This is a genomic window from Pseudomonas viridiflava, from assembly GCF_003702045.1.
In the GTDB taxonomy this organism is placed as follows: domain Bacteria; phylum Pseudomonadota; class Gammaproteobacteria; order Pseudomonadales; family Pseudomonadaceae; genus Aquipseudomonas; species Aquipseudomonas viridiflava_C.
Map to the genome: position 1 here is coordinate 57,672 of NZ_RBTP01000012.1, position 115,343 is coordinate 173,014.

The 115,343-nt window shown below is 59.9% G+C and carries 84 protein-coding genes and 1 pseudogene (2 of these 85 cut by a window edge); 42 read left to right on the forward strand and 43 right to left on the reverse strand.

Annotated features, from left to right (window positions below; genetic code table 11):
• Positions 1-465 carry the 3' portion of a DNA polymerase III subunit epsilon gene (dnaQ, locus tag ALP40_RS02450; RefSeq protein WP_122206699.1) on the forward strand. The gene continues 315 nt to the left of window position 1, outside the view, so only the last 465 of its 780 coding nucleotides appear in the window; the start codon falls outside the window, past its left edge; the stop codon is at positions 463-465.
• 22 nt (positions 466-487) lie between these two features.
• Positions 488-1,045, forward strand: a complete 558-nt coding sequence (locus ALP40_RS02455) for a GNAT family N-acetyltransferase (protein ID WP_122206700.1) — start codon at positions 488-490, stop codon at positions 1,043-1,045.
• 31 nt (positions 1,046-1,076) lie between these two features.
• On the opposite strand, the gene ALP40_RS02460 is transcribed toward ALP40_RS02455, so the two are convergent.
• Positions 1,077-1,292 carry a hypothetical protein gene (locus tag ALP40_RS02460; protein ID WP_122206701.1) on the reverse strand — a complete coding sequence of 72 codons (216 nt, stop codon included), beginning with the start codon at positions 1,290-1,292 and terminating at the stop codon, positions 1,077-1,079.
• Positions 1,293-1,503: 211 nt separating this feature from the next.
• Between ALP40_RS02460 and ALP40_RS02465 the strand changes: the two genes are divergently transcribed.
• Together ALP40_RS02465 and ALP40_RS02470 are read left to right on the forward strand one after the other, a co-directional pair.
• Positions 1,504-2,064, forward strand: coding sequence for an NADPH-dependent FMN reductase (locus ALP40_RS02465; protein ID WP_122206702.1), 561 nt, complete (start codon positions 1,504-1,506; stop codon positions 2,062-2,064).
• 169 nt (positions 2,065-2,233) lie between these two features.
• Entirely contained in the window at positions 2,234-7,468 is a 5,235-nt protein-coding gene (locus ALP40_RS02470; RefSeq protein ID WP_122206703.1) for a dermonecrotic toxin domain-containing protein, read from the forward strand.
• Between the two features lie 37 nt (positions 7,469-7,505).
• On the opposite strand, the gene ALP40_RS02475 is transcribed toward ALP40_RS02470, so the two are convergent.
• Positions 7,506-8,657, reverse strand: a complete 1,152-nt coding sequence (locus tag ALP40_RS02475) for an acyl-CoA dehydrogenase family protein (RefSeq protein WP_122206704.1) — start codon at positions 8,655-8,657, stop codon at positions 7,506-7,508.
• 3 nt (positions 8,658-8,660) lie between these two features.
• The gene (locus tag ALP40_RS02480) at positions 8,661-9,758 is read right to left on the reverse strand and encodes an enoyl-CoA hydratase/isomerase family protein (RefSeq protein ID WP_122206705.1); all 1,098 of its coding nucleotides are present in this window, start codon (positions 9,756-9,758) and stop codon (positions 8,661-8,663) included.
• A gap of 284 nt (positions 9,759-10,042) precedes the next feature.
• Here ALP40_RS02480 and ALP40_RS02485 point away from each other — a divergent pair, with 284 nt between their 5' ends.
• Positions 10,043-11,722, forward strand: a complete 1,680-nt coding sequence (locus ALP40_RS02485) for an MFS transporter (protein WP_181112196.1) — start codon at positions 10,043-10,045, stop codon at positions 11,720-11,722.
• Complete coding sequence (locus tag ALP40_RS02490) at positions 11,719-12,918, forward strand: HlyD family secretion protein (protein WP_122206707.1); 1,200 nt, start codon at positions 11,719-11,721, stop codon at positions 12,916-12,918. The genes ALP40_RS02485 and ALP40_RS02490 overlap by 4 nt, the downstream gene beginning before the upstream one ends.
• 330 nt (positions 12,919-13,248) lie before the next feature.
• On the opposite strand, the gene ALP40_RS02495 is transcribed toward ALP40_RS02490, so the two are convergent.
• The 5 genes from ALP40_RS02495 to ALP40_RS02515 form a co-directional block, all read right to left on the reverse strand.
• Positions 13,249-14,865 carry an inorganic phosphate transporter gene (locus ALP40_RS02495; protein WP_122206708.1) on the reverse strand — a complete coding sequence of 539 codons (1,617 nt, stop codon included), beginning with the start codon at positions 14,863-14,865 and terminating at the stop codon, positions 13,249-13,251.
• A gap of 134 nt (positions 14,866-14,999) precedes the next feature.
• On the reverse strand, positions 15,000-16,019 hold the full coding sequence (locus tag ALP40_RS02500) for a transporter (RefSeq protein ID WP_122206709.1): 1,020 nt from the start codon (positions 16,017-16,019) through the stop codon (positions 15,000-15,002).
• Between the two features lie 97 nt (positions 16,020-16,116).
• A complete protein-coding gene (locus tag ALP40_RS02505; protein ID WP_122206710.1) occupies positions 16,117-16,938 on the reverse strand; it encodes an aldo/keto reductase in 822 nt (273 codons plus the stop codon).
• A gap of 81 nt (positions 16,939-17,019) precedes the next feature.
• Entirely contained in the window at positions 17,020-18,651 is a 1,632-nt protein-coding gene (locus ALP40_RS02510; protein WP_122206711.1) for a methyl-accepting chemotaxis protein, read from the reverse strand.
• Between the two features lie 382 nt (positions 18,652-19,033).
• Positions 19,034-19,639 carry a TetR/AcrR family transcriptional regulator gene (locus tag ALP40_RS02515; RefSeq protein WP_122206712.1) on the reverse strand — a complete coding sequence of 202 codons (606 nt, stop codon included), beginning with the start codon at positions 19,637-19,639 and terminating at the stop codon, positions 19,034-19,036.
• A gap of 496 nt (positions 19,640-20,135) precedes the next feature.
• On the opposite strand from ALP40_RS02515, the gene ALP40_RS02520 reads away from it, so the two are divergent.
• Positions 20,136-20,600 carry a GNAT family N-acetyltransferase gene (locus ALP40_RS02520; protein WP_122206713.1) on the forward strand — a complete coding sequence of 155 codons (465 nt, stop codon included), beginning with the start codon at positions 20,136-20,138 and terminating at the stop codon, positions 20,598-20,600.
• 332 nt (positions 20,601-20,932) lie between these two features.
• Here the strand turns inward: ALP40_RS02520 and ALP40_RS02525 are convergent, their stop codons facing one another.
• The 4 genes from ALP40_RS02525 to ALP40_RS02540 all read right to left on the reverse strand — a co-directional run bounded on the left by ALP40_RS02525 (position 20,933) and on the right by ALP40_RS02540 (position 25,070).
• Positions 20,933-21,865 (reverse strand): NADP-dependent oxidoreductase, encoded by a 933-nt coding sequence (locus ALP40_RS02525; RefSeq protein WP_122206714.1) that lies wholly within the window; start codon positions 21,863-21,865, stop codon positions 20,933-20,935.
• Positions 21,862-23,034, reverse strand: a complete 1,173-nt coding sequence (locus tag ALP40_RS02530; protein WP_122206715.1) for a zinc-dependent alcohol dehydrogenase — start codon at positions 23,032-23,034, stop codon at positions 21,862-21,864. The genes ALP40_RS02525 and ALP40_RS02530 overlap by 4 nt, the downstream gene beginning before the upstream one ends.
• Before the next feature lie 318 nt (positions 23,035-23,352).
• Positions 23,353-24,645, reverse strand: a complete 1,293-nt coding sequence (locus ALP40_RS02535) for a sorbosone dehydrogenase family protein (protein ID WP_122206716.1) — start codon at positions 24,643-24,645, stop codon at positions 23,353-23,355.
• Positions 24,642-25,070, reverse strand: coding sequence for a DUF2231 domain-containing protein (locus ALP40_RS02540; RefSeq protein ID WP_122206717.1), 429 nt, complete (start codon positions 25,068-25,070; stop codon positions 24,642-24,644). The genes ALP40_RS02535 and ALP40_RS02540 overlap by 4 nt, the downstream gene beginning before the upstream one ends.
• Positions 25,071-25,699: 629 nt before the next feature.
• On the opposite strand from ALP40_RS02540, the gene ALP40_RS02550 reads away from it, so the two are divergent.
• Positions 25,700-26,278: an ABATE domain-containing protein gene (locus ALP40_RS02550; protein WP_122206719.1), complete on the forward strand. Its 579-nt coding sequence runs from the start codon at positions 25,700-25,702 to the stop codon at positions 26,276-26,278.
• Between the two features lie 7 nt (positions 26,279-26,285).
• On the opposite strand, the gene ALP40_RS02555 is transcribed toward ALP40_RS02550, so the two are convergent.
• From ALP40_RS02555 to ALP40_RS02585, 7 genes are all read right to left on the reverse strand, one after another.
• Positions 26,286-26,657 carry a hypothetical protein gene (locus ALP40_RS02555; protein ID WP_122206720.1) on the reverse strand — a complete coding sequence of 124 codons (372 nt, stop codon included), beginning with the start codon at positions 26,655-26,657 and terminating at the stop codon, positions 26,286-26,288.
• A 66-nt stretch (positions 26,658-26,723) separates the two neighbouring features.
• The gene (locus tag ALP40_RS02560) at positions 26,724-27,785 is read right to left on the reverse strand and encodes an SDR family oxidoreductase (RefSeq protein ID WP_122206721.1); all 1,062 of its coding nucleotides are present in this window, start codon (positions 27,783-27,785) and stop codon (positions 26,724-26,726) included.
• A gap of 78 nt (positions 27,786-27,863) precedes the next feature.
• A complete protein-coding gene (locus ALP40_RS02565) occupies positions 27,864-28,013 on the reverse strand; it encodes a DUF2256 domain-containing protein (protein WP_122206722.1) in 150 nt (49 codons plus the stop codon).
• Positions 28,010-29,548 carry a cryptochrome/photolyase family protein gene (locus tag ALP40_RS02570; RefSeq protein ID WP_122206723.1) on the reverse strand — a complete coding sequence of 513 codons (1,539 nt, stop codon included), beginning with the start codon at positions 29,546-29,548 and terminating at the stop codon, positions 28,010-28,012. Before ALP40_RS02570 ends, ALP40_RS02565 begins: the two co-directional genes overlap by 4 nt.
• 38 nt (positions 29,549-29,586) lie before the next feature.
• The gene (locus tag ALP40_RS02575; RefSeq protein WP_122206724.1) at positions 29,587-30,129 is read right to left on the reverse strand and encodes an NUDIX hydrolase; all 543 of its coding nucleotides are present in this window, start codon (positions 30,127-30,129) and stop codon (positions 29,587-29,589) included.
• Between the two features lie 228 nt (positions 30,130-30,357).
• Positions 30,358-31,071: an NUDIX hydrolase gene (locus ALP40_RS02580; protein ID WP_122206725.1), complete on the reverse strand. Its 714-nt coding sequence runs from the start codon at positions 31,069-31,071 to the stop codon at positions 30,358-30,360.
• Position 31,072: 1 nt separating this feature from the next.
• Positions 31,073-31,618, reverse strand: coding sequence for an adenylyltransferase/cytidyltransferase family protein (locus ALP40_RS02585; RefSeq protein WP_122206726.1), 546 nt, complete (start codon positions 31,616-31,618; stop codon positions 31,073-31,075).
• 197 nt (positions 31,619-31,815) lie between these two features.
• Here ALP40_RS02585 and ALP40_RS02590 point away from each other — a divergent pair, with 197 nt between their 5' ends.
• The 4 genes from ALP40_RS02590 to ALP40_RS02605 all read left to right on the forward strand — a co-directional run bounded on the left by ALP40_RS02590 (position 31,816) and on the right by ALP40_RS02605 (position 35,936).
• Positions 31,816-32,457, forward strand: coding sequence for a nicotinamidase (locus ALP40_RS02590; protein ID WP_122206727.1), 642 nt, complete (start codon positions 31,816-31,818; stop codon positions 32,455-32,457).
• 16 nt (positions 32,458-32,473) lie between these two features.
• Positions 32,474-33,679: a nicotinate phosphoribosyltransferase gene (gene pncB / locus ALP40_RS02595; RefSeq protein ID WP_122206728.1), complete on the forward strand. Its 1,206-nt coding sequence runs from the start codon at positions 32,474-32,476 to the stop codon at positions 33,677-33,679.
• Between the two features lie 7 nt (positions 33,680-33,686).
• A complete protein-coding gene (nadE, locus tag ALP40_RS02600; RefSeq protein ID WP_122206729.1) occupies positions 33,687-34,523 on the forward strand; it encodes an ammonia-dependent NAD(+) synthetase in 837 nt (278 codons plus the stop codon).
• 141 nt (positions 34,524-34,664) lie between these two features.
• Complete coding sequence (locus ALP40_RS02605; protein ID WP_122206730.1) at positions 34,665-35,936, forward strand: aspartate carbamoyltransferase; 1,272 nt, start codon at positions 34,665-34,667, stop codon at positions 35,934-35,936.
• Between the two features lie 78 nt (positions 35,937-36,014).
• Here ALP40_RS02605 and ALP40_RS02610 read toward each other — a convergent pair whose 3' ends face one another.
• The 3 genes from ALP40_RS02610 to ALP40_RS02620 form a co-directional block, all read right to left on the reverse strand.
• On the reverse strand, positions 36,015-38,177 hold the full coding sequence (locus ALP40_RS02610; protein WP_122206731.1) for a TonB-dependent siderophore receptor: 2,163 nt from the start codon (positions 38,175-38,177) through the stop codon (positions 36,015-36,017).
• A 545-nt stretch (positions 38,178-38,722) separates the two neighbouring features.
• Positions 38,723-41,836, reverse strand: a complete 3,114-nt coding sequence (locus tag ALP40_RS02615; protein ID WP_122206732.1) for an autotransporter domain-containing protein — start codon at positions 41,834-41,836, stop codon at positions 38,723-38,725.
• A gap of 90 nt (positions 41,837-41,926) precedes the next feature.
• Positions 41,927-44,929: an autotransporter serine protease gene (locus ALP40_RS02620; RefSeq protein ID WP_122206733.1), complete on the reverse strand. Its 3,003-nt coding sequence runs from the start codon at positions 44,927-44,929 to the stop codon at positions 41,927-41,929.
• Positions 44,930-45,949: 1,020 nt separating this feature from the next.
• Between ALP40_RS02620 and ALP40_RS02625 the strand changes: the two genes are divergently transcribed.
• From ALP40_RS02625 to ALP40_RS02645, 5 genes are read left to right on the forward strand one after another with little or no spacing between them, the layout of a single operon-like run.
• On the forward strand, positions 45,950-55,789 hold the full coding sequence (locus tag ALP40_RS02625; RefSeq protein ID WP_122206734.1) for a non-ribosomal peptide synthetase: 9,840 nt from the start codon (positions 45,950-45,952) through the stop codon (positions 55,787-55,789).
• Positions 55,786-59,901 (forward strand): non-ribosomal peptide synthetase, encoded by a 4,116-nt coding sequence (locus ALP40_RS02630; RefSeq protein ID WP_122206735.1) that lies wholly within the window; start codon positions 55,786-55,788, stop codon positions 59,899-59,901. Before ALP40_RS02625 ends, ALP40_RS02630 begins: the two co-directional genes overlap by 4 nt.
• Entirely contained in the window at positions 59,898-69,092 is a 9,195-nt protein-coding gene (locus ALP40_RS02635; protein WP_122206736.1) for a non-ribosomal peptide synthetase, read from the forward strand. The genes ALP40_RS02630 and ALP40_RS02635 overlap by 4 nt, the downstream gene beginning before the upstream one ends.
• Complete coding sequence (locus ALP40_RS02640; protein ID WP_122206737.1) at positions 69,085-69,273, forward strand: MbtH family NRPS accessory protein; 189 nt, start codon at positions 69,085-69,087, stop codon at positions 69,271-69,273. The genes ALP40_RS02635 and ALP40_RS02640 overlap by 8 nt, the downstream gene beginning before the upstream one ends.
• 55 nt (positions 69,274-69,328) lie before the next feature.
• Positions 69,329-70,198, forward strand: coding sequence for a TauD/TfdA family dioxygenase (locus tag ALP40_RS02645; RefSeq protein WP_122206738.1), 870 nt, complete (start codon positions 69,329-69,331; stop codon positions 70,196-70,198).
• A 195-nt stretch (positions 70,199-70,393) separates the two neighbouring features.
• On the opposite strand, the gene ALP40_RS02650 is transcribed toward ALP40_RS02645, so the two are convergent.
• Positions 70,394-70,936 (reverse strand): GNAT family N-acetyltransferase, encoded by a 543-nt coding sequence (locus ALP40_RS02650; protein WP_122206739.1) that lies wholly within the window; start codon positions 70,934-70,936, stop codon positions 70,394-70,396.
• Positions 70,937-71,156: 220 nt separating this feature from the next.
• Between ALP40_RS02650 and ALP40_RS02655 the strand changes: the two genes are divergently transcribed.
• On the forward strand, positions 71,157-72,122 hold the full coding sequence (locus tag ALP40_RS02655; protein ID WP_122206740.1) for an alpha/beta hydrolase: 966 nt from the start codon (positions 71,157-71,159) through the stop codon (positions 72,120-72,122).
• A gap of 180 nt (positions 72,123-72,302) precedes the next feature.
• On the opposite strand, the gene ALP40_RS02660 is transcribed toward ALP40_RS02655, so the two are convergent.
• The 6 genes from ALP40_RS02660 to ALP40_RS02685 all read right to left on the reverse strand — a co-directional run bounded on the left by ALP40_RS02660 (position 72,303) and on the right by ALP40_RS02685 (position 77,763).
• On the reverse strand, positions 72,303-73,124 hold the full coding sequence (locus ALP40_RS02660) for an SDR family oxidoreductase (RefSeq protein WP_122206741.1): 822 nt from the start codon (positions 73,122-73,124) through the stop codon (positions 72,303-72,305).
• Between the two features lie 304 nt (positions 73,125-73,428).
• The gene (locus tag ALP40_RS02665) at positions 73,429-74,199 is read right to left on the reverse strand and encodes an SDR family NAD(P)-dependent oxidoreductase (protein ID WP_122206742.1); all 771 of its coding nucleotides are present in this window, start codon (positions 74,197-74,199) and stop codon (positions 73,429-73,431) included.
• A 106-nt stretch (positions 74,200-74,305) separates the two neighbouring features.
• Positions 74,306-75,217, reverse strand: a complete 912-nt coding sequence (locus tag ALP40_RS02670) for a hypothetical protein (RefSeq protein ID WP_122206743.1) — start codon at positions 75,215-75,217, stop codon at positions 74,306-74,308.
• Positions 75,214-75,909: a hypothetical protein gene (locus tag ALP40_RS02675; protein WP_122206744.1), complete on the reverse strand. Its 696-nt coding sequence runs from the start codon at positions 75,907-75,909 to the stop codon at positions 75,214-75,216. The genes ALP40_RS02670 and ALP40_RS02675 overlap by 4 nt, the downstream gene beginning before the upstream one ends.
• Positions 75,910-76,174: 265 nt before the next feature.
• On the reverse strand, positions 76,175-76,795 hold the full coding sequence (locus tag ALP40_RS02680; RefSeq protein ID WP_183135988.1) for an SOS response-associated peptidase family protein: 621 nt from the start codon (positions 76,793-76,795) through the stop codon (positions 76,175-76,177).
• A gap of 317 nt (positions 76,796-77,112) precedes the next feature.
• Complete coding sequence (locus ALP40_RS02685; protein ID WP_122207414.1) at positions 77,113-77,763, reverse strand: glutathione S-transferase; 651 nt, start codon at positions 77,761-77,763, stop codon at positions 77,113-77,115.
• Between the two features lie 195 nt (positions 77,764-77,958).
• On the opposite strand from ALP40_RS02685, the gene ALP40_RS02690 reads away from it, so the two are divergent.
• Complete coding sequence (locus ALP40_RS02690; protein WP_122206746.1) at positions 77,959-78,534, forward strand: TetR/AcrR family transcriptional regulator; 576 nt, start codon at positions 77,959-77,961, stop codon at positions 78,532-78,534.
• Here ALP40_RS02690 and chrA read toward each other — a convergent pair.
• The gene (gene chrA / locus ALP40_RS02695) at positions 78,531-79,889 is read right to left on the reverse strand and encodes a chromate efflux transporter (protein WP_122206747.1); all 1,359 of its coding nucleotides are present in this window, start codon (positions 79,887-79,889) and stop codon (positions 78,531-78,533) included. The genes ALP40_RS02690 and chrA overlap by 4 nt on opposite strands.
• Positions 79,890-79,939: 50 nt before the next feature.
• The gene (locus ALP40_RS02700) at positions 79,940-80,608 is read right to left on the reverse strand and encodes a GntR family transcriptional regulator (RefSeq protein WP_122206748.1); all 669 of its coding nucleotides are present in this window, start codon (positions 80,606-80,608) and stop codon (positions 79,940-79,942) included.
• Positions 80,609-80,862: 254 nt separating this feature from the next.
• Here ALP40_RS02700 and ALP40_RS02705 point away from each other — a divergent pair, with 254 nt between their 5' ends.
• The 10 genes and pseudogenes from ALP40_RS02705 to ALP40_RS02750 all read left to right on the forward strand — a co-directional run bounded on the left by ALP40_RS02705 (position 80,863) and on the right by ALP40_RS02750 (position 91,188).
• Complete coding sequence (locus tag ALP40_RS02705) at positions 80,863-82,095, forward strand: NRAMP family divalent metal transporter (RefSeq protein WP_122206749.1); 1,233 nt, start codon at positions 80,863-80,865, stop codon at positions 82,093-82,095.
• 18 nt (positions 82,096-82,113) lie between these two features.
• On the forward strand, positions 82,114-82,884 hold the full coding sequence (locus ALP40_RS02710) for a LamB/YcsF family protein (RefSeq protein ID WP_122206750.1): 771 nt from the start codon (positions 82,114-82,116) through the stop codon (positions 82,882-82,884).
• Complete coding sequence (locus ALP40_RS02715; RefSeq protein ID WP_122206751.1) at positions 82,881-83,675, forward strand: putative hydro-lyase; 795 nt, start codon at positions 82,881-82,883, stop codon at positions 83,673-83,675. The genes ALP40_RS02710 and ALP40_RS02715 overlap by 4 nt, the downstream gene beginning before the upstream one ends.
• A gap of 9 nt (positions 83,676-83,684) precedes the next feature.
• Positions 83,685-85,286 carry an urea amidolyase family protein gene (locus ALP40_RS02720; RefSeq protein WP_122206752.1) on the forward strand — a complete coding sequence of 534 codons (1,602 nt, stop codon included), beginning with the start codon at positions 83,685-83,687 and terminating at the stop codon, positions 85,284-85,286.
• Positions 85,283-87,019 (forward strand): biotin carboxylase N-terminal domain-containing protein, encoded by a 1,737-nt coding sequence (locus ALP40_RS02725; protein ID WP_122206753.1) that lies wholly within the window; start codon positions 85,283-85,285, stop codon positions 87,017-87,019. The genes ALP40_RS02720 and ALP40_RS02725 overlap by 4 nt, the downstream gene beginning before the upstream one ends.
• A 123-nt stretch (positions 87,020-87,142) precedes the next feature.
• Positions 87,143-87,646: pseudogene (locus ALP40_RS02730) on the forward strand (OprD family outer membrane porin); the annotation flags it as partial.
• 489 nt (positions 87,647-88,135) lie between these two features.
• Positions 88,136-88,504, forward strand: coding sequence for an antibiotic biosynthesis monooxygenase (locus ALP40_RS02735; protein WP_122206754.1), 369 nt, complete (start codon positions 88,136-88,138; stop codon positions 88,502-88,504).
• Positions 88,505-88,585: 81 nt separating this feature from the next.
• Complete coding sequence (locus ALP40_RS02740; RefSeq protein ID WP_122206755.1) at positions 88,586-89,491, forward strand: NADP-dependent oxidoreductase; 906 nt, start codon at positions 88,586-88,588, stop codon at positions 89,489-89,491.
• Positions 89,492-89,631: 140 nt separating this feature from the next.
• The gene (locus ALP40_RS02745; protein ID WP_122206756.1) at positions 89,632-90,393 is read left to right on the forward strand and encodes an SDR family oxidoreductase; all 762 of its coding nucleotides are present in this window, start codon (positions 89,632-89,634) and stop codon (positions 90,391-90,393) included.
• A gap of 99 nt (positions 90,394-90,492) precedes the next feature.
• Complete coding sequence (locus ALP40_RS02750; protein ID WP_122207415.1) at positions 90,493-91,188, forward strand: tRNA (adenine(22)-N(1))-methyltransferase TrmK; 696 nt, start codon at positions 90,493-90,495, stop codon at positions 91,186-91,188.
• Here the strand turns inward: ALP40_RS02750 and ALP40_RS02755 are convergent.
• Entirely contained in the window at positions 91,185-92,027 is an 843-nt protein-coding gene (locus ALP40_RS02755; RefSeq protein ID WP_122206757.1) for an EamA family transporter, read from the reverse strand. The two genes, ALP40_RS02750 and ALP40_RS02755, sit on opposite strands and share 4 nt — an antisense overlap.
• A 147-nt stretch (positions 92,028-92,174) precedes the next feature.
• Between ALP40_RS02755 and gcvA the strand changes: the two genes are divergently transcribed.
• From gcvA to ALP40_RS25340, 3 genes are all read left to right on the forward strand, one after another.
• Complete coding sequence (gcvA, locus tag ALP40_RS02760; protein WP_259640668.1) at positions 92,175-93,050, forward strand: transcriptional regulator GcvA; 876 nt, start codon at positions 92,175-92,177, stop codon at positions 93,048-93,050.
• A gap of 227 nt (positions 93,051-93,277) precedes the next feature.
• Positions 93,278-94,981 carry an AAA family ATPase gene (locus ALP40_RS02765; RefSeq protein WP_122206759.1) on the forward strand — a complete coding sequence of 568 codons (1,704 nt, stop codon included), beginning with the start codon at positions 93,278-93,280 and terminating at the stop codon, positions 94,979-94,981.
• Positions 94,978-95,856, forward strand: coding sequence for an HNH endonuclease (locus ALP40_RS25340; RefSeq protein ID WP_147478289.1), 879 nt, complete (start codon positions 94,978-94,980; stop codon positions 95,854-95,856). The genes ALP40_RS02765 and ALP40_RS25340 overlap by 4 nt, the downstream gene beginning before the upstream one ends.
• A gap of 106 nt (positions 95,857-95,962) precedes the next feature.
• On the opposite strand, the gene ALP40_RS02775 is transcribed toward ALP40_RS25340, so the two are convergent.
• The 4 genes from ALP40_RS02775 to ALP40_RS02790 all read right to left on the reverse strand — a co-directional run bounded on the left by ALP40_RS02775 (position 95,963) and on the right by ALP40_RS02790 (position 100,185).
• On the reverse strand, positions 95,963-96,667 hold the full coding sequence (locus tag ALP40_RS02775; protein WP_122206761.1) for a YafY family protein: 705 nt from the start codon (positions 96,665-96,667) through the stop codon (positions 95,963-95,965).
• Positions 96,668-96,669: 2 nt separating this feature from the next.
• Entirely contained in the window at positions 96,670-97,602 is a 933-nt protein-coding gene (locus ALP40_RS02780; protein WP_122206762.1) for an NAD(P)-dependent alcohol dehydrogenase, read from the reverse strand.
• A gap of 218 nt (positions 97,603-97,820) precedes the next feature.
• A complete protein-coding gene (locus ALP40_RS02785; protein ID WP_122206763.1) occupies positions 97,821-98,567 on the reverse strand; it encodes an ABC transporter substrate-binding protein in 747 nt (248 codons plus the stop codon).
• A 160-nt stretch (positions 98,568-98,727) separates the two neighbouring features.
• Positions 98,728-100,185 (reverse strand): efflux transporter outer membrane subunit, encoded by a 1,458-nt coding sequence (locus tag ALP40_RS02790; RefSeq protein ID WP_122206764.1) that lies wholly within the window; start codon positions 100,183-100,185, stop codon positions 98,728-98,730.
• 88 nt (positions 100,186-100,273) lie between these two features.
• On the opposite strand from ALP40_RS02790, the gene ALP40_RS02795 reads away from it, so the two are divergent.
• The 4 genes from ALP40_RS02795 to ALP40_RS02810 all read left to right on the forward strand — a co-directional run bounded on the left by ALP40_RS02795 (position 100,274) and on the right by ALP40_RS02810 (position 107,342).
• Entirely contained in the window at positions 100,274-100,888 is a 615-nt protein-coding gene (locus ALP40_RS02795; protein ID WP_122206765.1) for a TetR/AcrR family transcriptional regulator, read from the forward strand.
• Positions 100,889-100,962: 74 nt separating this feature from the next.
• The gene (locus ALP40_RS02800) at positions 100,963-102,069 is read left to right on the forward strand and encodes an efflux RND transporter periplasmic adaptor subunit (protein WP_122206766.1); all 1,107 of its coding nucleotides are present in this window, start codon (positions 100,963-100,965) and stop codon (positions 102,067-102,069) included.
• The gene (locus tag ALP40_RS02805) at positions 102,066-105,176 is read left to right on the forward strand and encodes an efflux RND transporter permease subunit (RefSeq protein ID WP_122206767.1); all 3,111 of its coding nucleotides are present in this window, start codon (positions 102,066-102,068) and stop codon (positions 105,174-105,176) included. The genes ALP40_RS02800 and ALP40_RS02805 overlap by 4 nt, the downstream gene beginning before the upstream one ends.
• A gap of 546 nt (positions 105,177-105,722) precedes the next feature.
• Positions 105,723-107,342 (forward strand): methyl-accepting chemotaxis protein, encoded by a 1,620-nt coding sequence (locus tag ALP40_RS02810; RefSeq protein WP_122206768.1) that lies wholly within the window; start codon positions 105,723-105,725, stop codon positions 107,340-107,342.
• An 82-nt stretch (positions 107,343-107,424) separates the two neighbouring features.
• Here ALP40_RS02810 and ALP40_RS02815 read toward each other — a convergent pair whose 3' ends face one another.
• Positions 107,425-107,622, reverse strand: a complete 198-nt coding sequence (locus ALP40_RS02815; protein WP_122206769.1) for a hypothetical protein — start codon at positions 107,620-107,622, stop codon at positions 107,425-107,427.
• Positions 107,623-107,723: 101 nt separating this feature from the next.
• A complete protein-coding gene (locus ALP40_RS02820) occupies positions 107,724-108,350 on the reverse strand; it encodes a TetR/AcrR family transcriptional regulator (protein WP_122206770.1) in 627 nt (208 codons plus the stop codon).
• A 110-nt stretch (positions 108,351-108,460) separates the two neighbouring features.
• Here ALP40_RS02820 and ALP40_RS02825 point away from each other — a divergent pair, with 110 nt between their 5' ends.
• Positions 108,461-109,666, forward strand: a complete 1,206-nt coding sequence (locus ALP40_RS02825; protein ID WP_122206771.1) for an MFS transporter — start codon at positions 108,461-108,463, stop codon at positions 109,664-109,666.
• 39 nt (positions 109,667-109,705) lie between these two features.
• Here the strand turns inward: ALP40_RS02825 and ALP40_RS02830 are convergent, their stop codons facing one another.
• The 3 genes from ALP40_RS02830 to ALP40_RS02840 form a co-directional block, all read right to left on the reverse strand.
• Complete coding sequence (locus ALP40_RS02830) at positions 109,706-110,647, reverse strand: alpha/beta fold hydrolase (RefSeq protein ID WP_122206772.1); 942 nt, start codon at positions 110,645-110,647, stop codon at positions 109,706-109,708.
• Between the two features lie 294 nt (positions 110,648-110,941).
• The gene (locus tag ALP40_RS02835) at positions 110,942-111,319 is read right to left on the reverse strand and encodes a hypothetical protein (RefSeq protein WP_122206773.1); all 378 of its coding nucleotides are present in this window, start codon (positions 111,317-111,319) and stop codon (positions 110,942-110,944) included.
• A 130-nt stretch (positions 111,320-111,449) separates the two neighbouring features.
• Positions 111,450-111,896: a DUF3592 domain-containing protein gene (locus ALP40_RS02840; RefSeq protein ID WP_122206774.1), complete on the reverse strand. Its 447-nt coding sequence runs from the start codon at positions 111,894-111,896 to the stop codon at positions 111,450-111,452.
• A 273-nt stretch (positions 111,897-112,169) separates the two neighbouring features.
• Between ALP40_RS02840 and ALP40_RS02845 the strand changes: the two genes are divergently transcribed.
• The 4 genes from ALP40_RS02845 to ALP40_RS02855 all read left to right on the forward strand — a co-directional run bounded on the left by ALP40_RS02845 (position 112,170) and on the right by ALP40_RS02855 (position 113,881).
• Positions 112,170-112,739 carry a nucleotidyltransferase family protein gene (locus tag ALP40_RS02845; RefSeq protein WP_122207416.1) on the forward strand — a complete coding sequence of 190 codons (570 nt, stop codon included), beginning with the start codon at positions 112,170-112,172 and terminating at the stop codon, positions 112,737-112,739.
• An 89-nt stretch (positions 112,740-112,828) separates the two neighbouring features.
• Positions 112,829-113,272: a GNAT family N-acetyltransferase gene (locus tag ALP40_RS02850; RefSeq protein WP_122206775.1), complete on the forward strand. Its 444-nt coding sequence runs from the start codon at positions 112,829-112,831 to the stop codon at positions 113,270-113,272.
• Positions 113,273-113,335: 63 nt separating this feature from the next.
• A complete protein-coding gene (locus ALP40_RS25345; protein WP_147478290.1) occupies positions 113,336-113,521 on the forward strand; it encodes a hypothetical protein in 186 nt (61 codons plus the stop codon).
• Between the two features lie 69 nt (positions 113,522-113,590).
• Complete coding sequence (locus ALP40_RS02855) at positions 113,591-113,881, forward strand: YceK/YidQ family lipoprotein (protein WP_122206776.1); 291 nt, start codon at positions 113,591-113,593, stop codon at positions 113,879-113,881.
• Positions 113,882-114,068: 187 nt separating this feature from the next.
• On the opposite strand, the gene ALP40_RS02860 is transcribed toward ALP40_RS02855, so the two are convergent.
• Positions 114,069-114,326, reverse strand: a complete 258-nt coding sequence (locus ALP40_RS02860) for a hypothetical protein (protein WP_122206777.1) — start codon at positions 114,324-114,326, stop codon at positions 114,069-114,071.
• A gap of 445 nt (positions 114,327-114,771) precedes the next feature.
• Between ALP40_RS02860 and tspO the strand changes: the two genes are divergently transcribed.
• Entirely contained in the window at positions 114,772-115,212 is a 441-nt protein-coding gene (tspO, locus tag ALP40_RS02865; RefSeq protein ID WP_122206778.1) for a tryptophan-rich sensory protein TspO, read from the forward strand.
• A gap of 56 nt (positions 115,213-115,268) precedes the next feature.
• Here the strand turns inward: tspO and ALP40_RS02870 are convergent, their stop codons facing one another.
• Positions 115,269-115,343, reverse strand: the 3' portion of a protein-coding gene (locus ALP40_RS02870) for a glutathione S-transferase family protein (RefSeq protein WP_122206779.1). Its footprint extends 552 nt past the window's final position; 75 of the gene's 627 nt are visible here — the last part of the coding sequence; the start codon falls outside the window, past its right edge — the gene reads right to left on this strand; its stop codon occupies positions 115,269-115,271.

Below are 115,343 nucleotides of genomic sequence, written 5' to 3' on the forward strand. Positions count from 1 at the left end.
AACAACGAATTCGCCTTGATGGGCGCGCACGACAAGACCGACATCACACAGCACTGTTCGGTGCTCGACACCCTGATGATGGCTCGCGAGCGGCATCCGGGGCAGCGCAACAGCCTGGACGCCCTCTGCAAGCGCTATGGCGTAGACAACTCGGGTCGTGAGTTGCACGGCGCGTTGCTCGACTCCGAGATTCTGGCCGACGTTTACCTTGCGATGACCGGCGGACAGACTAGTCTTTCGCTGGCGGGCAACGCCTCCGACGGCAACGGCTCGGACGGCAGCGCGAACAATCGCGGCAGCGAAATTCGCCGCTTGCCTGCCAATCGCACGCCTTGCCGCGTGATTCATGCAAGCGAAAGTGAACTGGCAGAGCACGAAGTGCGTATGTCTACCATCGCCAAGGCATCCGGCGCACCTGCGCTGTGGGTGCAGCTACTGGAGGCACAGGCGCAGGCTTCATCCTGACAGCAACCTGCAAAGTGGTGAGATGACTGTGGTAAATCCTGCTCTGAGTATCCGGGTAGCCGATGAGTGCTTCGAGGATTACATCCTCAACAGCGAGTTCACGTTTACAGTGCGTGGTTACGCCACGCCCAGGGTTGGAGAGTGTGTCGAATCCTGGGAAGTCGAGCCGGTCGAGCCTTATCGCAAGAATTACGGTATCGATTCGCAGGAGTTCAGCGATTACCGCAGCGCGTCCGACAGCTCTGTGCTGGTGGCCTGGCTCGATGGCCGTGCGGTGGGGCACATGGTACTCAGCAAGCACTGGAGCGGGTTTGCCTATGTCGACGAGTTGGCTGTTGATGAGTCTGCGCGTCGTCATGGGGTCGCACGTTCACTGCTGGACGTTGCGCAGTTCTGGAGCCGCAAGCGAAACCTGCCCGGCATTACGCTGGAAACCCAGAACAACAATCTGGCAGCCTGCCGATTGTATGAGCAGTGTGGTTTTGTGGTTGGCGGTGTGGACCACATGCGCTACCGAGGCATTGATCCTCAGACCCGAGAAGCGGCAATCTTCTGGTATCTGATCTTCCCCCAGCCCTGACTGCGTTTGATCAGGGCTGATTTTCCAGCCTTTACTGGGTAATGCGGGTCATCTTCACGCCGGACTGAACCAGCTCGAAATCGTCCCCACCCAAATGTTTGACGCGATCGCCGATAGCCAATCGATAGGTCGTCACAGGCTCAAGGCCTTGAGCCTCATTCGGCTGTGACTCCTGAAATTCATGCACGGGGTAAACGCGGCCTTCCGCATCTCTGGCTTGAAATTGACCGACAAGAACTGAAGCCATTTGCTTTGAAACCTCTGAAGCTGAAGATAACTGCTGATTTACGAATCCATCGGCCTGTGTAGACCTCTGATTTATAGGGGAGTTTGCCGCAAACGAAAAAATAGTATGCGCCGGTTTTCCCGGGGGGCGGAATGAAACGGGCTACGGTTCGTCTAAAGCCTGGCCTGTGTTCCATGCCTGATCCTTCCACACTCAGATGACGGATATCTTTATGACCCAGACTCACTCCATTGCCGTGCTGGTCGGCAGCCTGCGAAAAGACTCCATCAACCGCAAGATCGCGCTCGCGCTGGCCGAATTGGCACCTGCCAGCCTTAAGCTCGACATCGTCGAGATTGGTGAGCTGCCGTTGTACAACGAAGACATCGATGGCGCTTCACCTCCACCCGCGTACAGCGCTTTTCGCGATCAGTTGCAAGCTGCCGATGGCCTGCTGTTCGTGACGCCCGAATACAACCGTTCGGTTCCCGGTGCGTTGAAGAATGCAATTGACGTGGGCTCCAGGCCCTACGGCAAAAGTGCGTTCAGCGGCAAACCTGGCGCAGTGATCAGTGCCTCTCCGGGCGCGATCGGCGGATTCGGTGCCAATCATCATCTGCGCCAGTCCCTCGTGTTTCTCGACGTTCCCTGCTTGCAGCAGCCTGAAGCCTATCTGGGTGGCGCAGGGGCTTTTTTTGACGAAACGGGCAAGCTGTCCGACAAGACCCGCCCATTTCTGCAAACCTTCATCGATGCATTCGCGGTGTGGGTAGAGCGTCACAACAAGGCCTGATCCGCAGCCGTGAAACAGCACTACCCGCAGGCGTGCCTTGGCGTCTGCGGGTGTTGCTGTATGTACCGCAGGCTGTTCGACCCTTCTTCATAAACTGTTTCCTTTTTCCTCGCGCAGGCACGCCCTTGTCGGCTGCACGTGATGAGGCCGGATCGGAAGGAAACCGTTCATGTCTGCACCCCTTGCCTATTTTTCCAGCGAATCCCTGCGGGCGCGATTTGTCCGGGATATTGCCGAGGCACTCGACGCGTCTCGAATCAGCAGCCACGAAGGCATGCGGCTGTACCAACTGGCCGAAGAACCACCTCGACCCACGAACGATTCGCCCAGGCTGCGGGTCGACCGGCTGACCATGGAAGACGGGCCGGCTGTCTGCGCCGAACTGGCCGCCGCGTTGCTGTTCAGTGACTCTGACGACAGGGATGCGCCTGTTTTTCTGAGCACGCTGCTGTTCGGCGTCGAGCGTTTTGCCCATCGCAGCGCGCTGCTGTTTGCGCTGCAGTCGCGTTTCAATGAGGTCAACGCCACGTCGGTGATCGAGGCCGAGCGTATTGAGTCGCCTGTGTTCGACGCGCAAACGCGCATGATCATGCGTCAACAGGCAAGTCATCTCCAGCGCCTGTGGACGCAGTTGCATGAACTGCCGGACCTCAGGCAAGCATTGGGGCGTGCGCTGCAGATTGAGCTGAACACCTCGTATTCAACATCCGGCATCAATGTGTTCGACTGCGCTGTGCAGATCATGGACACCCGGCCAGGCACCTTGCCTGCCATGACGCCGGTGGTGGGGACTCAGTCTCTGGTCGATGTTGCAATGGACATGTTCGTGCATGAGCCTCTCCCACCTGGCTTGACGCGTGAGTTCCTGGACGCACGGGGCCAGACGCTTTCCGAGGCGCAGGCAAGCCTGTTGCTGCAATCCGTGTCGGCAGCGATTTCTTCGATTGGCAGCCTGTATGAACAGTCGCTGTCAACGTACTGGAAGGGCCTGCGACAAGGAGGTCGCACTTTGAGGGACGAGTGCGCTGACATGCTCGCCGAGTCTTTTCGTCAGCATGTGCTGTCCGTCCAGGCAAGCGGTGTGACAAGCGATGATGATTATCGACGGTTGCGCTCGCTGCTGCCGTCTTGCCGCGCAGCGTTCGGTTCACAGTCGGTCAGGGTCCGCAGGCTATCGGCTGCTGTTGCCGGACAGGATCCGGTGAAGCTGGTCGGTCTGTTTTTGATCGATTTTCCGACGGACACCGCTTCGGCAGGTTACGTGTATTCGTCGGTGTCGGGCTTCAGGCGCTTCGAGGAAATGGCGCAAGTGAGTGCGCATTTTGCGAGTAAACAGGGGCGTGCCGAATTACTGTTTTATTCCTCCTTGAATGATCATGCGTCCATCAGAGAACAGGGCCCGGTCGAACTGCGCGAGGATCAGGCCAGCGCGGATTTTTTCCACGAGTTCATCGATTCGGTGATCGCGTTGCAGGCGCGCAATCTGCGTCATGTGCTGGCTATGGCGCCCGTCGAGCATGAAAGAGCCTCGGTGCGTGTCGATGATGCTCTGGACATCCGGGCGCTGGTGGACGGGCGCTTGCTCAACCTGCATGACGTGGGACGTTGGCGCCCTGAGGCCATCGTCTTCGATCAGGTGTGGGGTATGGCCGAACACGTCCCTGTCAGGCTGCCGGACAGTCGCTCCCTGCCTTCCGATACCTGGACCGGCAAGTTGAAAAGAATCGAATCATTGCTTGATCGTCTGGACGTTCTGCATGCCGGTGTGGACGGGTGTCTGCGTTATGCGCTGAACAGCTACCTGGCGTTGATCAGTGGTCCGCGTCTCGATGCGCGGGCGCTGTGGGTGGCATCGGACAATGAAGGTGAACCTGCCGTGCGTCTGCTTTCGCTGGCGCTCGACAGGGCCAGCGGTCACGTAACGTCTGCCTTGTCGACCGGCTCGGTACTGGAGGGCGGGCAGACCGCGGTGTCCGATCCGCCTGTGCAACGTCTGCCCGTCACGCTGCTTGAACAGATGCTGAGCTGTGTACTGGCCGACTTCCCTCAGCGTTTCGAGCGGCAGATCGTCGATTTTTACACCCGTCCTGCCCGCCACCTCGACAGACACTTAAGGCCGGGTGCGTTGGCGTGTCTGGTTCGGGAGTACGCCTTGCGTCTTGAGGTATTCATTGAAAAACGGGTCGGCAAGGTCCCCGACTCCGTTCTGCAGAGTGTTCATCAGGTACTGGACAGACCGTTGCCAGCCATGAGGAAGGCGTTGGGGGAGGGGCAGATCGATGCTTTCACGCTTTCGGTCAAATACGGTACGCCAGCGTCCGTTGTCAGCCTGCCCAACACGTTTGTGATGGTCGGCGCGCATAACGCCCCCCCTTATATTTTCTGGTCACTGAACAGAGGACTTGCAAGCTTTGCCTCGCTGGAGGCGCTCAAAGAGCATGTTAAAGCGGGACTTAAAGGCTCCGGCGAGGCTTATGGTCTGCCGCGTCTGCTGGCTGAACCGGATCGACGGGCTCTGCTTGAGCATCGTCGACAGTCAGCCGTATTTGACCCCGAACTGATCCTGCAGCGGATCGACGGGCATTTTGTTGAAGCGCTTCAACGCGGTGAAATTGAACGGCAACGCCAGACTGTGGCGGACAGTTATCGGCGGGGTGTGGAGTGGCAACTGCCGTCGACGCTCTTCAAGAATATGTTGGGCGTTATGGAGCGTGACGACCGAAACCGCAAGGCCTTGAGCAATCTGAGCGTGGCCATTCAGTTCATTGTCAGCCAGGCCATCGTTCCGGTTTGGATGACCACGGCATCGCTGGCTGACCAGATTCTTCTGGTCAACGCCTTGCAACGTTTCTACGTGGCCTGTGTGCAGCAGAAGGATTTTCTGTTCGGTATCCCCAGCCTTTACGAGTATTCACTGGACAACCTGACACGCAGGCTCGAGGCCGACTTCCCCGAGCAATCGATCGATCCGGAAAAAGTCGTGGTCACCCTGACCCATTATGTTCCGGCTCCAACGGCCCCAGGACAAGTGCCCCAGTCGATACCGGCCGCGACCGGTAAACGCAGCGAAAACCTCGTGGAGTATGCCGTCGATCGATTGTCGCCGGGGCTGGAGGGGACTATTTCCGTATCGACCGTACACGGCCAGCCATTGCCGGCGGCATTGAACGCCGGCTCTATCCGCAACCTTGCAGAGTCGCTTGATGTCGCCGCTGGCTATCGACGGCTACTGGGTTCAGAGCTGGTCGAAACGGCCGTCACTTATCCAGAGCGGCGCAAGCTGTTTTTCGAACAGATGCCCGCCCTTGACGTGATGCGGGCGCTCGGCCTCAAGCTCAAGGGGCAACTGTCCGAAACGGCCTGTCTGTTTATCGACGCCGTGCTGAACATGCCTGATGCGATTGCGCGTCTGCCGGTTCAGGGGAAAAAAATTGTGCTGAGTGCGCTGCAATTGCTCCCGGCCAGCGAGGGGTGGGATCCGACAGTGGTGCTCAACACCTACCTGATCGGCCCGGCTCAATCGCAGGAAGGCCCTTGGGTGCTGTATGCGCTTATGCATGATGAGTTTGTGTTCAAGGAGTACCTGGACCAAACCGCGCTGTTGCACGACATACGGACCTCGCCCAGCTTGCAGGCGATGATGCTTGAGCGCATCGAGCCAGGGCTGCGCAAGATTTACGACCGGGGAGGCTTCATGGAGCCGCACGTGCCATTCAGCGTGGAGTCATCGTTCGACCTGCCTTGGGAACGGCCTCAGCCCGTTACGCTGGAGATCGAACCTTATGAAGGCAATGCGCTGCATTTTCTGTTTCAAGGCGCGATGCAAGCGCTCACGCTGCAAGTACGATTGCAGAGTGTGACCAATGCCGAGCATCGGCGTGATGTCGCGCAATACCTTCTGACCCTGGGGGCTGAACAGGTCATGGCGCTCGTGCCGGGACGGCTGGGTGTTCTGGTGGGCTTTTGGCAAAGTCAGACGCTGCTCAACTCATCGGTCGTCTCCGCCAGCAAGCAGCGTTGGGGCAGGGCATTGTCTGAGCTGATGGCTGCACTGAGCGTCATGATTTCCTCCCGGCAGTACCCACAGGCCTCGCCATCTGCGGGAAATGAGGAGTCCGTTTTGCCTTGGGAGGAGGGCATTACGATGGAGCCTGCAGCTGCCGACATCGACACTGAAGCGTCAGACTTTTCCGAGTTTTCCTGGAGTAACAGCTCGCTCACCCAGCAGATACGGAACCGTTTGCGCGCATTCGAAGTTCATGACATTGCTCTGAACACGCTGCATAGGGATGAGATGTTGAACACGTACAACGATCTCATGACGGGCAAGAGATACGCGGCCATCGACGGTAAAGCCTACGAGCTGCTGTCCGATGAAAATGGGTGGTTCATTGTGTGCGATGACATGAGCGGCCCTCCGGTCAGGCTCGATGTGGATCAGCGCTGGAAGCTGGATATCCAGGGCGGGTTGAAGGGCGGAGGGGGCGTCGTGACCCGCCTGGAACGCCGTGTTGTGGACAGCGAGGTGGATGATCTGGTGGTGGTCACTGCCCGTGGCATGGGCGACATTCGTCACGATTTTCCCGAGATGGCGCAAGCCATCGAGGAAGCGCATGTTCAGGCGCGTTTTTATCTGGAGAACTGCCTGGCGAACCTGTCCAGGCAGACGCCCTACGATGCAGTGGACGTGCGAGCGGTCAAAATCCTTGGCGATTTCTTTGGTGAGAAAACCCCGGACGCCAGGATTCATGAGGTGACCCGCCACGCCGTCACGGGTATCTATGAAGCGTTGATGGAGCCGTCCCTATCGACAATCGATTCGTCACGTTATGTGGTATGCGTTAATAAATTGGGCAACGAAGCGTCCAGCGCATTTGTATTCAATGAAGACCCTTTGAAGCGGGTATTCCTGACCGAGCAATTTTTTCGCGTACCCAGCTATCGGCTGAAGCTGCACGCGCAGCGTACGAGCAATTTCAGATTCGGCGCTCACTATCGCGCGTCGATTCTGATCCACGAACTGTCTCACCTCGCGTTGCAAACGGATGACATTGCCTACGTCGACGCCCACGCGCCGTTTATCGACCTGCTGGAAGATGCCCCTGCTTACCGGCTGCGGCTCAGGAATGAGCAGCTTTATCAGCAACAGAAGACCTTGTCTTATCAGACGGATCGCAGCGAGTTGTTCAAACAGCTGGAGGATGGAACGTTACGTGACTTGAGGCGCATCGACGGCAATGCTAAAAGCACGATCCTGCGCATGACCGGCAAGAAAACCCTCGATCAGGCGCGTGATGTCTTTTACGCCGACAGCATCACGCGTACGAACCTCATGCTCAAGAATGCCGACTCCGTGGCGTTGCTGGTGACGTTGCTGGGACGTGAGCGATTCGTCAATCGCTGACCGAACCCCGGTGGCGAGTGTCACCGGGGCCGTTCGCTCAAACCAGGTAGTGGCGCAGCTCCCGAGCGATCAACAGGCGCTGAATCTCGCTGGAGCCTTCGTAGATCTGGGTGATGCGCGCATCACGGTAATAGCGCTCGACGGGATAATCTTCCAGATAGCCGTAACCACCGTGTACCTGTATGGCCTTGGAGCAAACCCACTCGGCCATTTCCGAGGCGAACAGCTTGGCCTGGGACGCTTCCGAAAGGCACGGCTGGCCGGCGCTGCGCAGACGGGCCGCGTGCAGGATCAGCAGGCGGGCGGCGTTGATTCGGGTGTGCATGTCGGCCAGAAGATTGGCGATGCTCTGGTGTTCGATGATCGGCTTGTCGAATTGCACACGCTCGCGGGCGTAGGCCAGTGCGGCCTCGAAGGCGGCGCGAGCGATGCCCAAGGCCTGGGCGGCGATGCCGATCCGGCCGCCTTCCAGATTTGACAGGGCGATGGCGAGCCCCTTGCCGCGCTCACCCAACAGATTGGCTGCCGGGATACGGCAGTTATTGAGCGTGACCGCGCACGTGTCCGAGGCGCGGATCCCCATCTTATGCTCACTGCGATCCACCACGAAGCCGGGGTTTTCGGTGGGCACCAGAAACGCCGACAGGCCTTTCTTGCCAAGCTCAGGATCGGTCACGGCGAACACAATGGCCAACTGTGCCCGTTTGCCGTTACTGACGAATTGCTTGGCGCCGTTGATGACCCACTCGTCCCCCTGCAATTGGGCTCGGGTGCGCAAATTGTGGGCCTCGGAGCCCGCGTGGGGTTCGGTCAGGCAAAAGCAGCCAATGGCCCGGCCGGTGGCGAGCTTTTCCAGCCAGGTGTGTTTCTGCTCGTCGGTGCCGTAGTTGAGGATCGGACCGCAGCCCACCGAGCTGTGGACGCTCATCAGCGTGCCAGTGGCAGCGTCGGCGGCAGAAATTTCTTCGACTGCCAGCGCGTAGGCGACGTAATCGATGTAAGTCCCGCCCCATTGCTCCGGCACCACCATGCCCAGCAGCCCCAGCTCACCGAGCTTGCCGACCAGCGCATCGTCGATCCATCCGGCTTTCTCCCATGCCTGGGCATGGGGGGCGATTTCGTTGCGGGCAAAGTCGCGCGCCATGTCGCGGATCATCACCTGTTCTTCGGTCAGTTCAAGATCGTGCATGACTCAAGTCTCCTGGCCGCTGAAAAAACGTTCCACGTGCGCGGCGCTGACGTCTTGCGCACGGTCGTGTTTCCATCGCGGCTTCTTGTCTTTATCGATGATGAGGGCACGGATGCCTTCGATCAGATCACCGTGCTCGAACCATTGGCGGTCCAGGCGCAGCTCCATCGCAAAGCAGTCATGCAGTGAAAGGTGGCGTCCCCGGCGCAGCATTTCCAGGGTCACGGCCATCGCGATAGGCGAGTGGCTGTGCATTTTTTTGACGGTATCCAGTGCCCACTGGCGCGTGTCGCCGATGGTCACCTCTTGCAGTTGTTCAAGAATGCTCGAAATGTCCTGCAAGCCAAAGAAATGATCGATGGCAGGGCGCAGCAGTTCAAGGGGGGGGTGGGGCAGACGCTGGGTCCCCAGTTTGGCCATAGCGCCCTGAAGGTCTTTAAGCGGGGTCGACTTCCACTTCAGATGATCGAGCATGTGATCGAGGCGCGGCAGCATTTCACTGCTCATGGACCAGTTGGCCAGTCCGCAATACAGTGCATCTGCCGCGCCGATCTGGGTGCCGGTCACGCCGAGCCAGGTGCCCAGTTCGCCAGGCAGACGGGACAGGAAATAGCTGCCGCCGACATCGGGGAAATACCCGATCGCAACTTCCGGCATGCCAAGTTTGCTGCGTTCAGTGACCACGCGCAGGTCGGCGCCCTGGACCAGGCCCATTCCGCCGCCCAGCACCAGGCCGTCCATCAGCGCCATCACAGGCTTGCGGTAGCCATGAATCGCCAGGTCCAGCGCATATTCCTCGGCGAAGAACGTCAGATGCAGGTCCTGACCGTTGCGGTGGCTGTCGTACAGCGAGCGAATATCGCCACCGGCGCAGAACGCCTTGTCGCCCGATCCACGCAGCACAACAGCGTGAATGCCGTCGTCGTCGGCCCAGGCGTCGAGCTGCTGCTTCAGGGTGCGGACCATTTCCAGATCCAGCGCGTTCAGGCCGGCAGGGCGATTGAGGGTCAAGTGGCCGATGTGATTGCGTACTTCAATCACAACTGCGCTCCGGTTGGCGGGTGGTCGGACCGACACGGCGGATGAAGCCTGTGAACTCATTCTGAACTCCTTGTTCGTTTGCGCTTTCTTCTTATTTGTTCCCGGCGTCGCAGCAGATCCTAGCAGTGCAAATGTGCAAAGCAAAACTGCGTTTAAGCATAGCCACAAGTTTCAAATGGCCATCGTTTATGCACAAAAGCCACGTCATGAGCTTCAATCCCTTGGCCTGTCACAGGAATCACAGGGCTTGATGAGTATTCTGTGCGCTGTGACTGTCACACAGGGAATGCCTCAAGCCCTTCAAAGAATGATTTCCATGAACCACCTGCCATGAGCGAGCTTTCGTGAGCGATAAATACGCCCCACGCGAATGGGCGCCCCATGAACGTCCGACCATGCCGGGTTCGCCTTCGACGCCCTTGCACTCCACTGCGCGACGCTGGGCTTTCGCGTTGGTGGGCGTGATCGTGGCGTTGACGGGCGGTCTGGGCAACGCATTGGTCATCGCCAACCTGCCTTATTTGCAGGGAGCGCTCGGCGCCACCTCACAGGACATCGCTTGGCTGCCGGCCGCCTACATCATGACCAACGTGTCAATGAACCTGCTGCTGGTGAAGTTTCGCCAGCAGTTCGGCTTACGGGCGTTTACTGAGTTGTTCCTGGTGCTTTACGCGCTGGTCACGCTCGCGCACCTGTTCGTCAACGACATCGATTCGGCCATCGCCGTGCGGGCCGCTCACGGCATGGTGGGCGCGGCGCTCAGTACGCTGGGCCTGTATTACATGATCCAGGCCTTTCCGCAGAAATGGCGACTCAAGGCGCTGGTGCTGGGATTGGGGACCGCTCAGTTGGCCACACCGCTGGCCCGACTGGTTTCAGAAGATTTGTTGCAGATTGCCCAATGGCGAGGCTTGTACCTGTTCGAGCTGGGTATGGCGATGTTGTCGCTGGGCTGCGTGCTCATGCTCAAGCTGCCGCCAGGTGATCGCTTCAAGGCGTTCGAAAAGCTCGATTTCCTGACCTTCGGCCTGCTTGCGTCAGGCTTCGCGTTGCTCTGCGCCGTGCTTTCGCTGGGGCGGATCGAGTGGTGGCTGGAGGAGCCCTGGATCGGCATCGCTTCGGCGGCGTCCATTGTGCTGATCTGCGCGGGGCTTGCGATCGAACACAACCGCAGCAATCCATTGTTGATCACTCGCTGGCTGGGCAGTGGCTCGATCCTGCGGCTGGGGCTGGCGGTGATCCTGTTTCGCGTCGTGTTATCAGAACAATCCGTGGGCGCTGTCGGTTTTCTCCAGGCGTTGAACATGGGCAGTCAACAGTTGCACTCGCTGTATCTGGTGATGTTGTTGGGCAGCGTCGCGGGGCTGGTGGTCAGCGCACTGACGATCAATCCTGCGCACCTGATCAAGCCGCTGCTGATTTCGTTGGCGATGATGGCGATCGGTGCGTGGATGGACAGCCATTCCACCAACCTGACCCGGCAATCGAACATGTACCTCAGCCAGTTTCTGCTGGCCTTCGGCGGCACGTTTTTTCTGGGGCCGACGCTGGTACTGGGCATCAGTGGCGTGTTGGCCAACCCGCGTAACATGATCAGTTTTTCGGTGCTGTTCGGGATCACCCAGAACATTGGCGGCCTGATCGGGTCTGCTGCACTGGGAACGTTCCAGATCGTGCGCGAGAAGTTTCACTCCAGCCACATCGTCGAGCACCTGACGCTGATTAACCCGCTGGTGCAGTCGCGCCTGCAAAGCTACAGCGCCAGTTACGGCTCGGTGATCGCCGACCCGTCACAGCGCACCGCTCAAGGCATGCGCGCTATGGCCTCTGCGGCGACGCGCGAGGCCAATGTATTGGCTTACAACGACGTCTTCATGCTGATTGCCTTGATCGCCGTATTGACCATGATCTGGATTTCGTTCCGGGTCGTTTGGCTGAAACTGACCACTGAACCTCAGGCGCTTGCTCCTGTAGCACCAGCCGCTTCGCCTTCCGTATCACCGACCGGCGCACAACCTTCATGACTGAACCGAACCCCCCGAATTCGAATCCTGACGCCGACCGCAGTCCACCTGCCGACAGCGAAACCGTGAGGCGCACCGATGGACCGGCACCCGCGCCGCTGAAGTCGCCGGTGACTACACGGCCGCGCTCACGGCGCAAGCGCATCCTGTCCTCGATACTGTTTGGCGCCGTTGCGCTGGCCGGTGTGCTGATTGTGCTGTACGCGTGGCAATTGCCGCCTTTCACCAGCCCGATCCAGAGCACCGAAAACGCTCAGGTGCATGGCCAGACCACCTTGATCGGCCCGCAACTGAGCGGCTACGTGTACGAAGTGCCGGTGCAGGACTTCCAGTTCGTCAAGAAGGGCGACCTGCTGGTGCGCCTGGATGATCGTATTTACCGACAGCGTCTGGATCAGGCGCTGGCGCAAGTGGATGTGCAGAAAGCCTCGCTGGCCAATAACCTGCAACAGCGCCGCAGCGCAGAAGCGACCATCGCGCAGCGCCAGGCTCAACTGCAGAACACGATTGCTCAAAGCCGCAAGAGCGCAGCGGACTTGCGTCGCAATCAGGCGCTGGTCACCGACGGTTCGGTGTCCAAAAGCGAGCTGGACGTGGCCCGCGCTGCGGATGCCCAGGCCAGCGCTGCGGTTGCCGAAGCCAAGGCCACCCTGCAAATAGCCCGTGAAGATTTGCAGACGGTCATCGTCAATCGAGGGTCGCTGGAGGCTTCGGTCGCTAATGCGCAGGCTGCGATTCAACTGGCGCGAATCGACCTGGACAACACCCGCATCGTGGCCCCTCGTGACGGGCAATTGGGGCAAATCGGTGTGCGGCTGGGGGCTTACGTCAATTCCGGCGCGCAATTGATGGCGCTGGTGCCCGAGCGGCGCTGGATCATTGCCAACATGAAAGAGACGCAGATGGCGAATGTGCGTCTTGGGCAATCGGTGAGCTTTACGGTGGATGCACTGGATGATCAGATGATGCACGGCCGCGTGCAGCGTATCTCGCCTGCGACCGGATCGGAGTTCAGTCTGCTGCCAGCCGACAATGCGACCGGCAACTTCGTGAAAATCTCGCAGCGCATCCCGGTGCGTATTGTGGTCGACGACGACCAGCCGCTGCTCGAACGATTGAGGCCGGGGATGTCGGTGGTGGTGAGTATCGACACCAGCACCGACGGCGACGTACCGCCGGACCCTACAGTGCGTTAGTCACTTGGATCGTGTTCGCTCAGCGTTTGACGCTGGCTGTGCGGCTGAATTTAAAAATGGCAGCCTTGACCTGCTTTACCAACGCGCAAGTAGGGACGCCGACGATTGCGACCCCCGAATCAGTGTCAGGACGAAGGAACCCCGGCGAAGCCGGGGCCGGAACCGGAGCGTAGGGGGTTGCTTACTTTGCCCCGTCAAAGTGAGTCGCCGAGGGGCGAAAAGGTGACCTGAGCCGAGCGCTTGGATCACTGAATCCGCAGTCTGTGCCAGATGGGACGCCGGGCGTCCCGGATGGCATGCCCAGGCGGAGCGATGTGCCCCGCCTCTCAATCAAAACAGATGACTGAACACCCAATACAACGACCCCGACAGCAGAATCGCCGCGGGCAATGTCAGCACCCAGGCGGTGGCCAGATTACGCAACGTGCGCATCTGCAATCCCGAGCCATTGGCAACCATTGAGCCTGCGACGCCCGAAGACAACACATGGGTGGTGGACACCGGCAGGCCATACATGTCGGCGGCGCCAATGGTGAACATCGCCACCACCTCGGCCGAAGCACCTTGGGCGTAAGTCATGTGTGTCTTGCCGATCCGCTCACCGACCGTGACCACGATGCGTTTCCAGCCGACCATCGTGCCGAGCCCCAGCGCGATGGCGACCACGATCTTGACCCAGGTCGGAATGAAGCGCGTGGCGTCGTCGATCTGCTTCTTGAAGGCATCAAGCTTAGTCTGGGTGTCGGCATCGAAGTTGCCCACCTTATTCTTGTCCATCACCCGGATGGTTTCCGAGGTCAGGTACATATCGTTCCTCACGTTGGTGACCGCCTCGGCAGGCACCTTGGACAGCGAGCCGTAACTGCGCACTTCATTGCCGATCTTGCCCGCCATCACGGCCAGCGCCGGAATGAGTTCAGGGGACGCCTGTTTGCTGACCAGATAATCCGAGAGCGTCTGGCGCGAGTCAGCGGGGGCGGGCAGGGGGGCGCTGCGGATCAGCGCCTGCTGCGTGACCTCGGCCACCGCCGCGAACTGTGTGGCCTGATCGGCAGGCATGGTGCGGTTGAGCGCGTAGGCCATTGGCAATGTGCCGACCAGAATCAACATGATCAGCCCCATGCCTTTCTGCCCGTCGTTGGAGCCGTGAGCGAACGAAACGCCGGTGCAGGTCACGATCAGCATGCTGCGGATCCACCAGGGCGGCGGCGCATTGCCTTCCGGTGCCTTATACAGCGCGCGGTTTTTGATGAACATGCGCATTGCCAGCAGTAGCAGAGCGGCGCAGCCAAAGCCTACCAACGGCGAAAGCAGCAGCGAATAGCCGATCTTGGTCGCCTGCGACCAGTCCACGCCACTGGTGCCATCACGCCCGTGCATCAGCGCGTTGGCAATGCCCACGCCGATGATCGAACCAATCAGTGTGTGTGAAGAGGAGGCCGGCAAGCCCAGCCACCAGGTTCCGAGGTTCCAGATGATCGCCGCGATCAGTAGGGCAAAGATCATGGCGAAGCCGGCCGAGGAGCCGGTTTGCAGGATCAGCTCGACCGGCAGCAGGGCGATGATGCCGAACGCCACCGCGCCGCTGGAGAGCATGACGCCGAGGAAATTGAAGAACCCCGACCAGACCACCGCAAAGCCTGGCGGCAGTGAGTGGGTGTAGATGACGGTGGCGACAGCGTTGGCCGTGTCGTGGAAACCGTTGACGAACTCGAAGCCCAGCGCAATCAACAGCGCCACGCCCAGCAGGATGAAGGGCGTCCAGGTGGTAACCACCGTGCCCATGTCATCCACATCCTGCTTGAGGCTGTAGCCGGTGAAAACCAGGCCTGCGATGAGGATGGCGAAGAAGATCGTCATGGTCAGACGACCGGGTTTACGTCCGAACTGGGTTGCCGACAGGCTCGCCCCGCCAGTGGCGTTGGGTGATAGTGCGTTGGTAGCCATGTGTGCAATACCTGAGTGAAAGATAACTGACATGGTCTTTGCAAAATGTTACAGAGATACGACACAGATCAATTCATCAGCCACTCGGGTGATATTCCTGATAACCGGCGGCTGAAGGCCTGATGAAAACGGCGTCAGTAATCGCCGCGCTTGCGAAAGGCCCAGCGCCCGGCCACCAACGTAAAAGTCGCCACCAGTGCCACCAGAATCCAGAAACCCTCAGGGTCGGAGGCCAGCGGCACACCCCCCACGTTCATGCCAAAAAAACCGGCGACGATGTTGATGGGCAAGGCCAGCACGGTGACCACCGTGAGGGTGAAGAGGGTGCGGCTGCTCTGCTCATTGAGGTTCGCCGCGATCTCTTCCTGCAGCAGCTTGATGCGTTCGCCCAGCGCCGTGAGGTCGTTGATGACCAGGGACGATTCTTCGATGGACTGACGCAACGCCTGCACGTCCTGTTCGCGCAACCATTGTGGCGGGCGGTGCAGCAGGCGCATCAGCGAGCCAGGTTCCAGCGCCAGAAGCCGTTGCAGGCGAACCAGCACCCGACGCATGGCACCCAGCTCCGAGCGATTATTACTCAGGCGCTGGGACAGCAACTGGTCTTCGATACGGTCGACATTGACGCTGGTTTTGCGCAGAAACTGGGTCAGCACTTCACCCTGATCGCTCAACAGATGGGCCAGCAGCTCCAGGGGCGAGTCGAACTGCTCGCCACGCTTGACCGCCGAACGCAGCTTGTCCACCGAGCGCAATGGCTGCAGCCGGGCGGTGATCAGCAGGCGTTGGCGGGCGCAGACCCAGAGTGTCGAAATATCGGTCGAGAGTCGGTTGAAATCGAATACCACGTCGTTGACCACCGCCAACAGCGTGGCATCGACATGTTCGATACGGGTCGAGCGCGAACCTTCGTGCAGGGCCTCGAAGAACTCTTCGGGCAGCTCCAGCTGTGTCTTCATCCAGCGTTCACAGGCGGCGTGGGACAGATTGAGGTGCAGCCAGATGAAGTCGTCGCCTTCGGAGGGGGTCTGCAAGTATTCCAGCGCAGCGGCCGAACCGATCTCCTGACCGCTTTCGCCGGGGCGGAAGCGGAAGCCGTAGAGCAGGCCAAAAAGATCGGAGTCCTGATGATGGTGAGCAATGCTGTGGTTCATGGCTATCCACGTGCGGCCCGGCCCGGAGGGGGAGGCGAAGGCCGCATCATGACAAGCCGTTATTTCAGATTTGTGACCGATTGTGTCGGCATGTGTCTCAAATCATCGCCAATGGCATTTTGCGCATCGGTGTTGGCCACGCCCGGTCGATATCGGCCAGATCCTGCTCGGTGAGCCGAATCTGTTCGGCTGCAACATTCAAGCGAATGTGCTCAGGATCGGTTGCCTTGGGGATCGCAATCATATTGTCCTGACGCAGCACCCATGCCAGCGAGATTTGCGCGGGCGTGGCGCTGTGACGGTTGGCGATTTCGTGCAGGGCAGGGTGATACAGTAGATCGCCCGCCTGACCGATCGGGCAGTACGCCATCAACGGCAGATGACGATTGGCGCTCCACAGCATCAGATCGAACTCGATGCCACGCTGCTCAGGGTTATACAGCACCTGATTGGTGGCACACCGCGGGTTGTCCAGCTCGATCATGTCCGGAACGTCAAAGTTGGACACGCCCCATGCGCCGATCTTGCCTTCTTCCTGGAGCCGCTCGAAGGCTTCGACGGTCTCGGTCAGCGGATACTGGCCCGGCCAGTGCAGCAGGTAAAGATCGATGTAGTCGGTGTTCATCCGCCGCAAGCTGGCCTCGCAGGCCTTGGGAATGCCGGTGCGGCTCGCGTTGTGCGGGTAAACCTTGCTGACGATGAACACCTTGTCGCGCTGCCCGGCAATGGCTTGCCCGACGATTTCTTCGGCACCGCCGTCTGCATACATCTCTGCCGTGTCGATCAGGGTCAGGCCCTGTTCGATCCCACGACACAGACCGGCGATTTCTGCCGAACGCAGATGCCCCTTCTCACCCATGTGCCAGGTGCCTTGACCCAGCACTGGTACGGTGTTGCCTGCCAATTCCAGTGTGCGCATGTGACCCCCTGCGGTTAAGTGAACAGGTCTCAGGCAACGAGGTCTGCAGGAGGTTCCCATGCAGACCTTTCAAGCGCTGAATTAGACGCGGAATTGCTTCAGCAGGCCGTTCAACTGTTCGCTCAACATGCGCAAGTGCTGGCTGGCCGTGGTGGACTGCTCGGCCGCCAACGCCGTGCTCTGGGACAGTTGCGCGGCTTGAGTGACGTTATGGTTGATATCGTCGACCACATGCGATTGCTGCAGGGTTGCGCTGGCAATGGAGGCGTTGAGGCCGTTCAGGTTGCGCAGGGCCTGGCTGATTGACGTCAGGCTCTGCCCGGCCTGATTGGCCTGTTCGATGGTCAGTTGCGACGAGCGACTGCTGTCACCGATAACCTTGACGGCTGCATCGGAGTGGCGCTGCAGGCGCTCGATCATGGCCTGGATTTCGGCCGTGGACTTCTGGGTCCGCTGGGCCAACAAGCGCACTTCGTCAGCCACCACCGCAAAGCCTCGGCCCTGTTCGCCGGCACGTGCCGCTTCGATGGCGGCGTTGAGCGCCAGCAGGTTGGTCTGTTCGGCAATCGAGCTGATCACCTCCAGCACGCTGCCGATCTGAGTGCTTTCGCTGGACAGGGTCTGCATCACTTCCACCGCCTGACCGATCGTGCCAGAGAGGTGTTCGATCTGGCGCAGGCTGTTGTCGATATTGACCTGACCCTGCTGCGCCTGGGACTCGGCATTACGCATTTCGCTGGCGGCGTGTTCGGCATTCTTGGCCACGTCCTGCACGCCATAGGTCACCTCGTTGACAGCGGTGGCGACCAGGTCCATTTGTTGCGACTGCTGTTGGCTGCGGTTTTGGGCCTGCTCGGCATTGCTGCCCAGGTCGTTGGAGGCCTGACCCAAGGCTAACGCTGAGTGCTGCAGTTGGCCGACGACGTTGCGCAGCTTGGCGATGAAGGCATTGAAGTGAGTGCCCAGTTCGGTGATCTCGTCACTGCCGTGGGTCTCCAGGGTGCGGGTCAGGTCGCTCTCGCCGCTGGCGATATTGCTCATCGCGCTAACGGCTGCTCGAAGAGGGCGAACGATGCTGCGCACGATCAGGGTCAGCATCAGGATCATCACCAGCACGATGCCAGCAATGGAAACGCCGGCGTTCCAGATCTGTGACTTGAACTCTGCGGCCACATCGTCCACGTACACGCCGGAACCCAGAATCCAGCCCCAAGGCTGGAACAGCTGAACATAAGACGTCTTTCTCACCGGGTCCGTTGCACCGGGCTTGGGCCAACGATAGTTGACCAGACCCGCTCCCTTGTTTTTAACTACCGTTACCATTTCATTGAACACTGCAAACCCGTCCGGATCCTTGATCCCCGACAGGTTCTGGCCTTCGAGCTTGGGGTTGGTGGGGTGCATGATCATCACGGGCTGCAGGTCGTTGATCCAGAAATAGTCATTCTGGCTGTAGCGCAAGCCTTTGATCTCTTTCAACGCCTGTTGCTGCGCGGCTTCGCGTGGCATTGTGCCCGCCGCTTCGAGGCCTTGATAAAAGGTCAGAATGCCGCTGGCGGTCTGGACCACGTGCATGGTCTTCTCAGCTTTGGCTTGATAGAGGTCGTCGTGAATCTGCTTGAGCAGCGTAGCTGCCAGGACAAAGAGCATCAGCACAGAAACGATAAGAATCAGCCACAACCGGCGGCTGATGGACAAACTGCGCATATTCATGATCCCTACCCCATACGTTATTTTTCTTTTTCTTCTTTGAAACTGGCAGGCCAGACCGGTAAACCGCCGGATCTAAGGGCCTCCTCAGCTTCTCGGCGCATCATGACCAAACATGAGATCAGCATCACATTTATTTGCGCGCCTGCGGAACTATTTTGAAAAGTAGCGAAAGGCTTACATCGTTAGGCGTCTTTCGCCCTATCGGCAGGCCTGAAGTGAATGTAGGATCCAATTCAACAACTGCAGCGAAGGAACGATGCAGCGATCACGGAGGATCGGCCATAGCCAGGAGGCTACTGACAGGATGTCGGGATGGTCATGTGCAGGAACGACCCGCTTCGGCGGGTTTTTTGCGTCTTGGGAAAGGTGTTTTCGCAGGCGGTCAGTCCGGCTCGCAGCCCTTGAGTACCAGACGCAGGATGGTCTGGGTGGCGGCTTCGTAATCGCTGTCTTCCAGCGTGGCCTTACCGGTGACGGTCGCAATCTGCCAGTCGAAATCAGCATAGGTCTGGGTCGCTGCCCAGATCGTGAACATCAGGTGATGCGGATCGAGCGGGGCGATCTGTCCGCTGTCGATCCACGCCTGGATGCATTCGATGTTATGCCGGGCCTGACCATTGAGCTGCTCGATCTGCTGCTGCGTCAGGTGCGGCGCGCCATGCATGATCTCGCTGGCAAATACCTTCGATGCAAACGGCAGGTCACGCGAAATCTGAACCTTGGCGCGAATGTAGCGGCTGAGCACCTCGGCGGGCGCTCCTTCAGGATTGAAAGGCGTGGAGGCACGCAAAATCGGTTCGATGATGCTTTCCAGCACCTCGCGGTAAAGATTTTCCTTGGACTTGAAGTAGTAGTAAACGTTGGGCTTGGGGACACCGGCCTTGGCGGCGATATCGCTGGTCTTGCTGGCAGCGAAGCCCTTATCGGCAAACTCCTCGCTGGCGGCGCGCAGGATGCGTTCTTTATTGCGCTCGCGAATACTGCTCATGACCCGGATATTCCCTTGCCTGCATGGCGGTCGCGCATGGTAGCACCGGGGTTGTGAGGGGCTCAATGTTGGCAGTTTCGGGGGCAGCGTCAGATGCATGTATAAATGGAAAGAGGCAAAAGCGGGCATCGTGGGAGCGGACTTGTCCGCGAATGCAGCGTTTGAGCCACTGCGTCTTCTTCGGATGTACCGGCCTTTCGCGGACAACTCCGCTTCCACAAAAACCTTTTATTCAGGTGAGTACGCGTTGCTTGATAAGAAGCGGCTTGCTGGCAATAGCTTCAGTTCAGTTGCTGATAAAGCGCTTGGAGAAACGCATTGTCGACGAGCCGCCTCCCATGTCGGTGTTGCTGAGCGACAGCGCTACGTTGAGCACGCAGTGGGGCCGTTTACGAATCACGTTCTTCAGTAGTTTGCAGGTTGTTTGATAGGAGCTACTTATTTGTACAGTGCGTTAGAGTGAGGCGATGCTTGCTTTGGACAGGAGAACAAACGCTTGAAGATTCGTCACGCACTACGCTGCGATGCACAGGCCGCGTTTGATATTCGGCATCAGGCAATACGGCACCAATGCAACGCTGTTTACTCGGCGGCCCAGATAACCGACTGGACAGATGTACCGCTTACGGACAAATACAGAACGTGGGTCGAGAATGACTATCACGTAGCTATTATTGATGGAGTCCCGGTCGCGACGGGTCTGATAAATTTTCAAACCGGTGAGCTGGAGGCGCTTTTCGTACTGCCAGCGTTCATGGGGCAGGGCGTTGGTAAAAAGATGCTCGTTTATCTCGAGGAACTGGCGCGTGAAGCGGGGCTGACAGAGGTTCGTCTTGAGGCCACTCTGAATGCAGAAGGTTTTTATCAACGATGTGGCTTCACCGGAAGTGCTCAGGCTGTCTATGAGTCGCCCTCAGGGCTCAAGCTGGCCTGTGTTCCTATGCATAAGCAATTGGTTTGAACTGTGATTAATCGTCAGGTAAACCTGCGCTATGGCGAAACGCTTACACGTGCAGACGTTATTGGCTCTTTGCATTGACCCCGAGCATCGGTAGGATCCAATTCAACAGCTGCAGCGAAGGATTGATGCAGCGATCAGGGAGGATCGACCATTGCCAGGAGGCTACTGACAGGATGTCGGGATGGTCATGTTTGCAAAACGACCCGCTTCGGCGGGTTTTTTGCGTTTTGGAATATCTGTTTATCAAATCCGCCTGGCGGCATTGTCCTTTGGCCTGTCTGTAGTGAGTGGCAGCAACCGGGCCGGTGAGCGCCCGTCGCTGCCGCTGACCCTCAGGTGTCTTCGTGAACCCGCAGCACCACTTTGCCATGTACATGGCCATCGGCAAGATAATCCAGCGCGGCCTTGGCTTGTTCCAGCGGGAAGGTTTCTGCGATCACGACCGAAACTTCGCCTGCGTCGACGTACCCGGCCATCTCCGTCAGTTCATGGCCGCGAGGGTCGGCGATGAAACGGGTTCCGGTCTTGCCCTCTGCCTGTGGATGATGGGCGTCGGGCATCTCCAGGGTGGAAACCAGTCGTCCGCCTTCGCCCAGCACTTGCCAGGAACGCGACTGGGTTTCGCCGCCGATCAGATCGATCACCAGATCGAAATTCTTGCAAATGTCTTCGAAGCGCTCGGCTTTGTAGTCGATCGCGCGATCGACGCCCAGTGATTTCAGGAAGGGCAGGCTTTCCGCCGACGCCGTCGCGTAGACCTCCGCACCTTTGACCTTGGCGAATTGAACCGCCAAATGCCCGACACCGCCGCTCCCGCCGTGTATCAGCACTTTGTGCCCTTGTTCAAGGTGGCCGTGTTCGACCAGTGCCTGCCATGCCGTATGCCCGGCCAGCGGCAAGCCGGCTGCGGTTTGCCAGACCAGCGAGTCTGGAATGCGGGCCAGGTGTTCGGCTGGCACCCGGGCGTATTCGGCGTAACCACCGTCTGCTCCGATCATGCCGAATACGCGGTCACCCTCGTTGAGCTGCAAGACGCCTTCCCCGAGTTGCACCACCACGCCTGCCACTTCACGACCCAGTGTCAACGGCAGACGGTCTTGTTTGACTTCCGGATACTGACCCTCGCGTATCTTGTAATCGACCGGGTTGGTGCCTGCCATCATGACTTTCACCAGCACCTCACCCTGCAGTGCCTGAGGTCTGTCCACGTCCTGCAGTGACATCACTTCAGGTCCGCCAAACGCTGCGATTCGTATTGCTTTCATGCCGACACCTCCTGCTGCTGTTGACCCGGTTCAAGCTTGACCTTGATCCAGCCAGCCCGATGTTGATCGAACTTCTTGAAGGCGCTGACCGCGTCGGTCAGCGGCTCATGCTGGGTCAGGACTCTGGCTGGATCGACGCGTCCGGCAAGGGTCATGTCGATCAGCTTCGGGATGTATTTGCGGTGATGGCAGTTGCCCATGTTCATGCGGATGTTCTTGTTCATCGCGATGCCAATGGGAAAGCTGTCGAAACCGGCCGGATAGACGCCGATGATCGAAAGCGTTCCAGCCTTGGCCAGCCCTTGCACCGCCCATTGCAACGCCTGAGAGGGCTCGTCACCCGGCTGCCACTGTTCGGCGTCATGGTCATGCCTGTCGTGCCGATGGCTGTGGTTGGCATCGATGCCGACAGCGTCGATGGCGCAGTCCACGCCAATGTCATTGGTCAGGCGATGAAGCGTTTCCACAGGATCTTCCTGCTCAAAGTTGATGCGCTCGGCACCCAGCTCTCTGGCGCGCTCCAGCCGGTCTTCAAGCCCGTCGATGGCGAACACGCGGCCTGCGCCCATGAGCTTTGCGCTGACGATGGCAAACAGGCCTACCGGTCCGCAGCCGAAAACCGCAACCGTGTCGCCTTCTTTGATCTCGGCCATTTCAGCACCGAACCAGGCTGTCGGGAAAATATCCGACATGGCGATTGCCTGGTCATCGGTAATGGCATCGGGCAGCTTGATCAGGCCGATGTGAGCAAACGGAATACGGGCTTTTTCGGCTTGCAGCCCATTGAATGGGCCGGTGCTCTTCGGGCCGCCGAAGAACGAGGTACCTGCCGATTTGCCGTTGGGGTTAGCCACGTCGCACTGGGAAAAATAACCTGCCCGGCAGTAAGAGCAGTTGCCGCACGCGATGGTGGAGGGGATCAACACGCGGTCACCGATGCTCAGGTTACGCACGTCGTCACCCAAGGCCTCGACCACGCCGACTGCTTCGTGGCCCAAGATGGTGCCGGGCTGCATATCCGGTGCACTGCCACGAATGAAGTGCAGGTCAGTGCCGCAGATGGCCGAGGCTGTGATGCGCACGATGGCATCGGTTGAAGCCTGAAGGGTGGGGTCGGGCACCTCGTCCAGACGAATGTCCCCAACGCCGTGAAATACGATAGCTTTCATGGTTCATCTCCTTTGGTTTATCCACGGGATGAACGTGTAGAAAAGAGGCGGGCGCTGCAGGTTTAGTCGGATTGCTTTCTCATCGACGAGTGGCACGCAAGGCCTGCGCATGCAGCTGACGGACTCGTCTGTCGAGTCCGCTCCCACCATGCCCGGTGTTTGCTGCGCGACAGCGCTACGCCGAAGGAGTGGTGAGGCCTCCCACACCATCGTGTTTCGTTAGTGGGTTACAGGTTGTTTGGTAAGAGACCGGGAGATTTGCGTGAACGGCGACAGTCTTCGGGCCGCTTGATCTCAAGCGGCCCGAAGCGTTGAGGTTTACTGGCTACGCGTCACTCGCCACACGGTGTTGGCCAGGTCATCCGCAATGATCAGCGCACCTTTCGGGTCGACCGTCACCCCGACCGGACGGCCACGGGTCTTGCCATCGTCGCCACGGAAACCCGTTGCGAAGTCCAGCGGTTCGCCTGAAGGTTTACCGTTGCTGAAGGGTACGAAGATCACTTTATAGCCGACCGGGTTGTCGCGGTTCCAGCTGCCGTGTTCGCCGACGAAAACGCCATTGGCAAACTTGTCGCCCATTTCCGGGATGGAGAAGTCCACGCCCAGTGCGGCGACGTGCGAGCCGAGGCTGTAGTCCGGTTTGATCGCGGCGGCGACTTTTTCCGGGTTCTGCGGCTGGGCGCGGGTGTCGACGTTCTGGCCCCAGTAGCTGTAAGGCCAGCCATAGAAGCCGCCTTCTTTGACCGAACTCAGATAATCGGGCACCAGATCCGGGCCCAGTTCGTCACGCTCGTTGACCACAGCCCACAGTTGTCCGGTTTCAGGCTGAATGGTCAGCGCTGTCGGGTTGCGAATGCCGGTGGCGTAAGGCTTGTGAGCACCCGTCGCCGCATCGATCTGCCACACCATCGCTCGATCGATCTCCACCTCCATGCCACGTTCGGTCACGTTGCTGTTGGAGCCGATCCCGACATACAGATAGCGACCGTCAGGGCTGACGGTCAACGCCTTGGTCCAGTGGTGGTTGATGGCAGAGGGCAGGTCAGTGACTTTGGTCGGCGCGCCGCTGGCCTGGGTCTGGCCTTCCTGATAATCGAAACGCACCAGCGCGTCCTGGTTGGCGACATACAGCTTGCCGTCGGCAAACGCGAGACCGTAAGGCGCGTTAAGGTTTTCGGCAAACACGGTCTTGGTTTCGTAGGTGCCGTCACGGTCAGCATCACGTAACAGTGTCAGGCGGTTGCCGCCTTTGACCTTGGTGTTGCCCTCGGCCTTGATCACACTGGCGATCACATCCTTGGGCTTGAGCTTGGCGGCACTGCCACCACGGCCTTCGGCGACGATGATGTCACCGTTGGGCAGCACCAGCGTTTGACGCGGGATGCGTAAGTCGGTCGCAATCGCGGTGATGTTGAAGCCTTCGGGTACGGTCGGCTTCTGGTCGCCCCACGCCACAGGTTCGGCGATCTTCATGCTCGGCAGCAGGCCGCGTTGCGGTTCCGGCAGTTTAGGGTCCGGGCCGCGAGCCTGGGTGGTGTCCGCTTCACCGCCGCAGGCGCTCAACAACAGGGCCATGCTCAAGGCTGTCAGTGCGATTTGAGGTTTCATTGCTCATCTCCCGAACGCAGGTTGGTCAGCCCGATCCACGCGGCTAAGACAGCCAGCACGGTCACGATGACTGAAAGCACCAGGCCCGAAGGCATGACGGCCCATGCGTCCTTGGCATGCTCGAACGCGTTGACCAGTCCTAGCACCCAAGTGATCAGCAACAACAGGAAGTACACCACTGGGCGTCCTGCCTTGTGTGTTGCGCGGACCAGATTCACCAGCGCGAACAACAGCGCAAAACCGCAGAACACCAGCGCTCCGGCGATTAGCCAGGCGGCGAAATTGGCCCACTGGATTTGAAAGGTCTGGTAATAGGCGATGTCACTGAGCAATGCGCCTAGAAACAGCGGCACGCTCCCGGCCAGCAGGATCGCGTGAAGCGGGCCTGGTGTCCTTCGGTAAGCGGGGTGGGCGGTAACGGTCATAGCGGCTCCTTATCGTTCAGCGACTCCCGGTCAGCGCACGGCACGAATTTACCGGCCGCCGGGGTCGCGTTGACTGCGCATAGGAAAGGATCGTGCTGCCAAAGCGATAGTTCAGTGAGTTTTCATGTCGAAATGTGTTGAGGGATCAATGGCGTATGAAATGGAAGACTGCCTCGCGGCAGCAGGCTCAGCCTTTAGGAGCACGCTTGCCCGCGATCTGCCGGGCACCGGCAGCAAACCCTGCAAACGCGGTGCATCAGGCACAACCCAAGGGGCCGCTGCGCAGCCCATCGCTGCCGTCGTAACCTCCGTGAGCTCCTACACCCGCCGGGCAGAAGCGGGCTCAGCCTGTGGGAGCGGACTTGTCCGCGAAAAGGCCAGTACACCCGACGCATAAACAGCGGCCGAGATACTGCATTCGCGGACAAGTCCGCTCCCACGAAGTTTGCTGCGCGACAGCGCTATGCCTAAGACATGGTGCGCCTCCCACAAAATCGTGGTGTCCCTGTGAGTTATCGTCGTCTTCAGACGTATTGGATCGGGCCAGTGAGATAGCCCATGATGCTTTTGTAACTGCTCAAGCTATGTATATAGGTTACAATGCCCGCCAGCATTTCAGGAGTACTCTGATGACCCCCTCTGGCTCGACCGCCCACCTCCCAGCTCCGTTGATACTGGCCGACCACCCCGCACTGGACCTGCTCAACACCCGAATGATGATTGACGGCCAGCGATGCGATCTGCTGACCAGCCACGCGTCGGCGATTCGCTGGCTTGAACAGGTGGGGCTAGGGAGTGATGCGTGTGACGAGCGTTTGCTCAATGAACTGCAAGCACTGCGCGAGAGCATCGAGCAGCTCGTTCAGGCGCGTCTGGAGGGTCGTGTTGCGGACCCGTCACGGCTCAATGCCTTTCTGCTCAAGGCTGTACCGCAATTGGTGTGGGAACCGTCGAAGGCCCCGGAGCTGGACCGTTTCTGTCAGCCGAATGCTACCGATCGGACTGTGGCCGAGATCGCCTTCGGGGCTGCGCAATTATTGGCTGAAGGCGACTCATCGTTGCTGCGCAAATGTGAGAGCCACGACTGCTCGCTCGTGTTCTACGACCGTACCAAGTCGCATAAGCGGCGCTGGTGCAGCATGGCGCTGTGCGGCAATCGGCATAAGGTGGCCGAGTTTCGCAAGCGCAAGCAGGAAGCGAAAGGTTAGGCGGCGCTCAACGCTTGCAGAGATTGTCCGCTATCGCGTCCAGCTCGCGATCATAGCTGGCGCGTTCTCCAGCACTGAGGAAGCCTTGGGCTTTGACTAAGTCTGCGCTGTCGGAGCGGATTTTCTCGATGCGGTTGTACATCTGACCAGCCTGCTTCTGCGGCAGGTGACCGGCTCTGTACAGGCTGCCGATGTCCGCCTGTAAAACGCTGGCTCTTGTCGAAATATGCGCCTGGCTCCTGTCGGTGACCGTGCTACCGATCCGACCTTCAAGCGCACGCTGCTCGACAAGGTTGCAGGCTGACAAATCCGGCTTGGTTTCAGCCGCGAAAGTACTCAGGCTCAGGGCCGCAACGGCAGCGGCTACAACTATTCTCATGGGGTGTCCTGTCATGGCGTGGCACCGGCCGGGTCAGCCCGGCCGGCATCAATCAGGGGCGATGATTCAAGGAATCAAACGCTCGCGACGCAGTTTTTCAAACACTTCGAAAAACGCATCATCACTCGCCTTGAACGCCGTGAAGCCCAGTTTGCGGCTTTTCGACATGTCCGTGACGACTTCAATCGGACGACCCAGGTCGGCATCGGTGTGCCACGGTGAGATCAGACGATTGATATCGCCTTCCTTAAGCTGGTGTTGGCTGACGATGTCGGTCCAGGCCTTCTGATCGTCTGCCATCTGCTCTTCCAGCGGCGCAGGTTGCGCGGGGAAGTCAGCTGCCTGCAGGCCGAAGTAATCGCCGATCTGGCCCCACATCCAGCTCCAGCGGAACACGTCACCGTTGGTGATGTTGAAGGCTTGATTGGCTGCTTCAGGTGTTGTCGCCGCCCACAATTGTTGTCGGGCGAGCTGGCGGGCGTCGGTCATGTCGGTGAGGCTGTCCCACTGGACGCGCGAGCCCGGGAACACGAACGGACGGCCAGTGGCCTTGCAGATCGTAGCGTAGACGGCCAGTGTGGTGGCCATGTTCATCGCGTTGCCAACGGCTACACCTGTCACCGTATGCGGACGGTGCACGCTCCAGGTGAAGCCGTCTTTTTCGGCGGCGGCGTAGACTTCATCTTCCTGCGCGTAATAGAAGTTCTCGATGTCCAGGCGCGGCTGGGTTTCCCTGAACGGTGTCTGGGGCAGCGTACCTTTGCCGTACGCTTCGAACGGGCCGAGGTAGTGTTTGAGGCCGGTCACCAGCGCCACATGCTGCACGCTTTTGGCCGGGCGGACGGCGTCGAGCACGTTGCGCACCATCGCGGCATTGACGCGGATGTTTTCGGCTTCAGTGGCCTGACGCGACCAGGTGGTGATGAAGACATGAGTCGGCTTGAGGTCTGCAAGTGCAGCGTTCAGCGACGCCGGATCCTTAAGGTCGGCAGCCACCGGAATTACGCCGGGCACCGAGGATGGGCTGCGGGAGAGAGCTGCCACCTGCCAATTGTTTTCCAGCAGCAATTGCGTGATCGCGCTGCCGACAATGCCACTTGCGCCAACGACCAGAGCGGTCTGGGTCATGAGGTTTCTCCTGCGAATGAATGAACAGTCATGGAGGTTCTGAACCACTTTGTACCAGACGGTTCAATTTGATCTTTGTCAGTCTGTCGATGCAGGTTTTGCTTTTTGCCTCCGACAGCGCTCCGAGCAGTAGCGCACCTCATCCCAACAGCGCGCCCACTTTTTGCGCCATGCGAACGGCAGACCACACACCACGCAGGTCTTGACGGGGAGCTCGCTTTTTTTCACAGCGACTCTCCGGCGTCCAGCCTGGCGAGCAGTGTCTGGCCGCGATCCCAGAGGGCATCCAGTTTGGCGTCCTGCATGCGATCCAGGTTCTTGTACACCATGCCCAGACGTTGATTGCTGCGCAAAATATCGCCGTGGCGCATCAGAAAATGCCAGTACAGCGCGTTGAACGGACAGGCGTTTTCCGAGGTGCTTTCGCTCACCTTGTAGTGGCAGTCGCGGCAGTAATTGGACATGCGCTTGATGTACTGGCCGCTGGCGCAGTAGGGTTTGGAGCCTAGGTAACCGCCGTCGGCGTGCATGACCATGCCCAGGGTGTTGGGCAGTTCGACCCAGTCGAACGCGTCCATGTAGATCGCCAGATACCAGTCGCAGATGTCAGTCGGCGTAATGCCAGCGAGCAGGGCGAAGTTGCCGGTTACCATCAGCCGTTGGATGTGGTGTGCATAGGCGTATTCCAGGCTTTGGCCGATGGCCTGGCGCATGCAGTTCATCTTCGTGTCGCCGGTCCAGTAGAACTCTGGAAGCGCCCGGGTGTTGCCGAACCGGTTGCCGGTGGCGTATTCCGGCATCTTCAGCCAATAGACGCCGCGTACGTATTCGCGCCAGCCGATCAATTGCCGAATGAAACCCTCGGCGGCGTTCAGGGCAATCCGGCCTGACCAGTAAGCGGCCTCCACATCGCTGCACACCTGACGCACGTCCAGCAGGCCGATGTTCAGCGCTGCGCTGATACGGGCGTGGAATAGAAACGGCTCGTTGCTGGCCATCGCGTCTTGATAGTCACCGAATGCGGCCAGGCCGAAATCCAGAAAGTAGGCCCAAAGTGCCTGGGCATCGCCATGAGTCACCGGGTAGTCGAACGTGTCCACCGCGCCGTAGTGGCTGGAGAAACGCGCCTTTACCAGCGTCATGACATCTCGGGTGATAGTGTCTGGCGCAAAGCGTGCGGGGTAGGGTGCCGTGACGCCTTTGGGCAGCGCCTTGCGGTTTTCGGCGTCGAAGTTCCAGGCACCGCCCACTGGCGTGCCGTCGCCATTGAGCAGAAGCCCGCTCTTGCGGCGCATTTCGCGGTAGAAAAATTCCATACGCAGCTGCTTCTTGCCCTGCGCCCAGGCCGAGAATTCGGTGCGCGAGCACAGGAAACGGCCATCGGCCTGCCAGTGGATTGGCAGCCCTGTGTCTTTGATTGACTGCTCAAGCCGCCAGTCGCCGCACTCGGTGATGTGCAGCTGATCCGGCTCCAGCAATGAGTGCCAGCGTTGCAGTTCACCGGGCACCGACCCGGTGTTGTCCGGGTCATCGAGGGCGACGTATTGCACCTGAAAACCACGCTCGCGCAGCGCTTGCGCGAAATGACGCATGGCACTGAAGATCAGGATGATCTTTTGTGGGTGATGGGGCACATGGCTGGCTTCCTCCATCACCTCGACCAGCAGCACGGTGCCGCGCTCGGCGCTCAGATCCTGTAGCGAAGCCAGTTCGAACGACAGTTGGTCGCCGAGGACCAGGCACAAACGATGAGGTGCTTTCATTCAGGCGGGGTCCGAAAGAGGCTGTGCGATGTATACGCTCATCGGGTTGCAGCCTGACAACTCAGCAGGGTCAAGGCGGACAGCGTATGACCGTCCGTGATTTCACCCCTTAGGATCATGTGCTGAACCTCCTCGATGCTCTTGATCATGATGTTATCGACCTCGCCATCGGTGTCAGCGCCGACGGCGCCCGACACGTCGGCGATACACACCGATACAGCGCTCGCCAATAACGAGGTGTTGCTGTGCAGCGTGCCGATCTCAGTGGTATTCAAGGCTGCCATGCCGGTTTCTTCAAGCAGCTCGCGCACGGCGGCTTCAACAGGGGTTTCATCGTCGTCGATTTTGCCTCGTGGGAACTCGATCGACATCTGACCGATAGCGCGGCGCATCAGCGAGGCCAGCACCACGCGCCCATCCGGCAGAACGGGCACCACCACGACGCCGTTAATGGGCTTGGGTTCCTTGATGATCTTATAGCCTTGCCCGGTCGGCCGCGTTCCGTCATTGACGTCTATGACATCAAAGAAACGGGTGCTCAAAAGAGTTGTGACAACAGGTGCTTTCGTGGACGCGTTCATGTGCATTTCCTTGGCTGGCCATTCATCGTTATACGGAAGTCGCGATGAGCATTTAGAGTGGGCACGATTGCGGCCGTGGGAGCGGACTTGTTCGCCAAAGCTGGTACAGCCGACAAAGATGCAGCGTTTGAAACGCAGTATTCGCGGACAAGTCCGCTCCCACATTCAAGCATCGTATTGCTCCATAAGAACGTGTGTATCACCATGAGAGCGGGCCAACCGGTTTGTTCAGGCAAACGAACGGTCGAAGTAGAAAATCTTGCCAGGCTTGAGGTTTTCGACCGTGGCCTGCGCCTTGATGCCTCCGCCGGACTTCTTGCGCCCGGTTTCCTTTATGTAGCCTTCTTCCGTCAGCTTGATCAGCCGCTGGCGCATGCTGGATTTCAGAACGGGCCGATTCAACACCACGGAATAAATGGCTGTCGCTTCCGGTGCGCTGAATTCGTCGCCCAGAAACAGCAAGGGCAGGCTTGAGTAGAGTGATTTGGAGTGCAAGCGTTCGGCCGCTTGATCGATCAGCTCGTTGTGGTCGAAAGGCAGCAGGCTTTCGCGGCTGAGCAGGGCGTGAAGCGGCACGAATGTCTGTCGTTCGTTCAGCACTGCGTCCTGATCGAGAATGGCGATGTAAAACGTTGAGGATGACCAGCACCTGGGGTCACGGAACGCGTTGCCCACTGTGCCGACCTGTTCGATGTAGCCGAGCCTGACGCCGATCTTTTCCGACTCGATCAGGCGTTTGACACCGGCATCCATCGACACGTCGCGCACAGTGCCGTTGAGCACCAGGCCCGGCAGCGCCCAACTTTCTGCAAACGGCTCACCAGGGCGTTTGTGCAGCAGGACCTGAAGCGCTTGAGTCTTGCGGCAGTAGCGCAGGACCACGAGGTCGATGGTGTGCAGATAGTCCATCTTCGGTGGGGTGTCGTGTTCGGTCTGGCTCATGTCAAACGGCACCTGAGGCGTAAATGTCGTAGTTTACCGGATCAAGACCCGGCGCAATCCAATGAGTCGGGAGCGGGACGCCTTCCAGCAGTTGCTTGCGCACGTCGGTGCTGCGTACGCCAACCTGTTCAGGGGCGATGATCACCGAGAAGGTTTCAAGCAGCTCGGGACCCAGGTAAAAACCGGGCAGGGCGTCAGCCACGTCCTGACCGACCACCAGTGCAATGCTCTTCGGCATGCAGCCTGTAGTATTCGCAAGGCATGTCAGCAGGTTAAAACTGTAGACAGGTCCCGGGCTCTGGCTGAAAAGTTCGAGTTCGATATCGCTGACCAACAGCTCACCGCCGCACTGATTGCGGACGTTGTCTGCAATCAGGCGCAGCCACTGGAGACGAAGCTCGTAATTCACCATGACCTTACCGTAGGGGTGCTGGTAAGACGGCACCACCAGCGTGAGCCTTGCCTGTCGGGAGGCGTGAATCATGACATTGGCATGGCCCGCGTGGGGTGGATTGAATGCTCCACCGTAGACAGCGATCTCGTACATGGCGTTCTCCTTTGGATTAAAAAGTACACTAGATGTACTTAATGATCAATCGGCATTTTTGCATGGCATCTCATCTTTCAGGCCTTCTTATAGCAATTAAAAGGATCAATAGGGCTCACGTGAAAATAGATTGAAATTGGCGTTGACCATAAAGTACATCAGGTGTACTTTATGGTCATGCAAACGAGGAACACATCATGAATGCCAACACGATCAAGACCGCTTCATTCGATGTCGATGCCCAAAAGAGTTTCACACCGCTGTGCCCTGACGAGCTTCCTGTCAGCGGGGGCGATCAGATCGGGGCCGCGCTCAACTTCATGGCAACCCTTGCCCGCCTGCGTCTGGGCAGCAAGGACGCTCACGCCGTCAACGCTCCCTGGGTCGTTGAAACCCACGACCGGATGCTCCAGCCGACCGGGCTCAAGCATGCCGACCTGACGTGGGTAAGCCACTGCATCCCTGGCACCGAAGGGTTCAAGCTGCTGGATGAGCTGCCCCAGCCGCTGGAATACGACTACTTCGTCTGGAAGGGCGTTGAGCCGGATCTGCATCCTTACGGCGCGGTTTGGCATGATCTGGATGAAAAGCTGTCTACCGGTGTTATCGAATACCTGAGAGCCAACGGTATCGAGCGCGTGATCGTCGGCGGCCTGGCGCTTGATTTCTGCGTCAAGACCACTGCCCTGCAGTTGGTCAGCGCCGGATTCGTCGTGGTGCTGTATGTGCCTGCCTGCCGGGGTATCAGCGAAGAGGGTTCACTGGCGGCACTGGCCGAGATGGAGAAGGCCGGCATTCTGATTGCCAATAGTCCGCAAGAATTGACCGAACTGGCCTGAGGCCTGGGAGAAAGACATGGAAAGTGTTTACGACTTCAGCAAACCGATCGTGCGCTCGCCGACCGACGACGACATGTACAAACTGTCGATGGGGCAAGCGATCTACCACGCCTATCCCAGCGCCGATACCGAATGGGCGTTGCGGGTTCGCTCCCAGGACGATCTGACGCCGTACATCAGCGAAATCCGCGAAGCGGTCGATCAGCTTCAGGAGCTGGAAAGCAGTCAAGACATGCTGCGTCATCTGCGCGGCATTCCTTACATCAGCACGGACTACATCGACTATCTGGAAGACTTCCGCCTCAAGCCGCGCTTCGTCAAGGTCGGCGAGAATAACGGCCAGCTTGAGATTCGGGCTCGCGGTCCGTGGGTGGGCGTCTCGCCGTTCGAGGTCAAGATTCTGGCCATCGTCAGCGAGATTCGTAACCGTCACGTCTACCCGGATCTGTCCCTGGAGCAGGTGCGTGAAAGCCTTTACAAGAAGTTCGACTGGCTGAAGGCCAACGCCACGACCGAAGAGCTGGCGTCGTTCAAAGTCGCCGATTTCGGCACGCGTCGGCGAATTTCCTACCTGGCTCAAGAAGAAGTCGTCCGCACCATGATGCGTGATTTTCCCGGTGAGTTCGTTGGCACCAGCAACATTCAGTTGGCCCGCGAATTCAATATCCGCGCCGTGGGCACGCAGGCTCACGAATGGTTTCAGGCGCACCAGCAACTGGGGCCACGGCTGGTCGATAGCCAGAAAGCGGCACTGGATGGCTGGATCAAGGAGTACCGCGGCGACCCGGGGTTGACCTTGGCCGACTGCATCAATCAGGACGCTTTCCTGCGCGATTTCGACTCGTACTACGCCAAGCTGTTCGACGGCTGCCGTCACGACTCGGGTGATCCGCTGGTGTGGGGTGATCGCATGATCGCGCACTACGAGTCGCTGCGCATCGATCCGCAGACCAAGACACTGATCTTCAGTGACGGCCTGAATCTGGGCGACAAAGCGTTGCGAATCCTGCGTCACTTCCGAGGTCGCATTAACGTGTCGTTCGGTATCGGCACGGATCTCACCAACGGCGTCGAGGGCGTGAAGCCTTTGAGCATCGTGATGAAGATGGTCAATTGCCAGGGCCAGCCCGTGGCGAAGATTTCCGACGCCCCCGGCAAGAGCCAATGCGAATCCCCCGAATTTTTGTCGTACCTCAAGCAGGTTTTTCAGGTTAAGGAGTGAGGACATCATGAATACGCAAACCCGTCTGCAAGCCGAGATCCAGTCAGCCCTGGGCATTGACCGTGGCATCACCGACGCTGACAGCGTGAGCGCCGAAATCGTCCGGCGCGTCGAATTCATCAAGGGCGTGCTGCTCAAGTCCGGCATGAAAGCGCTGGTCTTGGGCATCAGCGGCGGCGTCGATTCCTCGACCGCCGGGCGCTTGTGCCAGTTGGCGGTCAACGAGTTGAAAGCGGCTGGACATGACGTCAGGTTCGTCGCCGTGCGGCTGCCCTATAAAACCCAGGCCGACGAGCATGATGCCCAGGCAGCAATGAGTTTCATCCAGCCAGACCTCATCACCAGTGTGAACATCGGCGGGGCTGTGGACAGTGTGATGAGCGAAATCTCCATCGATGGTCTGGCGCCAAGCCCCGAGCAGACCGATTTCGCCAAGGGCAATGTCAAGGCGCGTACTCGCATGCTGGCGCAATACGCGATCGCCAATTTCGTCGGTGGGCTGGTGGTCGGCACTGATCACGCTGCGGAAGCTGTGATGGGCTTCTTCACCAAGTTTGGCGATGGCGCCTGCGACCTCGCGCCGCTGAGCGGCCTCACCAAGGGGCAAGTCCGTTTGCTCGCAGGCGCATTGGGCGCTCCTTCGCACCTCGTCAGCAAACCTCCGACGGCCGACCTCGAAGACCTGGCGCCGGGCAAGCTGGACGAAGTGGCGTATGGCTGTACCTATGACGACATCGACAACTACTTGTTGGGCAAGGACGTCTCGGCATCGGCGGCGGCGATCATCGAAGCCGCTTACCTCAAGACCGCCCACAAGCGTGAGTTGCCGATCTCTCCTGTTTGAAGTCTTGGGCTGATTGCCTGTCTATCTGCGTCGCCAGTACCAATGGGACGCAGAGCTGCCCGCTAAACCTGTGTATACGCTTGAATTGCCATGTAAAGAGGCTGAGTATACGCCGCGTGTAGATACGAACCGGTCTTCCACATGTCCCAACAAGTCTTCCTCCGAGACGCCATGCGTCGCCTCAACTTCACCCGTGACGCGCTCGCCCAACGTCTGGGTGTTTCGCGCCGTGCGCTCGACAGTTGGTTACTGCCTGATGAATCCGCCGAAATGCGCAAGATGCCAGACATCGCGCAACGCTTCGTTCTAGAGATTCTGAAAGGCAACGCCAATGCCTTGCAGCGGGCAGACTCAAGGCCGCACGGCAACGAGGAGGTTGCCCGGCATTTGCTATCGGTCGAAACCTATACCCGTGAGTCGGTAGAAGCGTTGCTGCGCATCGCCGACATGATGCAACCGGTTGCCCGTCGTCAGAAAACCACGCGTGTGCTGGAAGGCGCTGTGCTGGCGAACCTGTTTTTTGAAGCCAGCACGCGTACGCGGCTGAGTTTCGCCTCGGCGTTTGCCAGGCTCGGCGGGTCGGTCTGCGACACCACCGGTTTCACCTTTTCATCGATGGCCAAGGGTGAGTCCGTTGCTGACACCAGCCGAGTCATCAGTGGCTACGCCGACATCATCGTTGTGCGCCACCCTGAATTGGGCGCGGTCGCCGAATTTGCCGAGGCCACTCACGTTCCGGTGGTCAACGCAGGCGATGGTCCGGGCGAACATCCGAGTCAGGCCTTGCTGGACCTCTACACCCTCCAGCGCGAGTTTTCACGGCTCGACAAACTGGTCTATGGTGCGCATATCGCCTTCGTCGGCGACCTGAAATACGGGCGCACCGTGCACTCGTTGAGCAAGCTGCTGGCGCTCTACCGCAACCTGACGTTCACGCTTGTCTCGCCAGCCAGCCTGGCGCTGCCCGAGCATCTGGTGCAGTACCTTGCCGACAAGGGGCATCGAATCGAGCAAACCCAGGATTTGGCGAATGGCTTGAAAGGTGCCGATGTGGTTTACGCGACGCGCATTCAGAAAGAGCGTTTTGCCGAACAGGAAACGCTCGAAGGGTACAGCGCTGACTTTCAGGTCAATCAGGCCTTGGTGAATGCGGTGTGCGGGGCCAATACCCTGATCATGCACCCGTTGCCCAGGGATTCGAGGCCGGATGCTAATGATTTGAGTACCGACCTGAACCTCGACTCGCGGCTGGCCATTTTCAAACAGACCGACAATGGAATCGCCGTGCGCATGGCTATTTTCGCGTGGCTGTTGGGGGTTCAAGATCAGGTCCAGCGGTCATTACGTGATGTCGGCTGGCGTGTTCCGATCTACCTTGGGCCGGATGAGGTGGTGCCTTACCGCGAGCAGTAATCACCCGTTGGGCTTGCCGAGTGGATTTTTAGGAGAGCATTGGGCGGACATCCAGGCCCGCCCTTGCTCGCTGGCCGATCAGAACGAGTATTTCGCCGTCAGCGTGTAGTTGCGCGGGTCGCCATACGTATCGGTCGATCCCCACACGGAACTGGTGCCAATCGCGGCGTAATAAACCCGGTCGAAGACGTTGTTTGCATTCAGTTGCAGGTCCAGATGCTTGTTGACCTGATAACCGGCCATCAAATCCGCCACGGCGTAGCTGCCTTGTTCGAGGCGATAACTGCCGTCGGTGAGGGCAATGTCGTTGTACATGCGGCTTTGCCAATAGACGTTGCCACCCACGCGCAGTTTTTCCAGCGGGCCTTGAAAGCGGTACATGGATGACACCTTGAACAGGTGTTCAGGTGTGTCGGTGTCGAAGCGCTGGTGCTTGTTCGCAGGGTCGGCATCCTTCATGTAGTGGGCACGGGTGAAGGTGTAGCCCGCGCCGACTTGCCAGTTCTCGGTCAGAGCGCCTTGCAACTCCATGTCGATACCCTGGCTGCGCACAAGGCCCGATGCGTCGTAACAGGTGAGCACCGGGCAGCCTGCCTGCGTGGAGGCCTGGGTGCCGAGGTTGGTCTGGTCAGTGCGGAACACCGCCAGACTGGCGTTGAGAGCGCCGTTGAAATACTCACCCTTGATGCCGACTTCATAATTTTCACCGATAACAGGCTTGAGCTGCCCGCCGGACAAATCCTGATAGCTCTGTGGCTGGAATATGTCGGTGTAGCTGGCATACACGGAATAGGTGTCGTCCAGCTTGTAGATCAGGCCGCCATAGCGCGTGACGTTTTTGGTGACCTTGTAGTCGCCATCGCCCGTGCGATCGTCATAGTCGTACCAGTCCAGGCGACCACCGAGAATCAACGTCAAAGGATCGGCCAGGCTCAAACGTGTGGTGAGGTAAACGCCTTCCTGAGTAGCGACGCTGTGCAGGTTGCCGTCGCGTACGAAGTTCGGCTTCGGCGCGGCAATCGGCAGGCCGGTGTCGTAAGGGCTGTATTCCTTGCTGTCCTTGTCGTAAACGCGCCGACTGGCACCGATCACCAGTTCGTGGGTGCGGCCCAGCGCCTGGAATGGGCCGCTGGCGAAGGCGTCGAAAGCGGTCTGTTTTTCTTCAGGGCGCGACTGGTACGCCGTGGTTTCCAGCGGGCCGTTGTAGCGCGACAGGTAGGTGCCCGAGAACAGGGCGTCCAGTGAGGAGGCGGTGCCCGCCAGGTGCAGTTTCCAGTCGTTGTCGAATCGGTGTTCCAGTTCACCGAACACGGTGTCGATCTGCAGCTTCTTCTTTTCCCAGTCGGAGCCGGGGTAGGTGGAGCGGGGCAGGTTAAGGTGATGGCCATCGGTGCCCAGCGGCAGGCCACCCCAGAAGAAGTTGGTTTCGTCTTCCTGACGCGAGTAGCCCAGCGTGGCGGTGGTTGCGTCGCTCAGGTCCGCTTCGACCACGCCATAAAACAGGCCATGATCACTCTCTTCCTTGTCGCGAAAGCTGTTGGCGTCCTGATAGGAACCGACCACACGGCCACGCAGCGTGCCGCTGTCGTTCAGTTTGCTGGAGGCGTCGAATTCACCCCGGTAGTTGTCCCAGCTTCCGGTGCTGCCGGTGAGGGTGACCTGGGGTTCGGCGGTCGGACGCTTGCGCACCATGTTGATCGCCGCCGAGGGGTTGCCTGCGCCGGTAATCAAACCGGTTGCGCCGCGGATCACTTCAACGCGGTCAAACATCGCCAGGTTCGGCTGCACGCCCGCCGTAAAGCCGGAATACGAGGCAGGAATGCCGTCGTACATGATGTTGTCGATGTCGAACCCGCGCGACGTGTACGTTTGTCGGCCCGGTCCGCTGGCCTGGCTGAGAAACAGGCCGGGGGTGTTCCTGACCACGTCGTTGACGCTGGTCATGGCCTGATCGTCCATGCGTTGGCGAGTGATCACGGTCACGGCTTGTGGTGTTTCGCGCATGCTCAGGGGCAGTTTGGTAGCGGTCTGCATAACGCCGGTGGTGTAGGAACCGGAGCCTTCGGTGGTCGTTCCCAGACGGTCATCACTGATTTCGGTAGCGCCCAGTTCCAGCGTGCCGGTCGCTTGCTCGGGTTGGGGTTCTGCGGCGAAAACCCCTTGAGAGGTTGCGATCCCGATGCCGATGGCCAACAGGCATGGCGTGAAACGAAAACGGCTTTGCAGTTGCTGGCCCGACATGACCTGACACTCCCTGAACGCCTTCCGTGGCTGCATGATAATGTTGATAAGAATGATTCGCGTTAGTGTGACAGATTGTTTCTGTCGGAAAAAGCCTACGCGCACAAATACTTAACAAAATTTTCACATCTTCCAATGAGGCGGATAATCAGGACGGGCGGATGTTTTCGGGGCAGAAGAGGCAGTGGAGGAGTAGCAGGTCAGGTTTCTGCTGCGTGACACATGCGCTGTGTTTGCCCGGGTTGTGGGTGACCTCGTAACGTCTTCGACATAGCGCTGTCGTGCGGCAAAAAAGGGCCGTAGGCGCGTAATGCTGTTCACTGAAGCCGCTGACCGAAGGCTTTCGCTTTTCGGTACTGCGGCGAAGCCTAAGAAAAACGGCGCTTTACCCTTTATGGGGGAGCGCCGTTTTTCCTTAAGTGAACAGCATTTCCGTAGGAGCGGACTTGTCCGCGAAAGGGCCGTACAGTCGGTGAAGGTTCAGCGACTGGAATACAGTATTCGCAGACAAGTCCGCTCCCACGGGGGGAGCGTTGTTTCAGTAATCAGAACTGCCAGTCCAGCGACAGGCCGACGCCATGCGTCTTGTCGCGTGAACCCAGCAGGCCGTTGTAGTCCAGATTGACCCGTGCGTCCTTGCCCAATGCAAGACTTGCGCGTGCGCCAACCACTGCCGCATCACGGTCCATCGAAACGCTTTGCACCGCAAACGTGTTCACCCCGCTGGCAAACGCCAGGTGTTGTTCGGACGAGGTATCGCTGAGGTTGTGCTGCCAGCCCAGGGTCGCCGAAACGTCCAGTTTCTGGGTGTCGTTGAGGTTGAAGCGATTGCCTGCGCGCATACCCAGCGTAGACAGCACGGTGTCGCGGGTATCGTCGCTCCCCTTGAGTGCCGTCGCGCCGCCTTTTTCGGTGAAGCTGTCGCTGTCCAGATGCACATATGCCAGGTTGGCGAACGGCTCCAGCGCCAGCGGTTGCAGGTTTAGGCGGTACGCGGCCTCGGTGAAGACCTGAGTGGACTGCGCATCACGCTTGACCTTCTGACGGTCCGAGAACGCACCGAACTGCAGGTCACGCTTTACGTCGATTCGATGCCAGCTGTGAGATGCGCCCGCTGTGAGACGCATCGCGCCCTGCTCATGCCCGATGTACGCACCCAGGTGATAGCTGTCTGCCGAGGCTCGCGAATGGGTGTCATCACCCAGACTCAACGACGTGTCGCTGTAACCGGCCATTGCGCCGAGACGCGTGTGGTCGCTGATCAGACCGTCGACCCCTGCGAGCAGGCCGCCCAGCGAGGACGTTGAGCTGGCACCGTCGCTGCTACCGCTGTTCTTGCCCCAGGCACCCAGCGCCTTGACCCAGACGTTGTTGTCGGCACTGCCCGGCGCAGGCTGGTCGTACAGGCCTTCGACCCGCAAACGATCCCCTACGGCATCGCGCAACTGACGGCTGTCATTGATCAGTTGCGTTGCGATGGCCGGATGCACTTCCCCCGACAATTGCGTAAACGCACGACGGGCCGTGGCAGTGTCCGGGCTCAGTGCGATGCTCTCGTAAACCGCATTGCCTGCACCCAATTGCTCGGCGGCCGACGCCACGCTGCGCTGATTGGAGGTTTGAGCCGCGCTGGCGAAACTGTCGCCGTTACGCTCGACTGCCAGTGTGATACCGGTGCCGGTGTAGGTCAGGTTACCGTCCAGAAACGTAGAACCCGTCAACACCGAGCCGAACTGGCCTTGAACGCCACCTGCCGCCTGCAGCACATCGAACGGGCGGTTGAGCACGCTGCCGGTCTGGCTGCCGTTCAGCAGCGATGGGTCGTTCTCCAGGGACAAGGCCATGTTGGCCCCGGTCACGGTGGCCTGACCGCCGACCACCAGGCGGTCGCTGCCGACGGGAGACAGCTCGACCGCGTACGTGGAGCCCGGCGCCAACAGCAGATTGCCGGCCACTTGCAGTGTGCCGATCGAATTGCCCGGCGCGACAGTACCACCACGGTTGGCGGTCAGCGCGCCAACGCTGCCGTTGCCGCCCAGTACACCGTTTTCATTGACGGTCACCGCCGAGGCAAGCGAGCCGTTGATGGCCAGACGACCCTGATTGACCAGCGTCGGTCCGCTGTAGGTATTAGCCCCGGTCAGGACCAGCGTGCCGATGCCTTGTTTGGTCAGGCCGCCATGCCCGGCAATGTTGTTACTCCAGACGTCCAGTCCGCACTGAGGTCCGCTGCACGTACGCTGTGTCGGCTTGCCCGCGTCGACCACCGCACCGATTCCCGGCAGGTCGGCAACGAACTGGCTGTCACCGTAGGCCCCGTCGATACGAAACTCGGCTGGAATATCCGCCTCGGTCACCAGCATGCTCGGGCCGTTGACGGCCTTGCCCAGGTTGATCATGCCCCAGCCGTACAGGGCATCAACGCCCGGCGCACCCAGGTCGGTGGCGGTGGTCTTCAATACATCGGCCACTTGTGCGCCGGTCATGTAGGGGAAGCGTTCCATCAGCACAGCCATGCTGCCCGCCACATGGGGAGCAGCCATCGACGTGCCGTTCTTGTTGGCCCAGTCGTTAGTCAGGTTTTCGAGGCTGTTGCCATTGATGACCGAGCTGAAGATCCGTGTGCCCGGTGCCGAGACGCAGAAACTGGCGGTATAGCCGCAACGTGAGGAGAACGTACTCAGCGTGTAGGGCGTCGTCGCGGCAGCGGCCGCATTCGGGTTTATTTGCAGCGCCGCAACCGTCAGCCAGTTCGGCGCGATTTCCGGCACGAAATAGCCCAGCCCGGCCATTGCGTCGGGGTTGTTCAGGTTGTAGTCGTTGCCTGCTGCGAAGATCGTCACCACGCCGCTGCGTGCCGCGTCGATAGCGCCCTGATACGCGCCACCTGGACGCGTGCCGAGGATCTGCCGAATCTGGTCGAATTGCAGTTGCGCATCCTGCACGGTGAAGTGCGGAAACGCCGGATCCTTGCCGCCCTGATCAAACCGGTCGGTGATGCCAATGCCCCAACTGTTATTGATGAGTCGCGCGCCGCTGTTGACCAGTGCATTCCACCCGGCCTGATACACCGCGCCGTCGTTGCCCAGCACGATGCCGTCTTCGGGGCCTGGATCGCCGTTGTCGGCGCTGATGATCTGAGCGTTGAAGGCAACGCCATGCATCGGCCCGCCATCGCGACTGCCGCCTGCGATACCGCCCACATGCGTGCCGTGGTTACCCAGTTTGCCACCCGAGTCCAGGGTGGGCGCGCCGTCGTAACGAAACGCGTCGCCAGCCTTCACCGGAATGTAGGGGTCGGTGTACTCGCGAATGCCGCTCGTGACCAGATTGACCACTTTGTTCGTGCCCGAGAATTCCGGGTGCGGCGCGTAGACCGGCTGGTCGAAAATCCCCAGTTTGATGTCCTTGCCGGTGTAGCCAGCCGCATAGGCCTGGTCGGCGTTGATAGCGCCCAGGCCCCAGTCGGCATTGAACTCGGCACTGCGCCAACTGGCAGCGTTGCCCGGTTGTCCGGCTTCTGCATAAGGCGCCGCCTGGGCAACGCTCATGGTGGCGAGATAGACAGCCAATGCCCCGCAGGAGGCGCGGTTGATCGCCCTGATGGAATGACGAAGGGAGGTGACAGAGGTCTGTCGAGTGGTGAATGCATCTTTCATGAAAACTACCGTCCTTAGTTAACGCACACAAAGCTGCTCGCGCATGCATCTGCATGCGCGTGGTTCTTTGAATCCAGAGGGGTTGCGGAATCAGAACTGCCAGTTGAGGCTCAGCCCGACGCCGTGGCTTTTTTCGCGGCTGGCCAGTTGGCCGGTGTAGTCCAGGCTCACCCTGGCGTCCTTGCTCACTGCCAGGCTGGCATGAGCGCCGACCAGCGCGGCGTTGCGCACCAGTGGCGAGCTCTCGACACCGAAGCTTGCGCCACTGGAAGCGAAGGCCAGGTGCTGTTGCGAGTCGGTGTCGCTCAAGTTGTGTTGCCAGCCGAGGCTGCCGGACAGGTCGAGTTTCTGTTGATCGGTCAGTGCAATGGTTTTCAACGCCCGCACGCCAAGGGTGCTGAGCACCGCATCGCGTTTGTCACGACCGGCCGACAGCGCCGCTGCATCGCCTTTCTCGGTAAAGCCATCGGTTGCCAGATGCACATATGCGAGGTTGGCGAACGGTTCAAGTGTCGCCGGCTCCAAGCGGATGCGATACGCCGCCTCGGTGAACACCTGTGCGGTCTGGGCGTCGTGCTTCGTTGTTTCCCGACCGCCCGCGCCGCCCACCTGCACGTCACGTTTGGCATCGATGCGGTGCCAGCTGTAGGCACTGCCGAGCGTGAGGCGCAGCGCGCCCATCTCATGCCCGACGTAGGCGCCCAAATGGTAACTGTCTATCGACGCACGTGAATGGGTGCCCGATCCCATGTTCAGGGAGCTGTCGCTGTAGCCTGCCACCAGACCCATTCGCGTGTCGTCCGCTACGTTGCCGTCGACACCGGCCAGCAGGCCGCCAATCGACGTGGTGTAGCCGGCGGTGTCGTTGCGTGAGTCAGTCTTGCCCCATGCGCCCAGCGCCTTGATCCAGACATTATCTTGTGCTGCGGTGTTGCCATCGGTGCCCAACGCGCTGGAGCCCAGGCGTTCGCCGACGGCGTCACGCACATGGCGACTGTCATTGATCAGCACCGTGCCGATAGCAGGATAGATTTCCCCGGAGAGTTGCTGAAAGCTGTTTCGGGCCGCAGCGGCGGTGGGGGAGAGGAGCAGGTTTTCGTACACGGCATTGCCGGCGCCCAATTGCTCGGCCGCAGTGGCGACCGCCGCCTGATTGGGCGTCTGTGCCACGCTGTCGAATGCAGCCGAGCGCTCGATGTTGAGCGCAACGCCGGTGGCTGAGTAGTCGAGTCGGCCACCCAGAAACGCATAGTTGGACGTCACGTTGCCGAACTGACCATTGATGCCGTTGGCCGCTTGCAACACGTTGTACTGTCGGCCATCCAGCGTCTGGCCAGGCGCGGCGTTCAGGGCGATAGGTGTCTCGTCCAGTGCCAGTGACATGTTGGCGCCTGACACGGTCGCACTGCCGGTCGCGACGATGCGATCGCTGGCCGTCGGCGACAGCTCCACGGCGTAGGTCGATCCCGGCTCGAAAGCCACGTTGCCATTGACCTGCAAGGTGCCGATGGAATTACCCGGCGCGACGATGCCACCGCTGCGAGCGGTCAGCCCGCCGATCTGCCCGTTGCCGCCCAGCGTGCCGCCTGCGTTGACTTGCACGCTTGAGGTGAGCGAGCCATCGACGGACAGCAGGCCGCCATTGACCACCGTGTCGCCACGGTACGTGTTGATGCCCGAAAGAATCAGCCTGCCATTGCCGGACTTGATCAGGCTGCCTTGATACTGGCGCTGCGCAGCCGCTGCGGCGCGAGCGGTGCCGAACGCGTAATCGGTCTGGTCCTGCTGACTGGCGGTGCTGGCAACACCGTTCTGCCAGCCTCTGCTGACCAGTGTCTGTTGCCAGACGGTCTGTTCGGCGCGGTCTTCTGATTGGCGCTGGATCAGCGCCTGATCTGAGATGTCGTTGCTCCAGACGTCGGTCTGGCCTGCGCCGAGTGTGGCATTGAAGGTGCCGAGCAACTGGCCTGGACCACGCATGGCGCGCTCCAGATTGGCCACGCCCCAGCCAACGCTGCTGGTCGGTGCCTGAGTGACAGAGCCGTCGAGCTGTGTCGCGGTGGTCAACAGCACCTGCAACGCCTGCTCGTTATTCATGTATGGAAAGCGCTCCATCACCAACGCCAGTGCACCGGTGGCGTGTGGCGCGGACATCGAGGTGCCGGACTTGATCCCGTAGCCACCGTCCGGCACCGTGCCGTTGATCAGGCGTCCCGGCATGGTGATGCACCAGTACTTGGCAATGCCGCACTGGTTGTAGCGCTGGCCATTGGTGCTGTCCAGGCCCGAGACGGCCAGCCAGTGGCCTTCCAGGTCCGGTTGAAAGTAGGGCAGGGCAGAGCGCACGCTGGCATTGGCGTAACCGCTGTTGCCCGCGCTGAATACGTTGATCACGCCGTTGCGCGAGACATTCGCCGCTTCGTCCAGCCAGGTGCCGCGGTTGTAATGCTGTGCGTAAGCGGCACGCAGGCCGTCGAAGGTGGCGTAAGTGACGTCCGATGGCTGGCTGCCCCAACTGTTGTTAATCGCGCGCGCACCGGCGTCGGCCAGCGCGCCGTACACCGCCTTGAAATAACGCGGGTCAGGGCTGGGGCCAAACAGAAAACTGTCGTTCTTGTTGGTGTTGCCGACGTAGACCTGCGCGTTGTACGCCACGCCATGCACCCCGACGCCATCGCGGGCCGCACCCATCGTACCGGTCACATGAGTGCCGTGGGTGTCATTGTTCGGGTTGAGCGCGCCGGTGACGCTGAAGGGCGAACCATCGACGTAAGTGCCGCTGGCGGTGACCGCATGGAAGCGCGATGGGCTGGCTTCCGGGTGAGAGGGGTCGAAGCCGGAGTCCAGCGCACCGATCTTGACGCCAGCGCCGGTGATGCCCGCCGCATACGCCTGATCGGCCTGAATACGCCCAAGCCCCCAGTCACTCTGGAACTCGGCGGACCGCCAGCTGGCAGCGTCCCCCAACTTGCCCTGTTCAACATAGTCTGCGTACGCAGAACAGCCGAAGGTCAATGAAAGTGCGCAAAGTGCGCCGGTTGTTGCAGGTTTGAAAGAACAACGGACAGCACTAACGGCTTTAGACTTTTGCATCCATGCACACCTGTAAAGTGAGTAGCTCCCTATCGAGCGCCGTAAGAACATAATCCTGGCTTAAACACTTGGCAACAGATTTGTTTCAGTTCGGATACAACTTGGCCTTCATTGATCCGGTCTATGAAGGCTGATCCGTTAGCGTTATATCCTGTTGAAAAATTGAACGATTTTTTCAGTGACTGATCACCGTGTATGCGTGAGGTAGTGGCTATTTAATTGCACGCGCCGCGCCGGGTGTGTGGCGACCGGGCTGGTCTGTCGTTACGGAAGTTGCACAGAAGTGCGGGTGAATCATTATTAGAAATAGGCTTAACCCACCTAACAAAATCGTTTTTTGTCAGACAATAAGTGTGGCCCGCCATGCCCGCTTATGGTGCATGTAAAGACTTTAAGTCTTCCGGAAAGGCAGTGTTTGATCTTGAATGGCCACTAGTGCTGTTCGTCGGTAGTGACCGTGAAGCGTTAAATCCCGTTCACGTAGGCAATAAATAAGCAATTCAACAGGTTACGGTTAACGTCCGGCGCTCTTTCATCTGCGCAGTGCTGTATTGAGCGTAGAAACGTGTCCGGTTTGTAACTTTTTGTTTGCCTCGTCGCTTAAGTTCATGGTTATTATCGGCGGCGCTCAGGGCCAAGATCCCGGCGTCAAGGATTGTCACGGGTTTACCGACCCGACAATCGCAGCCGATCGGGACCACCCTGGCGCTGACACCCCTGCGCAGGCCGTTCCCCATCGTTGACCCTCAAACGGATAATGAGGTTTCAATTGATCACGCGGTATGCACTCGTCATTTCAAAGAACATAGCGACTGAAGTCGCCAATAATTGCGCCCCTTTCCTCGCCATGACCGTTCGCGCTCATACCCGCAGAAGCGACGTGAGCCCACGGGCGCGCGCTGCTCCCTCTCCCTGATACCCGACGCTGATCCCGACATTTCCTTGTCCGGTCTTGCAAGCGGTGAGGTCGATTTTCCGGCCTGCTGATAAAAATAACGTTGTCATGGACGGTAGCTTTCGATGCTCGACAAATCTTCCTTGCGTGGGCCGAGCCCTGCGCAGCCGACGGCTTTTTCCGAAAAAACCTCCGCCATTCAGACACCGGACGCACAAGGTCGCTACTGGCTCGACAGGCTGACGGATGCTCCGCCGTTGCTGGAATTGCCGACTGATCGCCCTCGGTCTGCCACCCGGAATGCCGACTGCGCATCGTTGGCTGTGCAATTGGACGAGCCGTTGAGTCGGGCGCTCGATGAGTTAAGTCGTCGCCATCGCTGTCACCTGTTCATGACGCTGCTTGCAGGCTGGACGGTGGTGTTGGCGCGGCTTTCAGGGCAGCGTGACCTGATGATCGGCACCCGCGCAACGGAGGGCGAAAACACCTTGGTGCTGCGCGTGTCGGTGGACGAGGACTGGGCTGCACACTCGCTGCTCGACCACGTGCGCGACGTGCTGCTGGAGGCGTACGAGCATCAGGGTATGAGCTTCGACGCCGTGCTGGAGTCGCTCGGTGTCGAGCAACACGAGGCGTGGCACCCGTTGGTTCAGGTGGCGTGTGCCTGGAGCCCTGCGCAACCCTTGCCCGCCGGCCTTGACCTGGCCTTGAGCCTGAGCGAACACCACGGTTGCATCAGCGGACAACTGCATTACGCCCCCGCGTTGTTTGACGAAACGACGGTACACCGCATCGCAGGCTATCTGCGCCGGATTCTGCTTCAGATGGTCGAGCATCCGGCGCAAACCGTCATGTCGATGGACATGATCGGCAATGCCGAACGGCAGTGTCTGGTGCATGACTGGAACAGCGCGCGGCAGCCGTTCGACGAGAACGGTTACATACACACGTTGTTCGAGGCCCAAATGCGACGAGCGCCTGACGCCATTGCCGCCCGGTTCGAACACGCGTCACTGAGCTACGCGCACCTCAATGCGCAGGCCAACCGTCTGGCCCATCACCTGCGCAGCATTGGCGTTGGTCCCGAGGTATGTGTCGGGCTGTGTTTCGAGCGTTCGCTGGGCATGCTGGTCGGTGTGCTGGCGGTGCTCAAGGCGGGCGGTGCCTATGTGCCACTGGACCCCGGTTATCCGCAGGCACGCCTGGCCCACCTGCTGAGCGACAGTGCGCCTAGGGTGGTGCTCACTCATGCGCCGGCACGTCATGCGCTGTTGGCGGCGCTTGAGGCTGCGGGCACGTCACCCACACTGCTGGACCTGGCCGATACCCACCTGTGGGAGGCGCAACCCGACCGCAATCCCGACCCGCTGGCGGTGGGCCTTACCTCGCGCCATCTGGCGTACGTGATCTACACCTCCGGTTCCACCGGCGCGCCCAAGGGTGTGATGGTCGAGCACCGCGGATTGCTCGCCGTGAGCGCAGCGTGGTCGCGGCTTTACGACTTGCGCGGCCCGCTCAATCACCTGCAGATGGCGGGTTTTTCGTTCGATGTCTTCAGCGCCGACCTGATCCGTGCCTTGGGTTTCGGTGGCACGCTGGTGCTGTGTCCGCGCGACACCCTCATGGACCCGCCCGCGCTTTATCGCCTGCTCAGCGAGGCGCGTATCGGTTTTGCCGATTTCGTACCGGCCGTGCTCAACCCCTTGCTGGCCTGGGTGCAGAGCAATGGCCATGACCTGTCGTTCATGCGCACCGTGGTCTGCGGTTCGGACATCTGGATCGCGCACAGCGCCTTTCAACTGCGCAGGCTGTGCGGTGATCAGGTGCAGATCGTTCAGGCATACGGGGTCACTGAGGCCAGCATCGACAGCACCTGTTTCGAGCTTGACGCCAACCCTTCGGCTGAGGTGAACCTGCCCATCGGAAGGGCGCTGGCCAACACCCGGATCTACGTGCTCGATGCGCTCGGCGCGCCGGTGCCGACAGGTGCCGTGGGTGAGCTGTACATTGGCGGCGCAGGCGTCGCACGGGGTTATCTGAACCTGCCGCAGTTGACCTGCGAACGCTTCATCGACAGCCCGTTCGTAACGGGTGAGCGTCTGTACCGCAGCGGCGATCTGGCCCGTTATCGGGCAGACGGCAACATCGAGTTCATCGGCCGTAACGATTTTCAGGCCAAGCTCAATGGCCTGCGTCTTGAGCTGGGTGAAATCGAAGCGCGTCTGGCGCAGGTGCGCGGTGTCGTTGAAAGCCTGGTGCTGCTGCGTGACGACAACCGAGGTGTGCGTCGCCTGGTCGCTTACTACCGCGAACACGAAGGCGCGGGGCTTGCTGCGCGCGAACTGCGCGAGCAACTGCAGGTTCATCTGCCCGATTACATGGTGCCCGCAGCGTTCGTGCGCATGGCTGCCTGGCCGCTGACCGCCAACGGCAAACTGGACCGCACCGCCTTGCCTGCCCCGGACGCCGATGCGTTCGATCAGCGTGATTTCCACGCGCCGCAGGGGCCTTTGGAAACGGCGCTCGCGGGCATCTGGCGGGACGTGCTGGCGGTCGATCGGGTCGGCCGCGACGACCATTTTTTTGCCCTTGGCGGTCATTCGCTGCTGGTGATGCGCGTGCTGGCCCAGCTACGCCAGCAACTGGCTCTGGACGTTTCACCGGCTGCCCTATTTGCCGCGCCGGTGCTGCGTCAGTTCGCAGAACGGCTGAGCACGCTTCAAAGCACGCCGCGCCCGGCGATAACGGCCGTGGAACGCTGCGATGCGCACACGCTGTCGTCCGCCCAGCAGCGCCTGTGGTTTCTGGCGCAGATGGAAGGCGGTAACGCGGCCTATCACATGCCACTGAACCTGCGGCTGCGCGGTCCTTTGCAGGTGGTGGCGCTGGCGCATAGCTTCAATCAACTGATGGCGCGTCACGAAGCCCTGCGCACGACGTTCGTGACCATTGAGGGCGAAGGACGGCAGCGTGTGGCAGCGCCCGCAACCGGCATGCCCTTGCCAATCATCGATCTGCGCAATGACCCCGATGCCGAAGCGCGCCTGCTTGAGTTGATGGACGAGGAGGGTGCAAAGCCGTTCGATCTGACCTTGGGGCCGTTGATGCGCGTCAGTCTGGTCAGGCTGGCCGATGACGACCACGTTCTGCTCCTGACCCAGCACCACATCATCTCGGACGGCTGGTCGATGGGCGTCCTCACCCGTGACCTGGCCGCGCTGTATGCGGCGGCCGTGCAGGACCGAACCGCGGATCTGCCGCCGCTGCCCGTGCAGTATGTGGACTACGCCGCCTGGCAAAGGCTATGGCTGTCCGGTGACGTTCTGCACGCACAGCGCACTTACTGGCGTGAAACCCTGTCCGGCGCCCCGGTGTTGCTGGCGTTGCCGACCGACCACAAGCGGCCTGCCGTCCAGGATTATCGGGGCGGGTTCGTGCCACTCACCTTCGACCGGGCGCTGACGGCTCAACTCAAATCACTGGGCGTGCAGCACGGCACCACCTTGTTCATGACCCTGCTGTCTGCCTGGTCACTGGTACTGATGCGGTTGTCCGGGCAGCGCGATGTGGTCATCGGCGTGCCCTCGGCGAACCGCAGTCAGCAGGAACTGGATGGCCTGATCGGCTTCTTCGTCAACACCCTGGCGCTGCGCATGACGCAGCCTGACGAGTCGTCGGGCAAGCAATCTGTCGCCAACTGGCTGAAGCAGGCACGCCGTGTCGCGCTGGGCGCGCAGGAACATCAGGAATTGCCGTTCGACCACGTTGTGGAACTGCTCAACCCGCCGCGCAGCCTGGCACACAGTCCGCTGTTTCAGGTGCTGTTCGCCTGGGAGCAGGATCAGGACTCGGACCTGATCCTGCCCGGTCTGGACGTCAGTGCGCTGCACAGTCGCCATCAGGTGGCGAAGTTTGATCTGCAACTGGCGCTCAGCGAACAGGACGGTCAGATTGTCGGCGGTCTTGAGTACGCCTCGGGGCTGTTTGAGCCCGAGACGGTGGCGCAATTCGGTGAGTACCTGCGCCGGGTGCTGACCCAAATGGCAGACGACAGCGAACGGACGTTGGCCACCCTCGACCTGCTCAATGCGCAGCAGCGGCGGCAGATGGTCGATGAGTGGAATTGCACCGAGCGTGACCTCTCGACACTGCCCGATTGTGTGCAGCGTTTCGAGGCAATGGCCGCGTGTACCCCTGACGCCTGTGCGCTGCGTGCCGAGGGTCAGTCGCTGACTTACGCCGAGCTGAATCGCGCCGCCAACCGGCTGGCCCATTACCTGATCGAGCGGGGCGCAGGCCCTGAGCAACGGGTCGGCCTGTGCCTGGAGCGTTCGCCGGACATGGTCGTCGGACTGCTGGCCATTCTCAAGGCCGGTGCGGCGTATGTCCCGTTCGATCCAGCGTATCCGCAGGAGCGTCTGGCATTCATGTTCGATGACGCCAGCCCGAGCCTGCTGCTGACCCAATCGTCGTTGCGCGACGCGTTGCCGTTGCCGGACAGTGCGCTGTCGATCTGTTGTCTGGACCTGGACGCGCCGCACTGGGCGCAGCATCCGGACAACAATCCGCAGGTCCGGGTCAGCCCGGAAAACCTGGCTTACGTGCTGTACACCTCCGGGTCCACTGGGCGTCCCAAGGGCGTGGCGCATAGCCGTCGTGCGCTGGACAACCTGATTGCCTGGCAGCTTCAGGACTCGCACTCGCCACGCGTCGTGCTGCAATTCGCCTCGCTGAACTTCGATGTGTCGTTTCAGGAAATGTGCAGCACGCTGTGCCAGGGCGGCAGTCTGTTATTGATGAGCGAAGCGAGCCGCAAGGACCTGACGTCGTTGCGCTCGACCCTGGTTGCAGAGGGCGTGCAACGGGCGTTTTTGCCATTCGCGGTGCTGCAACAATTGGCCGGCATGACCGAAGCCGATGCACCGATGCCGCCCGGTGGCTGTGAAATCATCACTGCAGGCGAGGCCTTACAGGTCAACGATGAGCTGCGCCGCTTTGTCCGTGGCTTGGGTGGCACCCGGCTGCACAACCAATATGGACCGACTGAAACCCACGTGGTCAGCCAGTTCAGCCTGGCGTGCAGCGACGCCGGGCAATGGCCTGACGCGCCGCCCATCGGGCGTCCTATCGCCAACACGCGGCTCTACGTGCTGGACCCCGACCTGAATCCACAGCCGGTCGGGGTAACGGGGGAGTTGTACATTGCCGGTGCCTGTCTGGCTCGCGGCTACCTGAACCGCCCGGACCTGACGGCCGAACGTTTCCTGCCCGATCCCTTCAGCCCGCAACCCGGCGCACGTATGTACCGCAGCGGTGATCTGGCGCGGTTCCAGGCTGACGGCAACGTGCACTATCTGGGACGGATCGACCAGCAGGTCAAGCTGCGCGGGTTCCGTATCGAACTGGGCGAGATCGACAGCCTGTTGCATCGGCAACCCGGTGTGCAGGAGGCCGCCGTCCTGTTGCGCGAAGACGTGCCGGGCGACAAGCGTCTGGTGGCGTATGTGGTCGGCAGCGCGACGCCTGAGCAGTTGCGCAGCGAGTTGCAGCGCCACGTGCCGGAACACATGATCCCTTCGGCCTGGGTGACCCTGGCGCAACTGCCACTGACCCGCAACGGCAAGCTGGATCGGCACGCGTTACCTGCGCCGGAGCGTCAGTCGGCGGCCGGTTACGAAGCACCGCGTAACGATCTTGAACGCCAGATGGCGCTGATCTGGGCCGAAGTGCTCACGTGCGAGCGGGTCGGGATTCGCGACAACTTCTTCGACCTGGGCGGGCATTCGCTGCTGGCCACGCGCATGGTCTATGCAATCAACCAGCGGCTGGGCGCACAGTTATCGCTGAGCAGCCTGTTCAAAACGCCGGTTCTGATGGACCTGGCAGAGCAGGTGCAGGCCCATCGTCAGGCTGATGATCGCCCGCACACACCGTCACCGCGCATCGAAGCGGATCGCGCGGCACGATACGCGCCCTTTCCGCTGACCGACATTCAGCAGGCCTACTGGTTTGGCCGCGAATCGACGGTGAGCCTCGGCGGCGTCAGCGCGCACGGCTACGAAGAGTTGCGCATTCCAGGCCTCGACGTGCCGCGCTTCGAGCAGGCACTGAACCGCATGATCCAGCGCCACGACATGCTGCGCGTGGTGTTTCTCAGTGATGGCACGCAGCAGGTGCTGGAGCAGGTGCCGACCTACCAGATGCCCCGTAGCGATTTGCGCGGCCTGCCTGCGGACGCTGCGCTCAAGGCCCTGCAAGCGACCCGCGAGCGGCAGTCGCATCAGGTGCTGGACGCCAGTCGCTGGCCGCTGTTCGAATTCAGTCTTTCGCTGCTCGATGACGGCATCAGCCATCTGCACATCAGCCTCGACGCCTTGATCGTCGATGCGGCAAGCACCCAGATTCTGGCGCGTGAGTTGATGGCGTTCTACGCCGATCCCCATCGGGTTCTGCCCGAGCCTGGCCTCACGTTTCGCGATTACGTGCTGGCCGAGCACGCGCTGCGCAACGAAAGCCGTTACGAGCAGGCGCTCACGTATTGGCGTGAACGGGTGACCACACTGGCACCTGCGCCGGACCTGCCGCTGGTGTGCCAGCCGGACAGCATTGCCCAGCCCCACTTCACCCGCCGTGACCGTGAGCTGACGGCCGGGCAATGGTCGCAACTCAAGGCCGTTGCCAAACAGTTCGCGGTTACGCCGTCGGTGATGCTCCTGACCGCGTTCAGCGAAGTGCTTGCGCTGTGGAGTCGTCAGCCACGGTTCACCCTGAGCCTGCCGCTGTTCAATCGCATGCCGTTGCACCCGGACGTCGATGCAATCATTGGCGATTTCACCTCGCTGGTGTTGCTGGAAGTCAGTATCGACGGCTCGGCAAGCTTCACCGACAAGGCCCGTGCAGTGCAGGCGCGGCTGTGGCACGACATCGATCATTCGGCGGTCAGCGGGGTGCGCGTATTGCGTGAGCTGTCCCAGGCCCGTGGCGTACAGCAGACCGCCATGCCCATCGTGTTCAACAGCACCTTGTCGGAGGCCGCCCCGGAACTGGCCGAATTCAACCTTGCCGATGCACTCGATGCGCAGCAGATGCACAGCATCACCCAGACGCCGCAGGTGTGGCTCGATCACACGTTGCTGGAGCTGGAAGGGCGCCTGCTGTTCAACTGGGACAGCATCGACGAACTGTTCCCGGACGGGATGATCGAGCAGATGTTCGTGACCTACAACACGCTTCTGGATGCGCTGCTGGAGCCCTCGGCCTGGGGCGCCAGCACGCCGCAACTGCTGCCGATTGCCCGTCTGCCCGCGCCGGCCGACACCCCGGTCGAATCACCGCTGATGCACGAACTGTTCGACCGTCAGGCACTCAAGACCCCTGATGCGCTGGCCGTGATCGGTGTGCAGCGGCAACTGAGTTACAAGCAGCTTCGCGCCGAAGCCCAAGCCCTGGGGGCGCACTTGCAACGTCTGGGCGTGAAGCCGAATAGGCTGGTCGCCGTGGTCATGGAGCGCGGCTGGGAACAGGTGGTGGCGACGCTGGCAATTCACTACGCTGGCGGCGCGTACCTGCCCATTGACCCGACACTGCCGGCCGAGCGTCTGCGGCACATTCTGGAGCGCGCCGAAGCGAGTCTGGCCTTGACCCAGCCAGCGTTGCTCACCCGCCTCGAATGGCCGCCGCAGATCAAGGCGCTGGCCGTGACCGCTGAGGCTTCGGCGGATCAAGCCGCGTTACAGCCTGTCACACGTGCGCCTACTGATCTGGCCTACGTGATCTACACCTCGGGTTCCACCGGCATGCCCAAGGGCGTGGTCATCGACCATTGCGGGGCGGTCAATACGCTGCTCGACATCAACCGCCGTTTTGCCGTCGGCCCGGCAGATCGGGTGCTGGCGATTTCTTCCTTGAGTTTCGATCTGTCGGTTTACGACTTCTTCGGCACGCTGGCGGCCGGTGCGGCGGTGGTGTTGCTCGACCCGCAACAGTCGCTTGATCCGGCGCACTGGATGGCGCTGATTCGCGAACATCGCGTCAGCCTGTGGAACTCGGTGCCTGCGCTGTTCGGCATGCTGTTGGAATACGTCGAAAGCGAAGGCGGGGCGTTGCCGGACAGCCTGCGCGTGGCCATGCTGTCCGGCGACTGGATTCCCCTGACGTTGCCCGAACGTGCCTGGGCGTTGCAGCCCGATCTGCACCTGAACAGCCTGGGCGGCGCGACCGAGGCGTCGATCTGGTCGATCCACTATCCGTTGCGGCAGGTCGATCCCGCGTGGCGCAGCATTCCCTATGGCAAGGCGCTGGATCATCAACGCTTTTACGTGCTCGACGAAGCGCTGCAACTCAGGCCGACCTGGGTGACCGGACAGTTGTACATCGGCGGAGTCGGCCTGGCCAAAGGGTACTGGCGTGATGAGCAGTTGAGCGCTGGGAGCTTCTTCGCCCATCCGTTGACCGGTGAGCGCCTGTACCGGACCGGTGACCTGGGGCGCTTGCTGCCCGACGGCAATATCGAGTTTCTGGGGCGCGAAGACACTCAGGTCAAGGTTCAGGGCTATCGCATCGAGCTGGGCGAAATCGAAGCGGTGCTCAATCGACACCCCGGCGTGCAGAGTGCAGTGGTGCGTATTCTCGGTCACACGCTTGGGGAAAAACGCCTCGCCGGTTATGTGCTCAAAGACGACCCGGCGTTGCAGGCCGCAGACTTCAACCAGTATCTGGCCGACAAGTTGCCCGCCTACATGGTGCCGTCCTCGTTCACCTTCGTGCAGGAATGGCCGCTGTCTTCCAACGGCAAGGTGGATAAAAAGCGCCTGCCCGAACCTGAGCACACGGCGCTTTCGGGTCCGGTTCTGCAGGTCGAAGGGGTGCAGGAAGAACGTCTGGTGGCCATCGTGCAGGAGGTGCTCAAGCGCGCAGCGATCAGTGCCGATGCCAACCTGTTGAGCCTGGGTGCAACGTCCATCGACATCGTCAGGATCAGTAACGCGTTGTCCAGCGAGCTGCATTTCCGTCCCAATGTCGCGCATTTGCTCGCGCAGCCGACGCTGCTGAATTTGCTGGCCCTGTACCGGCAGAATCGAGCGCACATTCAGGTCCAGAGCGGCCAGCTTCAGAGCAGTCAAGGGCAGAGCAGCACTGTCAGCGACGCCCGAGAGCGTTCCGCACAGCCAGGAAGCACCGTCGAGCAGGTGATCGAAGACCCGCATGCTCGCGCCCGCTTCAAGGCCGAACAACATGGCCGCCGCGCCTTTGCCCACGGCATGTCTGAAGTGGTGCTGCAACGGCCCGACAGTGCCGCGTATACCCAGCGGTTCAGCGATTACCGTTCAGTGCGCCAATACGCTGCGCAGCCGATTGATGCGGGAGCATTTGCCGAGTGGCTGGCCAGCCTCGCTCAAGGGCAACTGGACGCCGAGGTCAAATACCAGTTTCCGTCAGCAGGCGGTCTGTACCCGATTCAGACGTACCTGTACGTCAAACCGCAGAGGGTCGTGGGCGTGCCCGGTGGCGCGTACTACTACGACCCTGTGCAGCACCGTTTGCGGGCGATGGGCAGCGGTGAGCTGGACCCGGACACCTACGACTACTTCGTCAACCGGCCGGTGTATGAAAACGCCGCGTTCTCGTTGTTCTTTATCGCCGACATGGCCGCCATCGAGCCGTTGTACGGCGAGCGCAGCCGCGACTTCTGCCATATCGAAGCCGGTGGTATGGCGCAATTGCTGACCATGACCGCCGTTTCGCATGGGCTTGGGCTGTGCGGCATGGGATCGCTGGAAGAGCAGCAGTTGCCGGCGCTGTTCGATCTGGGCGCGCGCCATCGATTGATCTATTCGATGGTGGGCGGGCTGCGCGCGGCGGGCGAGCAGCGTCGTGTCCAGGTTGAGGCATTTTCCGCTTATGCCGCTGCCCGTTCTGCCCCGCAAAACCCGGACGACGATGACATGGAAGAGATTGAAATATGAACGCCTATCAATTGCTGGAGCTGTTCGACCGCCATGCCGTTGCGCTGGAAGTGGAGGGCGACAAGCTGCGCTGCAAGGCGCCGCGTGGATTTCTAACGGACGAAATGTTGCAGGCGCTCAAGCTGCACAAGCTGGAATTGATTGCCCTGCTGAGCGGTGCCGACCCCGCCGCGATCCCTCGACGCACCGAGGTCCAGGCCGATTACCCGCTGTCGTTCTCCCAGCGTCAGCTGTGGTTTCTCGATCAACTGGAACCAGGTAATGCGTTCTATAACGTGCCCACCGCCATCACCCTGAAAGGGCGGCTGGACGTGGCGGTGCTGGAGAAGGCGCTGAATGAGCTGATCGCCCGCCACAGTATCCTGCGCACGACCTTTTGCAGCGTCGATGGCGAGCCTCGTCAGGTGGTGCACGCCGCCATGCCGCTGACGTTGTCGATGACCGATCTGCGTGACGGGGCAGAGGCCGAGCGCGACGCGATGGTCAGGGCTGCCGTCGAGCGCGACGCCAAGGCGCCGTTTGATCTCGGTCGCGGCCCCTTGCTGCGCGCCTCGCTGCTACGTGTGGCCGAAGACGAATACCTGTGGCTGTACAGCGTGCATCACATCATTGCCGATGGCTGGTCGATGGGCGTGGTGCTGCAGGAAGTCGCGACGCTGTACGGCGACTTTTTGCGTGGACGCCCCTCAAGCCTTATGCCGCTGCCCGTGCAATACACCGACTACGCCTTTTGGCAGCAGCAGCGGTTTGGCGGCAGGGCACTGCAAGAACAAGTGGATTTCTGGCAGCGTACGTTGAGCGATGCGCCGCCACTGCTCACGCTGCCCACCGACCGGCCACGGCCTAACGTACAGCGCTACGTGGGGGCCACGTTCAGCTCATCGGTTGACCCGGTGACCTTGCGCGCACTGACATCGCTGGGCCGTGAAACCCGTGGCACGCTGTTCAATGTTCTGACGGCTGCGCTGTCGGTCGTACTGTGGCGCTACAGCGGGCAGCAGGACCTGTGCATCGGTACGCCGTTCGCTAACCGGGGGCGTCCCGAGGTCGAGCCGCTGATCGGGCATTTCGTCAACACGCTGGTGATCCGTCAACGCCTGGATCCGCAGCAGACCTTCGCCGAATTGCTGCGCGATGTGCGCACCACGCTTCTGGAAGTGCATGCTCACCAGGATGTGCCGTTCGACCGCGTCGTCGAAGCGGTCAACCCGCCGCGCGATACCGCCTATTCGCCCTTGTTTCAAGTGATGCTGGTGTTGCAGAACACCCCCGGCGCTGCGGTCCAACTGCCAGGCCTTGAGATGTCGCCGTATGTGACGGGCAGCGCAACGGCCAAATTCGATCTGGCCTTTGAGTGGGTCGAGCGCGATGGCAGGCTGAATCTGCTGGTGGAATACAACACCGACCTGTTCGACGTGGCCACCATTGAGCGCCTGAGCGCTCACTACCGGCACCTTTTGGAGCAGGTCGCGCAGGATGCCAAACAGCCGATTGCCGACCTGCAATTGCTGAGCGAGACCGAGCGCGAGCAGACGCTGCTGGCGTGGAACCATTCGGCTCCGCTGGCCCAGGCGGCCGACTGCGTACACCGACTGGTCGAGGCCCAGGCTGCGGCGCACCCTGATGCCTGCGCGGTGGTTTTCGAGGATCAGTCGCTCAGCTACCGCGAACTCAATGAGCAGGCCAACCAGCTGGCGCATCATCTACGTGATATGGGCGTCGGTCCGGATGTGCGCGTGGCGGTGTGCATCGAACGCTCGCTGGAATTGCCGGTGGCGTTGCTGGCCGTGCTCAAGGCGGGCGGTGCCTACGTGCCGCTGGACCCCGACTATCCGGTGGGTCGCCTCAGCCACATGCTCAGCGACAGCGCCCCGGCCGTACTGCTGACCCTGGGCAGCGCCCGTGCGATTTTGCGTCAGGCGCAGCAGGACGCCAACCGGGAAGTGCCAGTGTTCGACGTCCGGGACGATGCCGGGCTGTGGGCCGGGCGCGCCACGTACAACATTGATCCGCACAGTATCGGACTTACCGCTGATCACCTTGCGTACGTCATCTACACCTCGGGCACCACCGGGCTTCCCAAGGGCGTCATGGTGGGGCATCGGGGCCTGAGCAATCTGCTGCTCTGGTGCCTGCACGTCTGCGGCGAGTCCGGCGCCATGCTGCACAAGATTCCGTTCGGTTTCGACGCTTCGGCCTGGGAAACCTTCTGGCCGCTGGCCACGGGCGGGCGGCTGGTGATTGCGCGTCCCGGCGGGCATTTCGAACCGGGCTATCTGGCGCAGATGGTGCGCGAACAGCGCGTCACGGCGATGGTCTTCGTGCCTGCCATGCTGCAGTTGTTTCTGGAAGTGGATGAGGTGCTTTCGTGCCAGTCGCTGACGGATGTCTTTAGCGGTGGCGGTGAGCTGTCACCTGCTCTGGCCCGACGTTTTCAGGAACGCCTGCCCAATGCTCGCCTGCATAACGTCTATGGCCCGACCGAAACCACCGTCATCAACAGCATCTGGACCCTTGAGCCCGGTGCGCAAGTGCCGGCTCGTCAATTGCCGATCGGTCGGCCCATCGCCAACAACCGTCTGTACGTGCTGGATGAGCGCGATGCGCCGGTGCCGGTCGGTGTCACCGGCCACTTGCACATCGGCGGCGTAGGCGTTGCGCGGGGGTATCTGGGGCTGGACGCGTTGACGGCCGAGCGCTTTATCGACAGTCCGTTCGTGGCCGGTGACCGCCTGTATCGCAGTGGCGATCTGGCGCGTTATCGCCCGGACGGTCAGGTGGAGTTTCTGGGTCGCAACGATTTTCAGGTCAAGCTGCGCGGTGTGCGTCTGGAGCTTGGCGAGATCGAAGCGCGGCTGGACATGTTCCCCGCCATTCGCGCCTGCGTGGTGCTGATGGTCGGCGACACGGCGCAGAACCAGCGTCTGGTGGCCTGCTGTGTGGCTGATGAAGCGCTGGATGAAGCCGCGCTGCACGCCCACCTGGCGGTAACGCTGTCCAGTGCGGTGCTGCCCAGTGCGTACCTATGGCTGGAAAAACTGCCGTTGACCGCCAACGGCAAGGTCGACCGTGACGTGCTGGCGGCTCTGGCGGATCAAGACCTGGCCGCACGGCAGGTCAATCTCGGCAGCCCGCGGGACCACATTGAACTGGCGCTCTATCAGATCTGGAAGAGCCTGCTGCTGGCGCCGCAGATTGGCATTCGCGACAACTTCTTCAACGTCGGCGGCACCTCGATTGCGGCGATCAAGATGGCCTACCAGATCGGCCAGACCTTTGCCGTCGAAGTGCCCGTGCGAGTGATCATGGCCCACCCGACCATCGAAACCCTGGGCGGATGGCTGCGCACCGGCGCTGACCTTGCTGCAGCGCAAGGCAATCTGATCGAATTTCGTCGCGGTGAAGGGCAGCGCAATGTCGTGTGCATTCATCCGGCGGGCGGGACTGCGTTTTGCTACCTCTCGCTGGCCAAGGTTCTGCCTGAACAGGTCGGCGTCTATGGCGTGCAGTCGCCGGGATTGAACCCGGGGGAGAGCACCGAGCCCACCGTGGAAGCGATGGCCGAGGCCTACCTGCGCCTGATCGAGCCGCTGACCACCCGGCCGCTGATTCTCACGGGGCTGTCGTTTGGCGGTCTGGTGGCCTACGAAATGGCCCGACGTTTGACGGCAGCCGGTCATCGTCAGGTGACGGTGGTGCTGCTCGACACCCAGGGGTCGGACGATCCGGGTTTTCGACAGCAGATCGGCACCGTGGACATGGCTGAGTTTCGCGACAAGCTAGTGCGTTTCAACGGCATGTATCCGGGCATCGAAGATTCGCAAGTCGAGCGCTATTTCCTCCTCTACAACCACAACCGCCTGGCGATGGCGGCCTACGAGTGCGCCCCGCAGGCTGGCCGGATCGTGCTGATTCAGGCCCGTGAAGGCTTCAGCCGTCGGCAACTGCATGAACTGCGCGGGTTCTGGCGTCGCCGCGCAGGCGAGGGCTATCTGGCCAGGCTGGTACACGGCGGGCACTGGGACATGCTGGAAAGCGCCGAAGTGCATCGCGTCTCGCAGGTGCTCAGGCATGAGCTGCAACGTTTCGATGCGCAGGAGGCGACACGATGAGTTTGCACACAAGCGATGCGCACGCACAGGCAACCTTGCTGGGCCGCTTTGCCGAGCAGGTTCGCTGCCAGCCTCAGGCCTTGGCGGTTATCGATCAACAGACGCACCTGAGTTACGCGCAGTTGGCCAGCGCCAGTGAACGCATCGCTCGTGGGCTCAAGGCTCGTGGCGTGAACGCCGGCGAATCGCTGGCGCTGTGCATGCCGCGCAGTTGGCAATGGCTGGCAGCGATGCTGGGGGCATTGAAAGTCGGTGCCGTGGTGGTGCCGCTGGATGCCGCCAGCCCGCAGGCGCGGCGGGAACTGATGCTGGCCGACGCCGAGTGTGTTGGTCTGGTGACCGGCACTGATGTGCCTGAGTGGGCGCCGTCGGTCTGGCAGGTGGGCGTCGAGGCGCTGCTGGATCATCCGGATCAACCTGCCCAACCGCTGGCCGCACACTTCGCCGACGTGATGTTCCTGTTCTACACCTCAGGCACCACGGGCACGCCGAAAGCGGTAGAGGTCGGCGAACGCGGCCTGTTGCGGCTTGCCGAGCCTTGCGGCTACATCGACATTCGTCCCGCCGACCGATTCGCCTGCCTGTCCAATCCGGCGTTCGATGCCTGCAGTTTCGAGGTGTGGGCACCGCTGCTCAATGGCGGGTGCTGCGTGATCATCGCCGACGCGGACCTGCACGATGCACGACGGCTTGCCCAGGTGCTCGAAACGCAGCGGGTGGACAACCTGTTCATGACCGTTTCGCTGTTCAACACCTTGAGCACGGATTTTCCGGGCTGCTTTGCCCGACTGCGGCAGGTGCTGATTGGCGGCGAGCAGGTCAGCGCGGCGGTCGTCAGGGCTTGGTATCGGGCCAACCCCGACAGCCACTGCCGCATTTTCAACGTCTACGGCCCTACCGAATGCACGACCTTCGCCCTGGCGTATCCGATGGGTCGCGATTTTCAGGGGGATTCGGTGCCCATCGGCCGACCTCTGCCAGACACCGGTGTGTGCGTGCTGGATGCACAACAGCAACCGGTCACGCCGGGCGAGGCAGGCGAGTTGTACCTGAGCGGCAGCGGGGTCGCGCGTGGCTACCGCAACCGTCCCGAAGACACGACACGCAGCTTTGTGCGGCTGCCGGGTCTTGAGGGCGCAGAACGGTATTACCGAACCGGCGATCAGGTACGGCTCAACGACAACGGGTTGATCGAGTACCTGGGGCGCATGGACCGCCAGGTGAAGGTGCGCGGGTTTCGTATCGAACCGGGCGAAATCGAGCAGCGCCTGCTTGACTACCCAGGCGTCGCCCAGGCCTATGTCTGCACACGACGATACGCGGCTGAAGATCACCAGTTGCTGGCGTTCATCGTGCCGCGAGAGCCGCTGGACTATCGGCCGTTCGACGCGCACCTGCGAGCGAACCTGGCACCGTGGATGCGTCCGCATCAGCTGTTTGTGGTCGAGCGCTTGGCACTGACCGCCAACGGCAAGATTGATCAGAAGGCCTTGTTGGCCCAACCGTTGACACCTTGGCGTGCGGAGGCTGGCGAGGCCTTTGAAGAGGCGCAGTCACCGACGTTGGACTGGTTGCTGAGCCAGGCCCGCCTGTTATTGTCGCAACCGGCGTTGTGCGCTCAGGACGACTGGTTGGGCAGTGGCGGCGACTCGCTGAAGGCCATGCGCCTGCGTTCGATCATCCGCACGCACTGGCAGCGAGAGATCCCCATTGCGGTGCTGCTGAGTGAGCCGTTCGCAACACTCGCCGAGCGCTTGAACGTTGAGCCGCACGCCGCTTCCGGTTATCCCGTGGTTCCCGCCATCAGCGCGGCGTTGCGCGTGCCGGCCACCGCCGAACAACACCGTCTGTGGCTGATCCAGCAACGCACACCGGACGCGACCGCGTATAACGTGCCGATCATTTTGCATCTGGCGAAAGGCATTCAGGTTCAAGCGTTGACTGACGCCGTGGATCGCCTCGTGGCCCGGCATCCGGCGTTGCGCATGGTGTTCGAGTCCGGTGCCGACGGGCTGTATCAGGTGGTTGCAGAGCAGGGCACGCGATGCCGTGTGTTTACATCCGGGCATTTCACGCAGGACACCTGGCGCAGCTTTGCGACGCTGGTGTTTGAAGCACCCTTCGATCTGTCGAGCCCGACGCTGTTGCGGGCCTGGTTGCTGCCGTTTGCCGATGGCAGCGGTCGGCTGTTGATCAACCTGCACCACATCATCACCGATGGCTGGTCGATGAACCTGCTGTTCGACGACCTGGCGCAACTCTATGAAGATGCCGTGCAGGACCGGATCAGCGCCGAGCCGCTGCCGAGCCTGACCACGCTTGAGTTCGCTCAATGGCAGCGCCAGTGGCGCGTGGCCCCGCAGTACCGTGATCAGCGTCGGGCGTTGGCCGAGCTGCACCGTGGGCAGCAAACACCTTCATCGGCGCTCTTGCCGGTGCGTGAGCCCAGCCCGCACGCCAGCCTTTATCGGCAGCCGCTCGGCGAATTGCGCAGCGCAGCGCTGGACCGCTTTTGCAGCCAACAGCGGATGACCCGCTTCGAAGTGCTGTTCTGTGTCTATGCCTGGAGTGTGTACGCCCTGACCGGTTGCGAGCGGCCCAGGATTGCCAGCCCGGTCTCGAACCGGCCACTGGCAGAGTTCGAAAACGCGGTGGGCATGTTCGCCAATACCGTGCTGATTCCCGCCGCGTTCGACAACGACCTGCCCCTCGGCCAGCAACTGCGCCGTCAGACCGCCCTGGTGCGCGAGGTGCTGGCATTACAGGATGTGGCGCTGGCCGATCTGGTTGAAGACCTGCGTCTGTCCTCCGGTTCGGCCCTGTTCGATTTCATGTTCGTGCTGGAAAACACCGACTACGCCCGCCTGGCCGATGGGCCTCTGCGTGCCACGCTCGACTTCAACGACGCGCTACAGGCCAAGTGCCCGCTGACCTTGCTGATTGTGGGCGAGGGGTCGCAACTAGAATGCTGGTGGGAATACCAGTGCAGCCATTTCGATGCCGCGCAGATCCAGGCGATCAATACGGTGTTCCGACGCGGTCTGGATGTGCTGCTGGAGAGCTCGACCGCGACGCTTGATACGTTGCTCACACCCTATCGCTTCAACCTGCCTCCGGCCAGTCTGGGCGATGGTGGCGAGCCGCCGTTCACCACTCTGGCTGACTGGTTCGAGCATCAGGCGCAGAGTACGCCGCAGGCCATCGCGCTGGTCGCGGATCAGCGACGTGTGAGCTATGCCGAGCTGGATGCACTGGCCGATACACTCGCCGCGATTCTGAGCGAGCAGTCTCTGGGCAAAGAACCGGGCGCTGAACCCCAGCACGTCGTGTTGTACCTGGATGCCTCGGTCGAACATGTCGTCGCCTTGCTGGCGCTGGCCAGGCTTAACCTGACGGCGGTGCCGCTCGATCCCGGCTATCCGTTGGCGGTGCAGCGTCAAGTGCTGCAACAGGCGCAGCCGGTGTGCGTGTTGTTCAGCGTCGCCACCGAAACGGCGCTGGCTGAACTGGCTAGCGAGCGGTTCGTTCTGCACAGGATTGATCTTGAGGCGGCAGCGCGCCGCTTTCAGCGCTCGCGCCACAACGGTGAACGGCCGCTCTACACCCTGTTCACCTCGGGCTCGACCGGCACGCCGAAGGGCGTTCAGGTGCCGGACCTGACGCTGTGTAACCTGTTGCAGTGGCAACGCAGCCACGGGCAGTTGCCCGCCCGATCCGTAACCCTGCAGTTTTCCATGCTGTCGTTCGACGTGTCGTTTCAAGAGGTTTTCAGCACGCTGTGCGGGGGCGGGACCTACCACCTGATCAAGCCACGCTGGCGTCAGGATGCACAGGCGTTGCTGGGCTATTTACTCGAAGCGCGCATCGAACGGCTGTTTTTGCCGTGTGTGGCCTTACAGCATCTGGCTCAAACCGCTGTCAGCCAGCAGGTGTTTCCACAGCCCCTGCGCGAGGTGATTACGGCGGGCGAGCAGTTGCTGTGTACCGATGCCCTGCGCGCCTGGTTTGCCGGCATGCCGCAAGCGCGCCTGTTCAACCATTACGGTCCGACGGAAACCCACGTGGTCAGCGCCTGGCGCTTGCCTGAATCGGTCAAGGACTGGCCGTTGCGCGCCCCCATCGGGCGGGGGGTGAGCAATGCGCTGTTGCTGTTGGTGGATGAGTTCGATCGCCCGGTGCCCACAGGCAGTCGCGGTTACCTGCTGGTGGCCGGGCCGATGATTTCTCGCTGCTACCTCGCAGATCCGGCGCTTAACGCCACGCGCTTTGTCGAGCTGCCACGGCCTGGTGGCGGTACTACGGCCTTGTTCTATCGCACGGGCGACCTGGCCAGCGCCGACGCCGAGGGTCGCCTGCATTACTTGGGGCGTGACGATCAACAGGTCAAGGTCAGCGGCCAGCGGCTGGAACTGGGTCAGATCGAAGCGGCCTTGATGCAGCACCCCTCGGTGATCAACGCAGTGGTGACCCTTCAGGCCGATCCGCAACGCATCGAGGCCTGCCTGCACCTCGACGGGAATGCGCCCGATCCTAAAGCGCTGGATCGTCTAGTGGCGCTGCACCTGCCTGCCCACGTACGTATCGACGAGTACCGCCAGCTCGATGTCTGGCCACGCACGCCCAGCGGCAAGATCGATCGCAAGGCGTTGAGCGGGATGGGCACCGTGCTGGAGCGCATGTTTACCGCGGCACCTGCGGCAACACTGAGCCCGCTTGAGCGGCAATTGAGCGAGCTGTTCGTGGCGGTGATCGGGCGTCCGATTGAGCCCGAGCAGACCTTTTTCGAAGCTGGCGCTACCAGCCTTGGCCTGATGCGGCTGCATGCACGCTATGCGCAGGAGCTGCCGCACGCTGTTTCGATGTCTGACCTGTTCGAGCACGTGACCGTGCGGCGCCTGGCGCAACACCTGGACAGCGCGTCGTCGGCGCCAGACACGCGCAGGCATGACGTTGGCGCCGTTGAGGCTGGCGAGCAATCGATGGCCATCATCGGCATGACCGTCAACGTGGCGGGGGCGCAGAACCTGGCCGAGTTCTGGGCGATGGTTCAGGGCAACGAACTGGGCATCGAGCAGTTTGCCGCCGCCGAAGGGCAGGTGGGTGCTCGCAGTCAGCTCGCGGGCCTGCTGGATTTCGATCCAGAGTATTTCGGCATCAGCCGACAGGAAGCACGCCTGATGGACCCGCAGCAGCGGCACTTGCTGATGGCCTGTGTGCAAGCGTTGCAGCACGCCGCAATCGTCCCCAAAGCCGACGGCCCGCGTATTGGCCTGATCGCCAGTTGCGGTGAAACCACCTACTTCCAGCAGATGCTGCGCGAAAGCGCTGACGGCGATCTACCAGATGGCTTTCAGATGGCGCTGCACCACGACAAAGATTTTCTGGCCACCAAGGTCGCTTATCACCTGGACCTCACCGGCCCGGCCATGAGCGTTCAGGCAGCGTGCGGCAGTTCGCTGATCGCGGTTCATCTGGCCGGTGCCATGCTGCGTCAGGGCGACAGCGACGTGATGCTGGCGGCCGGCGTGCTGATCGATCCGACCCTCACTGAGGGTTATCGCCACCGTTCGCAGCATATTTTTTCCCGTGATGGATTGTGTCGGCCGTTCAGCGAGGACGCCAGTGGCACCATCGGAGCCAGTGGTTACGGCGTTGTGGTGCTTAAACCGCTGGCCCGCGCGCAAGCCGATGGCGACCGGATTTACGCGGTGGTCGAGGCCACCGCATTGAACAACGACGGCCACAGCAAGATGAGCTACACCGCGCCTTCTGTGGCGGGGCAGACGGCAGTCATTCGCGATGCCTTGCGCAAAGCGGGTGTGGGCGGTGCCGACATGGGTTACATCGAAGCCCACGGCACCGGCACGTTGCTGGGCGATCCGGTGGAAGTCGCGGCCTTGAGCAAGGCCTTCGGTCCCGCACCTGCAGGCAGTTGCGCGCTGGCCTCGGTGAAAAGCCAGATCGGTCACCTGGGTGCTGCGGCAGGCGTGGTCGGGCTGATCCGGGCGACGCTGGCGGTGTTTCATGGCGTGATTCCGCCCAACCTGGGGTTCTCGCAGGTCAATCCGCAGATCGACCTTGAGCACTCGCCTTTCTACATCCCCACCACGTCCCGGCCTTGGCCTGAAGGACGTCGGCGACTGGCCGGGGTCAGCAGCTTCGGCATCGGCGGCACCAATGCCCATGTGATTGTCGGCGCTGCGCAACAGACTGAGCGCGTCGCACAAGACGATTCGCGCTGCCTGCTGCTGTCGGCGCACAGCCGCTCGGCGCTGGAACGGAATATGGCCGTCATTGAAACCTGGCTTAACACCTTTCCCGAGCATCGGGCTGCCTTGCTGCGTCATCTGCAAACCGGTCGTCGTGCGTTGCGCTGGCGCTTTGCGATGATCTGCCCGGCTACAGAGGCTGTGTCGTTGCAGCCTGCGCTGATCAAGGAAACCTCACCGTCCGACCGGCGCGTAGCAGCCGATGAGCAGTCGCCCCATGCGTTGCTGGACGCCTGGTATGACGGTGCAACGATTGACTGGTCGGTACGTTCAGCGCCACCGCCCTGGGATCTGCCTGCGTCGGCTTTCGATCTGCAGACCTACCGTTTTCAGGCAGCGTCCGTGCCCCAAGTCTCTGCTGAACAACAGCCTGCTGCTGAACGACAGCCCATCGCCGAGTGGTTCTACCAGCGGCAGTGGCAACGTGTGCGGCGCTTGAGTTCGCACTCGGTTGCTCAGCGGCGTGAGCTGTTGGTGGTGTGTAGCCACGATGCCTTGGACGAAACACTGCGCGAATGCCTGCAAAACGTGTATCAGCGTGTGATCGAAGTCAGCGCGGGCAATGGCTTTCAACGACTGACAGCCGACCGTTTTGTGCTGGACCCGCTGGATACTCAGGCCTTGGCCCGCCTGCTCGACACCCTGACCGGTCCGAACGCCGATGAGCCTTCACCGCTTGAGCTGGACTGGCTGCATGCCTTGCCGTTATCGGTCACCGGCAAGGTCAATGAGCAAAGCCTGGCGGCCGCGCAATGGGCGTGTCTGGATACCGTCAGTGCGCTGCTGCAAAGCTGGGGGCAGACGCCTCGCAGTCCCGCGCTGCGGCTGTGGCTGCTGTCGTGGCAGGCGTGTCCGGTGGACGGCGAGGTGAAGCGGCCTGAGCTGGCGGCACTGGCGGGGATCACCGAAGTGGTGCCTCAGGAATACCCCGTGCGTTGCCATTGGCTGGACCTGGACAACGCGCAACTGGCCGCTCGACCCGAGGCGCTGGCGGCGTTGTTGGCGAACCCCGCGACCGCCCCCAGACGCATGGCCCTGCGCGATCAGTATCTGTGGCAGCCAAGATTGCAGAGCAGCCCGGTCATGGCACCAAGCGTTATCCCCGATCTGTTGCCATTGGACGGGGTGTTTCTGGTCATCGGTGGCAGCGGTGGCATCGGCCGTTCCTTGTGCGAGCACCTGTTGCGATCCAGTCAGCGACGCATCGTGTTGCTGTCACGTCGCGGTGAGTGTCCTGATGAGTTGAGGGCGTATCGCTCGCGTATCGATGCGGTTCAGGCCGATATCGCTGATCGTGACCGCTGGCCAGCGGTGCTGGAGCAACTGAGTCGGCGTTACGGCCGGTTTGACGGCGTGATCCACGCCGCAGGTGTCGGCGCAGGCAGCCTGATCCGTCATCGCGACGCGAAGCAGCTGGCTGAAGCCATGAGGGCCAAGACCCTTGGCATGCTCGCGGTCGAAGAGCTGATCCAGCAGATGACGCCTGCATTCGTGCTGTATTGCTCGTCGATGGCTGCCCTGTTTGGCGGCGCGGGCCATCTGGACTATGCGGCTGCCAGCGGCACGCTGGACGGCTTCACCCATTACCGTCCCAATGCCACCCATGACTGTGTGCGACTGGGCATCAACTGGGACATCTGGCGCGACATCGGCATGGCGACGGACGCGGGGGCAGGCGATGCCACGCATCAGCAGCACCTGGCCGTCGGCATGTCGGCGCAGGAGGGGTGCCACGTTTTCGATGTGGCGCTCAGCACTCAATTGCCCCAACTGTTGATCTCGACGACTCCCATCGGGAAGGCGCGGCGTTTTTATCCGGTTCGTCATGGCGCAGCACAGACAGTGGCGCAACCTGCGGCGGATGCCGAGGGGATCGCGCAAGCGCAAGACGCGGATCTGAGGACCCGTCTGCATGGCTGTTTGTGCAAATGGCTGGGCGTGACGGAGCTGGAAGAGGACGACTCGCTCTACGACCTGGGCGCCGACTCATTGACCCTGCTGGACCTGATCGATGAATTGCAGGCCGCCACGGGTGTGGTGGTCGAGCTGTCCAGGTTCAGTCACAAGGTCAGCCTACGCGAGGTCCTTGCGGTGGTGCAGGCCGACAGTCCGGACGTCATCGAAACCAGCCAGAACCCGTGGGACGACGCGGTCCGCGTCGATGAGTGGCACCCGGGCGCAGGCTGCGACTGGCTGTACCTGATCCATCCGGTGGGCGGCGATGTTCAGGCCTACCGTGAACTGGTTTCGGCGCTGCATCCTGACCTCGGTGTGCGTGTCATTGCCGACCCTGCGTTGCGGGTGCCCGAGCTGCCGGCCATCAGCCTGACTGAGCGCGCACAGCGCTATGTGCAGTCGCTGCAAGCCCTTCAGGCAGAGGGCACTGACTGGCGACTCGCTGGCTGGTCGTTTGGCGCCTGGGTTGCGCAGGCCATGTGCAGCGTGGCCCAGGTCTCGGGTTTGAGGCAGCCGACCCTGTACCTGATCGATCCGCCGGCGCCCGACGCTGGAGCCGAGCTGGCGCAGATCGACGAACAGCCTATTCGTCAGGTCTTCCAGCGCGAGTTTTCAGCCCGTCGGCCAGGCGAGATGGCAAGCGAAGACACGCCGCGCTACCTGCAACGCCTGATCGCTTGCTGCCAGAACAACATGGCAAGCATGGCCGACCATCGACCCGCGCAACTGCCCGCGACCGCGACACGGCTGTTCATCGCCATGCAGCCCAATCCCTATGGCGTGGGGCGCAACTGGCAGTTGCCAGCGCTCAAGACCGCTTGGCAGGCCGTGTTGCCGCAGTTGCTGAGCTGGCAGCCGCTGGACACCGATCATTACGGCATCGTTGCCAGTCCGTGGGTGCAAACCATCGCCGAGATGATCAACACCGACGTCATCGAGCAGATTCCTGGAGAGCGACATGAGTGATTCAGAGGCGCAGTACGAGGTGGTTATCAACGACGAAGGTCAGCATTCCCTCTGGCCCGCAGGTAAACCGATGGCCGCAGGGTGGAGCAGGGCGGGCATGTGCGGCGAACGGCAAGCCTGCCTGGATTACATCGCTGAGCACTGGACGGACATGCGACCGCGTTCATTGCGTGAAGGGTGATCGTTCTTAGCGAACGGCTTGGCAATCGGATATGACAAGAAGAGGGTGAAGGAACATGGACCAACTGGCACTCAAGGCCATCGAGCGCATCGCAGGCGCTCCACGCACGCCGTATCACAGCATTGAAATCGACCGTCTGACGCCGGTCATCGGGGCCGAGATCAGCGGAGTCGACCTGTCGCAGCCGCTTGATGACGAGCAACTGAGCGAAATCCGGCGCGCGTTGCTGGAAAACCACGTGCTGGTGTTCCGTGATCAGCATTTGAGCGTGGAGCAGCACAAGGCGTTCGGCAGGCTGTTCGGTGAACTGCGCGCGCTGCCGGTGGACAGCATCGATGGCGATGACCCGGAACTGGTGGTGGTCCGCGCCAATGCCCAGTCACGCTTCGTCGCGGGTGAAACCTGGCACACCGACGGCACCGCCGACCTTGAGCCATCGATGGGGTCGATGCTCTACGTCAAGGAAACCCCAGCCATCGGCACCGGCGGTGACACACTGTTCGCCAACATGCACCTGGCGGTGGAGATGCTGTCCCCGGCCATGCAGCAGTTCCTGTCCGGACTGACCGCCATCCATGATGGCGAAATACCGTGGAAAGGCTTCACGCCGCCCGCCAATCTCCCTAAGAGTGAACACCCGGTCGTGGTCCGTCATCCGGAAACGGGCAGGCCGACACTGTTCGTCAACTCGGGTTTCACCTCGCATATCGTGCAGCTCTCGAGCGGCGAAAGTCAGGCGCTGTTGAACATGCTGTTCGATCTGGTGGCGCGCGAGCCGATCCTCAGTTGCCGGGTCCGCTGGGCACCCAACACCCTTGTGTTCTGGGACAACCGCTGTACTCAACATCACGCGGTCTGGGACTACTTTCCCCACTCGCGTTACGGTGAGCGCGTCACGATCCTGGGGGCTCGGCCAAGGGCGTGAGCCTTTAGCCTCCCCGGCTTCTGCCCGGAGGGCGTGGGTGGCGTCACGCGGCAAACTCCGTGGGAGCGGACTTGTCCGCGAAGAGGCTGGTACATCCGACAAAAATGCAGAGGCTCAAATAATGCATTCGCGGGCAAGCGCGCTCCCACGGTTTCGGGCTTGCTTCTGCCCGCAGGGCGTAGGAGCTTTCGGAGGTTACGACGGCAGCGATGGGCTGCGCGGCGGCCCCAGCTGCAATCCATAAATCAGGTCATCAAACCACTGATCACCAATCTGATACGCCTGCGGCACGCGACGCTCGAAGGTGAAACCGCATTTCTCAAGCACCCTGCAGGAGGCGATATTGCCATCAGTGACGGTCGATTCCAGCGAGTCCAGCCCGATGGCAGTGGCGTAGTCGATAATTGCCTGCCGTGACTCGGTGCCGTAGCCCTTGCCTTGGCATTCCGGCAAAAGCAGGCAGCCCACCTCCGCATGCCCCGGCGACATGATCCGAAAGCCGCTGACGCCCAGGTCCTGCCCGCTCTGCCTGTCGATGACCACCAGACACAGCCAGTGATCCGACTGTGGACTCCATGCAGGCAGCCGGTGATCGAAGCCTTTGCGGATCATCTCCTCGCCGATTTCTCCGAACACATACCGCATGGTCTGTGGCTCGCGATGAAGCCTTAGAAACAGCGGCCAGTCCGCTTCGACCAGCGTGCGCAGGTAAAGCCGTTCGGTGTTCAACTCCAGCATCCAATGCTCCTTGCACGATCAGAATGGCACGGTGTTTTTTACCCGGAGGGCAAGCAATGATCAATCACTGAATCAGTACATCAGCCTTTAACTGTGCCCAATGCATGATCGCTCCGTCATTTCGTGCAATGAACGCCACAGCGTCGCACGACTCTATTCATCACCGCTGCGTATAAGTCATCCATCACTGCGGCTACCGGCCTGACAGGAGCGTAAATATTTGGACAGCACAAACCCCTTGTCTTTCAGCGAGCAGGAGCGGGCACAGGCGCGTCAGTTCAATCAGAAACTCGCCCGGTTTCCCCGCTTCAAGGTCCGCAACCGAGTCATGCCCGTTTTGATTCAGTCACTGTTGCGCGTCAGCCAGATTGGCGGCGCGGGCAAACTCAGCCGTCATGGCCTTCAGGCCGAAAAGAAAATCGTCAGCTTCGACAACGTACCCGTTTCGGTGCGCATCATCAGGCCCAAAGGCACGCCAAAAGGCGTCGTGCTCGACTTGCACGGGGGCGGCTGGGTGATCGGCAACGCGCAAATGAACGATGACCTCAATGTCGCGATGGTCAACGAGTGCGAAGTGGCCGTGGTGTCGGTCGACTATCGGCTCGCCGTGTCCACACCCGTGGAAGGCCTGCTGGACGACTGTTTTTCGGCCGCGTGCTGGCTGCTGGGTACGGATTGCAAAGAGTTTGCAGGCCTGCCGGTGATCATCGTCGGTGAATCCGCTGGTGGCCATCTCGCCGCCGCGACCCTGCTGAAACTGAAGGAAAAGCCCGAACTGCTGCAGCGCATAAAAGGCGCGCTGCTCTATTACGGCGTCTACGACCTTACCGGAACCCCGAGCGTGCGCAACGCCGGGCCCGACACCCTCGTACTCGATGGCCCCGGCATGGTCGACGCCCTGCGCCTGCTCACACCCGGCCTGAGCGACGCACAACGGCAACAACCGCCGCTGTCGCCTCTGTACGGCGACCTCACCGGCCTGCCGCCTGCGCTGATGTTCGTCGGCGACATCGACCCGCTGCTGGACGACACCCTGCAAATGGCCGAACGCTGGAAAGACGTGGCGGAAGTCGAAATGCATCTGCTGCCGGACTCTCCACACGGCTTCATTCATTTCCAGACAGCGATGGCGGGCAGGGTGCTGGCGCATGGGCGGGATTGGGTGACGCGGGTGATAAATCGCTGATGTGTGCGGCATCGATCACCCGGACCTGCGCTTGCGATGTCGCAACACGACAAAGCCTATGACCTGAATGGCGACGATGCCAGCCACGATTTTTTGCAGGGGAGGGCTGTGGTCGCTTAGCCACACGATGAAGAAAATCGGAATGCCTATTTAGGTTGCCGCCATTCGCGCGCGCAGTTTTCAGGTTTCGCTGTCATCTAATACCACTGGCGTCGCTGCCGACCCCGCCAACATGCCTCCATCGATGTTGAACTCACTGCCGGTGATGTAAGTAGCCTCATCGGTGGCCAATAGCAGGGCCACAGCCGCCACTTCTTCGGGCATTCCAAATCTTCTGAGCGGAGTGTCTTGAACGAGTGCAGCCATTCGCGCCTCCCGCTCAGCATCGGCACCCAACATTGGCTCCCACATAGGGGTGAGGATGGCGGCCGGGTGGATCGAGTTGCATCGGACTTTCAATCCCTGCTCGGCGCAGTAAAGCGCCACTGTCTTGGTGTGATTGCGCACAGCGGCCTTGGACGATGCGTAAGCAGCCGCGCCAGGAATACCAACCAGTCCGGAGCGAGAAGAGATGTTGATAATGGAACCAGTCTGAGTACGGCGCATGGCTTGAATAGCGTATTTGCACCCGAGAAACACGCCATCGAGATTGGTGCTATGCACAGCCTGCCAGTCCTCCAGACGCGCATGCTCTGGGTCGTGCTGGACAGCACCCTGCTCAAATCCGGTAATGCCCGCGTTGTTGACCAGTACGTCTAGGCGGTCGTGCGCCTTTAGGACCTGCGTTGTCACTCGCTGCCACTCTTCTTCGCAGCGCACATCAAGATGCAGATAACAGGCACGGTCTCTTAACGCTCTTGCAGTCGCTCTTCCGAGCACGTCGTTAATATCAGTGACGTAAACAAAACAGCCTTCCTGTACGAACCTTTCCGCAATCGCGGCGCCGATCCCTTGAGCCGCACCTGTGATGATCGCGATCCTGGATGTCAGTTTTCTGTCCATAAATGAAGCCTCCCTCTTCAGGTGTGTGCAACAGCTTGTAGAAACAGTCTACGTCCTATGAAATGCTTCGCCTTAAACGCGTCTAATTTTGTCGCAAGGACTTGGCTCGTCCCGACGTTAAATATTTAGCACTCGGCACTCGGCACAATCCGCGCGTATCACGGGTGCGTAAAGGCCTAGGCAGGCTTCATCGAGATGCGAAGTCAGGTGTTTGGCTGTGTGGTATTGAGTCAACCGGCTTCCAGTTGCAAACATGGCGGACGGCAGTGATGGGTCGAGTGGCGTCAGATGCTTCCGGTGACACTCACCACACAATCGGCCTACCATCCCAAGCCCAAAAGGTCCCGGTATCAGCCGGACCATGCCCCCCGACTAACTCAATAATGCGCTCCGCCGAGAACGCCGGTTCGAACAGTTGCCCATCAGGGACGTTTGCCTGAAATGGCTGGGACAGTTCGGTGTCGGTGGTGCCTGGGTGGATGGCCAGGACGGTGGAGGCGGGGTTCAGGCGTTTCAGTTCGATGCTGGCGGTGTGCAGCAACTGGTTGAGCGCTGCTTTGCTGGCTCTGTAGCTGTACCAGCCGCCCAATCGGTTATCGCCAATGGAACCGACCCTTGCGGAGAGCGCCGCGAAGGTAGACGGGTGTTTGCGCAGTAACGGGAGCAGGTGTTTGAGCAGCAGGATTGGCGCGAAAGTGTTGGTGGCGAAGCTCGCTTGCAGACCTTCAAGCGTCAGTTGGGACAGGCCCTTTTCCGCTTTCGCACCGTCCTGATGAAGAATGCCCAGCGCATTGATGACAAGGTGCAGGTGGTCGCAGTGTTCACGCACCTCACTTGCAAGGTCTTCGAGGGATTGCTCGTTGCGCGCGTCGCAGTCGACGCGTTTCAGGCGATGGCCATATTGCTCTGCGAGTGTCGCCAGCGCTGGGGAGGCGCTGGCGTTTCGTGCGACCGCCCATACCTGAGTCACATCATCGCGAGCCAGCAACGCCGTGCACAGTGCCAGGCCGATGCCTCGGCTGGCTCCGGCTATCAGTACGTTAGCGTCGCTGTTCAGTTCGGGTATCAAACGCATGAGGCACCTTGGGGAGCATGGCAGAAGTAGTGCTATGACTTCCGACTACGGTCTGACGTTCAGGTGGGCAATGGTTGTAAAGAAACCTCAACGAACGCCCAACCCCCTACCTACTGCCATAAACCCTTTTCAGTTCTTCCTGCGTCAACGCATCTTCAAACGGCACTGGCACGGCTTTCACCGCGCCATACAGGTTCCGGTACCGCCAATAATTCCCGCTGCTCACCAATTGATACCCACGTTCCACGACACGCTGACCATCCAGCACGTACCTCAGTGTTTCCTGAGCCGCTGCAGGTGGATCGGGCAGTGTCATGTCGGCGGCCAGCAGACGCATTGATTCGTCGATGCATTCGTCGAGGGCAGCGGTGACTTGGGGGAGGTCGAGGGTGCCGTCGTCGATGCAGCGTTTGCCGCAGCGTCGGATCGGTTGGCTGGTGACTTCGATGCGCATGCGGTACAGCGCAGAACCTGCGATGTCTTGCACTTGCACCTGATTGATCAGCACGAAGCTGCCACGATCGGCGGTGAGCATCAACTTGGGTTCGACCACCAGTCGGGCGCTGACGGGGCCGGTGCCTTGTTTGATCCCGGCTGCCAGCGAGGCCTGTTGGAAGCGCTGTTGCAGACGGTCCTGCAACTGAACGCCAGCCATCAGGTTGGCCAGCGGCTGTGATTCCTTGATCGCGGCGTTTTCGGCATCGCGCTGCAGGCTACCGCTGCCCATCTGTGTGTTGATCAGGCTGGCGACCAGCACGCCGGCGATACCAGCGCCTGCGCCTGAGCTGGAGACGAGGGTGTAGCTCGACGATGCGGCTTTTTTTGCGGCTTCGGGATCAATCACGGTGCTGGCGCTGACGAAGGTCTGCGGCAGTTGCAGGTCCACCTTGACGCCGTGAGCCTGAACGTACGTCACGGCATCTTGCGACTTGAAACCCGCCGGCGGCGCAGGCTTCTGTGCGCAACCTGCAAGTGTGAACAGGGCCAGTGCGCAGGCCGCAATCAACGGACGTTTCACTGTTCGAACGCGCTCAGCATTTGCTGGCGGCTCGTGTCCATCGTCTGGTAGAACGCGTTCGTCAGGTTGGCGTAGTTCGGTTCGTCCCACTCGCCTTGAGCCGCCTGGACGACGGCAAAGCTTTTGAACCACAGCAGTTTGTTATCGGCCAGATTGACGACCATGCCTTGCCCGCCGACCTGTGCCATCGGCACGCTGGTGGGGACGACACTGTAATAACTGCGGGTGGCACCGGTGACTTGAACGTTCACGAGCAACAGGCGATCAACGCCGTAGGTGGTCTTGATCGATGACAGGTCGCGAATGGTATAGCCCTCGCGGAAGCTGACTTCCTTGTAGGTGTTCAGGTTGACCGGTTCGTTGATGCGCTTGGCCTTGTAGCCCTTCGCTTTGAGCTTGGCGACGATGGCGTCAGGCAGCGTGTTGAGGTCTTTGACCTGCCATTTTTCAACATTGCCGCGCAGGTTGCTGTTGACACCGGTATTGATCGCCAGATCCAGCAGCCCCTGAGTACCTGTCAGTGCCAGTACGGGCTGAGGTACGACGGTAATCGCCACGCCGATGGTCTGTTCTTTGTCATCCCAGAATTGATGATCCAGCGCGACGGGAGGTTGAACGTGGGCACAGCCGGTGAGGCTGAGGCAGGCAAGCAAAGTCAGTGTTGCCAAGGTGCGAAGTGCGTGAAAAGACATCTCTCAGGTCCCTATGATTAAAAACGACGAGGCCTGTATCGGCAGTCGTCGTGATAACCGTAGTGGCTAATTGATATTTTTTTTGATCATTCACGAACAAGGTTGTCGCTTTCCTCCCGATACAGCGTATGCAGTTCACTCACGGGCAACACGCCGCTGCGAAGGTTCTCGATGGGCGGAAATTGGCTGTAGGTTATCGGGCCGGTGCATCCACAGCGCAGACCCTGATTCACATTACGTGAGGATGGGTTCTTGAGCAGCAGGTCTAGAACATGCGCTGGGCAGTGAGAACGTGCTCCAGTTGCGGCTCGTTGACTGCCATGTGCAGCGCCATGTGTTGCGCCTGTTCCCAACACAGTTCCGGTTTTAACCATTGGAGCGCCGCGTCAGCGTCGAAGGCCAGCAAGCGCTGTTGAGGGTTGGACGTGTCACCGTGTGTCATCAGAACGAGCCCGTCGCAGCCGGACGATGGTTCGCTGATCTGGGCAAGGGCGGCCAGGAAAATCGGCGTGGATTCCCGGGAGGTGGTGTAACTCAGGCGGCGGCTATGGGGCGACGGGTGATCAGTCGGTACGTCATACCAACCGTCAACCGCGACCAGAACCCGGCCTCCACTGCGAATGCGATCAAATGCCCTGGAGCGCATCACCAAGTGCAGAGGCAGGTGGGTGCGTGGCGGCAGGGTTCCCATTGTCCAGACCGGGGACCAACCCCAGCGAACCTTGACGCATTCCAGTTCACCGTCGCGCTGGCGGATCGCACGGATCTGCATATTGGGTTTGATAACGCTGGTCTTTTTATGAGGGGCGAAGTCTGTGGCCAGATGCAGGCTCTGGTTCAACGCGCTCAGCCGACTGCTGGCGCTGCCGTTTTCTTTTTGGGCCAAAAGCCCTGAAAAGTCCGGGGATGAAACGGGTTGGACGATACATTCACACATTGCGATAACTCCGGCAGTCACTCTTAAAAACATCAATACCTGTGCGTCGTCTATGCACGTCTTGAACTGCCTGCGTGCGTTGACGTTATGTAGGTACGAGCGACTGCCAGGAAGTCAGGTTCGAAAAATCGCGGTGGCCAGCAGATGAACGGAAAGCTGAATGCGTTAAGCGGTTTTTACACCCCAGCCTCAGGCTGGTGTGCATCGTGTGTGGCGCATGCGGTTTTAACTGCCCGCTGCGCCCACACGCTATCGGTTGTTCAGCCTTATGGTCGGCCGCGCTCCACCATCTCTTTCCATGCTTTGACGCTCGGCCTTTCCTGCATCCGCGCATGCCATTCGCGTAACGCGATGCAGTCGTCAGGCACCGGCAGTTTCACCAGCGAGGAAAAAATCATTCCCCCCAGTACCGCGATGTCGGCCATCGAAAACCGGGCGCCGGCAACAAAGGGTTGGTGCTTGAGCAGTTCATCGAAATAACGCATGCCTCTCACGGCCTTGTCGCGCATCCGGTTGCCCCATTCAGCGTTCTGATACAGCTCGACATCTGGCCCAAGCCCCGGGGTTGCGTGGTGGAAGTAGGTGCTGACTGCATCGAGAAATTCGATTTCCGCGCGTTTGGTCATCATGTGGATGAGGCCTTTTTCGACAGGCGTTTCGCCGGTCAGGTCGGGGCTGCCCACCAGAACATCGAGGTACTGAGTAATGGCGGTGCATTCGGCAATGAGCGTGCCGTCACCCAGCTCCAGCACGGGGAGGGTGCCTGAGTAATTGATTGCCAGAAATTCCGGTTTCTTGTGCTCACCGGTCCACAGGTTGACGGACACGAACTCGATGTTCGAGAGCAAGCCTTTCTCGGCCAGTGCGATGCGTACACGCGCCGGGTAAGGGCCATCGTACCAGTCGTGGATTTTCATCATCGGGATGGTTGCTGTGGAGGAGGATGGCGCAGTTGCATATGTCATGGTCAGTTACCTGCCTGTCAGTTGGTAGGCAAAGGTTGCGCGTCCTATACGAGCCTGTCAACCCCTACCTACCAATTGGCAGGTTGGGCATTGTGCGAGTAGAATCGGCCGCAACGATCAGATGAATGCGCAAGTGAGGATCCAGACGTGAGCGAGAATGCCCGAGAAGCCATATTGGCCGCCGCAAAAGCGGCCGCTCAGATTCATGGCTACAGCGGAATCAATTTCCGCAGCATCGCTGATACCGTGGGGATCAAGAACGCCAGCATTTATTATCACTTTCCAAGCAAGGCGGATCTCGGTGCGGCAGTTGCCCGGCGCTATTGGCAGGATACGGCGACCGTGCTGCAGGGAATACGCGACGAGAACACCGATCCGGCGCGTTGCCTGCAGTTGTATCCGTCAATCTTTCGCACGTCCTTGGAAAACGGCAATCGACTGTGTCTGTCCAGCTTCATGGCGGCTGAATACGAAGACCTGCCCGAGGAAGTGAAGCGTGAGGTCAAGGCATTTGCAGACGCCAATGTGGCCTGGTTAACCCAGGTGCTGGCTGATACGAGACTTGGAAGCGCAGAAAAATGCGAACGACGTGCGCGTGCGATTTACACCGCCGTTGCCGGTGCGCAGTTGATTGCCCGAACCCGCCAGGACATCGGCCAGTTCGACGAACTGATGCTCGATTATCAGGACGCCGGGCTGATTCCGGTTCAACCTGTCCACTAACGCAGTAGATAGACCGCCGACCCGGCAAGCGCACACGCGACCAGGACCTGGATGACGCCTCGTTTGAAGCGAAACAGGGCGATGGCCGCTGCGATGGCGATCAGCGCCGATGGCCAGTCTGGCTTGCCTTCGAAGCCATGCGGCCACAGCACGTGATAGCCGAAGAAACAGGCAAGGTTGAGGATGACGCCGACCACCGCCGCCGTGATCGCGGTGAGCGGGGCGGTGAACCTGAGTTCATTGTGAGTCGATTCCACCAGTGGTCCGCCCGCCAGGATGAACAGGAACGAGGGCAGAAAAGTGAACCAGGTCACCAGCGCTGCAGCGACAGCGCCCGCCAGAAATACCTGATCCGGTCCGAAGACCTGCAGGACATACGCACCGACAAACCCGACGAAGGCCACTACCATGATCAGCGGTCCCGGCGTGGTTTCTCCAAGGGCCAGCCCGTCGATCATCTGCGTCGGCGTCAGCCATCCGTAATGTCCGACCGCGCCCTGATAGACATACGGCAGCACCGCGTAGGCACCGCCGAAGGTCAGCAACGCCGCCTTGGTGAAGAACCAGCTCATTTGCGTCAACGTGCCGCCCCAGCCGAAAAGTCCGGTCAGTACCATCATGGGCAGTGTCCAAAGCACCAGACCGATCAGCATCAGCCTGATCATTCCGGAAACGCTGAACCGGGCATGCCCGGGCGTTGGTGTGGCGTCGTCGATCAACGCCGGGCCAAAAGACCTGTCCGCTGCCCTGTGTCCGCCAGCCCCGAAATGTTCCGGCACCAGGCGACCGCCTATAAAACCGACCAGTGCAGCCCCCAGTACGATCATGGGAAACGGCACATTGAAGGCGAAGATCGCCGTGAATGACGCGGCCGCTATCGCCCAAAGCCAGGCGTTCTTCAGTGCCCGGGATCCGATTCGGTGAGCAGCCTGCACCACGATTGCCGTCACGGCGGGTTTGATGCCGTAGAAGAGGCCCGCCACGACCGGCATGTCTCCCAGCGCGATATACGTCCAGGATAGCGCGATCAGGATGAACAGCGAGGGCAATACAAAGAGCACGCCGGCCACGACACCACCCCACGTCCGGTGCATTAGCCAGCCGATGTAGGTCGCCAACTGCTGCGCTTCGGGACCTGGGAGCAGCATGCAGTAATTGAGGGCATGCAGGAATCTTCGCTCTGAAATCCAGCGTCTGCGCTCTACCAGTTCCTGGTGCATGATCGAAATCTGTCCGGCCGGACCGCCAAAGCTGATGAAACCGAGCTTTAGCCAGAACCAGAATGCCTCACGAAGGCTGACCGGTTCCGGGACACAGAGAGTGTCCTCAGCAGTCGATGGAGATCCTTTGCTCAATGACGAATACCTTTGCGTGCGTGTCGGGCGCAAATCAGCGCCCAGGCTGTTTAGCGTTTCAAACTGCGCTCATAAGCGGCCAGTAACGTGCGTTCCGACTGCACCAGATAGGATTCGAGCATCGCGGTGGCCTTGTCAGCCTGACCCGCTTCAACGCATTCAAGAATCGATGCGTTCATGTCGATGTACGGCACATGCAGATATTCCGGCGCGTTGAGCAATCCGAAGGCCAGCCGCAGTTCCGCTGAGATTTGTGCGTAAAACACCACCAGCCGCGGGCTGTCGGCCAGCTCGACAATGCCCTGATGGAACATCATGTTGGCGGTGCCCACCGCCACCCAGTCCTTGGCTTCACGCGCCCGCACGCTGGCGTCGACCGCTTCACGCATGCGCAGCGCTCCGGGGTGTTGTGGATAGCCTTGGGCGATGGCGTTGCACTCGATGAAACGGCGCACGCGGTAGATGTCGATGATCGAGGCCATGTCCGGTTCCGCGACCGTCACGCCCCGATTGGGTTCGTGCTTGAGCAAGCCTTCGCGGGTCAGCACCCGGAATGCCTCTCTTAGCGTATTGCGGGAGATATCGAGATTCTCTGCCAGCGCCGCTTCTGACAGGCGCTGACCTGGAACCAATTCGCCTTCAACCAGCATCCTGCGGATTTCTTGAGTGATGGATTCTCCCAATGTGCGGGCAGGAGAAGGGGGTACTGCGTCTTTCATAGAGGTTCCAGGGTGGGTAAAAGCCGCGACGATATTCCCTGAGAGCTTAGTGCGTGGCAAGGAAGAAGCGTATTGCGTGCTTCATTAGGTAGCGCGCCTGGGTGCTGGGGTAACAACTTGGTGCATTTGGATGATCAATTGAATATGCATTGTTCAACAATACAGCCGCTCTAGATCTACAGTCAGGCGTTATCGGTTGAGTCTTGGCATGCACATTGCTCTGCTCAGGTATCACTCACCGTAGGAATGTTGCCGTGACACAGACCACTCAAGAGTTTACGAAAGCCCGGCGCGCTTCGTTGATCGCTGCGATATTCATGATGGCGACGTCAGCTATCGGTCCGGGCTTTCTCACTCAGACGGCGACCTTCACCGCCACACTGGGTGCAGCGTTCGCTTTCGGCATTCTGGTGTCGATCCTGATCGACTTCGTCGTCCAGCTAAACGTCTGGCGTATCGTGTCGCTGACCAAAATGCGCGCGGCCGATCTGGCCAATGCTGCCATTCCGGGCAGTGGCTACTTGCTAACGGTGTTGGTGCTGTGCGGTGGGCTGGTGTTCATGCTGGGTAACATTGCCGGTGCAGGTCTGGGTTTGAATGCGCTGACCGGTCTTGATCCTAAATGGGGCGGCGCCTTGAGTGCGCTGCTCGCCATTGCGATCTTCTCGTCTCATCGCGCAGGCGTGGCGATGGACCGGATCATGATGGGGCTGGGCATCCTGAAAATATGCCTGATCGTGTTCGCATGCTTCGCGACCCATCCTCCGCTGGGCGAAGCCCTGCGTCAGTCGGTATGGCCTGACTTCATCGACTTTGCCTCGATTACGACCATTGTGGGCGGCACGGTAGGCGGTTACATCACCTATGCAGGCGCTCACCGTCTGCTTGACCGTGGCACCGTTGGTGTAGAGAACATTCAGGCGGTATCCCGCGCAGCACTGACCGGTATCCTGGTGACTGGCATCGCTCGCTACATATTGTTTCTCGCTATTCTGGGTGTGGTGGCAAGCGGCGTGGTTATCGACGTGTCTGGCAAGGGCGCAAACCCTGCCGGTCAAGCCTTCCAGGCAGCAGCAGGTGACATCGGCATGATGATGTTCGGTCTGGTGCTATGGGCAGCGGGGATCAGCAGTGTGATCGGCGCGTCTTATACATCGATGTCCTTCATAACGGTGTTCTCCAAGAAGATCACTGAGCGCGCTCGTCACCTCGCCACCGTGGCGTTCATCGTCATCTGCATGGCGGTGTATCTGATGATCGGCAAGCCGCCAGCAGCGCTGCTGGTGTTCGCAGGTGGTTTCAACGGCCTTATCCTGCCGCTGGGCTTGAGTATTTTCATGTACGTGGGCTGGCGCCGTTCGGACCTGATGGACGGCTACCACTATCCTCGCTGGCTGCTGGTGCTGGGCGTGCTGACCTGTCTGCTGTCGTGGTTCATGGCTTACAAATCGGCAGGCGCCATTTTTGCCTTCATCGGCGCGGCCTGATCCAAAGGAGATTTTCTGATGCGTGCAATTGACCTTAACAGCGACCTGGGAGAAAGCTTCGGTGCCTGGAGCATGGGCGACGATGCGGCCATTCTCGAAGTGGTCAGCAGCGCCAACGTGGCGTGCGGATTTCATGCCGGTGACCCGGCCGGAATCTTGCGCACACTTGAGGCGGCTGCCGCGCGTGACGTGGCGGTCGGTGCCCATGTGGCCTATCCGGACCTTGTCGGCTTTGGCCGACGCAACATGGACGTGCCTGCCGAGCAACTCACCGCCGATGTGATCTATCAGATCGGCGCGCTACAGGGCCTGGCCCGCAGCGCCGGGACCACCGTGACCTACGTCAAACCTCATGGTGCGCTGTACAACACCATCGCAGGCGACTCGGTTCAGGCCGCGGCAGTGATTCAGGCGATTCTGCGCATCGACCCGCAGCTCACACTGGTGTGCCTTGCCAACTCGAATTTGCTGGGATGGGCGCGTGATGCGGGCCTGACCTGCGTATCCGAAGCTTTTGCGGACCGTGCCTACACCGCTCAGGGCACGTTGGTGTCCCGCTCGCGCCCGGGCGCTGTTCTGCATGATGTCGAGTTGATCGCCGAGCGCATGTTGCGACTGGTGCGCGACGGCGTCATCGAGGCCGAAGACGGCAGCCTGATCGAACTGGAAGCCGACTCGATCTGCGTGCATGGCGACAGTCCCGGCGCCGTCAACATCGCCCACGCCCTCAAACACCGCCTGCTCGAAGCAGGGGTCAACATTCGTGCCTTTACCCGAGGTGAGTCATGAGCGCATTGAACGACGCCCGACAGTCAGCCATCGCCGCCCGCGCCCTGTATCGCGAAGGCATGGTGTCGCCCACCGCAGGCCATGCGCCAGGGCTGACCCAGGCCAATATGATTTGCCTGCCGCGTGAGTGGGCCTACGACTTCCTGCTGTTTGCCCAGCGCAACCCTCAGGCCTGTCCGATTCTGGACGTCACCGAGCCTGGTAGCTACAGCACCGTGCTGGCCGAGGGCGCAGACCTTCGCACCGACATTCCCCTGTACCGCGTCTGGCGCGACGGCAAGCTGGCCGATCAAGTGACCGATGTGCGGGGGCTATGGGCCGAGCATACGGATCTGGTCACGTTTCTGATTGGTTGCAGCTTCACCTTCGAGACCCCTTTGCTGGAAGCTGGCATCGATGTGCGGCACATCAGCGAGGGCTGCAACGTGCCGATGTACCGCAGCAATCGCATCTGCCGTCCGGCCGGGCGTCTGAAAGGCGAGACGGTGGTGTCGATGCGGCCCATTCCGGCCGACCGGGTGGCCGACGCCGTGAAGATCACCGCACGCTACCCCAACGTGCACGGTGCTCCGGTTCATGTGGGCGAGCCTGCCCTGCTGGGGATCGACGACATTTCCCGGCCAGACTTCGGCGACGCCGTGACTATCAAGCCCGGCGAGGTGCCGGTGTTCTGGGCCTGTGGTGTGACACCGCAGGCTGTGGTCATGGCGTCCGGTGTGCCTTTTGCGATTTCACACGCACCGGGCTACATGTTCATCACCGACGTGCCCGACAGCCACTATCACGTATAGGAGAGGATCATGCGTTTCTACCCGGTCAGCCAGGACGCGCTTCTGGTTGAATTGGCGAACCTGGACGAGACTCTCTCCCTGTTCGACTCGTTGCAACAACAGCCCATCCACGGCGTTGAGGAACTCGTTCCAGCCGCCCGGACTGTGCTGGTGCATTTCCGTCCCGGTGCGGTCAGTCGCGAAGCGCTCGCTGCGCAGATCGCCACGCGCGATGTTCACGGCAAGGCGCGTGAGGCCGGCAAGCTGATCGAAATTCCCGTGCATTACAACGGCGAAGACCTGGACGATGTGGCCCGTGAACTGGGCATCAGCCCTGAAGAAGTGATCCGGCGCCATACCGGCAGCGACTACAACGTGGCGTTCTGCGGTTTTGCGCCGGGGTTCGCCTACCTGAGCGGCGGTCCTGAATTCGTTGTGCCGCGCCGTAGCACACCGCGTACCCGCATTCCCGCCGGTGCCGTGGCGCTGGCGGGCGGTTTCAGCGGCGTCTATCCCCAGGCCAGCCCCGGCGGCTGGCAGATCATCGGCATCACCAACGCCCGCATGTGGGATCTGGAACGTGACGAACCTGCGTTGCTGCAACCGGGCTACCGGGTACGCTTCGTGGATGTCGGCCCTGGCACCGATGCGGTGTCGGTGGCTGTACCGGCGCGTCGCCAGAGGTTTCAGGCCACCGAAAACTACCTGGAAGTCCAGTCGCCCGGTCTGCAAACACTGTTTCAGGACCTCGGACGTCCCGGTCGTGCAGGGCAGGGGGTTTCGGCTTCCGGCGCGATGGACCGCGGCGCATTGCGAGCCGCCAACCGCGCAGTGGGCAACGATCCGGCAACAGCCTGTCTGGAAGTGCTGATGGGCGGCCTGACGTTTACCTGTCACGGCCAGACAGTCGCTGCGGTCACTGGCGCAACGGCTGCTGTGGAAGTGCTCACTACCGACGGCCATCGGCTGCATCCGTCGCTGTACACGCCATTCGTGTTGCAGGAGGGCGATCGGGTCAGCATCGACACGCCTTCTGCGGGGCTGCGTAACTACGTGGCGATTCGCGGCGGCTTCACGCAGGAACCGGTGCTGGGCAGTCTGTCCACCGACACGCTGGCTCAGGTCGGCCCTGCGCCGCTGGCAGTTGGGGATCGTCTGGGCTTTCACAGCAAGCCGGGCGGCATGTCGGTGTCGCTCAGCGAACAACCGCCGTTCGACATGCCCCATTCCGATCAGGTCATCGTGCTGGATGTGGTGATGGGCCCGCGTGGTGACTGGTTCACCGCCGACGCTCAGGCCGTGCTTGCCGGCCAGACCTGGCAGGTTACGCCGCAGTCGAACCGCATCGGCGTGCGGCTGGCAGGCGATCAGGCGCTTGAGCGCTCGGTTCATGGCGAGCTGCCCAGCGAAGGCACGGCCGTTGGCGCGATTCAAGTACCGCCCAATGGCCAGCCGGTGCTGTTTCTGGCGGACCATCCGTTGACCGGTGGCTACCCGGTCATCGCCGTTGTCGCGCCTCATCACCTGGATCTGGCCGGTCAGATTCCGATCAATTCGCGCATTCGCTTCAACCCGCTGGGCGCGTTCGAGCCCGTGTGCCCCGATCTTTCAGACGAGACCCATCACCCATGAAAAAGGTTCTGATTGCCAACCGTGGCGAAATTGCCATCCGTATCGCCCGCGCCTGCCGTGACTATGGTGTGGCCTCGGTGGCGGTGTACGCCGATGCCGATATCGATGCGCTGCATGTGCGCCACGCTGACGAGGCCTATGGGCTCAATGGCGAGCGGCCTGCCGACACCTACCTGAACATCGAAAAACTGCTGGCGGTGGCTGTTCGGGCCGGTGCCGACGCGGTTCACCCAGGTTATGGCTTTCTGTCCGAACGCGCCGACTTCGCCCGCGCCGTGATCGATGCAGGCCTGACCTGGATCGGCCCTGATCCGAGCACCATCGATGCCTTGGGTGACAAGGTCCAGGCCAGACGTATCGCCCAGAAAGTCGGTGCGCCCTTGGTGGCCGGTACTGAAGGCCCGGTGAGCGACGCCAGCGAAGTGGTTGCCTTTGCCGAGCAGTTCGGTCTGCCGATTGCGATCAAGGCGGCGTTCGGCGGCGGTGGTCGTGGTCTGAAGGTGGCGTGGAAACTCGACGAAGTCAGCGAGCTGTATGAATCGGCGGTACGCGAAGCCGTGGTCGCGTTTGGGCGTGGCGAATGCTTTGTCGAGCGCTTTCTGGACAAGCCCCGGCACATCGAAGCGCAGATCATTGCCGACCGTCACGGCCGGGTGGTGGTTGCCGGGACCCGTGACTGTTCGTTGCAGCGCCGCAATCAGAAACTGATCGAAGAAGCACCTGCGCCGTACCTGGATGACGCGCTGCGTCAGCGTATTCATGATTCTGCGCGCGACATTTGCGCCGAGGCGGGCTATGTCGGCGCGGGCACGGTGGAGTTCCTGCTCAGCGCCGACGGCACGCTTTCATTTCTGGAGGTCAACACTCGCCTGCAGGTTGAGCATCCGGTCACCGAAGAAACCAGCGGCATCGATCTGGTGATCGAACAGTTGCGTGTGGCCGACGGTTTGCCGTTGTCCTTCGAAGGCACACCGGTTCCGCGTGGTCACAGCTTTGAGTTTCGTATCAACGCGGAAGATGCGGGTAACGGCTTCCTGCCGACGCCGGGCTCCATCGATCTGTTCCAACCGCCGTCCGGTCCTGGCGTTCGTCTGGAAACCGGCGTCGAACAGGGCTCGCGTGTGTCGCCAAACTTCGATTCGATGATCGCCAAACTGATCGTCACCGGCGCCACCCGTGAACAGGCGATCCGTCGTGCCCGTCGGGCGCTGGCCGAGTTTCGTATCGAGGGCGTTGCGACCGTACTGCCGTTCCATCGCGCAGTCATGGACCATGACGATTTCACCGCTGCCGACACCTTCGCGGTATACACCCGCTGGATCGAGACCGATTTTGCCGAGCAGATCACTCTGGCTCCGCGTAGCGTCGAACCGGTCGATCCGGGCGTGTTGCGCACCTTCGTCGAGATCGATGGCAAACGCCATGAACTGGGTTTGCCAGCGGCGCTGTTGCGTGGCGTCAGTGTGGGCGCAAATGAGGCCGTGATCACACCTGCATCGGCCGAAGCGGTTGATCCGCAGGCCGTCGTGACGCCGGTTGCTGGCAACCTGCACAGTTGGGTGGTCAGTGACGGGGAATTGGTGGATGCGGGTCAGGTCATTGCGGTGGTCGAAGCGATGAAAATGGAAACCTCGGTGTTGGCACCGTGCTCAGGTCAATTGCAGATTACCGAACAGCCCGGAAGTTATCTGAACGCAAAGTTCCAGATCGGGCGTATCAACACAGACAGCTGATCAGCACTCCCTTCTTTCGGCAAAAAAGACACAGCCGGGTCAATGACCCGGCTGCTGCGTCCTGCCGCCTGAATGTTTTTCACGCACCACTGCACTGCTTATAAAAATAAAACCAATCGATTCAATCTGCCCTTTAGCAGCCCGGTGGTATCGAGCAATGACACTTGCCTGTTACCCGCCACCTTCGAAGGCGCCATGCTGACGTCGAAAGATATCAACAACCTCATCCTGCAAAGCGGCAAGCTGGAGCAGATCAGGTTCAACAGCGCTTTCAACTATCAGGACTTCACCGGAAAGCGCATTGGTGACACCCGTGATGATTTCACCTGTGGCGGTGGTACGGCAATCTGGAGAACGTTCATCGGCAGTACTACGGTGGCGTTGTCTACGAGATTCTGCTTGGAATCGGCAGTGGCTGAAGTTCGATTTGCGGTATTCGAAAAGTACTGAGGACGGCAACTTTCGTAACCTCGACGACTGTGCCGCACTGATTTGGCTTACGTCATCCAGAGTGGTTCGTTGAAGAACATGAGCCTCAGGCTCAGGAACGCCACGGTCCGGTCCAATTTCGGCAACGATCTGGATGAAACACGCTTTATCGTGAGTTACACACTGCCGTTGTGGTGACAGATTTTCGGAAAGATCACGTCCTGTTTAAAAACACTCGGACGTAGGAGGCGGCTTGTCGGCAAGCCATCTCTTATCAAAAAAACCTGTAATTCGTTGAAGATAATCGAATTTTTAAAGGGGGCTGGTGGCGCTCCGTTTGTCCGCGAATACTGCATTCAATCGCTGAGTATTCGTCGGATGTACCGGCCATTTCGCGGACAAGTCCGCTCCCACGAAGTTTGCTACGCGCCAGCGCTACATCGAAGACGGAGTGGAGCCTCCTACAACGTTTTATTTACTCAGTACATGATAGTCAACTTGGTATTCGAAGACCGGGAGCCGGGCTGTTTAGGTGCTATGAGCAGCCCGGCACCCTGGTGACAGAAACTGTCCGTCTGCCCTTTTATCATGGCGCAGACAAGGCAAAATCCTGGACGAACGATTGGCGCAGCGGAGACTGTTTCTTGCCTTGGCAAATGAACCAGTAGCTGATCGAGGAGATACATCATGTCCAGTGTCGAGCCGCTTGATCCATCGTTTCCGTTGAGCCAACAAATGGGGATCGATGCCGCGCCCATCGTGTTGGTCAATGTCTGCACCCTGTCACCTGAGGACGAAGCAGCCTTTCTGGTCGCATGGGCAGCAGATGCCGCTTTCATGAAACGCCAACCCGGTTTTATCTCGACGCAGCTTCATCGCGCGCTCGGCGACAGCCCGACCTACCTCAACTACGCGATTTTCGAATCCGCGCAGGCTTGGCGCACCGCTTTCAAGCACCCGGACTTCCGCGAGATCGCCAAGGCTCATCCGCCGTCGGCCGTGTTTCGTCCGCACCTGTTTCAAAAAGTCGCTGTCGCCAATTTGTGCACAGCCTAGCGATTGCAATCTGTTGCCGTTCTATGACAGCCCGGACGGATCACTGTCCCGGCGGTTCTTTACGCTGTAAGAGGAATGCATATGAAAGCTGTTCAGTTCAATGAATACGGTGGCACTGATGTATTGACCATCGTCGACATAGAGCCTCCTCGCCCGGGCGCAGGCGAAGTGCGTATCAAAGTACAAGCCGTCGGGGTCAATCCCATTGATTGGAAGATACGGGCAGGCTATATGCATGACTTCATGCCCGTGACCTTTCCCGCCGGTGTCGGCTCGGAAGCAGCAGGCGTGATTGACGAGGTCGGCGAGGGCGTTTCAGGATTCGCGGTCGGCGATACCGTCTTTGGCTACGGACGAAATACGTTGGCTGAGCATGCAGTGTTGAGAAGTTGGGCGCACGTGCCGCGCAACATGCCAATCGAGGTGGCGGGTGGCTTGCCGGTCATTGTTGAAACGGCGACTCGCATCCTCGACCACGTCAATATCAAGGTTGGCGAGACGCTACTGATCACGGGCGCTGCGGGCGGGGTCGGATCGGCTGCCATCCAGATCGCACTGCATCGCGGCGCAATCGTGATCGGTACGGCGAGTGCTCCAAAGCATCAGTACATTCACAGTCTGGGCGCTGTTGCGACGTCCTACGAACCCGGCCTGACGGCCAGGGTGCGCGTGTTGGCGCCAAACGGCGTGGATGCGGCACTCGACCTGGCAGGGGCTGGTGTGATAGCCGAGCTGGTAGCAATTGTGGGCGATGCTGATCGTGTTGTCTCCATTGCTGATGTGACGGCCTCGCAGCATGGCGCAGCGTTCTCCGGGAAATCGCTCGATCATCCCGAGCGGGCGTTTGCAGAGGCGGCGCGTTTGTATGAACTGGGATTGCTCGATCTGCGCATCGAGCAGACCTTCCCGATGGAACAAATCGCCACCGCTCAACAGATCAGCGCCGCCGGGCACGTGACCGGCAAGCTCGTCATAACGATTCTTTGATCGAATCACCGGTTTCGGCGTGCACGTGCATGCCCAACCCGGTTTGAAGCGCGAGTGCGTCCTGCGCGGCATGGCACACAGTCTTGGTATCAATACGTCTTTTTTTCTTTAAAAAGCGAAAATAGTAGGGAGTTGCAACAATGGAATTGAGCGGAAAAACAGTGCTGATCACGGGGGGCACAAGTGGCATAGGCCTTGAACTTGCCCGACGTTTTTTGGCGATGAACAACCGCGTTATCGTTACAGGGCGTGATGAGGCAAAGCTTAAGGCAGTTCAGCGTGAGTTGCCGGGTGTGCATGCCCTACGCAGCGACGTCAGTCAGGCAGATGATATCGTTAAATTGCATGAGTACTTGATGCGAGAGTTTTCTACGTTCGACATTCTGGTAAACAACGCAGGCGTCATGCGCAACATTGAGCTTGGCACGCCTCGCTCGCTCGACGACGTTGCGGTCGAGATTGACGTGGATCTGACGGGGCCCATTCGAATGGTGCAGCAGTTTCTTGCGCACCTTCTCAGCCGGCCTGAGGCAATGATCATTAACATCACGTCGGGGCTCGCGTTCGTTCCTTTTCCAGCGTCGCCGATCTACAGCGCCGCGAAGGCCGGATTACATGCATACACCCGCGCATTGCGTGTGCAGCTTAAACAGACCTCGCTCAAAGTGATCGAAATCGCCCCTCCGAGTACTGACACCGCCTTATTCAGTAACCTCGTCACCGAGCATGCCTCCAAAGGCCCGGCCCCCATGCCGCTCATCAAGCTGGTAGATCAGGCGATGGCAGGTATTGCAGCAGGAAAGACCGAGATACGTCCAGGCTTGAGCCAGAGGCTCTATCTGCTGAGCCGCATCGCACCCGAGTTCGGATTACGGCAGTTGGCCAAGGCCACGGGGTTCTGAACGCTCAGATCCAGACAGTTGAAATCAACCTCATACACGGACAGAATCGCGCCCCGATCCGGCCTGTGCGTGCGGACGTTTTGATGAAAGGGATTGCCGGTGAACGAACAGACATTGTCCATGCGCCTGGAGCGCGTGGCGGCACATGTGCCCGCCGATGCGCGGCTGGCCGACATCGGTTCGGATCACGGCTACCTGCCGGTGGCCTTGATGCGTCGTGGCTTGATTGCCGCTGCGGTCGCGGGCGAGGTCGCTGTGACGCCGTTTTACGCGGCCCAGCGTGTGGTGCGCGAGAACGGTTTTGAACAGCGGATTGCCGTGCGCCTGGCCAATGGTCTGGCAGCCATCGAACCGGGCGACAGCATCACGGCTATCAGCCTGTGCGGCATGGGCGGTGAGACCATTCGCGACATCCTCCAGGCTGGCAAAGCGTGCTTGAGCGGCACGGAACGTCTCATCATGCAGCCCAATGGTGGCGAGCAACCGCTGCGCTTATGGCTGATGGAGAACGGCTACCGCATCGTCCGGGAAGACGTGCTGCGCGAGAACCGCTTCGACTATGAAATCCTTGTTGCCGAGCCTACCGGGCCGGTCACGTACACCGCAGAACAGCTGTACTTCGGACCTCTTCAGTTGCAGGCGCGAACCCCAGCGTTTCTGGCCAAGTGGCAGCGCTTGCTGCATCAGCGACAGAAAACCCTGATCAGCTTCGCCAAGGCAAAACAGGGTGTGCCTGAACAGAAGTTGCAGGAGGTTGAGCAACAGATTCGCTGGATCACTGAGTTGTTGGCCTAAAGCCCAAGACAAATGGCCCCAGCCGCCACCAGCCCGCAAACGGCCCAGCGCTTCGTACTCATCTCTTCGCCCAAAAACAGCTTTCCGATCAACGCCGCAAACACCACGCTGGTTTCGCGCAAGGCCGACACGCCGCCCATTGCGCCTGACTGCATGGCCCAGATCACGATGCCATAAGCGGCGATGGACACCAGCCCGCCGAGCGCCGACGAGCTGACGGCGGCGGGTTGGGTTTTCAGTGATCTTGCCAGCTCACTGAACCCTCGGCTCACCACAAACAGCAGCGGCATCGCCCAGAACGACAGGAACATCCAGGCGGCATACGCAACCGCCTGACCTTCCGATTGCCGCACGCCGATGCCGTCGATCACGGTGTAGAGCGCGATCAGCACGCCGGTTGCAAGCGCTGCGAGCACGCCAGAACGGGATACGTACCGGTCCAGAAGGGCAAGCGTGAGGATACCGCCTGAAATCATGACGACACCCAGGACGTGCACAGGGCTTAGAGTTTCGCCCGCGAACACGGCGGCACCCAGGGTCACGAGCAGAGGGGAGGAGCCACGAGCAATGGGGTAGGCCACCGCCAGATCACTGTTGCGGTACGAGCGCACCAGACTGATGTTGTAGACGATGTGCACCAGCCCGGAGACCACCAGATAGGGCCATGCTCCAGCGGCTGGCAATGGCAGCATCACAACCGCCACGGTAGACACGGACGCGATCATGATGCCCATCCAGGCCATCGATAAATGACGGTCGCGGTTGCCATGCAGCATGGCGTTCCAGCCTGCATGGAGCACGGCAGCCAGTAATACGAGACCGCCAGCGTAACTGAGCATGGTGTTTTCCAGATGGGCAATGCGAAGGAGACGCCAGAAACAAAGGCAGCGTTTATCTGCTCAACAAAATATCTATCTTGGTACGGCCTGACAAACCAGATAAATTGGCTGCTCACCTTAGCGTAGCTATTGCGAATGAAGCGAGAATTGCCCCCGCTCAATGCGTTGCGCGCCTTCGAGGCGGCCGGTCGTCTGGGCAGCTTCAAGGAAGCGGCAGTTGAACTGCATGTCACGTCCGGAGCGATCAGTCAGAGTGTTCGTCTGCTTGAGGATTGGCTGGGCTCGGCATTGTTCGAGCGACACAATCGGCGGGTGATCCTGACCGCAGCAGCCAAGGCTTATCTCACTGTAATAGGCCCGCTGCTGGAGCAGATCGCGCTGGCGACAGCACGGTTCGGCTTACCCGATCCGGCGCCTCGCAGGCTGCTGGTGAACGCACTCGCGACGTTTACGTTGCGCTGGCTGGTGCCGCGACTTGATGCGTTTCGAGCCAGTCATCCAGGCATCGACGTGCAGGTCCACACTTCGAACAAAGCCGTTGAAAGCCTGAAGGAGCCCTACGACATTATTATTCGGGGTGGGCCGGACACGCTTTATGGTTACACCACCCGAACCTTTCTGCGTGAAGACAGAATTCCCGTGTGCAGCCCGGCATTACTGGCACGATTGCCACTGCGCACGCCGGAAGATCTCAGGCAGCACACGCTCTTGCACACCTCAAGCCTGCCAAGGCTGTGGCCGGACTGGCTGGCGAGCGCCAATATTCCTGCGTTGCAGCCAACTGCAGGTGTGGTGTTCGACCATTTCTATCTGACCTTACAGGCGGCCATCGACGGGCTGGGCATCGCGATGGGGCCCGCAGCGCTGGTGGCCAGCGACCTGCAGACCGGACGGCTTGTGATGCCTTTCGATGGTCCGCGTCTCAAGTCACGCAGTTACTGCGCTTACGTGCCTGACGAGAAGCTGGCCGATGACACGGTGCAGCTGTTCTGTTCATGGCTTGAGGGGCAGGGTGACGGTTGAGAATATTCCGCTATCGGACAGGGCAAGCGATAGCCTTGCAGTGACGTTGGGCGTCGTAATGGGCAGAGGGTCCAAGTTCGACTGCTCATTGTCGAATGACATGGACACGACGCAGTTGCACCGCCCCAGCAAAGTAACCGACGTGATTGGAGTTTTTTAGAGCACCTGATGTATCCTCGACTTGAGACAGTGAGTCCACTGCTGACAGGTATACGGAGATACAGGTAATGTCAGGGTTTGATTTTTTTTATTCGACAGCTTTTGATTTTGATTCGATCGACGGTATTCATCTACTGCAAGACCATGTCGGTACTTCCTATCCCCAGCCGTGGGACGATTATAACTACACCGTGACGTTTCAGGTTCATCGCGTGGTGGCGGGTGCACGTGAGCCGTTGGGCCGAACCAAAATCTTGGTGAAGAATTACAAAAACACCTCCGATTATTTCTTGTCGTCCACTGATCAAGTCGGCAGCAGTCGCCGAATCACAGGCCTTCTGAATCCACAGAACGTCGTCTCGTTGGCGTCGGATATAGACTACTACCGTCGAGTGGGGCTGCGGCTTAAAACAGAGGCGGTCGAGTACCTGCGCAAGATATGTGACGGGAGCTATAACTACGACGGTTATAAGAATTACTCTGCATGGGGTGGTTTTGATTCGTCACTTTTTCGAAGCAGTATGGCCAAGGCTATTCTGAAAAAAGGCCACCAGATAGCGCTGGGTAGCTACGAGGCGCAAGACAGTTTTTCGTTTTCCCTCGGCGGGCTGACAGACTGTTTTGACGCATTGAATTTTAACTTTGATAACGGAAGAACGTTAGGTCCAACAAATATAAATCTTCTGGTTGGACGTAACGGCGTTGGTAAAAGCCATATTTTGCGGCATTTGGTGGATACCCTGACAGGCGTTAAACAGCATACAGAAAGCTGGCCTTTTTTTCATAAGGTTGTCGTGGCTGCCTATTCACCTTTTGAGTCTTTCAAGACAGAGAGCGAGCTCTCCATTGCGCTGGGAGCTGAAGCCTCGCCGCCGCGTGAGACCTCCCCGGAAAATGAACGGGCGTCCAAAGATGAGCAAGAGCGTCGTCGCCGTCTTGTTAACGAGTATGTCTATTTAGGGTTCAGGGACCCCAAGGGTACGTTTTCACTTGAGTGGCCCAAGGAAAGCAGCGCTCGAGCGGTGCACCGGATTCTTCAATACGATATGGAAAATCAGTGGTCCGCCGTTGGCCGTTTCAATTTGCTGTTCCAGACGTTAAAGAGATCAATAGAATTTGACGCCATTGAGCTTAACGCTTTGGGTGGAGAGTCGATTGTACTTAAAGAAAAAGATGAGGCGTTAAGACACGAGCTGGCGGGCAGAGGCGACTTGGATTATGCGCGAGGCATTCGTTTTCTCAACGACGGTGAGGGGGTGTCGCTTAGTTCGGGACAAACCATTTATTCTTATCTGTTGCCCAGCCTGGTGGCAGAGGTCGATGGCGAGAGCCTGCTGATACTTGATGAGCCGGAGCTTTACCTGCACCCCGCAATGGAAGTGGGCCTGCTTGATATGCTTAAGCAACTGCTTATCGCGACCAAGTCAAATGCTATTATCGCCACACACTCATCCATTTTGGCGAGGGAGGTTGAACAGTCCGGCATTTCCATACTGCGTAAGGTCAACGGGCGCACAGAGGTGTCCAGACCCCGTGTTGAGACATTCGGTCAAACGGTCGAAGTTATTATGGGGCTGGCATTCGATGACTACGAAATACGTAAGCCCTATGAGGACGCACTTGACAGTGCGGTGAAAACGTTTAGCAGTCCCGAGGCTGCGTTGGAAACGCTAGGGCCGGATGTGGGGGATGAAGCACTGGCTTACTTGACAGCAAAAGTTGAAGACGATGAGGATGGAATAGACATTGAAATTGAGCGGAGAGCGGAATGAAATACCTCTCTTTACTGCGAGTCAGAACAGAGTGTGCTTGGCTGGATCAAGCAATTTTGTCAGAAAAAGACAATGCAAAGCTATTGCATTATCTGAAATTTACGCTGCATGAGCATTATCGAAAATTTGATGCCGTCATTGATGATTATAAAACCGCGCCGGCGCCTTCACGGATAGGTGTGACCGCTCAGGTACTGAAGGCGTTTTATTCGAATCCGCCTACGGCACTTCGTGGAAGCTTTAAGTTGCGTCGTACTGATCACCAGCTTGACGAGTGCCCTTATTGTGGGTATCCATCCCCTCCCGACACGTTGGACCACTTCATACCGAAAGAGAAGTGGCCTGAATTCGCGATATTCTCAAACAACCTGGTCCCCCAATGCCGTGATTGTGCGCCTATTAAAGGGCATCGCTATTATTGCAGTGATAAGCGGCAGGCCCTGTTTCTTCATCCCATGTATAGCGCAGCGCTGTCGGCGGTTCGCTTTGATGTTGACATCACAATGGAGCATGAAAAGCCATTGTTTAAGCCTCGCTTCAGCATCGAAAAGTCCACCAGTGAAGAGGAGGCCAATCGAATCAAATTGCACTTGCGTGCGTTGAAAGTGCCGAAGCGGATTGTGGCGTATTGCGAACACCAGTATAAGCGATGGGGGCGATTGGTTCGCGAAAAGGGTTGTAATATTAAAAAATCTTTTGAAACCCGCCTGGATGAGTATGGAGGTCATGCCTATGCCAGCAACTGGGCGGCGGCTTTTTATTTAGGGGTGTTGAGCAGGCCTGAAGTGATAAAGAGTCTTCAAGGTGATGTGCATCAGAAACCGTCATGCGTTCCCGAATGTACACTGCCGCTTATGCTTGATGAAGATGAATAATCTTGACCTGCGTGAGGTTTGAAATATTATCGGGCTGTCGCCCAGGCGTGCTATGACTTTCTGGCAATCAGAGGAAGGCGCAAGCGCGATTATGCTGTTGCCCGCGTCAGCAGCTCTCACCCCGGACGGTGCACGGCAGTATTTCCATCGCACGCCATTCCTTGATCATCTGGCGACGGTTGCGCGTATAGCGTTCGGTCAGGACGTGCGCTTCTGCAATGTCGTCCATGTTGATAATCCGGTACTTGCTGTCGCCTTCGCACCAGGCCGACAGATGGCGTCTGGATTCGATGAAGCCGAGCATGATCGGCCAGATGGTCTGCGGTTCCTTTGGCGCATGTTCGATTGAAAGCGTGATGCTCAGTTTGCACTGATCACGCAGCGCACGGCGGATCTCGCTCAGGTCGATAGTGGTTGAAACGCTGAACGGTTTGCTGATGTAAAACGTCTCGTCTTCGAGCGTCGGCCGCATTTCCACCGGCAGAACGGCGCTGATTTTGGCCAAGGCGTTTTTCACGGCGAAGGCGAACTTGTCGTCGGTCTGGCGGCTGACCCACTGCGCGCCAATCATCAGTGCCTGAATTTCCTCCTCCGTGAACGACAGCGGAGGCAGCAGAAAACCCGGCTTGAGTATATAGCCGAGGCCCGGTTCGCCATCAATGTCGGCACCCATGCCTTGCAGGGTTGCGACATCGCGGCGGATGGTGCGCAGCGACACGCCCAGCTCCTGCGCAAGGGACGCACCCGAGACGGTTCTGCGATGTCGGCGAAGCGCTTGCATCAATTCAAACAAACGATGACTTCTGGCCATGCCTACTCCATCGCGATTACGCCTTTTCCACCGAGTTTGCGTCCTTGTTCAATGTCGGTGATCAGGTTGATCGCGCCGCTCAAGGGAACGACTTCACCGACCGGTATTTTGAATCTGCCCCGGCTGGCGGCTTCGGCCAGCTTATCCAGAATCTCCACCCGAGGCGAAGCTATTATGGGCTTGAGCCTGCGATCGAAGAGGGCGCGTATGAATTTGCCGGGACCTGGGTTCAGGTCCAGAAATACGCCACTGGGCCGTAACATCGCCAGGCCTTGCGATACGCTCAGCGCGGCAGCGGTGTCCAGCACCGCGTCGAAGCGGGTTTTGATGGCTGAAACGGGTGTTATGCGATAGTCGTAAACAGTCTGTACCCCCAGAGTTTTTGACCTGTCGATATCCTTGGCACTGCAACTGCCCGAGACGGTCGCGCCGAAATAGCGCGCGATTTGCACAGCCGCTTCACCCACGGCACCCGAACAGCCGTTGATGAACACGTGCTGGCCTGCTTGCAGCTTCGCTTTGTCGACCAAGCTGTTCCAGGCCGTGATACCCGGTGTGCCGATGCAGGCCGCATCTTCGAACGAGAGCGACTCGGGCTTTATGGCCAGAAAGGCTTCCTTGGTCACGACGGCCTGAGCAAATGCGCCGGTTTCCTTGAAGCGCGCAAGCCCCAGCACCGCATCACCGGGCTTGAAACGGGTGACATCCGGGCCTACTGCGATCACCGCGCCTGAAAAATCCATGCCCATTCCACGCGGGAACGTGTTGCCGGTGACAATCTTCATGACCCCGTTGCGCAGTTTCCAGTCGATCGGGTTGATCGCGGCATGCCTGACCTGTACCACCACTTCGTCCTTTGCGGGGGCGCATAGCTCGAAATCCTCGATCCGCATCAACTCCGGACCGCCGTATTTGCCGTACTGAATACGTTTCATGAGGTGTCTTCCCGTTGAGTGTGTGGATGACACTACCGAGCCACAGGGACAGTTTTTGTCACCATGATTGTTGGGGTGATGATGATCGTTCCGCTCCTGCGTGGTAACGCCGTTCAGGACGTCCCGCGTCTGCTCTTGAATGTGACGCAGAGCATCACGGGCTAGAGGCCCACGCGGAGCGATGGGCACGATCAGCAAAGCGCCTGACTAAAGCACAATCACTGCGCTGCAGGCTGCGTATACCTGCGCTGAATACGCTCCAGCTCACCTGACTGGCGCAATGTTTCCAACGCGCTGGCCCATGATGCGACCAGTTCGTCCTCACAGTCGCGGCTGAAGGCGATGTACAGCGAGGAGCGGTACAGCTCGATGGGTATCTGTCGCAGCGTGCCGGGGGCGATGTTCAATTGGCGGCTCTGGTAGGCCACGCCCGCATCGGTGTCGCCAATGATGATTGCGGTCCGATCATTCAGCAGCATGCGGTAGAGCTGTACGCTTTCTGTGGCGCTTTTATCGAGGTTTTTAAATCCCAGTGACTCAAGCATGTCGGGCAGCAGGCCTGCATGCCGCGTGGTGATCTGCGGCGCGTGCAGCAGCTGTTCCAGGGAGGTGATCGGCGGCGATGTTGCCAACTGATAGGGATGTATCGACTCTTCCACAATGGGACCTACCCATTTGTATAACGCCTCGCGCTCCGGGGTGCGAAACATGGAATACATGATGGTTTTGGGCCGCATCCGCAAGGTATGGCTGGCCCTCATGCTGGGGGCCAGCACTATTTTGAAATCGTTTGCGTTGACCGCCATGATCGCCTGGACAATCTCTGTGGTCATGCCGGTGAGTTGACCATTCTCCTCATAGTTATAAGGTGCCCATACTTCAGTGACGACCTGATAAGGCTCGGCCCAGGCAGGAGCGCCAAGCAACAGACACAACAGCAGCGAAGTCAGTGTCGAATAATTCACATAGCCTGCCTGGTGGGCCGTTCGATCACTGGAGCGGATGAACAGTCACGACAAGCATAGACTCAAGCGGCTGGCCTGACAGCCAGAGCCTGCGAGAAAAGTATCCGTTTGGAGTCATTCCCTGTGGATCTGCGAGCTGTCGCGCGCCGTTGTGGGTTGACTATCGAGCTGCAACGTCAGCCATCGGTGCTTGCCAGCCGCCGCCAAGTGCCTTGAAGGCGGCGACCGCTGCGCGGGCGGTTTCAGTCTGGGCCTGGGCTCTTGCGTCGGATGTCTGGAGCATCGTTTCGTCAGCACGCAGCACGTCGATCAGGCTGGCGGCTCCGTTCTGGTACCCCGCAAAGGACGATTGCCTTGCCGCGATCAAGGCTTTTTCGCCCCGGCTGAGAATGGTCGTCTGAGCGGTGCGATTGATTAGCGACGAAAACGTGTTCTCGACATCTTCGGTGGCTCGTAAAACGGACTCTCGATAGGCGGCCAAGGCTTCAGCTTCTGCGCCTTTGGCCTGATCGATCTGCGCATTGACGCGACCGAAATCGAACAGCCTCCAACGCAATCCCAGCACGCCGGCCGACTGGCTGGCGCCTCTGCTAAACAGGTTACCGCTCGACACCGCTGTCGCGCTGCCCAGCAGCGTGCTCAGGGAAAGCTTGGGGTAGTACTCGCTCACCGCCACACCGATACGGGCGCTGGAAGCGGCAAGCCGACGCTCTGCGATCATGAGGTCCGGTCTGCGGCGCAAAAGGTCGGCAGGTGTGCCGGTACCGGTAAGCTGCGGGGCGGTGGGGATCACTTTGATGGACGCCAGTTTCGTGCGGTGGGTGCCGGGTGGTACGCCCAGCATGACGTCAAGGGCGTTCATGGCGGCGTCCAGTCCTGACTGCAGAGCCGGAACGGTGGCCTGCTCCTGAGCAAGCTCGCCTTCGGTCTGGCGCAATTCGTATTCGGGCGACAGGCCCCTGTTATAAAGCATCTGCACTTTCTCAAGCAGGTCTTGCCGGGTTTTGACCTGCCGTTGCGCGATGTCCAGCCGCGTTTGCAGCCCGCGAATCGTGATGTAGGTGTCGGCCGTCTGCGCCGCAACCGCTAATCGTGTGGCCGCAACGCCTGCCTCGGACGCCTGATAGTCAGCCAGTGCAGCCTCGCGGCCGCGCCTCAATCCGCCGAACACGTCAATTTCCCAGGCAGCATTGAGATTGGTTTCGTACGCATTGCCATAGCGGTCAAAGCCCGGCGCTGAATTCAGCACCTGTCCGAGCGGCGTCTCAACGGACTGATAGGCGCGCGCAGCCTGCCCACTGACGTTGCCCGATGGCAGCAGCGCTGCCGTGGCGGCGCTGAGTCCGGCCCGTGCCTGAGTCAGCTGTGCGCTGGCCTGAGCCAGAGTGAGGTTCTGCGCCAGCGCACTGGAAACGAATTCGTTAAGCAGTGGGTCGGCAAAACTCTGCCACCAGACCGCATTATCGAACGGCAGCGCTGTAGAATCCGGCCTTGCGTCAGGTTGAGCCAGATAATGAGCCGACACAGGAGCGTCTGGACGTTTGTAATCCGGACCTACGACGCAGCCCGCCATCAGGCTGGCACTCATCAGTAGTGCGTACGTGGAGAGCGGGCGCATTGAGATTTCCTTGGGATGAACAATTGTGACCATATTACAAATTGGTCACTTGTTGTCAATCAGGGCTTGCGGAGCTAAGCTGGAAAACATGACTAAGCACATTGATACGACACCCTCACGCGGACCGTCCGATCACAGCGTTCGCGATCAGGTCGTGGAAGCGGCCACCGAGCATTTCGGTCACTACGGTTTCGAGAAAACCACCGTCTCGGATCTGGCCAAAGCCATCGGATTTTCCAAGGCCTACATCTATAAGTTCTTCGACTCCAAGCAGGCCATCGGCGAGGTGATCTGTTCCAATCGCCTGGCGATGATCATGACCATCGTCGACGCGGCAATCGCAGACGCGCCAACCGCGTCGGAAAAGCTGCGACGCCTGTTCCGCGCCGTCGTCGAAGCAGGCAGCGACCTGTTCTTCCATGACCGCAAACTGCACGACATCGCCGCCGTGGCCACACGCGACAAGTGGCCGTCTGCCCTTGCACACGACGCCCGGCTGCGCGAACTGATCCAGCAGATCATTCTCGAAGGGCGTGAGTCCGGCGAGTTCGAACGCAAAACACCACTCGATGAAACCGTACAGGCCATTCACTTGGTCATGCGCCCCTACATCAGCCCGGTCCAGTTGCAGTACAACCTGGAAATAGTCGCCACAGCGCCTGCTCACTTGTCTGCGCTGATCCTGAGAAGTCTTGCGCCTTAGTTTGTGACTATTGACTAAATTGGTCACTGTCTAGAGAATCGGATTCATGCTCACTTTCAAAAGTTAGGGATCCCATGCTCCGGCTCATACCTGCAACGCTCGCCGTTTGTGCTCTGCTTTTCGTTCTGACCGCGTGTGGCGACTCGTCGAGCGTGCGCGATCCTCGTACGCAACCTCCGTTGGTGAGAAGCGCTGCGGTCACAAGTGCCAGTGACGGCGCTCGTTCGTTTACCGGTGTGGTGGTCGCTCGCGTACAGAGCGATTTGGGGTTCCGCGTATCCGGGAAGGTTCTGGAGCGTCTGGTCGATACCGGGCAGACGGTCAAGCGCGGCCAGCCGCTCATGCGTCTGGACCCGGTCGACCTCGGCCTTCAGGCGCAAGCCCAACAACAGGCTGTGGCCGCAGCCGTGGCGCGTGCGAAACAAACGGCAGATGACGAAGCCCGCAACCGGGATCTGGTCGCCGCCGGAGCCATTTCTGCCTCGTCCTACGACCGGATCAAATCCTTGGCCGACATGGCCAAGGCCGAGCTCAGCGCTGCGCAGGCTCAGGCTGCCGTTGCGCGCAATGCCACGGGTTATGCGGTGTTGTTGGCCGATGCCGACGGGGTTGTTGTAGATACTCTCGCCGAGCCCGGACAGGTCGTCAGCGCAGGACAGCCGGTGGCTAGGCTGGCTAAATCGGGGCAGCGTGAGGCGATTGTCCACTTGCCGGAAACAGTGCGGCCTGCCCTCGGTTCTCAGGCGCAAGCGCGAATGTACGGAAACGACTCAGACGTTGTCCCCGCGAAACTGCGACTGTTGTCCGACTCGGCCGATCCGCTGACCCGTACCTTCGAAGCCCGTTACGTGCTCGACGGTGCCACCGCCGCCGCCCCACTGGGGTCGACCGTCACAATCGATATCGAGGACGGCAAGACCTCCCGGCAAAGGCTTGCGGTGCCTATCGGCGCGCTTCATGACGCAGGGCAGGGGCCTGGCGTGTGGGTGATCGCCGGAACACCTGCAAAGGTGTCGTGGCGTGGCGTGCAGTTGTTGGGCCTGAGCGATGATTCAGCCCGTGTAACGGGTGGCTTGAAGCCTGGCGAACAGATCGTGGCGCTCGGTGCCCACCTGCTTCACGAGGGGGAAGAGGTGCTTGTGTTGCAACCTCGCGATGTCGTCGCTGGAGCGAAGCCATGAGCACGGGCCGTTTCAACCTATCGGCACTCGCTGTTCGCGAACGGTCCATCACGCTGTTTCTGATATTCCTGATCGGCGTCGCCGGCACGCTGTCCTTCTTCAAGCTGGGGCGCGCTGAAGACCCGCCGTTCACGGTCAAGCAGATGACGATCATTTCGGCATGGCCCGGCGCGACCGCGCAGGAAATGCAGGATCAGGTCGCCGAGCCGCTTGAAAAGCGCATGCAGGAACTGAAATGGTACGACCGCAGCGAGACGTACACCCGTTCGGGCCTCGCGTTCACGATGGTCTCGTTGCAGGATAAGACCCCGCCGTCCCAAGTGCAGGAAGAGTTCTATCAGGCACGCAAGAAAATCGACGATGCAGCGAAGACGTTGCCGACAGGCGTCATCGGTCCGATGGTCAACGATGAATTTTCCGATGTAACTTTTGCGCTCTTCGCCTTGAAGGCCAAGGGTGAACCGCAGCGCCTGCTGGTGCGCGATGCCGAAGCGCTTCGCCAACGGCTGCTGCACGTGCCTGGCGTGAAGAAGATCAACATTGTCGGGGAGCAGGCCGAGCGCATCTTCGTGTCGTTTTCCCACGAGCGTTTGGCGACGCTGGGGGTCTCGCCGCAGAACATTTTCGCTGCGCTCAATGCTCAGAACGTGCTGACGCCCGCGGGCTCCATCGAGACCGATGGGCCTCAGGTATTCCTGCGTCTGGATGGCGCTTTCGACAAACTCGATAACATCCGCAACACGCCGATTGTCGTGCAGGGCAGAACCCTCAAGCTGTCTGACGTCGCGACCGTCGAGCGTGGTTATGAAGACCCGGCGACGTTCATGGTCCGCAATCAGGGTGAACCTGCCTTGTTGCTAGGCGTCGTGATGCGCGATGGCTGGAACGGGCTGGACCTGGGCAAGGCGCTGGATGCCGAAACGGCCAGCATTAACGCAGGCATGCCGCTGGGCATGACGCTTTCCAAGGTCACTGACCAGTCCGTGAACATCGCCTCGTCGGTCGATGAGTTCATGATCAAGTTCTTCGTCGCACTGCTGGTGGTGATGCTGGTCTGTTTCCTCAGCATGGGCTGGCGCGTGGGTGTGGTGGTGGCTGCCGCCGTACCGCTGACCCTGGCGATTGTGTTCGTGGTCATGGAAGCCACCGGCAAGAACTTCGACCGCATCACCCTGGGCTCGTTGATTCTGGCGCTGGGCTTGTTGGTGGATGACGCGATCATCGCCATCGAGATGATGGTGGTGAAAATGGAGGAGGGCTACGACCGTATCAAAGCCTCGGCCTACGCCTGGAGTCACACCGCAGCGCCCATGCTCGCCGGTACGCTGGTGACGGCGGTCGGGTTCATGCCCAACGGGTTCGCCCAATCCACGGCGGGCGAATACACCAGCAACATGTTCTGGATCGTCGGCATCGCGCTGATTGCGTCCTGGGTCGTCGCGGTCGTGTTTACGCCTTACCTGGGCGTGAAGTTGCTGCCTGACATCAAGCCGGTCGAAGGCGGTCATGCCGCGATTTACGACACCCCGCACTACAACCGTTTTCGCCGGATTCTGGCCCGTGTCATCGCTCGCAAATGGCTGGTCGCAATCGTGGTGATCGCGACATTCGTTGCCGCGGTGCTGGGCATGGGGCTGGTCAAGAAACAGTTCTTCCCGACCTCCGATCGCCCGGAAGTGCTGATCGAAGTGCAGATGCCGTACGGCACCTCCATCGAGCAGACCAGCGCCACAACGGCCAAGGTCGAAGCCTGGCTGCAAAAGCAGGACGCGGCGAAGATCGTGACCGCCTACATCGGCCAGGGCTCGCCGCGTTTTTATCTGGCAATGGCGCCTGAGTTGCCCGATCCATCGTTTGCCAAGATCGTCGTGCTGACGGACAGCCAGGAGTCGCGTGAGTCGCTCAAGCACAGCATTCGCGAAGCGGTCGCACAGGGGCTTGCACCCGAAGCGCGGGTGAGGGTGACGCAACTGGTATTCGGGCCTTATTCGCCATTTCCGGTTGCGTACCGTGTCTCCGGTCCTGACCCTGACAAACTGCGCGAGATTGCGCAGCAGGTACAGACTGTCATGCAGAACAGCCCGATGATGCGCACCGTCAACACGGACTGGGGCTCGCGGGTACCGACGCTGCATTTCTCGCTGAATCAGGATCGGCTGCAGGCGGTCGGGCTGACCTCCAGCGCCGTTGCGCAACAGTTGCAGTTCCTGCTGTCCGGTGTGCCAATCACCTCGGTGCGCGAAGACATTCGCTCGGTCGAGGTCATGGGCAGAGCCGCCGGGGATATCCGTCTGGACCCTGCGAGAATCGCAGGCTTTACCCTCGTAGGCTCTGCCAGCCAGCGCATCCCGCTCTCGCAGATCGGCGAAGTCGGCGTGCGCATGGAAGACCCGATTCTGCGTCGTCGTGACCGTGTGCCCACCATCACCGTGCGCGGCGACATTGCCGAGCATCTTCAGCCGCCCGATGTCTCGTCCAGGATCATCAAGAACTTGCAGCCGATCATCGACAGCCTGCCAGCCGGTTACCAGATTGATCAGGCCGGATCAATCGAAGAGTCGGCCAAGGCGACCGTGGCTTTGCTGCCACTGTTCCCGATCATGATTGCCGTCACCTTGCTGATCATCGTCCTGCAAGTGCGTTCGATGTCGGGGATGGTCATGGTGTTCATGACCGCGCCACTGGGGCTCGTTGGTGTAGTGCCGACCTTGCTGCTGTTCAATCAGCCCTTCGGCATCAACGCGCTGGTGGGGCTGATCGCGCTGTCCGGCATTCTGATGCGCAACACGCTGATCCTGATCGGGCAAATCGATCAGAACGAAAAGGAAGGGCTCGATCCGTTCCATGCCGTGGTGGAGGCCACCGTGCAGCGTGCGCGCCCGGTGCTGCTCACGGCGCTGGCCGCCATCCTGGCCTTCATCCCGCTCACGCATTCGGTGTTCTGGGGCACGCTGGCTTACACACTGATCGGCGGCACACTGGGTGGTACGGTCATGACGCTGGTGTTCCTGCCGGCCATGTATTCCATCTGGTACAAAATCCGCCCCGATCAGAAGCCGCAGGCTGCGCAACACACATCCACTGACGCACCCGTGACGAGGACCTGAGCATGAACAGTTACCTAGGGCAAAAGCGCGTCGTTGTCATCGGCTGCGGGTGGGTCGGACCGTTGGGCTGTGGTGTTGAAGACATCTGGCGCAGGTTGTTGGAAGGTCAGTCGAAGCGCTGAAATCCGCTTCTGCTCGCAAGGCGCCGGAGTTTTCGGCGGTTACGACGGCAGCAATGGGCTGCGCAGCGGCCCCTGATGCATGTGACACACCGCATGTGCCGGCTTTGCTGCCGGTGCCTGGCAGATCGCGGACAAACGGAGCGCCGCCCGGTCTGCTCCCAAGGTCCGCTGAATAAGCGCTGAAATCTGCTTCTGCCCGAAGGGCGTGGGAGCTTTCGGAGGTTACGACGGCAGCGATAGGCTGCGCAGCGGCCTCTGTTACACCTGACACACAGCATGTGCCGGGATGGCTACCCGAACAGAAAAGAAGGCAGTTGCAGTGGCTCTAAGTCGGTGCATTGCTTCGGGCCTGCCTAAAGTTTCCGGCGTTGAGTCGATAGCGTGGCGAACGTGTCAATCATTCGACGGAAAACAGGAATCTCGCATGCGCTTAAGAAATCTAAATGTGGCTCCACGAGCCGCCCTGTTTTTCGCCTTGATCATCGCTTTGGTTTGTGTACTGGGTGTATTCGCCGTGTTGCAAATGGGCAAGCTGAGGGATGCCGAAAAAGATGTAGAACTCAACTGGATGGCCAGCATTCGACAAACGTCGTTGATGAATTCTACGGTCCTTCGCCTCAGGCTTGAAACCCAGCGCGGCCTTGCTGATCCACAATCCATTCAAAAGACCATCGAGAGCTTTGCCGGCTACCGTAAGGCGTTCACTGATTCGGTGGAAAATTATGAGCCACTCATCGCAAGCGACAAAGAACGTGCAATTTACGCACCGGTGAAAAACAGCGCCGATGCCTACTCCAGGCAATTGGAGCTTCTCGAACCGTTGATGAAGCAGGGTGATATCCCGGCAGCGGTCAAGTTGGTCAGCACCGGCATTCGCCCCCTGACCAATGCAATGGAAGATCAGATCAAGGACCTTACCAACTTCAACAATCAAGGTGCCACTCAAGCCGGGCAGACCGCGACTGATTTGTATAACGATGGGCTCTGGCTCGTTGTTGGGCTTATCACGGCTGTCATCATCTTGACGATTGGTTTAGCACTCCTGCTGACGAAAAGTATTACTTCCCCCATCAACGATGCCTTGTCCGTTGCAGAGCGCATCGCAGCCAGTGACCTCTCCAAGGAAGTGTTGGTCAGCGGGACTGATGAAGCCGGACGACTGCTGAAAGCGCTGGCGCAGATGCAGGCAAACCTTCGCACCACGATCATGCAGATCGCCGATTCATCCACTCAACTGGCGTCCGCCTCGGAAGAGATGACAGCAGTTACAGAGGAATCGAGTCGAGGCCTTGTCGCCCAGAATGACGAGGTCAATCAGGCCGCAACGGCAGTCACCGAAATGAGCGCGGCCGTTGACGAGGTCGCACGTAACGCAGAGTCGGCTTCCGAAGAGTCAAAGCGTACCCAGGGCTTTACCGAAGAAGGTTCGGCGCGGGTAGCCCAGACCTTGAAGTCGATTCAGAAGTTGAACGGTAACGTTGAAAACACCAGTGAACAGATTCAAGGTTTGTCGAATCGTGCCCAGAGCATCTCTAAAGTGGTCGAAGTGATTCGAGCGATTGCCGAGCAGACCAACCTGTTGGCGTTGAACGCCGCCATCGAGGCCGCCCGTGCAGGCGAACAGGGGCGCGGTTTTGCGGTGGTTGCGGATGAGGTAAGAGCGTTGGCCCATCGGACCCAGGTGTCGACACAGGAAATCGAGCAGATGATCGCGGCGATTCAGACCGATTCCGATCTGGCGGTGAAAGCGATGAACACAAGCAAAGACCTGGCGACCGAGTCTCTGGGCGTTGCCCAAGAGGCCAGTACTTCGCTGGATCAGATTGCCAAGGCCATCATTCAGATCAACGAGCGCAACCTCATGATCGCAACAGCCTCTGAAGAGCAGTCCCATGTTGCCCGCGAGGTTGACCGCAACCTGGTCAGTATTCGCGAACTGGCCACCCAGAGCGCCGCAGGTGCCAGCCAGACGGCCAGCGCATGCGGTGAGATGTCGAAGCTGGCGGTCAACCTGAACCAGTTGGTGAATCGATTCGTGGTGTAAGTCGTATTGTCGCGAGATGGTGTGGACGTTGGTCTGATAGGCGTGGCCGCTCGTCAGTCAACGATCCGCATCGGACAGCGGGTCAATGAAGAACTCTGCGGCTTTCTCCAATCCTGATTCTGTCTAGCGCTCTGTTTAACGCATCCAGGGCGTCGAGCAGAGCTTTTGCCTCTGCCTCCCGGCCATCGCCCCACAGGCGTTCAGCCATTGTGTTCAGCGCCTGTATGGAGTGCTCAATGTCAGCAGCAGTCGCTGTTTTGCTTTGAGGTTTCTTTGGCATTGACCTTACTCCGGCGCGTTGCCTCATCAGTTTTGCACGCTGCACGGTTATCGAACCGCACAGGCTGCGACGTATTGAAACTTACGGTCAGCGCTTGCTGGTCATGGGTCAGCTGCATTCCCACTCAGGCTATCCCACAACCCCATCACTTGACTCACCGCAGCATCCAGCATTTGATGCGAAATACCATCGCGCGCCAATGTCGACATACCCAGCATGAAGCTGTCGAACACGGCAGCCAGGCTCTCCGGCATCACCGTCTTCGGCAAGTCCCCCGCTTCAATGGCGCGTTCGACACAGTCAACGAGGGCAGCACGGTTCATATCTCTCGCCCGTGCGAGGGGCGCGGAAATGGCCTTGCTCTCGTCTGAACACGCACTCATTAACCCCAGCGACACCAGGCACCCCTTGGGATGATCGGCTTCGCACTGCATTTTCGCTGAGCGGCGAAGGGTGCGTTCGATCGCTTCTCTGGGCGCAAGGGTGGTGTCAAACAGGCTGTCGGTGACGCGTCCGTGGGTGGTGAGGTATCGCTCCATCACCTCGATGAACAGGGCCTGTTTCGAGCCGAAAGCGGCGTAGAAGCTAGGCGCGGTGATGCCGTTGCCGATGCCTGCCTTGAGCTGACTCAGGGAGGTGGCGTCGTATCCGTGTTCCCAAAATAGATGCATTGCCTGAGTGATTGCCGCGTCACGGTCGAATGTACGCGGACGACCCATCTGTGCCATGTCGGATCTCCTTTAAAGGCACTTAAATACTAATCGATACATAAGTCATTGACCACCCGTGCGCTTCTCCCTATATTTATACCGATCAGTATATTAGTCGGGAGAGCGACATGGCGACAGATGAGACACAGGGCGGGAAACTTCCGTTTGGGGCATTACTGGCGTTGGCGATGACGGGTTTTATCTGCATTGTGACCGAAACCTTGCCTGCGGGTTTGCTGCCGGAGATCGGCAGCGGGCTGGCCGTTTCGCCGTCGTTTGCCGGGCAGATGGTGACGGTTTACGCGTTGGGGTCGTTACTGGCGGCCATACCGTTAACCATCGCCACGCAAAGCTGGCGTCGCAGAACGGTGTTGCTGCTGCCGATCCTTGGCTTTCTGATATTCAATTCTGTCACGGCGCTGTCCTCGAGCTATTGGCTGACGTTGGTCGCACGGTTTTTCGCTGGCGCCTCCGCGGGTCTGGTCTGGAGCCTTATCGCCGGTTATGCACGGCGCATGGTTGTGCCGCAATTGCAGGGCCGGGCAATGGCGATCGCGATGGTGGGAACGCCCATCGCGTTGTCGCTTGGGGTGCCGTTGGGCACCTGGCTGGGTGGGTTAATGGGCTGGCGCATGGCGTTCGGGTTGATGTCCGGTATGACGCTGGTATTGATCGCCTGGGTGCTGATCAAGGTGCCGGACTATCCCGGCCAGTCGTCCTCCGAGCGCATGGCATTGCGGCAGGTTTTTTTCACTCCTGGTGTGCGCTCCGTGCTCGGCGTTGTCTTCACCTGGATGCTGGCGCACAACATTCTTTATACCTACGTCGCGCCTTTCGTTTCCGAGGCCGGACTGGCGAATGACGTCGACGTGGTGTTGCTGGCATTTGGTGTGGCCGCACTGGCTGGCATCTGGGTCACGGGACGTCTGGTGGATCGTCATTTGCGAACGACGGTATTGGCCAGCCTCGCGATCTTCGCTGCGGTGTCGGTTTTCTTTGGCCTGTTTCCGGGCTCTACCTTGGCCATCTACATTGGAGTCTTCATCTGGGGCCTGACGTTTGGCGGCGCCGCGACGCTGCTGCAAACGGCCCTTGCCGATTCGGCAGCGGAGGGCGCTGACGTTGCGCTGTCGATGAATGTGGTTGTCTGGAACAGCGCGATCGCAGGCGGTGGAATAGTGGGCGGCGTGTTGCTTGGCCAATGGGGCGCAGGTTCATTCCCTTGGGTCCTGTTGATGCTGTTGCTGGCAGGTTTGGTCATTGCATCGCAAGCGCGCGTACATGGTTTTACCCAAGGTGTCAGGCAGTCCGGTCAATTGGTCGCCGGTCATTGATGTGCAGGCAGCATTGCGCTGCCTGCCACAGCGTCCAGGTTACTGAACGTTCCTGTCCAGAAACTCACGTATCACAGGGACGATTTCCTTGCCGTGGGTTTCGAGGGCGAAGTGCCCGGTGTCGTAGAAGCGTATGTCAGCCTTGGGGATATCGCGCTTCCAGGCTTCTGCTCCGGCGGGAACGAAGAATGGATCGTTCTTTCCCCACACCGCCAGTAAGGGCGGCTGATAGTTGCGGAAGTACGCCTGAAAGGTCGGGTACATCGCGACGTTCGAGGCGTAATCCAGCACCAGGTCCAACTGAATGTCCGCATTGCCTGGCCGCGACACCTGAAGCCCTTCCAGCGTGTAGCCGTCTGGCGAAACCGAACTCTTGTCCGCGACGCCTTCAAGGTATTGCCACTTGATCGACGCTGGCGTGGGGAAGTCCTTCAGGGCATCCCGGTTCTGTTGCGTGGGTTCGTGCCAGTACTTCTGGATTGGAGCCCAACTATCACCCAGTCCTTCCGCATAGGCGTTGCCGTTCTGGGAAATGATCGCGGTCACTCGCTCCGGGTGGGCGACAGCCAGACGCCATCCTACCGGGGCACCGTAGTCATGCACCATCAATGCGTATTTGCTGAGTTTCAGCTGCTCGGTGAACTGGCCGATGGTCTTCGCCAGTTGACTGAAGGTGTAGCTGTAAGCGCTTTTCGCTGGCGCTTCGGTGAAGCCAAATGCTGGCAGATCCGGTGCAATCACATGATAACGATCAGCCAGCTCGGGAATAAGGTCGCGGAACATGAACGATGAGGCGGCAAAGCCGTGAAGCAACAAAACCGTGGGTGCGCTGGGGTCGCCTGCCTCGCGGTAGAACATCTTTACATCACCGACCTGCTCGTAGCGGTAATGGACAGGGTGAGTCGATTCGGCGCAATGGGCACCGCCAGCAAGCAGGGAGGCCGTGAGTCCGGCTGCTGCGATTGATGTGGAAGAAGACATAACGAGTCCTTGAGTAACCTTTAAAATTGAAAATAAAGGTTACGATGTGTCGTGTAACCTGTCAAAGTAATTTTTAAGGTTACTGAGCGGAGTGATGCCGTCTGCCTGACAGACAACCACCTTACCGGGCGGCGAAAAAGGGCAGGGCGATGACCAGTCTGATGCGGATGGCTGTTGGACGAACGTTCGCACGGGGTTGCTGGCGCGCGAGCGCACTGGACTCGGATTGCAGTGTTCCTGAAGGCAGTGTTGCTGAAGATCGCCCCAGCCAAAACAGTCGGCAGCGTTCGTTATTCATGGGCTGACTATCGGGTAGTGCTTGATGCGGCACTCGTAGCTATGGCCCTCTCCTTTGCACAGACCATCCAGATACCGGTAGTCGACATGCACAGACGCCCCTTTCTTGGGCCATTGTCGGCGCGGGAGTATGTTTTGGTAATCCGTGGTTTCCGGGCTAAACAGGATGGTCGCGTCTTTATCCGGACACTCTATGGTGGGCGATGCCGGTCGCACCCTCAGAACCTTGGCTTTCAAGTGCGGATACGGGTCGTTCAATACCGCGGTAATACGCAGTTCCATGCTGCAAATCTGCCACGTTGCCGCATGGGCGGGTTCGCACAACGCCAACAGGGGCAAGACCGACATCACATAGCGTATTGCATGATTGACCATTATTGACCGCTCCTGAAACAGGGATATCAAAGGCGTCGTCAGACCTGCGTCCGGCGAATCATAGGCCGGTTTCAACCTGCCGTTTTGGTCGGCCACTGAGTCAGCCGTTGACGCTGGTTAAGGCGGGTCGCTACCCACCCTGCCAAGGTTGCGCCGTCTTGCGTCGTCGAATCCAGGCGGCCAAATGGGTGCCGCCTCCCGCAGTGAATACGATGGCGAACATGCCCACCATCAGGTTTGCGCCCCACAGTGCGCCAAGGCTTTCAAGACTCGCAGTGCTGGACGGGGATTCGGCACGGTAGAGCACGGTGACCGAATCGCCCACCGCATAGCCGAAGATCAATCCACCCTGAGGGAAGCTGACCGCCTTGCCGGTCGCGTCGGCAAAGTCGATTTGCGGGTGGCTACCGCCCGCATTCAGAGCGCTGACATGTCCTTCGGCACGTTGCGCATGGGCCAGAAAGTCGAGCTGGTACTGGATCAGCCAGACGGTGAAGCAGAGCAGGAACAGACCCAGCGGTAGGAAAGTCAGTGCACGAAGCAGATCGCCCCGGTCGGAATACGGCTTCTTGCTCATTGCAGGTCCTTTGCATCATTCATCAGCGAGCGCTATTACAAAGAGCGCTCGGGAATCTGTCAATCGCGCTCATGCCGGGGCGGCGCTGAATAGCCGCTGTGTGGATACGCACGCTTCAAACCGCCCCCGTTGGATCGTACGTCTGATACATGGATAACTGTTTTCGGTGAACGTTTTCCGTTCAAGCCAGTGGCCTCAATCCAGTTGCCAACATGTTCAACTTAATGATGTAAGGTCGCTAGCCTGCACCGAATAGACTTTCAAGGGATGAACATGACATTGAGCGCCGCAGAGCTGGTCAGGATCGCAATGACCAACCCCGTGAATCTGGCAATCAGCTCCCGGTTGCCTTCGTTGGGTTTAAACCAGTGCATGCTGACGGCAGGCTGCCTGTTCCAGGCTGTTTGGAATTGCCAAATGCAGTCGCCGCCTGAGTGGGGCGTAAAAGATTACGATGTTTTCTACTTTGATACCGACCTGTCATGGGCGGCCGAGAGCACGGTCATTGAATCAACCAGACGTCTCTTCAGCGACCTTGACGTCAATATTGATATCAAGAACCAGGCCCGTGTCCACCTTTGGTATCACGAGCGGTTTGGCCGTGAATGCCCCCAGCTTCGCTCGACCAAAGAAGGCGTCGACCGGTATTTGATTTCCGGCACTTGTATTGGATTGGACATCGAAACGGGTGACGTCTACGCGCCTTATGGGCTGGATGACGTGGATCAGGGCATCCTCAGGATTAATCCACAGAACTACCATCCCGACTTGTTCGAGCAGAAGGCTAAAAGTTATCAGGCCCGCTGGCCTTGGCTCAGGATCCTTGACGCCGACGCTTTATGACGTGGTGCTTCGTCACGAACCGTTTGAGGGGGTGGTTTGAATAAGCGTCGCTCATCTTGCAGCACATGGCGTTAGATCAGGGGCCATCTATGAAGCAAATCGAGATTCAACGGACTACACAACTTCCGCCGCAGATCCAGTCATTGGCACTGACGGCAGCCGAGGAAGGCTACAGGTTTCTGACACGTTTGGTTGCGGAGTGGAACAGTGGTGCGAATCGCTTTGACGCGCCTGGAGAATGCTTAATGACCGCTGTACTGGGTGGCTGCCTGATCGGCATCGGAGGCGTTTCAGTTGATCCTTACGTACAAAACCGCGCTGGCAGGCTGCGCAGGGTGTATGTGTTGCCTTCAGCAAGAAGGCAGGGCATCGGGCGAGTATTGGTGGAACAACTTGTCGACCATGCCGCTCGACACTTCAGCCAGGTGCGACTGTTCACTGATACGGCTGAAGGAGATGCTTTTTATCGGCGATGCGGTTTCAAAAGAGCGGCCGAAGACAACGCGACCCATGTCATGATTTTCAATTTATAGCGTTTCCTGCCAACGTAGTGCCCACAGGCGTCTTCATTTACCCTCTAAACGGATTTTTCAGTCATGGCTTTGCACGAATGCTCGTATACGTTTGAAGAACTCGCCGCTACCGTTTTGCCTGCGCATATGAATCAGATGAGCGCTGCCCTTGAATCACCCAGTAATATGCAAGCTTTCGCAGCGCCGGGGCAGGGCGTCAAATCATTGCTGCGCCATTTTGGCTTGGCGAAAGATTTCTCGTATTGCTAGGTGCAACGCAGTCACCGTCTCGGCGGTCAGTAAACTGCCACGGACTCCGTGCATGCTGTGAGGGAATATATGATCAAGCGATGTTTGATAGTGGCTACCTTGCTGTCACTGAGTGGCTGCTGGAGCTTGATGTTTCACCTGGACGGTGAGCGTTGTCTTTACCCTGGCACCCGCGAGGGTTTGGCATGGGGCACTCACTCCGGTCCGTCAAGCTGGCCCCTGCTGATTGACGTGCCGTTCTCTTTTGCATTGGACACGGTGCTGCTGCCCTACGATCTCACAGTCTTTCTGCCGGATAAAATGGGCGGGGGGGATGGTGATTGTGGGATTAGCGACGGCACGCTAAACGTGCTCGGTTGAATGGCCGTGCCTTGTTCTGCGAGCTGATCCAGCACTTGGCGGTTGAAGCCGCAGCCGACGACTTGCGTGACTGCACCAGCCAGGCGTATCGAGTTTTCCGGTCAGGATCACCGCCTTGCAATCGTTTCAATCGTCAGTGGGGCGCAAGCTCCACCAGTCGAGGCGCTGGAGCGTTATTTCACACCGTTTACGGCTCAACAGAAGCCTGTTTTTTCTGAGCTTTGGCCTCGGCAGCAAGGCACTCTAGAGCAAACTGCTCTGTGTATGTCATTTGAATCGGGGTGGTGTCTCCCTTGACGGTTCGTTCGCCTTCAAGGATGTACTTGATTCGCTTGTCAGTGACACCAATACGCTTGGCGATCCACGAAGGTGTTTGCCCGATGCGCGAAATCAGCTTGTCCGCGTACTCGGTGGAAGGGTTGTAGTGTTCTGCGTTGGGTGTCATTTGATGTCCAGACAGGAAGGTTGGGCGCTAGGGGGTGAGTATGCACCACGGTGTGCTAAATCGTGGGTTGTGTCGCTAGCGATAGGGAGTTACCCATGAAATTCTTATTTTTTCTGAAGCAGAGCCTACATGATTGCCTGAATCGTACCGGGACTTACCCGCCAAAAAGAGGCACTGAGCGCACGCTGTTTTTCGAGAATGGCTGAGCTTACTTAACATCAATAAGCTGAGTGTACGACGACACCATGATGCTAATGATTCGGATGGAGGAAAGACGTCGGCGAGTCGCGTCCGTTACAGGCAAGATGTAGGTTCCGACGATAGTTGACCACTACAGTGTTTGCTGCGCGACGGAATAAACTCCACCCGCGAATTGAATTTCTGACACCGCAATCGAGTCATTGAAGGGTAAGCGCCAGACCCTTATTCCTCTCAAGGACCGACGATGACCTTCTTCATTTTTCTCCTCGCCTGCGCGGCCGCTGCAAGCACCGGCATCATGTTCAAGCCTGGCCAATGGTACGAGTCGTTGACCAAGCCGAGCTTTACGCCGCCAAACTGGTTGTTTCCAGTCGCCTGGACCATCATTTACCTGTTGCTGGCCTGGGCGGGTTATCGGCTTAGCCTTATGCCTGGGAGTCAGGAAGCGTTGGCGCTGTGGGCGGCACAGATAGCGTTGAACACACTGTGGACGCCAGTGTTCTTCGGCGCGCACAAGCTGTTCGCCGGGATGGTGATCATCACAGTACTCTGGCTGGTCGTGGCGACCCTATTGGTCATGGCGTTGCGTCTGGACGTGCTGACCGGGTTGATGCTGTTTCCCTACTTGCTCTGGCTCTGCGTGGCAGCAGCGCTGAACTTTTCGATCCTGCGCAACAATCGCTGATCATCCCGTGAACGGCAGCCGGGCGCCGCAGAACGCCCGGCCGACCGATCTTCGTCTTATTTGGCGAACGAGTATTCGCCGCCTTTTTCCAGCGCCGTGCGGTACGCAGGTCGGGCTTGAAGCGTGTCGAC

Coding starts and splice junctions, on each gene's coding strand:
- ALP40_RS02455 (WP_122206700.1), top strand. CDS start 488: ATGACTGTGGTAAATCCTGCTCTGAGTATCCGGGTAGCCGATGAGTGC.
- ALP40_RS02460 (WP_122206701.1), bottom strand. CDS start 1,292: ATGGCTTCAGTTCTTGTCGGTCAATTTCAAGCCAGAGATGCGGAAGGC.
- ALP40_RS02465 (WP_122206702.1), top strand. CDS start 1,504: ATGACCCAGACTCACTCCATTGCCGTGCTGGTCGGCAGCCTGCGAAAA.
- ALP40_RS02470 (WP_122206703.1), top strand. CDS start 2,234: ATGTCTGCACCCCTTGCCTATTTTTCCAGCGAATCCCTGCGGGCGCGA.
- ALP40_RS02475 (WP_122206704.1), bottom strand. CDS start 8,657: ATGCACGATCTTGAACTGACCGAAGAACAGGTGATGATCCGCGACATG.
- ALP40_RS02480 (WP_122206705.1), bottom strand. CDS start 9,758: ATGAGTTCACAGGCTTCATCCGCCGTGTCGGTCCGACCACCCGCCAAC.
- ALP40_RS02490 (WP_122206707.1), top strand. CDS start 11,719: ATGACTGAACCGAACCCCCCGAATTCGAATCCTGACGCCGACCGCAGT.
- ALP40_RS02495 (WP_122206708.1), bottom strand. CDS start 14,865: ATGGCTACCAACGCACTATCACCCAACGCCACTGGCGGGGCGAGCCTG.
- ALP40_RS02500 (WP_122206709.1), bottom strand. CDS start 16,019: ATGAACCACAGCATTGCTCACCATCATCAGGACTCCGATCTTTTTGGC.
- ALP40_RS02505 (WP_122206710.1), bottom strand. CDS start 16,938: ATGCGCACACTGGAATTGGCAGGCAACACCGTACCAGTGCTGGGTCAA.
- ALP40_RS02510 (WP_122206711.1), bottom strand. CDS start 18,651: ATGAATATGCGCAGTTTGTCCATCAGCCGCCGGTTGTGGCTGATTCTT.
- ALP40_RS02515 (WP_122206712.1), bottom strand. CDS start 19,639: ATGAGCAGTATTCGCGAGCGCAATAAAGAACGCATCCTGCGCGCCGCC.
- ALP40_RS02525 (WP_122206714.1), bottom strand. CDS start 21,865: ATGAAAGCAATACGAATCGCAGCGTTTGGCGGACCTGAAGTGATGTCA.
- ALP40_RS02530 (WP_122206715.1), bottom strand. CDS start 23,034: ATGAAAGCTATCGTATTTCACGGCGTTGGGGACATTCGTCTGGACGAG.
- ALP40_RS02535 (WP_122206716.1), bottom strand. CDS start 24,645: ATGAAACCTCAAATCGCACTGACAGCCTTGAGCATGGCCCTGTTGTTG.
- ALP40_RS02540 (WP_122206717.1), bottom strand. CDS start 25,070: ATGACCGTTACCGCCCACCCCGCTTACCGAAGGACACCAGGCCCGCTT.
- ALP40_RS02550 (WP_122206719.1), top strand. CDS start 25,700: ATGACCCCCTCTGGCTCGACCGCCCACCTCCCAGCTCCGTTGATACTG.
- ALP40_RS02555 (WP_122206720.1), bottom strand. CDS start 26,657: ATGAGAATAGTTGTAGCCGCTGCCGTTGCGGCCCTGAGCCTGAGTACT.
- ALP40_RS02560 (WP_122206721.1), bottom strand. CDS start 27,785: ATGACCCAGACCGCTCTGGTCGTTGGCGCAAGTGGCATTGTCGGCAGC.
- ALP40_RS02570 (WP_122206723.1), bottom strand. CDS start 29,548: ATGAAAGCACCTCATCGTTTGTGCCTGGTCCTCGGCGACCAACTGTCG.
- ALP40_RS02575 (WP_122206724.1), bottom strand. CDS start 30,129: ATGAACGCGTCCACGAAAGCACCTGTTGTCACAACTCTTTTGAGCACC.
- ALP40_RS02580 (WP_122206725.1), bottom strand. CDS start 31,071: ATGAGCCAGACCGAACACGACACCCCACCGAAGATGGACTATCTGCAC.
- ALP40_RS02585 (WP_122206726.1), bottom strand. CDS start 31,618: ATGTACGAGATCGCTGTCTACGGTGGAGCATTCAATCCACCCCACGCG.
- ALP40_RS02590 (WP_122206727.1), top strand. CDS start 31,816: ATGAATGCCAACACGATCAAGACCGCTTCATTCGATGTCGATGCCCAA.
- pncB (WP_122206728.1), top strand. CDS start 32,474: ATGGAAAGTGTTTACGACTTCAGCAAACCGATCGTGCGCTCGCCGACC.
- nadE (WP_122206729.1), top strand. CDS start 33,687: ATGAATACGCAAACCCGTCTGCAAGCCGAGATCCAGTCAGCCCTGGGC.
- ALP40_RS02605 (WP_122206730.1), top strand. CDS start 34,665: ATGTCCCAACAAGTCTTCCTCCGAGACGCCATGCGTCGCCTCAACTTC.
- ALP40_RS02610 (WP_122206731.1), bottom strand. CDS start 38,177: ATGTCGGGCCAGCAACTGCAAAGCCGTTTTCGTTTCACGCCATGCCTG.
- ALP40_RS02615 (WP_122206732.1), bottom strand. CDS start 41,836: ATGAAAGATGCATTCACCACTCGACAGACCTCTGTCACCTCCCTTCGT.
- ALP40_RS02620 (WP_122206733.1), bottom strand. CDS start 44,929: ATGCAAAAGTCTAAAGCCGTTAGTGCTGTCCGTTGTTCTTTCAAACCT.
- ALP40_RS02625 (WP_122206734.1), top strand. CDS start 45,950: ATGCTCGACAAATCTTCCTTGCGTGGGCCGAGCCCTGCGCAGCCGACG.
- ALP40_RS02630 (WP_122206735.1), top strand. CDS start 55,786: ATGAACGCCTATCAATTGCTGGAGCTGTTCGACCGCCATGCCGTTGCG.
- ALP40_RS02635 (WP_122206736.1), top strand. CDS start 59,898: ATGAGTTTGCACACAAGCGATGCGCACGCACAGGCAACCTTGCTGGGC.
- ALP40_RS02640 (WP_122206737.1), top strand. CDS start 69,085: ATGAGTGATTCAGAGGCGCAGTACGAGGTGGTTATCAACGACGAAGGT.
- ALP40_RS02645 (WP_122206738.1), top strand. CDS start 69,329: ATGGACCAACTGGCACTCAAGGCCATCGAGCGCATCGCAGGCGCTCCA.
- ALP40_RS02650 (WP_122206739.1), bottom strand. CDS start 70,936: ATGCTGGAGTTGAACACCGAACGGCTTTACCTGCGCACGCTGGTCGAA.
- ALP40_RS02660 (WP_122206741.1), bottom strand. CDS start 73,124: ATGGACAGAAAACTGACATCCAGGATCGCGATCATCACAGGTGCGGCT.
- ALP40_RS02665 (WP_122206742.1), bottom strand. CDS start 74,199: ATGCGTTTGATACCCGAACTGAACAGCGACGCTAACGTACTGATAGCC.
- ALP40_RS02675 (WP_122206744.1), bottom strand. CDS start 75,909: ATGTCTTTTCACGCACTTCGCACCTTGGCAACACTGACTTTGCTTGCC.
- ALP40_RS02685 (WP_122207414.1), bottom strand. CDS start 77,763: ATGAAAATCCACGACTGGTACGATGGCCCTTACCCGGCGCGTGTACGC.
- ALP40_RS02700 (WP_122206748.1), bottom strand. CDS start 80,608: ATGAAAGACGCAGTACCCCCTTCTCCTGCCCGCACATTGGGAGAATCC.
- ALP40_RS02710 (WP_122206750.1), top strand. CDS start 82,114: ATGCGTGCAATTGACCTTAACAGCGACCTGGGAGAAAGCTTCGGTGCC.
- ALP40_RS02715 (WP_122206751.1), top strand. CDS start 82,881: ATGAGCGCATTGAACGACGCCCGACAGTCAGCCATCGCCGCCCGCGCC.
- ALP40_RS02720 (WP_122206752.1), top strand. CDS start 83,685: ATGCGTTTCTACCCGGTCAGCCAGGACGCGCTTCTGGTTGAATTGGCG.
- ALP40_RS02725 (WP_122206753.1), top strand. CDS start 85,283: ATGAAAAAGGTTCTGATTGCCAACCGTGGCGAAATTGCCATCCGTATC.
- ALP40_RS02735 (WP_122206754.1), top strand. CDS start 88,136: ATGTCCAGTGTCGAGCCGCTTGATCCATCGTTTCCGTTGAGCCAACAA.
- ALP40_RS02740 (WP_122206755.1), top strand. CDS start 88,586: ATGAAAGCTGTTCAGTTCAATGAATACGGTGGCACTGATGTATTGACC.
- ALP40_RS02745 (WP_122206756.1), top strand. CDS start 89,632: ATGGAATTGAGCGGAAAAACAGTGCTGATCACGGGGGGCACAAGTGGC.
- ALP40_RS02755 (WP_122206757.1), bottom strand. CDS start 92,027: ATGCTCAGTTACGCTGGCGGTCTCGTATTACTGGCTGCCGTGCTCCAT.
- ALP40_RS02765 (WP_122206759.1), top strand. CDS start 93,278: ATGTCAGGGTTTGATTTTTTTTATTCGACAGCTTTTGATTTTGATTCG.
- ALP40_RS25340 (WP_147478289.1), top strand. CDS start 94,978: ATGAAATACCTCTCTTTACTGCGAGTCAGAACAGAGTGTGCTTGGCTG.
- ALP40_RS02775 (WP_122206761.1), bottom strand. CDS start 96,667: ATGGCCAGAAGTCATCGTTTGTTTGAATTGATGCAAGCGCTTCGCCGA.
- ALP40_RS02780 (WP_122206762.1), bottom strand. CDS start 97,602: ATGAAACGTATTCAGTACGGCAAATACGGCGGTCCGGAGTTGATGCGG.
- ALP40_RS02790 (WP_122206764.1), bottom strand. CDS start 100,185: ATGCGCCCGCTCTCCACGTACGCACTACTGATGAGTGCCAGCCTGATG.
- ALP40_RS02795 (WP_122206765.1), top strand. CDS start 100,274: ATGACTAAGCACATTGATACGACACCCTCACGCGGACCGTCCGATCAC.
- ALP40_RS02800 (WP_122206766.1), top strand. CDS start 100,963: ATGCTCCGGCTCATACCTGCAACGCTCGCCGTTTGTGCTCTGCTTTTC.
- ALP40_RS02805 (WP_122206767.1), top strand. CDS start 102,066: ATGAGCACGGGCCGTTTCAACCTATCGGCACTCGCTGTTCGCGAACGG.
- ALP40_RS02810 (WP_122206768.1), top strand. CDS start 105,723: ATGCGCTTAAGAAATCTAAATGTGGCTCCACGAGCCGCCCTGTTTTTC.
- ALP40_RS02815 (WP_122206769.1), bottom strand. CDS start 107,622: ATGCCAAAGAAACCTCAAAGCAAAACAGCGACTGCTGCTGACATTGAG.
- ALP40_RS02820 (WP_122206770.1), bottom strand. CDS start 108,350: ATGGCACAGATGGGTCGTCCGCGTACATTCGACCGTGACGCGGCAATC.
- ALP40_RS02825 (WP_122206771.1), top strand. CDS start 108,461: ATGGCGACAGATGAGACACAGGGCGGGAAACTTCCGTTTGGGGCATTA.
- ALP40_RS02830 (WP_122206772.1), bottom strand. CDS start 110,647: ATGTCTTCTTCCACATCAATCGCAGCAGCCGGACTCACGGCCTCCCTG.
- ALP40_RS02835 (WP_122206773.1), bottom strand. CDS start 111,319: ATGGTCAATCATGCAATACGCTATGTGATGTCGGTCTTGCCCCTGTTG.
- ALP40_RS02840 (WP_122206774.1), bottom strand. CDS start 111,896: ATGAGCAAGAAGCCGTATTCCGACCGGGGCGATCTGCTTCGTGCACTG.
- ALP40_RS02845 (WP_122207416.1), top strand. CDS start 112,170: ATGACATTGAGCGCCGCAGAGCTGGTCAGGATCGCAATGACCAACCCC.
- ALP40_RS02850 (WP_122206775.1), top strand. CDS start 112,829: ATGAAGCAAATCGAGATTCAACGGACTACACAACTTCCGCCGCAGATC.
- ALP40_RS25345 (WP_147478290.1), top strand. CDS start 113,336: ATGGCTTTGCACGAATGCTCGTATACGTTTGAAGAACTCGCCGCTACC.
- ALP40_RS02855 (WP_122206776.1), top strand. CDS start 113,591: ATGATCAAGCGATGTTTGATAGTGGCTACCTTGCTGTCACTGAGTGGC.
- ALP40_RS02860 (WP_122206777.1), bottom strand. CDS start 114,326: ATGACACCCAACGCAGAACACTACAACCCTTCCACCGAGTACGCGGAC.
- tspO (WP_122206778.1), top strand. CDS start 114,772: ATGACCTTCTTCATTTTTCTCCTCGCCTGCGCGGCCGCTGCAAGCACC.